The 113,356-nt window shown below is 73.6% G+C and carries 95 protein-coding genes and 3 pseudogenes (1 of these 98 only partly in view); 59 read left to right on the top strand and 39 right to left on the bottom strand.

Features of this window, described 5'->3' with window-relative positions:
* Positions 1 to 714 carry the 5' portion of a xylose isomerase gene (xylA, locus tag ACZ6Z8_RS01260; protein WP_465605027.1) on the bottom strand. It extends 459 nt beyond the left edge of the window, so only the first 714 of its 1,173 coding nucleotides appear in the window; the start codon lies at positions 712 to 714; the stop codon falls past the left edge of the window.
* A gap of 93 nt (positions 715 to 807) precedes the next feature.
* On the opposite strand from xylA, the gene xylB reads away from it, so the two are divergent.
* Together xylB and ACZ6Z8_RS01250 are read left to right on the top strand one after the other, a co-directional pair.
* Positions 808 to 2,238, top strand: coding sequence for a xylulokinase (gene xylB / locus ACZ6Z8_RS01255; protein WP_465605024.1), 1,431 nt, complete (start codon positions 808 to 810; stop codon positions 2,236 to 2,238).
* Between the two features lie 12 nt (positions 2,239 to 2,250).
* Positions 2,251 to 3,468 (top strand): ROK family transcriptional regulator, encoded by a 1,218-nt coding sequence (locus ACZ6Z8_RS01250; protein WP_465605021.1) that lies wholly within the window; start codon positions 2,251 to 2,253, stop codon positions 3,466 to 3,468.
* 130 nt (positions 3,469 to 3,598) lie between these two features.
* On the opposite strand, the gene ACZ6Z8_RS01245 is transcribed toward ACZ6Z8_RS01250, so the two are convergent.
* Complete coding sequence (locus ACZ6Z8_RS01245; protein WP_465605018.1) at positions 3,599 to 5,833, bottom strand: alpha-L-fucosidase; 2,235 nt, start codon at positions 5,831 to 5,833, stop codon at positions 3,599 to 3,601.
* Positions 5,834 to 6,402: 569 nt separating this feature from the next.
* Between ACZ6Z8_RS01245 and ACZ6Z8_RS01240 the strand changes: the two genes are divergently transcribed.
* Both ACZ6Z8_RS01240 and ACZ6Z8_RS01235 read left to right on the top strand, forming a co-directional pair.
* A complete protein-coding gene (locus tag ACZ6Z8_RS01240; RefSeq protein ID WP_465606293.1) occupies positions 6,403 to 7,965 on the top strand; it encodes a ricin-type beta-trefoil lectin domain protein in 1,563 nt (520 codons plus the stop codon).
* Between the two features lie 122 nt (positions 7,966 to 8,087).
* Positions 8,088 to 8,273 (top strand): annotated as a pseudogene (locus ACZ6Z8_RS01235) (glycogen debranching protein); the annotation flags it as partial.
* A gap of 69 nt (positions 8,274 to 8,342) precedes the next feature.
* On the opposite strand, the gene ACZ6Z8_RS01230 reads toward ACZ6Z8_RS01235, so the two are convergent.
* Positions 8,343 to 9,146, bottom strand: coding sequence for a FadR/GntR family transcriptional regulator (locus ACZ6Z8_RS01230; protein ID WP_465605015.1), 804 nt, complete (start codon positions 9,144 to 9,146; stop codon positions 8,343 to 8,345).
* Between the two features lie 362 nt (positions 9,147 to 9,508).
* On the opposite strand from ACZ6Z8_RS01230, the gene ACZ6Z8_RS01225 reads away from it, so the two are divergent.
* From ACZ6Z8_RS01225 to ACZ6Z8_RS01200, 6 genes are read left to right on the top strand one after another with little or no spacing between them, the layout of a single operon-like run.
* Positions 9,509 to 10,870, top strand: a complete 1,362-nt coding sequence (locus tag ACZ6Z8_RS01225; RefSeq protein ID WP_465606291.1) for an ABC transporter substrate-binding protein — start codon at positions 9,509 to 9,511, stop codon at positions 10,868 to 10,870.
* On the top strand, positions 10,867 to 11,775 hold the full coding sequence (locus tag ACZ6Z8_RS01220) for a carbohydrate ABC transporter permease (RefSeq protein ID WP_465605012.1): 909 nt from the start codon (positions 10,867 to 10,869) through the stop codon (positions 11,773 to 11,775). Before ACZ6Z8_RS01225 ends, ACZ6Z8_RS01220 begins: the two co-directional genes overlap by 4 nt.
* 55 nt (positions 11,776 to 11,830) lie before the next feature.
* Positions 11,831 to 12,739, top strand: a complete 909-nt coding sequence (locus tag ACZ6Z8_RS01215) for a carbohydrate ABC transporter permease (protein ID WP_465605010.1) — start codon at positions 11,831 to 11,833, stop codon at positions 12,737 to 12,739.
* Between the two features lie 35 nt (positions 12,740 to 12,774).
* Entirely contained in the window at positions 12,775 to 14,751 is a 1,977-nt protein-coding gene (locus ACZ6Z8_RS01210) for a DUF8034 domain-containing protein (RefSeq protein WP_465606289.1), read from the top strand.
* A complete protein-coding gene (locus ACZ6Z8_RS01205) occupies positions 14,748 to 15,113 on the top strand; it encodes an L-rhamnose mutarotase (protein WP_465605007.1) in 366 nt (121 codons plus the stop codon). The genes ACZ6Z8_RS01210 and ACZ6Z8_RS01205 overlap by 4 nt, the downstream gene beginning before the upstream one ends.
* On the top strand, positions 15,110 to 15,994 hold the full coding sequence (locus ACZ6Z8_RS01200) for an amidohydrolase family protein (RefSeq protein WP_465605005.1): 885 nt from the start codon (positions 15,110 to 15,112) through the stop codon (positions 15,992 to 15,994). Before ACZ6Z8_RS01205 ends, ACZ6Z8_RS01200 begins: the two co-directional genes overlap by 4 nt.
* Before the next feature lie 250 nt (positions 15,995 to 16,244).
* On the opposite strand, the gene ACZ6Z8_RS01195 is transcribed toward ACZ6Z8_RS01200, so the two are convergent.
* The 9 genes from ACZ6Z8_RS01195 to ACZ6Z8_RS01155 all read right to left on the bottom strand — a co-directional run bounded on the left by ACZ6Z8_RS01195 (position 16,245) and on the right by ACZ6Z8_RS01155 (position 23,193).
* Positions 16,245 to 16,400, bottom strand: a complete 156-nt coding sequence (locus ACZ6Z8_RS01195) for an RICIN domain-containing protein (protein WP_465606287.1) — start codon at positions 16,398 to 16,400, stop codon at positions 16,245 to 16,247.
* Positions 16,401 to 16,691: 291 nt separating this feature from the next.
* Positions 16,692 to 17,387 (bottom strand): FadR/GntR family transcriptional regulator, encoded by a 696-nt coding sequence (locus ACZ6Z8_RS01190; RefSeq protein ID WP_465605002.1) that lies wholly within the window; start codon positions 17,385 to 17,387, stop codon positions 16,692 to 16,694.
* Positions 17,388 to 17,412: 25 nt separating this feature from the next.
* Complete coding sequence (locus ACZ6Z8_RS01185; RefSeq protein ID WP_465604999.1) at positions 17,413 to 18,183, bottom strand: LutC/YkgG family protein; 771 nt, start codon at positions 18,181 to 18,183, stop codon at positions 17,413 to 17,415.
* Positions 18,180 to 19,643, bottom strand: coding sequence for a LutB/LldF family L-lactate oxidation iron-sulfur protein (locus ACZ6Z8_RS01180; protein WP_465604996.1), 1,464 nt, complete (start codon positions 19,641 to 19,643; stop codon positions 18,180 to 18,182). The genes ACZ6Z8_RS01185 and ACZ6Z8_RS01180 overlap by 4 nt, the downstream gene beginning before the upstream one ends.
* A complete protein-coding gene (locus ACZ6Z8_RS01175) occupies positions 19,640 to 20,380 on the bottom strand; it encodes a (Fe-S)-binding protein (protein WP_465604993.1) in 741 nt (246 codons plus the stop codon). Before ACZ6Z8_RS01175 ends, ACZ6Z8_RS01180 begins: the two co-directional genes overlap by 4 nt.
* Entirely contained in the window at positions 20,380 to 21,378 is a 999-nt protein-coding gene (locus ACZ6Z8_RS01170) for an aldo/keto reductase (protein WP_465604990.1), read from the bottom strand. The genes ACZ6Z8_RS01175 and ACZ6Z8_RS01170 overlap by 1 nt, the downstream gene beginning before the upstream one ends.
* Positions 21,375 to 22,139: an SDR family NAD(P)-dependent oxidoreductase gene (locus ACZ6Z8_RS01165; RefSeq protein WP_465604988.1), complete on the bottom strand. Its 765-nt coding sequence runs from the start codon at positions 22,137 to 22,139 to the stop codon at positions 21,375 to 21,377. The genes ACZ6Z8_RS01170 and ACZ6Z8_RS01165 overlap by 4 nt, the downstream gene beginning before the upstream one ends.
* Positions 22,136 to 22,330 (bottom strand): hypothetical protein, encoded by a 195-nt coding sequence (locus tag ACZ6Z8_RS01160; protein ID WP_465604985.1) that lies wholly within the window; start codon positions 22,328 to 22,330, stop codon positions 22,136 to 22,138. The genes ACZ6Z8_RS01165 and ACZ6Z8_RS01160 overlap by 4 nt, the downstream gene beginning before the upstream one ends.
* Before the next feature lie 11 nt (positions 22,331 to 22,341).
* Complete coding sequence (locus tag ACZ6Z8_RS01155; protein ID WP_465604982.1) at positions 22,342 to 23,193, bottom strand: fumarylacetoacetate hydrolase family protein; 852 nt, start codon at positions 23,191 to 23,193, stop codon at positions 22,342 to 22,344.
* A gap of 320 nt (positions 23,194 to 23,513) precedes the next feature.
* Between ACZ6Z8_RS01155 and ACZ6Z8_RS01150 the strand changes: the two genes are divergently transcribed.
* Positions 23,514 to 26,558 carry a glycoside hydrolase family 2 TIM barrel-domain containing protein gene (locus ACZ6Z8_RS01150; RefSeq protein WP_465604979.1) on the top strand — a complete coding sequence of 1,015 codons (3,045 nt, stop codon included), beginning with the start codon at positions 23,514 to 23,516 and terminating at the stop codon, positions 26,556 to 26,558.
* Positions 26,559 to 26,643: 85 nt separating this feature from the next.
* Here ACZ6Z8_RS01150 and ACZ6Z8_RS01145 read toward each other — a convergent pair whose 3' ends face one another.
* Positions 26,644 to 26,814, bottom strand: coding sequence for a hypothetical protein (locus ACZ6Z8_RS01145; protein WP_465604976.1), 171 nt, complete (start codon positions 26,812 to 26,814; stop codon positions 26,644 to 26,646).
* Positions 26,815 to 27,055: 241 nt separating this feature from the next.
* Between ACZ6Z8_RS01145 and ACZ6Z8_RS01140 the strand changes: the two genes are divergently transcribed.
* Entirely contained in the window at positions 27,056 to 27,559 is a 504-nt protein-coding gene (locus ACZ6Z8_RS01140) for a hypothetical protein (RefSeq protein WP_465604973.1), read from the top strand.
* On the opposite strand, the gene ACZ6Z8_RS01135 is transcribed toward ACZ6Z8_RS01140, so the two are convergent.
* The 3 genes from ACZ6Z8_RS01135 to ACZ6Z8_RS01125 all read right to left on the bottom strand — a co-directional run bounded on the left by ACZ6Z8_RS01135 (position 27,510) and on the right by ACZ6Z8_RS01125 (position 31,544).
* Entirely contained in the window at positions 27,510 to 29,318 is a 1,809-nt protein-coding gene (locus tag ACZ6Z8_RS01135; RefSeq protein WP_465604970.1) for an FAD-dependent monooxygenase, read from the bottom strand. The two genes, ACZ6Z8_RS01140 and ACZ6Z8_RS01135, sit on opposite strands and share 50 nt — an antisense overlap.
* Before the next feature lie 314 nt (positions 29,319 to 29,632).
* Positions 29,633 to 30,385 carry a DUF72 domain-containing protein gene (locus tag ACZ6Z8_RS01130; RefSeq protein ID WP_465604967.1) on the bottom strand — a complete coding sequence of 251 codons (753 nt, stop codon included), beginning with the start codon at positions 30,383 to 30,385 and terminating at the stop codon, positions 29,633 to 29,635.
* 118 nt (positions 30,386 to 30,503) lie between these two features.
* The gene (locus ACZ6Z8_RS01125) at positions 30,504 to 31,544 is read right to left on the bottom strand and encodes a GlxA family transcriptional regulator (RefSeq protein WP_465604965.1); all 1,041 of its coding nucleotides are present in this window, start codon (positions 31,542 to 31,544) and stop codon (positions 30,504 to 30,506) included.
* A gap of 144 nt (positions 31,545 to 31,688) precedes the next feature.
* Here ACZ6Z8_RS01125 and ACZ6Z8_RS01120 point away from each other — a divergent pair, with 144 nt between their 5' ends.
* Positions 31,689 to 32,612, top strand: coding sequence for an NADP-dependent oxidoreductase (locus ACZ6Z8_RS01120; protein WP_465604962.1), 924 nt, complete (start codon positions 31,689 to 31,691; stop codon positions 32,610 to 32,612).
* Positions 32,613 to 32,869: 257 nt separating this feature from the next.
* Positions 32,870 to 34,534: a hypothetical protein gene (locus ACZ6Z8_RS01115; RefSeq protein WP_465604959.1), complete on the top strand. Its 1,665-nt coding sequence runs from the start codon at positions 32,870 to 32,872 to the stop codon at positions 34,532 to 34,534.
* A 47-nt stretch (positions 34,535 to 34,581) separates the two neighbouring features.
* Here the strand turns inward: ACZ6Z8_RS01115 and ACZ6Z8_RS01110 are convergent, their stop codons facing one another.
* A complete protein-coding gene (locus tag ACZ6Z8_RS01110) occupies positions 34,582 to 35,568 on the bottom strand; it encodes a BtrH N-terminal domain-containing protein (protein WP_465604956.1) in 987 nt (328 codons plus the stop codon).
* Entirely contained in the window at positions 35,565 to 36,395 is an 831-nt protein-coding gene (locus tag ACZ6Z8_RS01105) for a MerR family transcriptional regulator (RefSeq protein WP_465604954.1), read from the bottom strand. The genes ACZ6Z8_RS01110 and ACZ6Z8_RS01105 overlap by 4 nt, the downstream gene beginning before the upstream one ends.
* A gap of 384 nt (positions 36,396 to 36,779) precedes the next feature.
* Between ACZ6Z8_RS01105 and ACZ6Z8_RS01100 the strand changes: the two genes are divergently transcribed.
* The 4 genes from ACZ6Z8_RS01100 (at position 36,780) to ACZ6Z8_RS01085 (ending at position 40,538) form a co-directional block, all read left to right on the top strand.
* On the top strand, positions 36,780 to 37,040 hold the full coding sequence (locus ACZ6Z8_RS01100; RefSeq protein WP_465604951.1) for a GlsB/YeaQ/YmgE family stress response membrane protein: 261 nt from the start codon (positions 36,780 to 36,782) through the stop codon (positions 37,038 to 37,040).
* A gap of 355 nt (positions 37,041 to 37,395) precedes the next feature.
* Positions 37,396 to 38,862 carry an aminotransferase class I/II-fold pyridoxal phosphate-dependent enzyme gene (locus ACZ6Z8_RS01095; protein WP_465604948.1) on the top strand — a complete coding sequence of 489 codons (1,467 nt, stop codon included), beginning with the start codon at positions 37,396 to 37,398 and terminating at the stop codon, positions 38,860 to 38,862.
* Positions 38,863 to 39,115: 253 nt separating this feature from the next.
* Positions 39,116 to 39,904: a phytanoyl-CoA dioxygenase family protein gene (locus tag ACZ6Z8_RS01090; RefSeq protein WP_465604945.1), complete on the top strand. Its 789-nt coding sequence runs from the start codon at positions 39,116 to 39,118 to the stop codon at positions 39,902 to 39,904.
* Positions 39,905 to 39,983: 79 nt separating this feature from the next.
* Positions 39,984 to 40,538 carry a hypothetical protein gene (locus ACZ6Z8_RS01085; protein ID WP_465604942.1) on the top strand — a complete coding sequence of 185 codons (555 nt, stop codon included), beginning with the start codon at positions 39,984 to 39,986 and terminating at the stop codon, positions 40,536 to 40,538.
* Between the two features lie 26 nt (positions 40,539 to 40,564).
* On the opposite strand, the gene ACZ6Z8_RS01080 is transcribed toward ACZ6Z8_RS01085, so the two are convergent.
* The 4 genes from ACZ6Z8_RS01080 to ACZ6Z8_RS01065 form a co-directional block, all read right to left on the bottom strand.
* Positions 40,565 to 41,668, bottom strand: coding sequence for a carboxylate-amine ligase (locus tag ACZ6Z8_RS01080; protein ID WP_465604940.1), 1,104 nt, complete (start codon positions 41,666 to 41,668; stop codon positions 40,565 to 40,567).
* Between the two features lie 156 nt (positions 41,669 to 41,824).
* Positions 41,825 to 43,096: a sugar ABC transporter permease gene (locus ACZ6Z8_RS01075; protein ID WP_465604937.1), complete on the bottom strand. Its 1,272-nt coding sequence runs from the start codon at positions 43,094 to 43,096 to the stop codon at positions 41,825 to 41,827.
* Entirely contained in the window at positions 43,093 to 43,881 is a 789-nt protein-coding gene (locus tag ACZ6Z8_RS01070) for an ATP-binding cassette domain-containing protein (RefSeq protein ID WP_402814063.1), read from the bottom strand. The genes ACZ6Z8_RS01075 and ACZ6Z8_RS01070 overlap by 4 nt, the downstream gene beginning before the upstream one ends.
* A gap of 172 nt (positions 43,882 to 44,053) precedes the next feature.
* Complete coding sequence (locus tag ACZ6Z8_RS01065) at positions 44,054 to 45,148, bottom strand: sugar ABC transporter substrate-binding protein (RefSeq protein WP_465604933.1); 1,095 nt, start codon at positions 45,146 to 45,148, stop codon at positions 44,054 to 44,056.
* A gap of 684 nt (positions 45,149 to 45,832) precedes the next feature.
* On the opposite strand from ACZ6Z8_RS01065, the gene ACZ6Z8_RS01060 reads away from it, so the two are divergent.
* Both ACZ6Z8_RS01060 and ACZ6Z8_RS01055 read left to right on the top strand, forming a co-directional pair.
* Positions 45,833 to 46,573 (top strand): ABC transporter ATP-binding protein, encoded by a 741-nt coding sequence (locus ACZ6Z8_RS01060; RefSeq protein WP_465604930.1) that lies wholly within the window; start codon positions 45,833 to 45,835, stop codon positions 46,571 to 46,573.
* Positions 46,570 to 47,352, top strand: a complete 783-nt coding sequence (locus ACZ6Z8_RS01055) for an ABC transporter permease (RefSeq protein ID WP_465604927.1) — start codon at positions 46,570 to 46,572, stop codon at positions 47,350 to 47,352. The genes ACZ6Z8_RS01060 and ACZ6Z8_RS01055 overlap by 4 nt, the downstream gene beginning before the upstream one ends.
* Positions 47,353 to 47,441: 89 nt before the next feature.
* Here ACZ6Z8_RS01055 and ACZ6Z8_RS01050 read toward each other — a convergent pair whose 3' ends face one another.
* Both ACZ6Z8_RS01050 and ACZ6Z8_RS01045 read right to left on the bottom strand, forming a co-directional pair.
* Positions 47,442 to 48,293 carry a TauD/TfdA family dioxygenase gene (locus ACZ6Z8_RS01050; protein WP_465604924.1) on the bottom strand — a complete coding sequence of 284 codons (852 nt, stop codon included), beginning with the start codon at positions 48,291 to 48,293 and terminating at the stop codon, positions 47,442 to 47,444.
* 4 nt (positions 48,294 to 48,297) lie between these two features.
* Positions 48,298 to 49,800 (bottom strand): IucA/IucC family protein, encoded by a 1,503-nt coding sequence (locus ACZ6Z8_RS01045; RefSeq protein ID WP_465604921.1) that lies wholly within the window; start codon positions 49,798 to 49,800, stop codon positions 48,298 to 48,300.
* Between the two features lie 48 nt (positions 49,801 to 49,848).
* On the opposite strand from ACZ6Z8_RS01045, the gene ACZ6Z8_RS01040 reads away from it, so the two are divergent.
* The 3 genes from ACZ6Z8_RS01040 to ACZ6Z8_RS01030 all read left to right on the top strand — a co-directional run bounded on the left by ACZ6Z8_RS01040 (position 49,849) and on the right by ACZ6Z8_RS01030 (position 54,949).
* Entirely contained in the window at positions 49,849 to 51,381 is a 1,533-nt protein-coding gene (locus ACZ6Z8_RS01040; protein WP_465604918.1) for an IucA/IucC family protein, read from the top strand.
* Positions 51,382 to 51,595: 214 nt separating this feature from the next.
* On the top strand, positions 51,596 to 54,145 hold the full coding sequence (locus ACZ6Z8_RS01035; protein WP_465604915.1) for a collagenase: 2,550 nt from the start codon (positions 51,596 to 51,598) through the stop codon (positions 54,143 to 54,145).
* A 201-nt stretch (positions 54,146 to 54,346) separates the two neighbouring features.
* The gene (locus ACZ6Z8_RS01030) at positions 54,347 to 54,949 is read left to right on the top strand and encodes a YbaK/EbsC family protein (protein WP_465604912.1); all 603 of its coding nucleotides are present in this window, start codon (positions 54,347 to 54,349) and stop codon (positions 54,947 to 54,949) included.
* A 17-nt stretch (positions 54,950 to 54,966) separates the two neighbouring features.
* Here ACZ6Z8_RS01030 and ACZ6Z8_RS01025 read toward each other — a convergent pair whose 3' ends face one another.
* Positions 54,967 to 55,821 carry a helix-turn-helix transcriptional regulator gene (locus tag ACZ6Z8_RS01025; RefSeq protein WP_465604909.1) on the bottom strand — a complete coding sequence of 285 codons (855 nt, stop codon included), beginning with the start codon at positions 55,819 to 55,821 and terminating at the stop codon, positions 54,967 to 54,969.
* Positions 55,822 to 56,333: 512 nt separating this feature from the next.
* Here ACZ6Z8_RS01025 and ACZ6Z8_RS01020 point away from each other — a divergent pair.
* From ACZ6Z8_RS01020 to ACZ6Z8_RS00940, 17 genes are all read left to right on the top strand, one after another.
* Positions 56,334 to 57,911: a nitroreductase family protein gene (locus ACZ6Z8_RS01020; protein WP_465604906.1), complete on the top strand. Its 1,578-nt coding sequence runs from the start codon at positions 56,334 to 56,336 to the stop codon at positions 57,909 to 57,911.
* Positions 57,912 to 57,989: 78 nt separating this feature from the next.
* The gene (locus tag ACZ6Z8_RS01015) at positions 57,990 to 59,171 is read left to right on the top strand and encodes an acyl-CoA dehydrogenase family protein (RefSeq protein WP_465604903.1); all 1,182 of its coding nucleotides are present in this window, start codon (positions 57,990 to 57,992) and stop codon (positions 59,169 to 59,171) included.
* Positions 59,164 to 60,651, top strand: a complete 1,488-nt coding sequence (locus tag ACZ6Z8_RS01010; protein ID WP_465604900.1) for a class I adenylate-forming enzyme family protein — start codon at positions 59,164 to 59,166, stop codon at positions 60,649 to 60,651. Before ACZ6Z8_RS01015 ends, ACZ6Z8_RS01010 begins: the two co-directional genes overlap by 8 nt.
* Positions 60,648 to 60,944, top strand: a complete 297-nt coding sequence (locus ACZ6Z8_RS01005; protein WP_465604897.1) for a hypothetical protein — start codon at positions 60,648 to 60,650, stop codon at positions 60,942 to 60,944. Before ACZ6Z8_RS01010 ends, ACZ6Z8_RS01005 begins: the two co-directional genes overlap by 4 nt.
* On the top strand, positions 60,941 to 61,963 hold the full coding sequence (locus tag ACZ6Z8_RS01000) for a hypothetical protein (protein WP_465604894.1): 1,023 nt from the start codon (positions 60,941 to 60,943) through the stop codon (positions 61,961 to 61,963). The genes ACZ6Z8_RS01005 and ACZ6Z8_RS01000 overlap by 4 nt, the downstream gene beginning before the upstream one ends.
* Entirely contained in the window at positions 61,960 to 62,709 is a 750-nt protein-coding gene (locus tag ACZ6Z8_RS00995) for a 4-hydroxy-tetrahydrodipicolinate reductase (RefSeq protein WP_465604891.1), read from the top strand. The genes ACZ6Z8_RS01000 and ACZ6Z8_RS00995 overlap by 4 nt, the downstream gene beginning before the upstream one ends.
* The gene (locus ACZ6Z8_RS00990) at positions 62,706 to 63,398 is read left to right on the top strand and encodes a 4'-phosphopantetheinyl transferase superfamily protein (RefSeq protein WP_465604888.1); all 693 of its coding nucleotides are present in this window, start codon (positions 62,706 to 62,708) and stop codon (positions 63,396 to 63,398) included. Before ACZ6Z8_RS00995 ends, ACZ6Z8_RS00990 begins: the two co-directional genes overlap by 4 nt.
* Positions 63,399 to 63,449: 51 nt before the next feature.
* Positions 63,450 to 65,372 carry a non-ribosomal peptide synthetase gene (locus ACZ6Z8_RS00985; RefSeq protein ID WP_465604885.1) on the top strand — a complete coding sequence of 641 codons (1,923 nt, stop codon included), beginning with the start codon at positions 63,450 to 63,452 and terminating at the stop codon, positions 65,370 to 65,372.
* A complete protein-coding gene (locus tag ACZ6Z8_RS00980) occupies positions 65,372 to 71,062 on the top strand; it encodes a type I polyketide synthase (protein ID WP_465604882.1) in 5,691 nt (1,896 codons plus the stop codon). The genes ACZ6Z8_RS00985 and ACZ6Z8_RS00980 overlap by 1 nt, the downstream gene beginning before the upstream one ends.
* Entirely contained in the window at positions 71,055 to 71,924 is an 870-nt protein-coding gene (locus ACZ6Z8_RS00975) for a 3-hydroxyacyl-CoA dehydrogenase family protein (RefSeq protein ID WP_465604880.1), read from the top strand. Before ACZ6Z8_RS00980 ends, ACZ6Z8_RS00975 begins: the two co-directional genes overlap by 8 nt.
* A 71-nt stretch (positions 71,925 to 71,995) precedes the next feature.
* Positions 71,996 to 72,265 carry an acyl carrier protein gene (locus tag ACZ6Z8_RS00970; protein ID WP_465604877.1) on the top strand — a complete coding sequence of 90 codons (270 nt, stop codon included), beginning with the start codon at positions 71,996 to 71,998 and terminating at the stop codon, positions 72,263 to 72,265.
* 47 nt (positions 72,266 to 72,312) lie between these two features.
* Positions 72,313 to 73,485 carry an acyl-CoA dehydrogenase family protein gene (locus ACZ6Z8_RS00965; RefSeq protein WP_465604874.1) on the top strand — a complete coding sequence of 391 codons (1,173 nt, stop codon included), beginning with the start codon at positions 72,313 to 72,315 and terminating at the stop codon, positions 73,483 to 73,485.
* Positions 73,482 to 74,594, top strand: coding sequence for an HAD-IIIC family phosphatase (locus ACZ6Z8_RS00960; protein ID WP_465604871.1), 1,113 nt, complete (start codon positions 73,482 to 73,484; stop codon positions 74,592 to 74,594). Before ACZ6Z8_RS00965 ends, ACZ6Z8_RS00960 begins: the two co-directional genes overlap by 4 nt.
* Complete coding sequence (locus ACZ6Z8_RS00955) at positions 74,591 to 75,370, top strand: thioesterase II family protein (protein WP_465604868.1); 780 nt, start codon at positions 74,591 to 74,593, stop codon at positions 75,368 to 75,370. Before ACZ6Z8_RS00960 ends, ACZ6Z8_RS00955 begins: the two co-directional genes overlap by 4 nt.
* 41 nt (positions 75,371 to 75,411) lie before the next feature.
* Positions 75,412 to 76,116: a 4'-phosphopantetheinyl transferase family protein gene (locus ACZ6Z8_RS00950; protein WP_465604865.1), complete on the top strand. Its 705-nt coding sequence runs from the start codon at positions 75,412 to 75,414 to the stop codon at positions 76,114 to 76,116.
* A gap of 78 nt (positions 76,117 to 76,194) precedes the next feature.
* Positions 76,195 to 76,836 (top strand): LysE family translocator, encoded by a 642-nt coding sequence (locus ACZ6Z8_RS00945; RefSeq protein ID WP_465604862.1) that lies wholly within the window; start codon positions 76,195 to 76,197, stop codon positions 76,834 to 76,836.
* Positions 76,837 to 76,859: 23 nt separating this feature from the next.
* Positions 76,860 to 77,945, top strand: coding sequence for a histidinol-phosphate transaminase (locus ACZ6Z8_RS00940; protein ID WP_465604859.1), 1,086 nt, complete (start codon positions 76,860 to 76,862; stop codon positions 77,943 to 77,945).
* Positions 77,946 to 78,004: 59 nt separating this feature from the next.
* Here ACZ6Z8_RS00940 and ACZ6Z8_RS00935 read toward each other — a convergent pair whose 3' ends face one another.
* Entirely contained in the window at positions 78,005 to 80,404 is a 2,400-nt protein-coding gene (locus ACZ6Z8_RS00935) for an ATP-binding protein (RefSeq protein ID WP_465604856.1), read from the bottom strand.
* A gap of 487 nt (positions 80,405 to 80,891) precedes the next feature.
* Between ACZ6Z8_RS00935 and ACZ6Z8_RS00930 the strand changes: the two genes are divergently transcribed.
* Positions 80,892 to 82,244: an MFS transporter gene (locus ACZ6Z8_RS00930; protein ID WP_465604853.1), complete on the top strand. Its 1,353-nt coding sequence runs from the start codon at positions 80,892 to 80,894 to the stop codon at positions 82,242 to 82,244.
* A 67-nt stretch (positions 82,245 to 82,311) separates the two neighbouring features.
* Complete coding sequence (locus tag ACZ6Z8_RS00925; protein ID WP_465604850.1) at positions 82,312 to 83,160, top strand: SAM-dependent methyltransferase; 849 nt, start codon at positions 82,312 to 82,314, stop codon at positions 83,158 to 83,160.
* A gap of 25 nt (positions 83,161 to 83,185) precedes the next feature.
* On the opposite strand, the gene ACZ6Z8_RS00920 is transcribed toward ACZ6Z8_RS00925, so the two are convergent.
* A complete protein-coding gene (locus ACZ6Z8_RS00920; protein ID WP_465604846.1) occupies positions 83,186 to 84,379 on the bottom strand; it encodes a CapA family protein in 1,194 nt (397 codons plus the stop codon).
* Between the two features lie 296 nt (positions 84,380 to 84,675).
* Here ACZ6Z8_RS00920 and ACZ6Z8_RS00915 point away from each other — a divergent pair, with 296 nt between their 5' ends.
* From ACZ6Z8_RS00915 to ACZ6Z8_RS00880, 8 genes and pseudogenes are all read left to right on the top strand, one after another.
* A complete protein-coding gene (locus ACZ6Z8_RS00915; protein WP_465604844.1) occupies positions 84,676 to 85,317 on the top strand; it encodes a DUF4360 domain-containing protein in 642 nt (213 codons plus the stop codon).
* 166 nt (positions 85,318 to 85,483) lie between these two features.
* A complete protein-coding gene (locus tag ACZ6Z8_RS00910) occupies positions 85,484 to 87,175 on the top strand; it encodes a purple acid phosphatase family protein (protein ID WP_465604841.1) in 1,692 nt (563 codons plus the stop codon).
* Positions 87,176 to 87,284: 109 nt separating this feature from the next.
* Positions 87,285 to 87,512: pseudogene (locus ACZ6Z8_RS00905) on the top strand (hypothetical protein); the annotation flags it as partial.
* 356 nt (positions 87,513 to 87,868) lie between these two features.
* The gene (locus ACZ6Z8_RS00900; protein WP_465604838.1) at positions 87,869 to 88,912 is read left to right on the top strand and encodes a beta-ketoacyl-ACP synthase III; all 1,044 of its coding nucleotides are present in this window, start codon (positions 87,869 to 87,871) and stop codon (positions 88,910 to 88,912) included.
* Between the two features lie 101 nt (positions 88,913 to 89,013).
* On the top strand, positions 89,014 to 89,247 hold the full coding sequence (locus ACZ6Z8_RS00895) for an acyl carrier protein (RefSeq protein WP_465604835.1): 234 nt from the start codon (positions 89,014 to 89,016) through the stop codon (positions 89,245 to 89,247).
* On the top strand, positions 89,247 to 90,215 hold the full coding sequence (locus ACZ6Z8_RS00890) for an alpha/beta fold hydrolase (protein WP_465604832.1): 969 nt from the start codon (positions 89,247 to 89,249) through the stop codon (positions 90,213 to 90,215). Before ACZ6Z8_RS00895 ends, ACZ6Z8_RS00890 begins: the two co-directional genes overlap by 1 nt.
* 35 nt (positions 90,216 to 90,250) lie before the next feature.
* Positions 90,251 to 90,913, top strand: coding sequence for a diguanylate cyclase (locus tag ACZ6Z8_RS00885; RefSeq protein WP_465604830.1), 663 nt, complete (start codon positions 90,251 to 90,253; stop codon positions 90,911 to 90,913).
* Positions 90,914 to 90,986: 73 nt separating this feature from the next.
* Positions 90,987 to 91,835, top strand: coding sequence for a DUF1906 domain-containing protein (locus ACZ6Z8_RS00880; protein ID WP_465604828.1), 849 nt, complete (start codon positions 90,987 to 90,989; stop codon positions 91,833 to 91,835).
* Positions 91,836 to 91,844: 9 nt separating this feature from the next.
* Here ACZ6Z8_RS00880 and ACZ6Z8_RS00875 read toward each other — a convergent pair whose 3' ends face one another.
* The 9 genes from ACZ6Z8_RS00875 to ACZ6Z8_RS00835 all read right to left on the bottom strand — a co-directional run bounded on the left by ACZ6Z8_RS00875 (position 91,845) and on the right by ACZ6Z8_RS00835 (position 100,766).
* The gene (locus tag ACZ6Z8_RS00875; protein ID WP_465604825.1) at positions 91,845 to 92,138 is read right to left on the bottom strand and encodes a hypothetical protein; all 294 of its coding nucleotides are present in this window, start codon (positions 92,136 to 92,138) and stop codon (positions 91,845 to 91,847) included.
* 77 nt (positions 92,139 to 92,215) lie between these two features.
* Positions 92,216 to 94,324: a xanthine dehydrogenase family protein molybdopterin-binding subunit gene (locus ACZ6Z8_RS00870; RefSeq protein ID WP_465604822.1), complete on the bottom strand. Its 2,109-nt coding sequence runs from the start codon at positions 94,322 to 94,324 to the stop codon at positions 92,216 to 92,218.
* Positions 94,321 to 95,325 carry an FAD binding domain-containing protein gene (locus ACZ6Z8_RS00865; RefSeq protein WP_465604819.1) on the bottom strand — a complete coding sequence of 335 codons (1,005 nt, stop codon included), beginning with the start codon at positions 95,323 to 95,325 and terminating at the stop codon, positions 94,321 to 94,323. The genes ACZ6Z8_RS00870 and ACZ6Z8_RS00865 overlap by 4 nt, the downstream gene beginning before the upstream one ends.
* Positions 95,322 to 95,891 (bottom strand): (2Fe-2S)-binding protein, encoded by a 570-nt coding sequence (locus ACZ6Z8_RS00860; protein ID WP_465604816.1) that lies wholly within the window; start codon positions 95,889 to 95,891, stop codon positions 95,322 to 95,324. The genes ACZ6Z8_RS00865 and ACZ6Z8_RS00860 overlap by 4 nt, the downstream gene beginning before the upstream one ends.
* A gap of 118 nt (positions 95,892 to 96,009) precedes the next feature.
* Positions 96,010 to 97,485, bottom strand: coding sequence for a cytochrome P450 family protein (locus tag ACZ6Z8_RS00855; protein ID WP_465604814.1), 1,476 nt, complete (start codon positions 97,483 to 97,485; stop codon positions 96,010 to 96,012).
* Between the two features lie 35 nt (positions 97,486 to 97,520).
* A complete protein-coding gene (locus ACZ6Z8_RS00850; RefSeq protein ID WP_465604811.1) occupies positions 97,521 to 98,138 on the bottom strand; it encodes a GTP-binding protein in 618 nt (205 codons plus the stop codon).
* Complete coding sequence (locus ACZ6Z8_RS00845) at positions 98,119 to 98,478, bottom strand: DUF742 domain-containing protein (RefSeq protein WP_465604808.1); 360 nt, start codon at positions 98,476 to 98,478, stop codon at positions 98,119 to 98,121. The genes ACZ6Z8_RS00850 and ACZ6Z8_RS00845 overlap by 20 nt, the downstream gene beginning before the upstream one ends.
* 63 nt (positions 98,479 to 98,541) lie before the next feature.
* Entirely contained in the window at positions 98,542 to 98,928 is a 387-nt protein-coding gene (locus ACZ6Z8_RS00840) for a roadblock/LC7 domain-containing protein (protein ID WP_360231742.1), read from the bottom strand.
* Between the two features lie 17 nt (positions 98,929 to 98,945).
* Positions 98,946 to 100,766: an ATP-binding protein gene (locus tag ACZ6Z8_RS00835; RefSeq protein ID WP_465604805.1), complete on the bottom strand. Its 1,821-nt coding sequence runs from the start codon at positions 100,764 to 100,766 to the stop codon at positions 98,946 to 98,948.
* Between the two features lie 418 nt (positions 100,767 to 101,184).
* Between ACZ6Z8_RS00835 and ACZ6Z8_RS00830 the strand changes: the two genes are divergently transcribed.
* The 6 genes and pseudogenes from ACZ6Z8_RS00830 to ACZ6Z8_RS00805 all read left to right on the top strand — a co-directional run bounded on the left by ACZ6Z8_RS00830 (position 101,185) and on the right by ACZ6Z8_RS00805 (position 104,555).
* Entirely contained in the window at positions 101,185 to 102,120 is a 936-nt protein-coding gene (locus ACZ6Z8_RS00830) for a class I SAM-dependent methyltransferase (protein ID WP_465604803.1), read from the top strand.
* A complete protein-coding gene (locus ACZ6Z8_RS00825) occupies positions 102,104 to 102,652 on the top strand; it encodes a GNAT family N-acetyltransferase (RefSeq protein ID WP_465604800.1) in 549 nt (182 codons plus the stop codon). The genes ACZ6Z8_RS00830 and ACZ6Z8_RS00825 overlap by 17 nt, the downstream gene beginning before the upstream one ends.
* Before the next feature lie 382 nt (positions 102,653 to 103,034).
* Positions 103,035 to 103,310: pseudogene (locus ACZ6Z8_RS00820) on the top strand (response regulator transcription factor); the annotation flags it as partial.
* 195 nt (positions 103,311 to 103,505) lie between these two features.
* Entirely contained in the window at positions 103,506 to 103,775 is a 270-nt protein-coding gene (locus ACZ6Z8_RS00815) for a hypothetical protein (protein WP_465604797.1), read from the top strand.
* 28 nt (positions 103,776 to 103,803) lie between these two features.
* Positions 103,804 to 104,091, top strand: coding sequence for a hypothetical protein (locus ACZ6Z8_RS00810; RefSeq protein WP_465604794.1), 288 nt, complete (start codon positions 103,804 to 103,806; stop codon positions 104,089 to 104,091).
* A 38-nt stretch (positions 104,092 to 104,129) separates the two neighbouring features.
* Complete coding sequence (locus ACZ6Z8_RS00805) at positions 104,130 to 104,555, top strand: hypothetical protein (RefSeq protein ID WP_465604791.1); 426 nt, start codon at positions 104,130 to 104,132, stop codon at positions 104,553 to 104,555.
* A 7-nt stretch (positions 104,556 to 104,562) separates the two neighbouring features.
* Here the strand turns inward: ACZ6Z8_RS00805 and ACZ6Z8_RS00800 are convergent, their stop codons facing one another.
* Positions 104,563 to 105,720, bottom strand: coding sequence for an ABC transporter substrate-binding protein (locus tag ACZ6Z8_RS00800; RefSeq protein WP_465604788.1), 1,158 nt, complete (start codon positions 105,718 to 105,720; stop codon positions 104,563 to 104,565).
* Between the two features lie 375 nt (positions 105,721 to 106,095).
* Here ACZ6Z8_RS00800 and ACZ6Z8_RS00795 point away from each other — a divergent pair, with 375 nt between their 5' ends.
* The 3 genes from ACZ6Z8_RS00795 (at position 106,096) to ACZ6Z8_RS00785 (ending at position 109,249) form a co-directional block, all read left to right on the top strand.
* On the top strand, positions 106,096 to 107,238 hold the full coding sequence (locus ACZ6Z8_RS00795; protein WP_465604785.1) for a DUF4190 domain-containing protein: 1,143 nt from the start codon (positions 106,096 to 106,098) through the stop codon (positions 107,236 to 107,238).
* A 178-nt stretch (positions 107,239 to 107,416) separates the two neighbouring features.
* Entirely contained in the window at positions 107,417 to 108,235 is an 819-nt protein-coding gene (locus tag ACZ6Z8_RS00790; RefSeq protein WP_465604783.1) for a DUF4389 domain-containing protein, read from the top strand.
* 234 nt (positions 108,236 to 108,469) lie between these two features.
* Complete coding sequence (locus tag ACZ6Z8_RS00785) at positions 108,470 to 109,249, top strand: phosphotransferase (protein ID WP_465604780.1); 780 nt, start codon at positions 108,470 to 108,472, stop codon at positions 109,247 to 109,249.
* Between the two features lie 89 nt (positions 109,250 to 109,338).
* Here the strand turns inward: ACZ6Z8_RS00785 and ACZ6Z8_RS00780 are convergent, their stop codons facing one another.
* On the bottom strand, positions 109,339 to 110,346 hold the full coding sequence (locus tag ACZ6Z8_RS00780) for an NADP-dependent oxidoreductase (protein WP_465604777.1): 1,008 nt from the start codon (positions 110,344 to 110,346) through the stop codon (positions 109,339 to 109,341).
* A gap of 187 nt (positions 110,347 to 110,533) precedes the next feature.
* Entirely contained in the window at positions 110,534 to 113,113 is a 2,580-nt protein-coding gene (locus ACZ6Z8_RS00775; RefSeq protein WP_465604774.1) for a collagenase, read from the bottom strand.
* Positions 113,114 to 113,356 lie beyond the last annotated feature (243 nt).

Below are 113,356 nucleotides of genomic sequence, written 5' to 3'. Positions count from 1 at the left end.
CGCCTGGGCGATGCCGTGCGGGAAGTTGAGCCCGGCCATCTGCTCGTGGCCGACCTCCGGGTTGAGGCCGACCCGCTCGGGGCGCTCCAGCGCGTTGATGAACGCCAGGGCGTGGCCGACGGTGGGGAGCAGGATGTCGCCGCGGGGCTCGTTGGGCTTGGGCTCGATCGCGAAGCGCAGGTCGTAGCCCTGCTGCTCGACGTACTCGCCGAGCAGGTCGAAGGCCTCCTTCAAGCGGTCCAGAGCGGTGCGCACGTCCTTGGCCGCGCCGGACTCGGCGCCCTCGCGCCCGCCCCAGGCGACGTAGACCGAGGCGCCGAGCTCGGCGGCCAGGTCGATGTTGCGGATGGTCTTGCGCAGCGCGTAGCGGCGCACGTCGCGGTCGTTGGCGGTGAAGGCGCCGTCCTTGAACACCGGGTGGGTGAACAGGTTGGTGGTCGCCATCGGGACCTTCATCCCGGCGGCGTCCAGCGCGGCGCGGAAGCGCTTGACGGCGGTCTCGCGAGCGGCTTCGTCCGAGCCGAAGGGGATCAGGTCGTCGTCGTGGAAGGTGACGCCGTGGGCGCCGAGCCCGGCCAGGCGCTGCACCGTCTCGACCGGGTCGAGGGCGGGGCGGGTCGCGTCTCCGAAGGGGTCGCGTCCCTGCCACCCGACGGTCCACAGGCCGAAGGTGAACTTGTGCGCGGGGGTGGGGGTGAGGCTGTCGCTGGACATGGAGCGGCTCCGGATCGGATCCAGGGGTGTTTGTAATGGCTCTCAACAAACTAGTATGCCGGAACGTCAGAAGGAACCCCTCCGGAGGAACGCATGCCCGCACAACGTGTCGTGATCGGCTTCGACAGCTCCACGCAGTCCACCAAGGCCCTCGCCGTCGACCTCGACACCGGCACCGTCCTCGGCCAGGGCCGCGCCCCGCACACCGTCAGCACCGGGGCCGGCCGCGAGAGCGACCCCGAGCAGTGGTGGCGGGCCCTCGGCGAGGCCGCTGCGGCGACCGGCTGGGCGGACCGCGCCGCCGCCGTCTCGATCGGCGGCCAGCAGCACGGCCTGGTCACCCTCGACGCCGACGGCGCACCCGTCCGCCCGGCCCTGCTCTGGAACGACGTCCGCTCCGCGCCGCAGGCGGCCGAGCTCCGGACCGCCTACGGCGCGGCGGAACTCGCCCGCCGCACCGGCAGCGTCCCCACCGCCGCCTTCACCGCCGCCAAGTGGGCCTGGCTGCGCGCCGAGGAGCCCGCCGCCGCCGAGCGCGTCGCCGCCGTCCGGCTGCCGCACGACTTCCTGACCGAACGGCTCACCGGGCAGGCGGCCACCGACCGCGGCGACGCCTCGGGCACCGGTTGGTGGGGCCCGGACGGCTACGACAAGTCCGTCCTCGACCGGATCGGCCTCGACCCGGCCCTGCTGCCGCCGGTCCTCGCACCGGGCGCCCGGGCCGGCGTCGTCCGCGCGGGTACGCCGCTGCGCGAGGGCACCCCGGTGGCCACCGGCACCGGCGACAACATGGCCGCCGCCCTCGGCCTCGGCCTCCGCCCCGGGCAGCCGGTGCTCAGCCTCGGTACCTCCGGCACCGTCTACGCCGTCGGCAGCTCCCGGCCCGCCGACCCGACCGGCACCGTGGCCGGCTTCGCCGACGCCCTCGGCGGCTGGCTGCCGCTGGCCTGCACACTCAACTGCACCCTCGCCGTCGACCGCATCGCCGTGCTGCTCGGTCGCGGCCGCGACGAGGTCGAGGACGGCGGCACCGCCGTCGTCCTGCCCTACCTGGACGGCGAGCGCACCCCGGACCTGCCCGGCGCCTCCGGCCTGATCCACGGACTGCGCCACGACACCACCCCCGGCCAGCTGCTCCAGGCCGCCTACGACGGCGCCGCCCACGCCCTGCTCTCCGCACTGGACGGCGTGCTGCGCGCGGGCGGCGCGGACCCGGCGGGCGACGAGCCGCTGCTGCTGATCGGCGGCGGCGCCCGTGGACAGGCCTGGCAGCGGACCGTGCTGCGGCTCTCCGGCCGGGCGGTCCAGGTGCCCGAGGCGCAGGAACTGGTCGCGCTCGGCGCCGCCGCCCAGGCGGCCGCGCTGCTCACCGGCGAGACCGCCGACGAGGTGGCCCGCCGCTGGCGGACGGCCCGCGGCCCGGTGCTGGACCCGGTGGAGAAGGACGACGACGCACTGATCCGGATCGGCGATACCCTGCGTCGGGCCGGAGCCTTGCAAGGTGCTCCGGCCGAGGACCGGTAGGAGGAGCGGCGCGTGACAGTGGTCGGCAGGGCGGGCAGGAACGCGGAGAGCGGGCCCGCCTGGCAACAGGACATGCGCCGCCAGAACCTCGCGGTGGTCCTCGGCGCGGTCGCCGCGCACAGCCCGCTCTCCCGCGCGGACGTCGCCGGCCGCGTCGGGCTGACCAGGGCGGCCGTCTCCTCGCTCGTCGACGAGCTGATCGGGCGTGGGGCGGTCACCGAGGCGGCGGCCACCGCCAGCGGCCGCCCCGGCCGCCCCGGCCGGGCGCTGACCGTCAGCGACGAGGGGCCGGCCGGCCTCGGCCTGGAGATCGGCGTCGGCCACCTCGGCGCCTGCGTGGTGGACCTGCGGGGCGAGCCGCGCGTCTGGCGCCGGGAGGAGCGGTCCAACGCGGGCCGGCCCGCCGGGGAGGTGCTGGCGGAGGTCGCGGCGCTGGCCGCCGCGACGGAGGCGGAGGCCGCGGCCCTCGGGCTGCGCGTCGAGGGCCGGATCCTGGCCGTGCCCGGGGTGGTGCCGAACGACCCCGGCGGCCTGGTCGAGCGCGCGCCGAACCTCGGCTGGCGCGGTGTCCGGCTCGCCGACCACTGGCCGGGACGGGACACCGTGCCCGAGCCGGAGAACGAGGCCAACCTGGGCGCGCTGGCCGAGTACTGGAGCACCGGGCAGCAGGCGGAGACCATCGTGCACGTCTCCGCCGACACCGGGATCGGCGCCGCCCTGGTCATCGACGGGAGGCTGTTCCGGGGCGCCCGGGGCTTCGCCGGCGAACTCGGCCACCTCCCGGTGCACCCGGACGGACCGGAGTGCGCCTGCGGTGCCCGCGGCTGCCTGGAGCAGTACGCGGGCGAGACGGCCGTGCTGCACGAGTCCGGCCTCGACCAGCACCGCCCGGGCGACGCGATCGCCCTGCTCGCCGAACGGGCGGGCGCCGGGCACGCGCCGGCCCTGGCGGCGCTGGACCGCGCCGGGCGCGCCCTGGGGCTCGCCCTCACCTCGGCCGTCGACCTCGTCGACCCGGACGCCCTCGTCCTCGGCGGCGCCTACGCCGAACTCGCCGAATGGCTGCTGCCGGCCGTACGCGCCGAACTGGCCGCCCGGGTCACCGTACGGCCCTGGGACCCGGAGGCGCTGCGCCGTTCCGCGCTGGGGCGGCGGGGGCCGCTGCTGGGCGCGGCGCTGACGACGGTCCGCCGGATCATGGCGGATCCGACGCTGCTGCCCCTCGGCTGACGGCCCCGGACCGCCCGTCGCCGGACCGCCCCTCGTCGGACCGCCCCTCGTCGGACTCCCGGCCGGGGGAGTCCCGGCCGGGAGTCCGACGAGGGGTCCTCAACTGCCGGTAGGACGCCCGCCCGGAGACCTACTGAGCGGTGAAGGACCACTGCAGGTTGGGACTGCCGTTCCAGCCCCACTGCTTGGTGACGGAGCCGGTGGCGACCTGGCCGCCGCCGTCCAGGACCAGGCCCGTGGTGCGGTTGGCGATGCTGTACAGGCCGTTGCCGCGGTCGGTGATCTGCCACTGCTGGTTGGTGCCGCCGTTCCAGGTCGCCTGCTGCGCGGGTGACCCGGCGGCGGTGGCGCCCCAGCCGTCGGCGACCATGCCGTTGGTGCGGTTGACCAGCTTGTAGTAGCCGTTGCCGAGGTCGACGGCCTGCCACTGGAGGTTGGGGCTGCCGTTCCAGGTCCACTGCTTGAGGTTGCTGCCGTAGGCGACGTTGCCGCCGCTGTCCAGGGCCAGGCCGTCGGTGACGTTGCTGATCCGGAAGTAGGCGGCCGGATCGAAGATCACCTTCAGCGAGGTGATGGCGTCGTTGTTGCCGGTGTTGCGCAGGTCGGGGTTGTCCGCGCCGAAGGTCCACGCCGTCCCGGTGAAGTTGTCGCCGGAGTAGCCGACCAGCTGGTAGCCTGCCGGCACCCGCACGGAGGAGATGGTCCGTGCCGCCAGACCCGCGCTCTGCAGCTGCGCGGCCGTGTAGCCGCCCAGCACCAGTGCGGCCGCCGTGCCCGCGTAGGAGACATCGCCGTACGCGGTGACCACGCCGGTGCCCCCGGGCCGGAGGACGGGGATCTGACCGGAGAAGGTGAACTTGAGCACGTAGGCGAGGGCACTGAACGGGGCCGAGGACGACGGCAGGGTGATGTGCAGGCCGTCGCTCGCCTGGGTCGGGGTGGGCAGGCTGGTGTACGTGCCCGCGGTCGGATTCAGCAACTGGACCGAGGTCAGGGAGCCGAGGTCGATGCGGCCGCTCGCCAGGGTGCTGATGGTCGTGGAACTCCCGGGCCAGCCCAGGACCGTGGCGTACAGGACGGTGCTGTCCTTGGTGCGGGTGAACCGGAAGTCCTTGTTGGTGCCCGCCACGGGGGTGGTGAAGGAGCCGCCGCCCATCTTGGTCGGACCCTCCCCGTAGACCGTCCAGGCGCGGGTGGCGTACAGGGACTCGCCGAACCGGTGGAGGTGGTCGCCGATGCCCAGCAGGACGTCCTTCTGTCCCTGGGGGATCGTCCCGTCCGCCATGGGAGCGATGTTGAGCAGCATGTTGCCGTTCTTGCTGACCCGGTCGATCAGCGCGTGCAGCATCTGCTGGGTGGAGTAGTAGCCGATGCCGACGGTGTAGCACCAGCTGGAGCTGCTGATGCTGTCGTCGGTCAGCCAGTACGGGTTCGCGATGTCGCCCGGGCCGCCGCGTTCGTAGTCGAAGACCTCGCCGAGGTTGTCGTAGCCGTCCTTGTACGTGGCCACGACCTCCCGGCCCCAGCCCAGGGCCTGGTTGTAGTAGTACGACAGGAAGTTCAGGCGTTGCGTCTCGTCGACCTTGGAGAGGTCGAAGTCCTCCCACAGGATGTCCGGTTGGGCCAGGTCGACGACCTCCTTGAGCTTGTCGTACCACAGCTGGTTCTCCGCCGTGGTGCCCAGCTGGCCGAAGAGCTTCTGCAGGCTCGCGGTCGGCTGCGCCGGCGCGTGGTCGTAGTAGCCGTTGTAGTTGTAGGCGTGGTGCATCGCCACCAGCAGTTTCAGGCCCTTGCCCCGGATCGAGTCGCGGAAGATCTGCAGGAGGTTCAGCTTCGGTCCTCGCTGCACCGAGTTCCACTCGTTGACCGTGCTGTTCCACATCGAGAAGCCGTCGTGGTGCTCCGCCACCGGCCCGGCGAACCGGGCGCCGGCGTCCACGAAGAGCTGGGCCCAGGCGTCCGGGTCGAAGTTCCCGCCCTGGGAAGCCAGCTTGGGCGCGAACTGCACCCAGTTGCCGGCCTTGTCGCGGGCCCCGTCGAGGAAGTTGTTGTAGGGCCAGACGGACGGGTCCCCGTAGGTGGCGATGTGATGGCTGTTCACATCGCTCCCGCCGATGTACATGTTCCGCGGGTACCACTCGCTGCCGTACGCCGGAACGCTGAACGCGCCCCAGTGGAAGTAGATCCCGAACTTGGCGTCCTGGAACCACTCCGGCGCCGGCGGGTGCTGATCCACCGAGGCCCAGGTGGGCGAGTAGGACGACGGAGCCGCGAGCGCCCTCGCCGTACCGATCGTCAGGTTCGCCGTCGCGGCGGCAACGATGCCGGCGGCACTCGACAGGAAGACACGTCTGTTGATCGCCATGGCTGGACCTCCGTCGTTGGGTGGGGGACGTGTTCCGGGCCGCCACAGCGAAGTCCGGGCAGCCGCCTGCCGTGCGGCTCGACACGGCCTGCCGCTTGCAAGGCGTCGAAATGTGAGCGGTAACAGAAGCGGCTCAGCCGATTCTGGCAGCCTCGTGACGACTGTCAAGGCATCGGACAGGGCGAGCTGCTCGCCCGCGATACATGGGATGTCTATGAGTGCTCGACAGGGCCACTGACCTGGCTCGGAGGCGGGTTCAGGTGATATGGAGGCGTAATCTGACGATCTGTCCCCTCCGTGCCGAGTTGGACGACCGCTCGACACACATAGGATGTTTGGCGCCCAGGGAGGCGTGATATCTCCATGGGGGCATGCCCGGCGGACGTCGGGTGCGGCCGGGGGCTGACCAAGCCGACTGCCCCCGTTCCCCTCCGGTCGAGGGGCTGGACCACCCGGAGATCCTCCGCGCGTCTGCCCGGCAGTCCGCGGATCTCCGAGACCGTCCTGGTCAGCGCTCACGCTCCGCCCGATCAGCTCCACCCCACCCCCAAGGAGACCGCGTGGACACGATGATCCGGCACTTCCTCCGCCGTTCGAAAGACGCGGTGACGGACGAGCCCGCGAACTCTCGGACCGCCCCCGGAGGCCGCCCGCGTACCGGCCGCAGCCTTCGGCGGGCCGCCCGGCACGCGATCGCCGGCCTTGCGGCCATGGCCCTGGTCCTGTCGGGGCTGCTGACCGCCGGCGCGGCGCAGGCCGTGCCGACCACGCAGGCGACCCCGGCGGCAACCGCCACCGGCCAGTTCCACGGCGTGAACTGGGCAGACCCCGACGACAACTTCATCACCGGCCCCAACGTGCCCGTGGGACTGTCGACTTCGGACGACTACTCGACCACCTACGTGAAGTCCACGGCGATCCTCAAGGGATTCCAGGCACTCGGCGCCAACACCGTCCGGCTGGGCTTCAACGCGGCGACCACGTCAGGGCCCTGGTGGAACAGCTACACCGCGGCGCTGGACGCGGCCACCGCGCTGGGCATGAACGTCATCGTCGCGCCGTGGCTGCAGGGCGGGAAGGTCAGTGATGTCGCGTCCTTCAATCAGATGTGGGACACGGTCATCAACAAGTACGGCTCACGCGGCAACTTCTACTTCGACATCATGAACGAGCCCTACAACTACAGCGCCACCGACCTCACCGACTTCGAGGCCAACTGGCTCGCGCGCTACCCCGACCTGCCCCACGGCCACGTGATCGTGCCCGGCTCCTCGGCCGACCTCAACCTGTGCGCCGTCGGCTCCGACTCCCGGCTGTCCGGCACCCTGCTGTCGATCCACATCTACGGCATGTTCGGCGACAGCCACACCACCGAGGCCGACTGGGTCAAGGACTTCACCGACAACCTCTGCGGCCACGCCGACCGGGCCCTGGTGACCGAGTTCGGCGTCCCGATGAACACCGGCGTCAACTACAACGGTCCCAAGGACGGCATCAACGACCTGTCCTACCTCTACGCCATCACCGACACCGTGCGCAGTCTCGGCATGGGCTCCGTCCTGTGGACCGGCGTCAAGGAAGCGGCCCAGACACGAGGTCCGGGCCCGTGCGAGAACGCCTCGTGCGCCGTCACCTCCCTGAACGGCAGCGGCACCAACCTCTCGCTGACCGTCACCAACCGATCCGGCCTCGACCGGCTCCAGTGGGGCTGGGGCACCGGGACCAATCCGGGCGGCGGGGGAAGCGCCGGCACCGCGCTGCGCGGCACCGGCTCCGGCCGCTGCCTGGACGTGCCGGGCGCCGCCACGACCAACGGCCTGCAGACCGAGATCTGGGACTGCAACGGCGGCAACAACCAGCAGTGGCCCCTCAACCCCGCCAAGGAACTGCGCGTGTACGGGAACAAGTGCCTGGACGCCTACGGCTCCGGGGCCTCGCCCGGCACCAAGGCCATCATCTGGGACTGCAACGGCGGCACCAACCAGCAGTGGAACGTCAACAGCGACGGCACCATCACCAACGCCCTGTCCGGACTGTGCCTGGACGTCTCCGGCGCCTCCACCGCCAACGGCGCGCTCGTCCAGCTGTGGACCTGCAACGGCGGCAGCAACCAGCAGTGGAGCCGCGGGTAACGAGAACGAAGCCGCGCCGGCGGCTCGACGAGCCCCCGGCGGCCCGGTTCCTCCGGGCCGCCGGGGGCCGGGCCGACGCACCGTCAGCGGGCGCCGGTCGCATCCGCGGCCACCTCACCGACCTCGCCGACGAGGTCAGCGCCCGCTTCCGTTCGCTGTGCGGGACCTCCGGCTTCGCCGAGAACTTCGACGCCCTCACCGGTGCCGGACTGCGCGACCGCGCCTACACCTGGACCGCCGCCGCGGACCTCCTGCTGGCGGAGGCCCACACCCGTCGCCGCGCGCTGGACCCTGCGGCCGTCGTCTGACCGTGCCGTCGCCGCCCGCACCCCGGGGTCCAGCATCGTGCCGGACCCCGCGCTGCGAACGGGCGGCCGCTAGCCGAACAGGCGCCGCTGGATCTCCCGGCGGTAGTCCTCCAGCGTCCGGTCCAGGTGCGCTGCCGTGGCCGCGGCGGCCTCGTCGGGGCGGCCGTCACGGATGGCCCGGTAGATCGCCTCGTGCTCCTCGACCGCGGCCCGGGTCCCGTCGCTGAGCACGTCGTGGATGCCGATGGCGCTGGACTGGCGCTGCAGCCTGCGGGCGTCGCGCACGGCGCTGAGCAGGAAGGTGTTGTGAGCGGCGGTGGCCACGCCCGTGTGGAAGTCGTCGTCCGCCTGGTTGAAGACGTCGACCTGGCCGTGAACGACCCCGTGCCGGCACTGCTGCACGGCGACCTCGATGGTGCGCAGTTCGGCGGGTGTGGCCCGGGTGGCCGCGAGACTGCTGGCAGCCGTCTCCTGGACCTTGCGGAACTCGAACAGCATGAGGACGTGGTCCAGGTCGACGGGGCGGAAGAAACCGCCCCAGCGGCTGGTGATGAGCATGCCCTCGTCGTCCGAGACGAACAGGCCGCGCCCCTTGTGCGCCCGGACGCGGCCGAGCGCGGAGAGGATCTTCACGGCTTCCCGGACCACGGCCCTGCTGGTGTTCAGGGTCTTGGCCAGGTCGTGTTCCGTGGGGAGCCGGTCGCCCGCCACCAGGCGTGCCTCGGCGATGTACTCAAGGATCTGCTCCGACACGATCTCGTACCCCGGCCGGTAGTCGCGCCGCTCCTCGCCGCCCGGTCCGTTCGCCGCCGCCCCGGCGGTGGGGGAGGCCTGCGCGGGCAGCTCGCCCTGGGGCGTGGGCGTGTCGTTCATCTGTCCTGCCTTCGAGGTGGGGCGCGCCAGGAGGTTGGGCGTCGGCGACTGGCTCAGCTTACCGCAGCTGGCAATGAGTACTACTCATTCCGCCGACCTTCGTGGCGAGAACTGGCCCAGGTAAGCGGACAGACGGGTAAAAAAGCGTCACAACTGCCGTACAGGCTTCGATGCGCGGTCCGAAATCAGTCTGGATAAGACTGTGTGAACTCTTGACGGTCCATTCGATAGGGCGGCTAATTGTCTCCCAGGGCGGCAGCGGAACCGGCTGCCCTTCGGCATCCGACGCGGGACCGGGACGGTCCCGCGTCCCCCTTCCCCCACCTCCCGATCAGTTCGGGGCCTCTGCAGTGGAGTCGATGATGACTGTCAACAAGCCTCCGGTCCGCCGGGAAGCAGCGTCCGGCAAGAGACGAGCGGTGCTGCTCGCCGCCTGTGCGGTGTCCCTGGTGATGACCGTGGCCGCCTGCAGCAGCAGCTCTCCCGCCAAGACCACCAGGGACGGCTTCGCCCAGGCGGCGCAGTCCGACGGCACACTGACCGTCTGGGTCGACGCGACCCGGGTGGCCGCCGCGAAGCAGTACCAGGCGCTGCACCCGGAGGTGAAGCTGGACATCGTCTCCTACGACGGCGACGCCAACGGCTCGAACTACCTCCAGACCAAGGTCCAGCTCTTCAACCGGACCGGCAAGGGCTGGCCCGACGTCGTGTTCAGCTCCCAGAACAACGAGACGACCTGGGCGGTCGACGCCGGCTTCGCGGCGCCGCTCGACAAGGGCCTGATACCGGCGGACACCCTGAACGGCTTCGCCAAGGGTGCCAACGACGTGTGCACGGTCAACGGCACCGTCTACTGCCTGCGCAACGACCTCTCGCAGGCCGTGCTCTGGTACAACGCGCCGCTGATGCAGCAGTTCGGCTACACCGTCCCGAAGACCTGGGAGGAGTACCAGAAGCTGGGCGAGAAGGTGGCCGCCGAGCACCCGGGCTACCTGGTGGGCGACGCCGGTGACTCCTTCGCTCCCGAGATCTACCTCTGGGCGAGCAAGTGCGGGGCCAACCACATCACCGGTCCCAAGGAGGTCTCGGTGAACACCACCGGTGAGAACTGCACCAGGATGGCCACGCTCATGGACGGGCTGATCAAGAACAAGTCCATGTCCATCGGCGGCGTGTTCAGCACCGACTTCGCCAAGAACCAGGCCGGCAAGGTCCTGCTCATGCCCGGTCCGGCCTGGTTCGGCGGCGCGGTGTTCCGGGACACGCTCAAGGTCCCGGAGAAGACGATCGGCGTGGCCCCGATCCCCCAGTGGCAGGGCGACACCGAGCCGGCCACCGGGAACGTCGGCGGCGGCACCTGGCTGGTGTCCCAGCACTCCACCCACCTCAAGGCGGCCACCGACTTCCTCAAGTGGGTCACCACCGACAACGCCTACCAGGGCGGGAAGGCCCCGGGATTCCCCGCCTACGCACCCGCCGCGGATGAGTGGCTCAAGGCGCAGGCCACCGCCGGCTACTTCGTCGGGGACCTCAATGCCCTCAAGGACGCCTCCTCCCAGGTGTGGCCGGGCTGGGGCTCGGGCCAGTTCAGCCAGGAAGCGGTCTGGGCCGCCACGGTCAAGCCCGGTCTGACCCAGGGGCAGACCATCACCTCGCTGCTGCCCGCCTGGCAGGACTCGATCGTCAAGCACGCCCAGTCGTTCGGATACAAGGTCTCGCGGTGACCCTCACCTCTCCCTCGGCCGGCTCCCGCCGGCGCCGCAACGGCGTCGGCGGGAGCCGGGCCGGCCTGGCCTTCGTCGCTGGCTACGCGCTGCTGCTGGTCGCCTTCGGCGTCCTCCCGACCGGCTACGCCGTCTACTTCGCCTTCACCGACTCCGGGGGCTCGTTCACCGGTTTCGCCAACTTCGTCTCCACGGCGCAGGACTTCCGCTTCGTGGACGCGATCGGCCACGTCGCGCTCTACCTGCTGTTCTGGCTGGTCTCGCTGGTGGTGTTCGTGGTGGGGCTGGCGCTGCTGCTGCACCGCCTCTCCTCGGGGCCGATCAGCCGCACGCTCCGTTTTCTCTACTACGTCCCCGGGGCGCTCGCGGGCGCCGCGAGCGTGCTGGTCTGGCTGTTCATGCTCGACCCGACGGTGAGTCCGGTCAGTGCGCTGCTGGGCATGCTGGGCTTCGACACGTTCGGCGAGGTCATCGCGCCCGGCAACCTTCCGGCGCTGTTCACCGCCATCGCCTTCTGGACCGGGGCCGGCGGCTGGATCGTCGTCATGTACGGCGCGCTCAACAACATCCCGCAGGACGTGCTGGAGGCCGCGCGGATCGACGGCGCGGGCGCCTGGCAGACCGCCTGGCACGTGCAGATCCCCATGCTCCGCAAGTGGATCGTCTACATGGTGATCCTCGCGTTCGCGGGCGGCGCGCAGCTCTTCGTCGAGCCGCAGCTGCTCTCCCTCGCCAGCGTGGGCGTGGCCGGGCGCGACTACTCGCTCAACCAGCTGACCTACGACTTCGCCTTCCAGATGAACAACGTGAACGGCGCGGCGGCGGTCTCGATGGAGCTCCTGGTGGTCAGCGTGTCGGTAGCGGGTGTGTTCGTCGCACGGTCGGGGTTCTTCGATGCCGACTGAGACCCCCGCCACCCCCCTGGCCGCCGCACCACCCACGGAACGGGAACCGAACGTCATGAGCCGAGCTCCGCACCGGGCGCCGAGGTCGGCGCCCAGGGCCGTACGGAACGCGTCGTACCGGCTGTTGACCGGCTCCGTCCTCACGGTGTTCGTGGTGTTCTTCGTGCTGCCGGTGCTCTGGCTCCTCCTCGCGGCGACCAAGACCGACCAGCAGCTGGTCCACGACAACCCGCTGTCCTTCGGCTCCTGGCAGGCGCTCAAGGCCAACTGGGACGCGCTCAGCAGCTTCCAGGACGGCGCGATCCTGCAGTGGCTGGGCAACTCCGCCCTCTACGCGGTGATCTCCCTGGTCATCACCCTCTGCGTGTCGGTGCCGGCGGGGTACGCGCTGGCCATGACCGAGTTCCGCGGCCGCCGCCTGCTGCTGGTCTCGACCCTGGTCGTGATGCTGATGCCGAGCGCCACCCTGGTCGTGCCGCTGTTCCTGGAGGTCAACGCGGCGCACCTGGTCGGCACCATGTGGTCGATCGTCCTGCCGTACGCGTTCTACCCGTTCGGCGTGTACCTGACATACATCTACTTCACCACCGCCGTACCGAGGGACCTGCTGGCGGCCGCACGGATGGACGGCTGCTCCGAACTCGGCGTCTTCCGCCACGTGGCGCTGCCGCTGGCGACGCCGGTCATCGCGCTCGTGGGCTTCTTCAGCTTCGTGGCCAACTGGACCAACTACTTCCTGCCGTACGTGATGCTCCCCCAGGACGACCAGATGCCGATCCAGGTCGGCGTCGGCAACCTGCTCAGCAGCGTGCCGCAGTTCAACCCGACCGCCGGTTCGCTCGCGGTCGAGCGCCCGCAGCTGGCCCTCGCGACCCTGGTGGCCATCACCCCGGTCCTGGTCGTCTTCCTCTTCGCCCAGCGCTTCCTGGTCAGCGGAATGCTCGCCGGGGCGACCAAGGAATGACGACCGTGCCGTTCTCCCGATCGGAGATCCTCCCCATGTCCCTCAGCTCCACCGACCCCTCCCCGGGCGAGGACGCCACGGGTTCCCCGGCCGAGATCCAGGCCTCGGTGCCGCTGCTCGAACCGCCCGGCTGGGCGCCGGCGCAGCGCGCGCTGTTCGACCTGCTCGACCACGGCTGGCGGCAGTTCGCCCGCGACTTCACCGGCCCCGACGGCCGGCTGAACTACCACGGCCGGCTGACCACCCGCGACGGCGTGGACGACTTCTACGAGGTCTTCTTCAACTGGCCGCAGCTGTACCTCCTCGGCGGCGCCGACGACCTCCTGGCCGCCAGCGCCAAGCACTGGGAGGGGGTCACCGCCCACCTCACCGAACTGGACATGCTCCGCGACGAGTACGAGCGCGGCTACGACTGGTTCCACCAGGGCGAGAGCCTGCTGCTGCTCTACTTCCTGTGCATGGCGGACCCCGAGCGCTGGTCCGAGCGCGCCCTGCGCTTCGCCGAGCTGTACGTCGACCCGGTGCACGGCAACTACGACCCCGCGCACCGCATCGTCACCCGCCCGCACAACGGCAGCGACCCGGACCGCCGGGGCGTCAGCGACGGCGAGGTCTACCCGTGGCTGCAGAAGGAGGCGGACACCTACGGCTACCCGCTCGAATGGCTCCCCGAGGCGCAGGACGGCCCGTTCCCGCTCGACTCGGACCCGCGGCTGGGCGCGCAGATGCGCGAGCGGATGGGTGTCGGCGACACCGCGGTCAACCTCGCCGTGGCCGGGCTGGTCCTCAACGCCTGGATCCTGTCCGGCGAGCAGCGCTACCGCGACTGGATCGTCGAGTACGTCGGCGCCTGGCGGGAGCGCACCGAGGCGAACGGCGGTCTGATCCCGGACAACGTCAGCCCGGACGGAGAGGTCGGCGGCCTGCTGGAAGGCCGCTGGTACGGCGGCCACTACGGCTGGTCCTGGCCGCACGGCTGGCACAGCGTGGGCCACGCGGCCTGCGTGGCGGCGATCGCCGCGGCGGTGTCCACCGGGGAGGACGACTACCTCGCGATGGTCGGGACCTCGCTCGACGAGCTCATCTCCCGGGCCAAGCCGATGCCCTTCACCGAGGCGGACTCCAGCCTCCGGTCCAAGTGGGCGGTCGAACTCGCGGAGGACGCCGGCAAGCCGACGCTCCACCTGCCGTTCCGGCGCAACGACTCGGGCTGGTTCGACTACAACCCCGTCACCCTGCCGGTGCCGATGGCGCTGTGGCACCACACCGCCTCCGAGGCCGACCGCGCCCGGATAGAACGGCTGCGCGAGGCGGACGGCCTCGACTGGAGCACCGTGCGGTCGTTCCGGGCCAAGGAGGAGTCCGGGCACGAGAAGGCCTGGTTCGCCTTCCTCGCCGGTGACGACCCGCACTACCCCGAGCGGATCCTCGCCGCCGCCCAGGCACAGGTCCGCCACCGCCTGCGGCGGATGGCGCGCTACCGGGACCTGGAGGTCGACGAGGCCGACATCCACGTGTGGCAGCAGTGCAACCCGGTGGTTACCGAGGCCCTCGTCCAACTCACCTGGGGCGGCCCCCAGGTGCTCTACAACGGAGGCCTCCAGCAGGCCCGGCTGCGCTACCACGACGCGCAGGCCCGCCGCGCAGGCCTGCCGGCCGACGTGGCCGCCCTGGTCACCTCGATCGACCCGGAGGCGACCACCGTCGAGCTGGTGAACCTCTCGCCCGGCGCGGAGCGTACGGTCGTCGTCCAGGCGGGTGCGTTCGCCGAGCACACCATCACCTCGGTCCGCTACACGACCTGCACGGACGAGGGCTGGATCGGCGACATGTACGACTACGGCCACACCGAGCCGGTCGTCGGCGAGTCGGAGACGGTCTGCGACGGAGCCTTCCTGACCGTCCGGCTGCCCGCCTCCACCCGCATCCGGCTCACGCTCCGACTGGAGCTCCGTACCCGCACCCCCAGCTACCGTTCGCCGTTCGCAGCCCCGGAGGAGGGAACCGGGTGAAGCGCCTCGCCCAGACCATCAGGCTGCGGCCCGAGCACCGCGAGGAGTACCTCCGACTCCACTCCGCGGTCTGGCCCGGCGTCGAGGCGGCCATGCACCGGGCGAACATCCGCAATTTCAGCATCTTCCTCCACGGCGACGTGCTGTTCTCCTACTTCGAGTACCACGGCGAGGACTTCGACACCGACATGGCGACGCTCGAAGCCGACCCGGTGTCCCAGGAGTGGTGGAAGCTCACCGACCCCTTGCAGGAGCCCTGGCCGGACCGCGGCGACTCCCGCCAGTGGACCGAACTCACCGAGGTCTGGCATCAGGGCGAGCCCGACCCCATCCCTGACCGATCCGAACCGGAGCCTTCGTGACCTCCAGCCGGCCCCCCGCACTCATCGACTCCCACCACCACCTGTGGGACCTCGCCCAGCGCCCGCAACCCTGGCTCGACGAGCCGGACCTGGCATCGATCCGCCGCACCTTCACCCCCGACGACCTGCGCGCCACCGCCACCAGCACGGTGGCGGGCCGCCGGCTCGGCCGCACGGTGGCCGTGCAGTGCGTACCGGACGTCCCCGAGACCGAGGACCTGCTCCAACTCGCCGTCCATGAGCCGCTGATCGCGGCCGTGGTCGGCTGGGTGGACCTCACGTCCCCCGCCGTGGGCGACGAGCTCGACCGGCTGCTCGCCGGCCCGGGCGGCAGCCACCTCCGCTCCCTGCGCCACCTGGTGCAGGGCGAGACGGACCCGGAGTGGCTGCAACGCCCGGACACCGAACGCGGGTTGACCGCGGTCCGGGACCGCGCTCTCGGGTACGACGTGCTCGTCCGCAGCCACCAGCTCGACCAGGCGGTCCGGCTGGCCGAGCGCATCCCGGACCTGCCCCTGGTGCTCGACCACGCGGGCAAGCCGGACATCGCCGGCGGCGACCTGGGGGAGTGGGAGCAGTGGCTGCGGCGGCTGGCGGCGCACCCGCAGGTGGTCTGCAAGCTGTCGGGACTCATCACCGAGGCCGACCACCACACCTGGACCGCCGCCGACATCCGCCCGGTGTGGGACGTCCTGCTGAACGCCTTCGGCGCCGACCGGCTGATGTTCGGCTCCGACTGGCCGGTGGCGAACCTCGCCGGCGGCTGGAACCGCTGGGCCGACACCGTGGACGAGCTGCTCGACGACTGCTCCGCCGACGAGACCTCGGCGATCCTCGCAGGCACCGCGACCGCCTTCTACCGGCTCGCTCCGCAGGCGTAGCCCTCACCGAAGCGACGTCGGACGACGGCGACACCTGCTGCGCGGCACACGGCTGCCCGGGCGCTGGACACGGCTCCGGCCGAGTTCTTCGCGCCCGGTCCATCGACCGAACCGGCGGCCCCCGCGCCCACCGCCCCTGCGGACGGTCGGCGCGGGGGCCGCTCGGCAGGGAGAGTGGCTGCTGACAACGGGGGGCCGGAGAGTGAGGCCCTCCGGCCCCCCGTCTCGGCTCACGGGGGTGTCGCCCGGGCTACTGGATCGTCCAGGTCTGGTGGGACTGGTTGGTGGCGTTCGACTGGTCGACGGTGGCGCCGTTGGCGGTCGACGCGCCGCTCACCTCCAGGATCTGTCGGCTCTCGTAGTTGCGGAGCAGGTAGCCGCCGTCGGCCGGCTCGAAGTACCACAGCTGGTTGTTGCCGCCGTTGTAGGTGGACTGGTCGGCGGCGGTCGCCCGCCAGTGGCTGGACCAGCCGAGGTGTCGCCGCCGGTCGGCTCTGCGACTCGGTAGGACTCATTTCCGCCGCCCGGCTGAGAAGTCAGCCCGATCTGAACACAGCGACGCCCGCGGCCAGGGTGAGCTGGTCGCGGGCGTCGGGCAGGGCGACGGGACTCGGTGAACGAGGTGCTGTCCGTTGGCGAGGGGCCGGTCCACCGGCGGCGGGCGCCACCCGCTGCCGGGGTGTCGCCCTGTCAGCTGTCAGTCGAGGGCCGATCCCGGCTCGCCGAGGGATTCGCGGAGCCAGTGCTCGACCCCGGCGACGTGCACGGTCGCCCAGGCGTGGGCGAGTTCCGGGCGCCGGCCGGCGATCGCGTCGTAGATCGCGCGGTGCTGCTGACGGGTCCGCTCGGCCGCGCCCTCCTCGGTCAGCCCGCGCCAGATCCGCGCGCGCGTGGTCGGCCCGGACAGGCCGTCGATCAGCGAGGAGAGCACGGTGTTGCCCGAACCGGCTGCGATCCTGCGGTGGAACTCCAGGTCGTTGGCGATGATCTCGTCCAGCGTGGCGGCCTCGTCCAGGTTCCGCAGCAGCTCGGCCAGGCCGGTGATGTCCTCCTCGGACATCACCCGGGCGGCCATCGCGGTCGCGGCGGGCTCCAGGATGCGGCGGACCTCCAGGAACTCCAGCACCGTGTGGTCCTGGTGGAAGTCGACGACGAAGGCCAGGGCGTCCAGAAGGATGTCGGGCTCCAGGCTGGTCACGTACGTGCCGTCGCCCTGGCGCACGTCGAGCACCCGGATGAGCGAGAGCGCCTTGACGGCCTCCCGCAGGGAGTTGCGCGACAGGCCCAGCCGCTCGGCGAGGTCCGCCTCCTTCGGGAGCTTCGCACCCGGGCGGAGTTCACCGCTCACGATCATGGCTTTGATCTTCTCGATCGCCTCGTCGGTGACTGGCACTGCCTCGCCTCTCCTGGTCGTCTGATCATCGCAGCATACGGGTTCCGCCCGTCCCGGCCGCGGCGCTTCGAGGCACCCGGGCCGGGGCCGGAGGCCGGGACGGCTGCTCCTCGGTCGGCTCCTCGTGGACCGGGGTGGACAGGGCGGTCCTCGCCGCCGTTCCGGCGGAGTCGACGATGACGACGACCAGGGTCCGGGGCCCGTGCACGCCCTCGACCCGGGTGAGTTCGATGTCACTGGTCGCGGAGGGGCCGGAGACGAAGGTCAGCGGCCGGCGCGGGTCGAGGAGGGCGAGCGCCCCCGGGACGTCGTCCACGATCTGCTCCGCGCGCACGACGCAGAGGTGGTAGTCGGGGACGAGGGTCAGGGTGCGCCGGCCCTGGCCCGGGCCGGTGTCCAGGACGACGGTGCCGGTGACGGCGATGCCGACGGCGGTGAGGGTGACGGCGCCGTCCAGGGCGTCCAGCGAGGGGACGTCCAAGGGCTCCCGGTGCCATTCCCAGTCGCCGGAGGGCAGCACAGCGTCCGGAAAGCCGTCGGGCACGGCCAGGCGCCGGGCGCCGCGCGCGGTGAGGGCGGCGGCGATCGCCGCGGGCAGCCCGTCCGGGTCCGTCCGGACGACGGTGGCGCGGTAGTCGGCGACCCGCTCGGCGAACAGGGCCACCAGGTCCTCGCCGTCGGCGTGACCGCGCCGGTAGCCGCGCGGGACGGGTACGTCCTCCGGGCCCTCCTCGGCGGGGACGTCGGCGAGCGCGGCGCGGATGCGGGCGAGTACGGCGTTCCGAGTGTTTGTCATTTCCCCTGCCGGTTCTTGCGCCACCAGGTGCGGAAGGACTCGGCGGGCGGCGCCGGGGTGTCCCGCTCCGCGGACCAGCCGCTCAGCGGGCCGGGCAGCCGACCGATCCGGCCGTCCCGGGCCAGCGCCCGCCCGCCGAGCGAGGCCGCCCGCTGGGCGGCGCCCAGCAGGGCGGGGGAGCCGAGGACGGTGGCGGCCGCCTTCATCGCCAGCGCCTCGGCGGTCGGCAGGCCGACCGGTCCGCGCTCGGCCTCGACGACCGCGGACCGCAGGTGCACCAGCAGCTTCGGGATGTCGATCTTCACCGGGCAGGCGTCGTAGCAGGCACCGCACAGGGTGGAGGCGAACGGGAGGGATGCGGCGTTCTGTACGCCGACGAGCTGCGGGGTGAGGACAGCGCCGATCGGCCCGGGGTAGACCGAGCCGTAGGCGTGGCCGCCGGTGCGCTCGAAGACCGGGCAGACGTTGAGGCAGGCGGAGCAGCGGATGCAGCCCAGCGCCGCGCGGCCGACGGTGTCGGCGAGGGTGTCCGTGCGCCCGTTGTCGAGCAGCACGAGGTGGAACACCGACGGGCCGTCGGCCTCCGTGGTGCCGGTCCAGGTGGAGGTGTAGGGGTTCATCCGCTCGCCGGTGGAGGAGCGGGGGAGCAGCTGGAGGAACACCTCCAGGTCCGCCCAGGTGGGGACGACCTTCTCGATGCCCATCACGGTGATCAGCGTCTCGGGCAGGGTGAGGCACATCCGGCCGTTGCCCTCGGACTCCACCACGACGACGGTGCCGGTGTCGGCGACGGCGAAGTTGGCACCGGAGACGGCGACCTTGGCGCGGAGGAACTTCTCCCGCAGGTGCCGGCGGGCGGCCTCGGCGAGCGCCGCAGGCTCGTCGGTCAGCCCCTCGGGGGCCGGCTGCCCCCAGTCGCCCATCCGTTCGGCGAACAGCTCGCGGATCTCGGTCCGGTTGCGGTGGATCGCCGGGACGAGGATGTGCGAGGGCCGGTCGTCGCCGAGCTGGACGATGAGTTCGGCGAGGTCGGTCTCGTACGCGGAGATGCCCGCCTCGGCCAGCGCCTCGTTGAGGCCGATCTCCTGGGTGGCCATGGACTTGACCTTGACCACCTCCGTCTCGCCGGTGGCCCGCACCAGTTCGATGACGATGCGGTTGGCCTCGGCGGCGTCGGCGGCCCAGTGGACCGTCCCGCCGGCCGCCGTGACGGCTTCCTCCAGGCGCACCAGGTGGTGGTCGAGGTGGCGCAGCGTACGGGTCTTGATCGCGTCGGCGGCGGTGCGCAGCTCCTCCCAGTCGTCCAGCTCGGAGGCGACGGTCAGGCGCTTGTCGCGGATGACGGTCGTGGCGTGTTTCAGGTTGGCCCGCAGCCGGCTGTTGCCGAGGGCCTCACGGGCGGCCTCGGGGAAGGACGGCGAGCCCAGCCAGACCACTCCGCGCTCGCCCGGGGCGGTCACGGCCGCACTCCTTCGGTCCTGGCGAGGATCTCGGCCAGGTGCATGGTCCGCACCCCGGCGGCCTGCCGGGACAGCCCGCCGCCGATGTGCATCAGACAGGAGTTGTCGACGGTGCAGAGCACCTCGGCGCCGGTCCTGTGCACCGTGTCGACCTTGTCGGCGAGCATCGCTCCGGAGGTCGCGGCGTTCTTGACGGCGAAGGTGCCGCCGAAGCCGCAGCAGGAGTCGGCGGCCGGGAGCTCGACCAGGTCGAGGCCCTCGACCGCGCGCAGCAGCCGCTCCGGCCGGTCGCCGAGGCGCAGCCCGCGCAGCGAGTGGCAGGTGGGGTGGTAGGTGACCCGGTGCGGGAAGCGGGCGCCGACGTCCGTGACGCCCAGGACGTCGGTCAGGAACTCGGTGAACTCGTGCACCCGGGGCGCCAGTTCGGTGACCTGGCGGTGCAGGGCCGGGGTGCTGTACTGCTCGGCGAGCTCGGCGTGGTGCTCCCGGACCAGTCCGGCGCAGGACGCGGACGGGGTGACCACCGCGTCGTACTCGGCGAAGGTGCGGGTGAACCGGGCCATCAGCGGGACGGCGTCCGTGCGGTAGCCGGTGTTGATGTGCATCTGCCCGCAGCAGGTCTGCGCCTGCGGGAACTCCACGGTGTGGCCGAGCCGTTCGAGGACGGTCACCACGGCGCGGCCGGTCTCGGGGAACATGGTGTCGTTGAAGCAGGTGATGAACAGCGCGATGCGCATCAGTGGGACTCCTCCGGGGTGGGGACGCCCGTCGGCAGCAGCCCGCGCTCCTTCAACTCCGCCCACAGCGCCACCGGCACGGGGTACCGGAGCATGGCAGCGGCGTCCCGCACCTCGGTGGCGTTGCGGGTGCCGACCAGCACGCTCGCCACGGCGGGGTGCCCGAACGGGAAGCGCAGCGCCGCGGCGCGCAGCGGCACGCCGTGCTGCTCGCAGACGGCCTTGAGGTCGAGGGCGCGGGTGAGCAGCTCCTCGGGCGCGGCAGCGTAGTCGAAGGTCGCGCCGGGGCGGGGGTCGGCGAGCAGGCCGGAGTTGAAGACGCCGCCGATCACCACGCCGACGCCGCGTTCGGCGGCCAGCGGCAGCAGCTCGGTAAGGCCGCGCTGGTCGAGCAGGCTGTAGCGGCCGGCCAGCAGGACGGTGTCGAGGTCGGTCTCGCGGATGAACCGGGCGAGCAGTTCCGCCTGGTTCATCCCGGCGCCGATCGCGCCGACCGTCCCTTCGGTGCGCAGCCGGGCCAGCTCCGGGTAGGCCTCGGAGATCGCCTGGTCCGCGTGGTCGTCGGGGTCGTGCAGGTAGACGACGTCGATCCGGTCCAGCCCGAGCCGTTCCAGGCTGTCCTCGATCGAGCGTCGGACGCCCGCGGCGCTGAAGTCCCAGACCCGGCGGTGGGTGGCGGGGACGGCGAAGCCGTCGGCGAGGTCGTCGCCCTCGGCCTCCGGGGCCGGCTGCAGCAGCCGGCCGACCTTGGTGGAGAGGATGTACTCGTCCCTGGGGCGGCCGCGCAGGGCCTGGCCGAGCCGGCGCTCGGACAGGCCCAGGCCGTAGTGCGGGGCGGTGTCGAAGTACCGCACGCCCGACTCCCAGGCGGCGCTGACCGCCGCTTCGGCGTCGGCGTCGCTCACCGGCGTGAACAGGTTGCCGATGCCCGCCGCGCCGAACGCGAGTTCACCGACCTCCACCGTGCTGTGCCCCAGGGGGCGGCGGCGCGCGGTCACGATGCAGCCTCCGGTCGCAGGCGCAGGTTCGCCATCCCGCCGTCGACCTGGAGGGTCGCGCCGGTGGTGCTGCCGGCGGCCGGGGAGGCCAGGTAGGCGATGGCCGCGGCCACCTCCTGCGGGGTGACCAGACGCCCGTGCGGCTGACGGGCGCTGAGCTGCGCCCGTTCGGCGGCCGGGTCGTCGGCGGTGTCCAGCAGCCGGCCGACCCAGGGGGTGTCCACGGTGCCGGGGCTGACGCAGTTGACCCGGATGCCCTCGCGGACGTGGTCGGCGGCCATGGACAGGGTGAGCGAGTGCACGGCGCCCTTGCTCGCCGCGTAGAGTGCGCGCTGCGGCAGACCGGTGGTGACGACGATGGAGCCGAGGTTGACCACCGAGGCCCGGGTGGAGCGGCGCAGGTGCGGCAGGGCGGCCCGGGTGGTGCGGACGACCCCCAGCAGGTTGACGTCGAGGACGCGGTGCCACTGCTCGTCCGGGTTGTCCGCGACCGTGCCGGTCGCGCCGATGCCCGCGTTGTTGACCAGGATGTCGATGCCGCCGAGCGCCTCGGCGGCCGCCTCGACGGCACCGGACACCGAGGCGTCGTCGGAGACGTCGGCGGTGAAGCCGAGCAGCGGCTTCGGCACGGCCGCCGGGTCGAGGTCGAGGACGGCCACCCGGGCTCCGCGCTCGGCGAGCAGGGTGGCGGTGGCCAGGCCGATTCCGGAGGCGCCGCCGGTGACGAGTGCGGTCAACCCGTCGAGTTCCGCCGTCGTCATGCGATCGCCTCCTGCCAGCACGTCAGTTCGACGGCCCGGAGGGAGCCGTGGGGGTAGCGGTAGGTGTCCAGCGCGGACCGGCGCAGGGCGGCCGAGAACCCGGGGGCGGTGAGGGCGCGGTAGTGGCCGTCGGAGAAGGAGCGGACGTCGTAGGTGTCGACGGCGGTGATCCGCGCTGTGGTTGCGGACAAGGGGATGCCTTTCACGCGTTGACGAGCGTCTGGCGCTGGGTGCCGAGGCCGTCGATGGACAGCTCGACGGTGTCGCCGTCGCGCAGGTAGGGGTTGTTGGGCAGGCCGAGGGCCACGCCGGCCGGGGTGCCGGTGTTGATGACGTCGCCGGGGCGCAGCACCATGTACTGGCTCAGGTACCGGATCAGGTAGCCGACTTCGAAGATCATGTTCTTGGTGCTGCCGTCCTGGCGGGGCTCGCCGTTGACGGCCAGCCGCAGCCCCAGGTCCTGCGGGTCGCCCACCTCGTCCGGGGTCACCAGCCAGGGCCCGAGCGGGTTGAAGCTCTCGCAGGACTTGCCGAGGTCCCACTGGGCGGAGTACTCCAGCTGGAACTCCCGCTCGGAGACGTCGTTGCTGATCGCGTAGCCCGCGACGCACTCCGCCGCCTCCTGCGGGGAGGTGAGGTAGCGGGCCTCCCGGCCGATGACGACGGCGAGTTCCACCTCCCAGTCGGTCTTCACCGAGCCGCGCGGGATCAGCACGGGGTCGAAGGGGCCGACGACGGTGGACGGGTCCTTCAGGAAGACGACCGGCCGTTCGGGGACGGCCGCCCCGGTCTCCTCGGCGTGGTCGCGGTAGTTGAGGCCGATGCAGACCACCTTGCCGGGGCGGGCGACGGGAGCCCCGATCCGCAGGCCGGTCGTGTCCAGGACGGGCAGCGACCCCTCGGCCAGGGCGGTGCGGACCCGGTCGATGCCACCGGAGGAGAGGAACGCCCCGTCGATGTCGTCGGTCAGTCCGGCGAGGCTGCGGGTCGTTCCGTCCTCGTCGCGGACGGCCGGCGTCTCTGCTCCCGGCTCGCCGACTCGAAGCAGCTTCATGTGGTGACTCCCCTCAACACATCGGATGTATCCGCAGTGCCATGACCATACGAGGCCACCCCGGGCACCGCAAGGATTCCTCCGGTTTCCGCTCGCCACCGGGCCCGAACCGGACTCAACTGCGCAGCAGAGAGGGCGTACTGCGGCCCGGGGGAGAGGCGGGGAGGTGGCGGGATCACGGTTCCGAGTCATCCGAGGTTTCCTCTTGTCCGTCAGGCTCTTGAAGTCCTCCGTGCCACCACTCGGCAGGGGTGCTTCCCGGAAGAAGCCTTCGATAGTACGGTCGCGCGCATCGCCCGAGACCGTTCGGAGGACTGCGCATGGCGGCACGCTACTTCGAGGACTTCGCGATCGGCCGTGGGGGGCTCGTGCCGCGCGCGGTCCTGGACACCGACGCTCCCGTGCTCGACCTCAACGGGCACTGGGCGTTCCGTTTCTCACCGACGCTGAACAGCGACCCGGACGGGTTCCAGGACCCGGCGTTCGACGACAGCTCCTGGGACACCCTGCCCGTTCCCTCGCACTGGCAGTTGCGCGGCCACGGACGGCCGGTCTACGTCAACGTCGCCTACCCCATCCCCCTGGACCCGCCCTTCGTCCCGGACGAGAACGAGACCGGGGACTACCGCCGGGTCTTCGAGCTGCCCGACTCCTGGTACGGCGTGCCGGCCGTGCTGCGCTTCGAGGGCGTGGACTCCTGTGCCCGGGTCTGGCTCAACGGGACGGAAGTGGGCGTCACCTACGGCAGCCGCCTGCCGGCCGAGTTCGACGTGAGCGCCGCGCTGCGGCCCGGCCGCAACGTGCTGGCCGTGCGGGTGCACCAGTTCTCCGCCGGTACGTACCTGGAGGACCAGGACACCTGGCGCCTGTCGGGCATCTTCCGCGACGTGCGACTGCTCGCCCGCCCGGCGGGCGGGATCCGGGACGTCTTCGTCCACGCCGACTACGACGCCGCAACCGGCGAGGGCCGGTTGCGCGTGAACGTGGACGCGGACGCGCCCGTGCGGATCACCGTGCCCGCCCTCGCGATCGACGACCGGCCCGCCGAGGGCGAGTTCCGGCTGCCCGCGGTGCGGCCGTGGAGCGCGGAGGAGCCGCACCTGTACGAGGCCGAGCTGAGCACCGCGACCGAACGCGTCCGGGTCAGGGTCGGCTTCCGCACCGTCGTCGTGGACGACGACGGGGTGCTGCGGGTCAACGGACGGCGCGTCGTGCTGCGCGGGGTCAACCGGCACGAGTTCGACCCGGACCACGGCCGCGCCCTCTCCCGGGAGACCATGCGCCGCGACGTGGAGCTGATGAAGCGGCACAACATCAACGCCGTCCGCACCTCCCACTACCCGCCGCACCCGGCCTTCCTCGACCTGTGCGACGAGCTCGGGCTGTACGTCGCGCTCGAATGCGACCTGGAGACCCACGGGTTCGAGCGCGCCGACGCCACGCCCTGGGAGCGCAACCCCTCCGACGACCCGCGCTGGCGCGACGCCTACCTGGACCGCATCGAGCGCACGGTCGAGCGGGACAAGAACCGTCCGAGCGTCATCCTCTGGTCACTGGGCAACGAGGCCGGCGACGGCCGGAACCTGCGGGCGATGGCCGACTGGCTGCACCGGCGCGACCCCTCCCGCCCGATCCACTACGAGGGCGACCGGCTCGGCGAGTACACCGACGTGTTCGCCGAGATGTACCGCCCGCCCGCGGCCGTCGCCCGCACCGGCCGCGGACAACTGCTCCCGGGCGAGACCTCGTACCCCGCACGGCCCGGGTCCGGTGACCCGGCGGACGATCCGCGCAACCACCGGCCGTTCCTGCTCACCGAGTTCGCCCATGCGATGGGCAACGGCCCCGGCGGCCTGACCGAGTACGCGCGGCTGTGGGACGAGTACCCGCGGGTCCAGGGCGGTTGGGTGTGGGAGTGGATCGACCAGGGGCTGCGGACGCACGACGCCGAGGGCCGCGCGTTCTTCGGGTACGGCGGTGACTTCGGCGAGGACCTGCACGACGGCAACTTCATCTGCGACGGCCTGCTCTTCCCCGACCGCACCCCCTCGCCCGGCCTGCTGGAGTACGCCAAGGTCATCGCCCCTGTCCGCATCGGCCCCGGCCCGGAGCCCGGGACGCTGACCGTGGAGAACCGCTACGAGGTGCTGGAACTGTCCCACCTCCGGTTCACCTGGTCGCTGACGTGCGAGGGCACCGAGCTGGCCCGGGGAGAGCTGCCCACCCCGCGGCTGGCCGCCGGGGAGAGCGGCCGGCTGGCGCTGCCCGCGCTCGACCTGCCGACCGGGCGGGACGACGAGGGCGAACTCTGGCTCACCGTCCGGGCGGAGCTGGCCAAGGCCACCGCGTGGGCCCCCGAGGGCCACCTGGTCGCCTGGGGCCAACTCCCGCTGCGCGCACCCGAGCCCGGCCCCCGTCGCAGGCGCCCGGACGGCCCGCAGGCAGCGGTGCGCGCCAATGACCGCCACCTCGCACTGGGGCCCGGCCGCTTCGACCCCGCCACCGGGCGCCTGCTCGCCCTCGCCGAACACCCGCTGCAAGGGCCCCGGTTGAACCTCTGGCGAGCCCCCACGGACAACGACCGCGGCGGCTGGGCCCAGCAGGACGCCGCCTACTGGAAGGACCGGGGCCTGGACCGGCTGCGGCACCGCACCGTGTCCGTCGAACCGGACTCCGAGGGCCTGACCGTCGTGGTCCGCAGCGCCGCGGCCGCGGTCGCCTGCGGCTATCTGACCACGTACCGCTGGACCGGCGACGGACCCGGCCTGCGGCTCCACGTGCACGCCGAACCGGACGGTCACTGGCCCGAGTACCCGGTCCGCTCCACCGACGCGGTGGTCGATGCCGGGCTGCCGCCACAGGAGCAGCGGGAACTGCTCCGCAGGAACGCCGCACCTCCGCTGGCCCGGATCGGTCTCGCCTGGGAACTGCCCGCCGACTGGTCGCTGGTCGAGTGGTTCGGCGCGGGCCCGGGGGAGGCCTACCCGGACTCGCGCCAGGCGGTCCGGGTCGGACGCTTCCACGCCACGGTCGACCAACTGCAGACGCCCTACGTGCGCCCGCAGGAGAACGGCAACCGGACGGACGTGCGGTGGGCCGAGATCAGCGACGGATCCGCCGGGCGCATCCGCGTCCAGGGCGAGGAGCTCTTCCACTTCTCCGCCCGCCGCTGGACCGACCGGCAACTCGCCGCGGCCCGGCACCCCACCGAACTCGTCCCCGGTCCGGTGGTCCACCTGTACACCGACCACGCCGTCCAGGGCCTGGGAAGCGCCGCCTGCGGCCCCGGTGTCCTGCCCCAGCACCGGCTCGAAGTCGGCACCGCCGACTTCACCATCCTCCTCACGCCGCTCCACCGCCCGTGACGCCGGCCTGCCGGAGCCGGAGGGCCGCCTCCTGTAGGCGAATTCGAGGGGCGGCCGTCCGGTGTTTCCTCAGGGTACGGGGAGACTAACGCGGGCCACTGACACCGACCCGCCTGCGCGGTGTGCGTCGAGCCTCGTCCAGGTAGACCGCTTCGGGGCCGTGCTCCGTGAGGGGGCGGCCGATCACGACGCCGAAGGCGTGGGCGAGTTGGTGATCCCAGTCGGCATCCGCGACGGCGGCGGCGTGGTAGGTCATGGGCGGCACCGTAAGTGGAGGCCTCCGACAGCACGGTGAGGGCGTCGGCAGGCCGGGCCGTACTCAGGGCGAGGGCCCTGAGGCGGGTCCGGAGACCGGCCACTGCGTCCATCCAGGCCATTCCGTGCCGTCGCGCGGGTGACACCGGCTGACCGCTTCGGCTCGACGGCTTCTCGGGACTGCATGGTGAACCCGCCCGGCATCCTCGTCAGGGCGTTTCCGGCTTCCTGTAGGAGAACAGATGTCCCGTCCCCGTTTCCGTTCCGGCCCCGTGGCCGTGGCGGTGGCCGCGACCGCCTCGGCGGCCGTGGCCATGACCGCGTTCACGTTGATCCCGGCCGTGCAGGCCACCGCCTCCCGGGTGCACGTGCTGCGCTGGGTCGGTACGCAGGAGACCAGTACCCAGCCCGAGCACCCGCGGGTGGGTGACAGTTGGACGATGTACCGGGCGCTGTACGAACTCGAAGGCGACGGCAGGACCGGACGACGCATCGGGGAGTCCTCGTCCCAGTGCAGCGCCGTCCACGCGACCAGCGAGGGGTACGTCGCCCACTGCCAGGGGGTGGTCAAGACCAGCGAGGGCAGCATCGTGATGAGCTCGATGCAGAACCGCTTCGGGCCCGGCCCCTACTCGTGGGAGTCGGCCGTCCTGGGCGGAACCGGCTCCTACGCGGGCGCTTCCGGGCAGGCCAAGATCACCCGGTACCCGGACCGCACCGTCTTCGAGATCGACCTCGGCAACTGACCCGAACCCGCCGCGCGTCGGCCCTCCTCCGGCGCGCGGCGCGCTGCCGTGTTCGGGCCGCGGGAGGACGGGCCGGTGCGGCTGACCGGTGGCCGGTACGTCCCAGTACCTGGGCCAGCGCGAGGTGGAGGGACTGACGGAGGTCGGCGGGGGCGTCCGGGCAGCGCCAGGCGACGAAGCCGTCAGGGCGCACCAGGACCGCTCCACCGGGGGTGATGCCCCAGCGGTGCGGGCCGTCGGCAGGGTCCACGGGGCGCAGCCGGCCATGCCGGCCGATGCTGTGGACGGCCAGTGGCCAGCCGACGGCCCGGCCGACCTGCCGGGCGGCCCGGCGCCAGGCGCGGGCCTCGGCGCCGTCGCCGGTGAGCAGGGTGAAGCGGTCCCCGAACAGGTCCAGGACGGAGATGTCCTCGCCCTGATGACGGACCCACACGTGGGGGCTGCGGGTCCCCGGAAGCCCGACCAGTCGGCTGTCGGCGGCAGGTGCCCGGAGCACGTCGCCGGTCGGGAGCGTACGGGCCGCACCACGGGTGTCGGCGGCAGCGACGATCGCGCTGGAAGCGTAGCGGTAGGCGAGGTAGGCGGGCACGAGGTCGCTGGGGCTGACCAGCGGGGTGCGGGGGCCCTGGTAACCGGGCGGGTGCAGTTGGCCGGCGCGGGCGCCGGCCAGGCGTCCGGTGGCCAGGGCCACCGGACGCCGTTCCGCCTCGTAGCTGTCCAGCAGGGTGCGGTCGGCGTGGCCGCGGTGGACGGCGGCCAGTTTCCAGGCCAGGTTGTGGGCGTCCTGGATGCCCGTGTTGGCGCCGAAGCCGCCGGTGGGCGGCACCTGGTGGGCGCTGTCCCCGATCAGGAAGATCCGGCCCGTGGCGAACCGGTCGGCGACCTTCTGGCTGGCGTGCCACGGCAGGGTGCTGTGGATCTCGATCCGCAGATTCGTCAGGCCGGTGGCCTGGCGGATGTGGGCGGTGATCCGCTCGGGAGTGAAGTCCTGGACGCGCTCCCCGCGGTCGGGGTGGTAGGGGACCTGGAATATCCACTGGCTCTCCCCGTCCACGGGCAGCAGCGCGCCCTGAGCCCGGTGGCCTTCCAGGTAGCAGACGGTGAAGCGGCGGCCGGCGACGGCCCGGGCGAGGTCGGGTCCGGCGGTGAACAGCACATTGAGGTTGTGGAAGAGCGCTCCCCGTCCGGAGCAGCCGATGCCCAAGGCCTCGCGGACCGTGCTGTGGGCGCCGTCCGCGGCCAGCAGGTAGCTCGCCCGCAGGGCATGGCTGGGCCCGTGTCCGCTGCGTACGGTCGCGACGACCTCGTCCTCCTGCTGGTCGAAGCCGAGCAGTTCGGTGCCGAAACGATGCTCCGCGCCCTGGTTGCGGGCGTACTCGCGCAGGATCGGCTCCACACGGTCCTGGGTGCACTGGGCCCACGTGGAGGGGCTGAACGCGCCCGTGACGCCTTTCGGATCGCGATGGTCGAACAGCCAGTGCTGTTCCTCGGCCAGCAGACTCGCGGTCCGCAGCACACCGGCGTGGTGTTGCATGCCGCCGGCGGCGTCGCGGATGCTCTCCTCCAGGCCGATCCCGCGGTAGATCTCCATCGTGCGCGGGTTGTAGCCGCGGGCCCGGGGATGGCTGGAGGTGTCCGGTCGGCGTTCGATGAGTACGTGCGGCACGCGCAGGCGGCTCAGGAACACCGACGCGGACAGGCCCACCAGGGAGCCGCCCACGATCAGCACCGGTATTCGGGCGCCTTCGGGTCGCTCCATGACATCCTCCGCATCGTCCCGCCCGTGGGTGGGCGCACCATCTCGTATGTCATCGGGCGGTCGCCTCGCGCCGGGCATGGAGCGGCGGCGCGGACACGGCCCGGTCGACGGCAGTCAGGGAGCTCCCTCCCACCGTGCCGAAGCCCGGCCCGGTTCGCGACAGGGGGCACGCCAATGGTGTGGCGCCCGTGGGCGCAGGACAGGACTCCTTGCCCGGTGGCGGGCCTGGCAGGCTGACGGACCGTCCCACGAGGGCGGCTCCCCCCTCGCCGCCCGTGCGGCGCACGACACGGATGGGCGTCGACGCCCACCCGCTACGGCGTCCGGGTCACGGTGCGGCCCGCCCGCGTGGCGGCGGCCGCGAACGCGCTCGCGTCGAGCACCGCCGCGCCACCCGGGTCGTTGTTGAAGTACACGAAAACGTCGGCCGAGTCCGCCCAGCTGTCGGCGATCCGGCCCACCCAGCCGGCCAGCGCCCGCCGCCCGTACCGGGGCCAGGGCCGGGCCCGACCGGTGTGGCAGCGCAGATAGCCCCACTCGCAGGTCCGCCACAGCGGGGCGACCGGCCGTGACTCCCGGTCGGCCCAGCACAGTGCGGCGGCCCGGCCGGTCAGCACCGCACGGATCTCCGGCGTCCACCAGGACGGGTGCCGCGGCTCGACGGCGACCCGCACGCCCGCCGGGAAGGCGGCCAGACAGCGGTCCAGCAGCTCGGCGTCCGCGCGCAGCGTGGGAGGCAACTGGAGCAGTACGGGGCCGAGCCGCTCCCCGAGGCCCTGCGCCGCCGCGAGCAGCCGCTGAACCGGCTCGGCCGGCTCGCGCAGGCGCTTGATGTGGGTGAGGAAGCGGCTGGCCTTCACCGCGAACACGAAACCCTCCGGGGTACGGGTGCGCCAGTCGGCGAAGGTGTCCGGCGAGGGCAGCCGGTAGAAGGCGGCATTGCTCTCCACCGTGGCGAACCGCTCGGCGTACTCCTCCAGCCAGCGCCGCTTGGGCGTCCCTTCCGAGTAGAGCAGCCCGCGCCAGTCGTCGTACTGCCAACCGGAGGTACCGACGATCAACGACATGAGTCCAGCAAACACCCGTCCGCCGGGCCGGGCACGCGATCGCCGCGGCTGTGGTGATCACCCCCTGGGCGGGTCGGCCCTCCGAATTGCTCTGGACCAATGTGGTCGGGGCTGTCGGTCACCGAGCCGCCGCTGCGCGCGCGTCCGTGCCGAAGGTGCGGCGGTAGGAGGCGGGTGAGACGCCGAGCGTCGTCCGCATGTGGGCGCGCAGGGAGTTCGCGGTGCCGAAGCCGACCCGGTGGGCGACCAGGTCGATGGAGAGGTCCGTGGTCTCCAGGAGCTGTTTGGCCAGTTCGAGCCGCTGGGCGGTGAGCCACTGGACCGGGGTCATGCCGACCTCGTCGCGGAAGCGCCGGGTGAAGGAGCGCAGGCTCATCCGGGCGTGCTCGGCGAGCCGGCCGAGGGGCAGCGGTTCGTCGAGGTGGTCGAGCGCCCAGGCCCGGGTGGCGCTGGTGTCGGCGATCGTGGGGTCGGGCACCGGGCGGTCGATGTACTGGGCCTGCCCGCCGTCCCGCCACGGCGGTACGACGCACATCCGGGCGGTCCGGTTGGCGACGGCCGCGCCGTGGTCGCGGCGGATGATGTGTAGGCAGAGGTCGACGCCCGCGGCCACCCCCGCGGAGGTGAGCACGTCACCGTCGTCGACGAAGAGCACCTCCTCGTCGACCCTGACCGCCGGGTAGGCCCGACGGAACTCGGGGGCGAGGTTCCAGTGGGTGGTCGCCGGCCGGCCGTCGAGCAGCCCGGCCGCGGCGAGCACGTAGGAGCCGGAGCAGATGGACACCAGCCGGGTGCCGGGGCGGATGCGGGCGACGGCAGCGGTGACCTCGGGCGGCAGCGGACCGCCGCGCCCCAGTTCCGGCATCGCGTGGGTGGGCGGGACGACCACGGTGTCGGCCGCGGCCAGGGCTTCCGGGCCGGCGGCCGGCTGAACGGTGAAGCCGGCGTCGCTGAGGACGGGGCTTCCGTCGGCGGTGCAGACCGTGACCTCGTAGAGCGGGCGGCCCTCGGCGTCGTGGGCGCTGCCGAAGACGCGCGAGGGGATGCCCAGCTCGAATGGCGGGACCCCGGGCAGGGCCAGCACGGCGATCCGGTGCGGACCGGGCACCGCCGCCCGGTTCGAAGGTTGCTGCGGTGCTTCGACCAGGATCCGTCCCATGGCCAGATCCTGTCACATAGTGGCCGGACGGCCAACACCATGGCCTCCCCGGGTGCCGGATCGTTGAGCACGTCGTGCCGGGGAGCCCGGCGGTGAAGCGAGTCGACCGATCCGATCGGTCCGGACAGAACGAGGCGTACGGACATGCGTGCAGTGGTGGTGGAGCAGTGGGGCGGACCCGAGCAGCTGGTCGAGCGGGAGGTGGCGCGGCCCGAGCCCGGGCTGAACGAGGTCCTGGTGCGGGTGCACGCGGCCGGGGTCAACCCGGTGGACTGGAAGACCCGGGCGAGCGGGGGCCTGATCGAGTGGGGTGACGTACCGGCGGTCGGCTGGGACGTGTCCGGCACCGTGGAGGCCGTCGGCCCCGGGGTGGGCATCCACCGCCCCGGCGACGAGGTCTACGGGATGCCCCTGTTCCCCCGCCAGGCGGGCGCGTACGCCGAGTACGTGGTGGCGCCGGCCAGGCACCTCGCCCCGAAGCCGGCCGCCCTGACGCACGTGGAGGCGGCGGCCCTGCCGCTGGCCGGGCTGACCGCCTGGCAGGCCCTGGTCGACGCGGCGGACGTGCGCCCCGGCGAGCGGGTGCTGGTTCACGCGGCGGCCGGCGGGGTCGGCCACCTGGCCGTCCAGATCGCCAAGGCCCGCGGCGCCCACGTCATCGGCACGGCCAGCGCGGGCAAGCACGGGCTGCTGCGCGAGCTGGGGGCGGACGAGGTCGTCGACTACCGGGCGGTGCGCTTCGAGGACGCCGTGTCCGACGTGGACGTGGTGCTCGACGGGCTCGGCGGCGAGACCGCCGAGCGTTCCCTGGCGGTCCTGCGGCCCGGCGGCCGGCTGATCACCCTGCCCGGCCCGGACGACGTCCCCGCGGCCCGCGACGGCGTACGGGCGAGCTGGGTCCTCGTCGAACCCGACCACCTGGGCCTGCGCGAGCTGACCGCCCTGGCCGACCGGGGCGCGCTGCGGCCCGTGGTCGAGACCGTCCTTCCCCTCGGCCAGGCCGCGAAGGCCCATGAACTCGGCGAACTGGGCCGCACCACCGGCAAGATCGTCCTGACCGTCGCCTGACGGTCGCGGGCGCTGTCGCCGGACGGTCGCCGGAGTGTCGCCTGACCGCCCGGCGGGGCGGCGGGCACTCACCCGCCGTCCGGCCGACCGGGTTCGCCCGGCCCTTCGGGTACGTCTGCCGGGACGTCCGTCGGCCCCGGGAGGCTCCCTCCGCCGCCCCGAGGAGGGAGAACCAGGTCGCGGCGGACTATCGTGTCCGGTTCGGGTGGGGGCCGCCTCGTGCGGCACGGGCAGCGGTCGATCGGCGGGGGGCGTGCGTGGTGAAGGGACTGGCCCAGTGGGGGCTGGAGGTCTACTCGACGAGGTTCGGGGACCAGCGCTTCGGCCCGGCCCCGCCGGGCAGCGGTGACAGGGGCCTGCTGCGCAGCGGGTTCGCCCCGTGCCTGCTGACGGTCCTGCGGCTGGCGGCGCACCAGGAGGCGGACCACAGGAGCGACCTGGACCTGGCGGCGGCACTGGTGCGTGCCGGTCATGTCGACCGGGCGGTCGAGCTGGTCCGGTCGGGCGGGAGCCGGTCCGGTCCGGAGGCGGACTTGGCTTGTCTGGTGCGGGTGGCGGGCGAGGCCGGGGACCTGGACGGTGCGCGGGTGCTCCTCGACTCGCTGACCGACCGCGCACTGCGGGACGACGCCCTGGTCGCCCACATCGCGGCGGTGGCAGGCGCCGGTGACCACGAGTGCGCCGCCCGCCTGGCGCAGACGGTCCGTTACCCGCACAACTGGCCGCGTGCCTGGGCCGGACTGGCGAAGGCGGTGGCGGACGGCGGTGACTTCCCGGCTGCGCTCGAACACGTCGCCAGAGCCGTCGAGTGCGCCGGCCACGGCGCGGAGTTGGGGCACGTACTGGTGACGGCCGTGGAGATCGCGCACGCCGCGGGCGACCGCGTGCTGGCGGGCGACTTCGCCGACCGTGTGGAGGACCTCGTCCGCTGTGAGGGCCGCAAGGGCGTGGGACAGCGCGCGTTCCTCGTCGCGGTGCTGGCCGTCGAGGCCCGCCTCGGCGACCTGGACCGGCTCGACGCCGTGCTGCGCAGCGTGGCCCGGGCCGCCGCCGCGAGGGCGGCCGAGGAGGCCGAGGCCGCGGCTGCGGGGTCGACTGCGGGGTCGGGGGATGGTCGGGCCGACCCCGATGTCCTGTGTCTCACGATCCGCGCGCGGCCGAGCCCGCACTTCGACGCGAGGATCGTGCCCGAGCTGCTGGAGGCGTTGGCCGGGACCGCCGACCGGGAGGTGGCCCTCGCCGTGGCCGACCGGGCCGAGGAACTGCTCCGCCGCGACACCGGGTTCGAGGGCTTCGCGCTGCGGGAGGCCGTGACCTCGCTGCTGGCCCGGCACGGGCGCGTCGAGCGGGCCATGGCGCACGTCGACCGGATCGACGATCCCGATCTGCGGACGGCGCGGACGGCCCACGTCGTCGAGGTGCTGGCCCGGTCCGGGGACACCGACCGGGCCGAGGTCCTCGCCCGTGCCCTGGCCGACCGCCGGGCGCGGAGCCGGGCGTTGATGGCGGTCGTCGGCGAGCTGGCCCGGAGCGGCGAGACGGCCCGGGCCGAGGCCCTCGTCCCCGCGATTCCCGACCGCTGGGGGCGGGGCGAGGCGCTCACCGACGTCGTCGCCGCGCTGGCCCGCCAGGGTGATCCGGAGCGCGCCGAGGACCTGGCCCACACCATCCCCCACGGCCGGGCGCGGGCGCGGGCCCTGGCCACTCTGGTGGAACTGTCCGAGCCCGCCCGCGCCCGCAGGCTGGCCGCCCGGGCCGTGTTCCTCGGCGGGTGGGCGATGGTCCTCGACGACCTGGAGGAGATCGCCCCCGGTGGGGTGGTGGCCGTCGCCGACGAGCTGATGCGCCGGCGGAAGGAACGCACCCCCGGCACGGAGGAGACGCAACGGCGAGGACGGCCCCCGGGCGGCGGTCGGCCGTAGCGCGGGGCGGGATCGCCGCCCCCTGGTGCCTCACCCCAGGCGGTGCCTCACCCCAGGCGGCTCAGTGCTCGCATGGCCTCGCGCTCCGTGCGCGAGAGGTCGGCGAGGATCGAGCCGGCCCTGACGAGGTGCCGCGCGTCGCCCGATTCACCGGCTTCCCTGATCAGTGCCGCCACCTCCGTCCACAGGACGGCCGCCTCGGTGTACAGGGTGTGGCCGGTGCGCAGGTGGCGGCTGTCGAGCAGTTCGGTGCATTCGGCGAGGAAGTCGCGGTAGAGGTTGCGGAACAGGGCGCCGCCGGTGCCGGCCTTCTCCATCAGCAGGGCGGCTCGCGGCAGGTCCCGCCGTGGGTCGTCGGAGCGTTGGAGCCAGGTGCGCACCAGCCTGCCGGCCTTCTCGATGCCGCGGTGACCGAGGTTGGCGATGGGCGGGTCGAGGAAGGCGTCGGCGCAGGCGGTGATGGCGTGGACGATCCGTCGGTGCGGGGCGGGCAGATCGCTCGGCGCGGTGAGGGTGAAGGACCGGTGCCTGGCGGTCATCGGGCCCCGCGCGGCCCTGGCCCGGGCGAGGCTGGTCAGGCTGGTGGAGACCGCTCCGCCCTGCTGGTCGGTGTCCACCAGGTAGGCGTTGTGGTCGTCGTAGCCGTACACGGCGACGACGTGGCCGCCGAAGTGGACCTTCGTGCCGAAGTAGTCCAGGTGGTAGCTGTCGAGCTGGAGGCCGACGGGGTGGCCCGCGTCGACGGCGGCCACCACGTTGTCCCAGGCCTTGCGGGGGGAGGTGGTCTCCTGGACCAGGAGTTCCAGTCCGAGCCCGGTGGCCAGGTTCCTGGTGAGGTCGAAGGGTTTGACCCGTCCCCCGAGGAAGGGGAAGTCCATGTTCCTGCCGTCCCAGTAGACGAAGGACAGACCGGAGCCGAGACCGAACAGCATCGGCTCGGAGAGGTCGAGTCCCTGGTGCCGCAACAGCACTCCCAGGGCCGTCGTCTCGCAGTGCCGCGTGCCGCGGGTGTCGATGCCGGGGATCGTGGTCATGCCGTGCCCTCCCGGAGGGGGATGACCAGTCGGGTCATCAGTTCCTCCTGCGGCGCCTCGGCCGGTCCGACGAGGTACGCCTCACGTACGGGTGCCTGCGGGCGCAGCCCGCGCTCGTGGACGGCGGCGAACAGTGCGGTGTAGGCGAGGGGCAGTTGCGCGTAGGGCCCGATGTGCACGGTCGAGGCGACGAGCCCGCCGGGCAGCAGCTCGAATTCCAGGCCGGGTGTGCCGTCCCCCTGCGGGGTCTGCGCCCCGAGGGCGATCTCCATCGGCTCCTCCACGTCCAGCGGGTACAGCCCCCACAGCGGCGGCTCCCAGGCGGTTCCCGTCCTGCCGAGCGCGGGCAGCAGCCGCGCCGCGCACTCCTCGATCGTGGTTCCGAGCCGCGTGGGGGTGCTCATCGCCCGCACCACCGCCAGCCGGCGCTCCGGCTCCCTGCCGAGGGTCACCTCGTAGCCCGGCAGGCCGTCCGCCGCCAGCCGCTCCAGCACCTCCAGCCGGGCCTGGTCCCTGCGGATCCGTTCGGCCAGCCGGTCCCGTTCGGCGCGCAGGATCCCCGCCCGGTGCTCGGACCCGGCGGCCAGCGCCCGGGCGATCACGGCCAGGGGGAGGTCCAACTCGCGCAGCAGGGCGATGGTCAGGGCGTCCCGCACCTGCCCGGCCACGTAGTAGCGGTAGCCGGAGGCGGCGTCCACGCGGACGGGGGCCAGCAGCCCCAGGTCGTCGTAGTGCCGCAGTTGCTTCACGCTGAGGCGGCACAGGCGGGCGAAGCGCCCGATGGTGAGGAGTTCGTCGTGCACGCCCATCATGGTGGACCCTCCCACGGTGGGAGGGTCCAGCACCGGGCCGATCGCGGGATCGACCCGGACCCGTTGGGCAGCCACCTGGACGAACACGGTGGTCGCGCACCGCGGGCCGTACCGGTAGCGGTCGTTGACACCCCCTCGCGCCCGGCCGCCGGTGTGTGGTCGTCACGGTGGCCGGGCTCTGAGCCGTCGGCGGCGGCCCGGACGGCGGCCCCGAGGGGAGGGGGTGGACGCCGTCCGGGCCGTTCCTGCCGACCCCCTTCTCGTCTCACCCCGATCCGGCCGGCCAAACCTGCGGACCGCGGCGCGGAGCCGGGCCGGGCGGTGCCGGGCATGAACGTCCAACTCGGGGGCACACGACGGGCGTTGCTGACGGTTGAGAGCGAACGAGAGGAGAGGACCATGACGATCCTGTGGGCCCTGGTGGCGGGTCTGGTGGTAGGGGTACTGGCGAAGCTCGTCCTGCCCGGACGTCAGCCCGTGCCGCTGTGGCTGACCGTCCTCGTCGGCCTGGCCGGAGCGGTGCTCGGCAACGCCGCGGCCTCCTACTTCGGGGTGCGGCACACCGGCGGGATCGACTGGATCCGGCACCTGCTCCAGGTCGGCGTGGCGGCGGTGCTGATCGCGCTGGTGTCTCCGGTCTACGCGGGACGGCGCCGCTGACCAGTTCGGCGGGGTACCCAACTCGGCTGCTGAGGAAGCAGGTTGGCGATCAGCGGTCAGGGCTTCGGCGCGGTGGGTCCGCTCCTGCCGGGTACGGTGGCCGGTGCTGCTCACGAGCGCCGGCCACCGGCCACGCGCGGACGGTGTCGACCTGCCCCGGCCGGCCTCGACGCCCCCGCCGCGCCGGCCGGGGCCGACCCGGCAGCCGCGCCCGAGCCCTTTCCTCCCCGACACCCGCGGTCGGCAGATACGCAGGGCCCGGCGGGTCCGGACCGAACCGTTGGTCGGACGCGCCCGCCGGGCCGGGCTCCGGCCGCTGCGGTTTCCTTCCGGATCTCCGGGGCAGCCGCCGCTCATGGACCAGTCCCAAGCACCCGTCCTCGAAGCCCTCTCGGCCCTCCACACCAACCCGATGACCGCCTTCACGCCACCCGGCCACCGGCAGGGCCGCGGCACCGACCCGCGCGTCCTCCAGGCGCTCGGCGCCGACGTGTTCCGGTCCGACGTCCTGGCGACCGGCGGCCTGGACGACCGGACGTCCTCCCGGGGCATCCTGCACCACGCCCAGCAGCTGATGGCCGAGGCCGTCGGCGCCGACCACACGTTCTTCTCCACCTGCGGGAGCTCGCTGTCGGTGAAGGCGGCCATGCTGTCCGTCGCCGGCCCCCACGAGGAGCTGCTGGTCGGCCGCGACGCCCACAAGTCCGTCGTGGCCGGCCTCATCCTCGCCGGCATCCGCCCCGTCTGGATCGACCCCCAGTGGGACCCCGACCTGCATCTCGCGCACCCGCCGTCGGCCGACGCCTTCCGCGCCGGGTTCGACCGGCACCCGCAGGCGCGCGGCGCACTGGTCACCTCGCCCACCCCCTACGGCACCTGTGCGGACCTCGCCGCCATCACCGAGGTGTGCCACGGCCGCGGCAAACCGCTGATCGTCGACGAGGCGTGGGGGGCGCACCTGCCCTTCCACCCCGACCTGCCGAGCTGGGCCATGGACGCCGGTGCGGACCTGTGCGTGACCTCCGTCCACAAGATGGGTTCCGGCCTCGAACAGAGCTCGGTCTTCCACCTCCAGGGGGACCGTATCGATCCGGCCGTGCTCAACCAGCGGGAGGACCTGCTCGGAACCACCAGCCCGTCCGTCCTGGTGTACGCCGCCCTCGACGGCTGGCGCCGGCAGATGGTGCAGCACGGCCGCGACCTCTACGACCGGGCGCTGCACCTCGCCCACGAGCTGCGCCGGGACCTCGGCCGGCTCGACGGCCTCCGTGTCCACGGCCGCGAGGACTTCTGCGGTGACGCGCGCGCCGCCGACCTCGACCCCCTCCAGGTCGTCATCGACATCTCCGCGCTCGGCACGACCGGCTACCGCGCCGGCGACTGGCTGCGCTCGCACCACCAGATCAACCTGCACCTGTGCGACCACCGCCGGATCAGCGCCCAGCTGAGCCACGCCGACGACGGCACCACCACCCGGGCCCTGCTCGACGCCGTCACCGAACTGGTCGACATCGCGCCCACCCTGCGCCCCGCCGGCAAGGTCGACGTCCCCGATCCCGCCGACCTGCGGCTGGAGCAGGTGCTGCTGCCGCGCGACGCCTTCTTCGGGCGTACCGAGCAGGTCCCGGTCGACCAGGCCGCCGGGCGTGTCGTCGCCGAGATGCTCACGCCGTATCCGCCGGGCATCCCCGCGGCGCTGCCCGGCGAACGCCTCAACGGCGCGGTGGTCGGCTACCTGCGCACCGGCGTACAGGCAGGCATGCTCGTCCCGGACGCCGCCGATCCGAACCTGGACACCGTCCGAGTGGCCGTCGAGGAGTGAACGGTCGAGGAGCGGCCCGCCTGGCTCGGACGGTCGTTCATCCGAGGTCGTCATCAAGGCCCGCCCCGGTGGGTAGGGGGGCCTGTACGCGGCCCTGACCCGAGCCACCAAGCGCCTCTGCACCGTCACCGTCCAGCCCGCCTGACGAGACCGGGACGTGTGCGACGCGGTGGCCGTCGGCCGGTGCGCGCCCGACAGAAGTGGTGCGGGGATTGTCGGGTGAGGGGGAGGGGCGTCGCCGCACGATGGAGCCATGGATGACACGACGTTGATTTCCTCCTTCCTGCGCGACGGCTTCGTGAAGCTGGAGGGCGCCGTCGCGCCGCGGGTGGCCGCCGACTGCGCACGACTGCTGTGGCGGGAGACGGGCTGCGACCCGGACGACCGCTCGACCTGGACGCGGCCCGTGCACTGGGTGGCCGGCATGGCGCAGGGGCCGTTCGCCGCCGCGCCCAACTCCCCGTCCCTGCACCGTGCGTACGACCTGCTGGTCGGCGCGGGGCGCTGGGAGCCGCGCTACTCGCTGGGCACGTTCCCGCTGCGCTTCCCGCACGAGGAGGAGCCGGACGACGCGGGCTGGCACATCGAGGGGAGCTACCTGCCGGAGGGCGAGAACTGGTACTTCACCAATCTGAGGTCCCGGGGCCGGGCGCTGTTGATGCTGTTCCTGTTCAGCGAGGTCGGTGAGGAGGACGCCCCGACCCGGATCCGGGTCGGTTCACACCTGGACGTGCCGAAGGTCCTGGCGGAGTACGGCGAGGAGGGGGCGAGCGGGCTGACCCTCGCCCCCGATCTGGTGGCGGCGTCCGAGCACCGGCCCGTCGCGCTCGCCACCGGTTCCCCGGGTGACGTCTTCCTGTGCCATCCGTTCCTGGTGCACGCGGCCCAGCCGCATCACGGGGTGCGGCCGCGCTTCATGGCCCAGCCGCCGCTGATGCCGGCCGCGCCGTACGAACTGGAACGGGCCGACGGCGGGTACTCGCCGGTGGAGATCGCGATCCGCCGGGGCCTGGGGCAGGACGCCCCCGGCGCCCTCTCCTGACGGAGCACCGGCCGCGTCGAGTCGTTGATCAATCCCGGCGTAGGCTCTCGCCAGACCGTAGCCGTCACGAGAGGCAGACATGGGGCAGAAGATCATCCGGTTCTCGGACCTGACCGGTACGCACGTGGAGAACGACGAGGACCTGGTGCGCATCGTGGTGCGTCAGCACCCCGACCTGGAGGACGGGCCGGTCGAGATCGAGGCCCTCGGCAGTGAGCTGGCCGGGGTGGAGGAGCTGGCGCTCGACCTGGTGACGATCGAGCTGCACCACCCCGGTTCCGACGACCCGGAAACGGTGGTGCTGGAAGCCGAGGCCTTCAACCGGCTGGCCTCCGCCGCGCCGATGGCCGAGGTGCTGCGGGGCGCCAAGAAGGTCGCCCGCACCTTCCCGGCCCAGGTCGTGCCGGCCGGCGCCAAGGAGCGGGTCAACTACGCCAGCCTGGAACACGCCGGCCGGCCGCACAAGGGCCGCACCACCGACGCCGAGAAGCAGCTCGTGCGGCAGCACCTGGACGAGATCAACGAGCGGCTGGCCGACGAGGGCGTCCGGACGATCGACCTGGGCAACGCCGAGCACGTGGCCCGGTACGGGCTGGAGGACCTGGCCCGCGAGCGTGGCGTCACGCTCGGCTGACCAGCGGCGCGACGGGCGGCCCGGCCTCAGGGCGTACGGGTCACGGTGGAGCCCACCAGGTGCTCCGCCAGCCCCGCCCAGCCGTGTTCGCGGTACCAGCGGCGCTGCCGGTCGGCGCCGCTGCCCGCACCCTCGAACAGACGCCACAGCTCGGCCACCCGGCCGGTGTCACCGGCCGCTTCCAGGCCCGGGGCGACGTAGGCGCGCAGCTCCTCGACCACGGCGGCGGCCGGGTGGGCGGTGCCGTCGGCGGGGGAGACCAGCTGTCCGTGCACCCCGGTGCGGGCGGCGTGCCAGGTCGCCGCCCGCAGCAGCTCCTCCGGGGGCGACGGGCGCGGGCGCCCCTGGCGCTCCTCCAGGACGGCGGTGGTCACCAGGGCCCGGACGAGGCCGGCGAACAGCTCGGCGTCGGCGACCGTCAGCTGGACGTCCGCCGCCCGCACCTCCACGGTCGGGTAGCGCTCCGACAGCCGGGCGTGCCAGTACAGCTGCCCCGCGTCGGCGATCGCGTCGGCGGCCCGCAACGCCGCCACCCGCCGCCGGTAGTCCGCGGCGTCGCGGAAGGCGGGCGGCGGCCCGCTGACCGCCCACTGGTCGAAGTGGACCGTGCGCCAGCTGGCGAAGTTGGTGTCGTGGCCGCGCCAGTAGGGCGAGTTCGCGCTCAGGGCGATCAGCACCGGCAGCCAGGGCCGGAGCCGCACCAGGGCGCCCAGGCGCTCCTCCTCGTCGGGGACGCCGACGTGGACGTGCATGCCGTTGAGCATCAGGTCGTCGACCAGCGCGGGCGCCTGTCGGCGGGCCCGCCGGTAGCGCTCGTGGTCGGTGACGGGTATCGGGCCCGGCGGCCCGAACGGGGCCGAGCCGACCGGGACGACCCGGCAGCCGTGCTGGGCCGCGGCCGCGTTCAGCCCGGCACGCACCCGGGTCAGGTGGCGGGCCACCCCCGCCAGGTCCTCGCAGACCGGGGTCGCGCTCTCCACCTGTACCTGGAGCAGTTCGTGCTGTGCCTCGGAGGGGCGCAGCGCGGGCGCCAGCGAGGCGGTGGCCAGGACCTCGGCGGCCCGGGGCAGCGGCGTGCCGTCGCGGGGATCGACCAGCAGGTACTCTTCCTCGACTCCGAGTGTCAGCATGCCGCTCAGCTACCCCGGAGCGGCTTCCGTACACGACCGCCGGCCCGGTCGTCCGTGACGGGCCGGCCGGATCCGCCGGCACCGCGGCTGCTCGGGCCCGGGAACGTCGAAGGCCCGGCATCCGTGGGGGTGGATGCCGGGCCGGGTGCGACGGGGTCAGCGTGCCGCGGTCTTGCGGGTGCGGCGGGAGACGGAGTCCAGGACGACGGCGGCGAGCAGGACGGCGCCGGTGATCATGTACTGGATGGCCTGGCTGACGTGGACCATGTCGAGGCCGGTGGTGATCGACTGGATGACCAGGATTCCCAGCAGGGCCGACCAGGTCTTGCCGCGTCCACCGAACAGGCTGGTGCCGCCGATGACGGCCGCCGCGATGGAGTTCATCAGGACGTTGCCGCCCCCGAGGATCTTGTCCGCGGAGCCCTGCTGCGAGGCGTAGAAGAGGCCGCCGAGGGCGGCCATGCCGGCGGAGATCATGAAGACCGAGATCCGGACCCAGGAGACGTTGATGCCCGCGCGCCGGGCCGCCTCCACGCCGCCGCCGACGGCGAAGATCTGCCGGCCGTAGCTGGTGCGGCGCAGGACGAAGTCGGTCACGACCACGATGGTCAGGAAGACCAGCACGGGCAGCGGCAGACCGCGGTCCTGGTTGAGCATGTAGGCGGCGGCCAGCGTGACGACGGCGAGCACGCCGGTGCGCAGCGCGATCTCGCTGACGGGCCGCGCGGCGAGGCCGGCGGCGGTGCGGCGGCGGGCGTCGAGGAGCTGTCCTGCGGCGTAGAGCGCGATGGCGAGGACGGCGAGGCCCCAGGCGTACACGATGTCGCCGTCGCCGAGGAAGTAGTTGTCCAGATTGGCCAGCACGCCGTCGTGGACGACGTTGACGGTGCCCTTGTCGCCGAGGACGTACTCCTGGAGGCCGCTCCAGGCGAGCAGGCCGGCCAGGGTGACGACGAAGGCCGGGACGCCGATCTTGGCGAAGAAGAAGCCCTGCAGGGCGCCGATGGCGACGGCGACGGCGACGGCTATGAGGCAGGAGAGCCACTCGTTGTAGCCGGAGCGCGCGGACAGGACGGCGGCGATCGCGGCGGAGGCGCCGGCCACGGAGCCGAGGGAGAGGTCGATCTCGCCGAGCAGGAGCACGAAGACGATGCCGACGGCGATCAGTCCGGGGCCGGCGATCCACTGGGTGATGTGGGTGATGTTGTCGGCGTTGAGGAAGTCGCCGGTGACGCCCTGGAAGATGGCGGCGATGAGGATCAGGCCGAGGACGACGGGCACGGAGCCGAGGTCGCCGTTCCGCATCTTCTGCTTGAACTCGGCGAGGTAGCCGGCGATGCCGGCCTCGCGGATGAGCAGACGGGGGTCGACCGCGGGGGCGGCCGGGGCCGGGGCGGGCTTGGTCGGGGTGGGCTGTTCGGTGGTCACTTCGCTTCCTCCGCGAGTCGGGCCTGGCGCCGGGTGACGGCGTTCTCGGTGGCGCCGGTGATGGCGGAGATGATCTCCTCGTGCGAGGTGCCGGCCACCTCGAAGACACCGTTGTTGCGGCCCAGGCGCAGGACGGCGACGGTGTCGGCGACGGCCTTGACGTCCGCCATGTTGTGGCTGATCAGGATGACGCCGAGGCCCCGTTCGCGCAGGCGCTCGACGAGGTCGAGGACCTGGGCGGTCTGCTCGACGCCGAGGGCGGCGGTGGGCTCGTCCAGGATGACGATCTTGGGGTCGCCGACGAGGGCACGGGCGATGGCGACCACCTGGCGCTGGCCGCCGGACAGGGCGGCGATCGGGATGCGCACGCTCGGGATGCGGATGGAGAGGGTGTCGAGCAGTTCGCGCGCCCGCTTCTCCATGGCGACCTCGTCGAGCGTGCCGAAGCTCTTCAGCTCGCGGCCGAGGAAGAGGTTGCCGACCACGTCGAGGTTGTCGCAGAGCGCGAGGTCCTGGTAGACGGTGGCGATGCCGAGGGCCTGGGCGTCGTGCGGGCGCGCGATGGAGACCTCCCCGCCCTCCCACTCGATCGTGCCCTCGTCGATGGGGTGCACGCCGGCGATGGTCTTCACCAGCGTGGACTTTCCGGCGCCGTTGTCGCCCACCAGGGCCACCACCTCGCCTGCGTGTACCTCCAGATGCACGTCGGTCAGTGCCTGGACGGCGCCGAACCGCTTGGAGACTCCGCGCAACGCCAGTACGGGTGCGCCTGTCACGTGAACCATCTCCTTCTTCCCGGGCACGCCGCGAGGGCGCGGCGGTGGCCGGGCTGGCCCGCGCGCCGTGCGGCGCGGGCGGGTGAGCGTGGGAACAGAGGGTTGCCGGAGCGGGGGGTGGGCCCGCCGCGCGGCGCGGGCGGTGCTCCCCGGGGAGGTGGGGAGCTCCGCCCGGGCGGAACTACTTCAGGCCTGCGGCGGCGCAGGCGGCGGCGTAGTCCGCGGTGCAGATGTCGGAGACCTTGTAGAGGCCGTCGGCGACCACGGTGTCCTGGATGTTGGCCTTGGTGACGACCTTGGGGTCGAGCAGCTTGGCCGGGATGCCCTTGTCGGTGGCGCTGTCGACGCTGGCGGTGGCGACGGTCTTGACGTCCTTGCCCTGCAGCAGGTCGACGGCCAGCTCGGCGGCGCTGTCGGCGAGCGGCTTGTAGGCCTTGTAGATGGTGTAGGCCTGGTCGCCGTTGACGATGCGCTGGACGGCGTCCAGGCCGGCGTCCTGGCCGCCGACGGGGACCTTGATGCCGGCGTTCTGGAGCTGGGTGATGATGGCTCCGGCCATGCCGTCGTTGGCGGAGTAGACGCCCTGGAAGCCGTCCTTGCCGAGCTGGGTGATCGCGGCGCCGATCTTCTGGCCGGCGACGGTGGGCTTCCACTCGCCCGACTGCTCGTAGACGACCTTCTTGACCTTGCCGTCGAGGACCTTGTGGGCGCCGGCCTTGAACTGGCCGGCGTTCGGGTCCGCGTCATCGCCGTTGATCATGACGATGTTGTCGTTGGAGGCCTGGGGGCCGAGCGCGTCCAGCATGGCCTGGCCCTGGAGCTCGCCGACCTTCTCGTTGTCGAAGGAGGCGTAGGCGGCCACCGGGCCGGTGGCCAGGCGGTCGTAGGCGACGACCTTGACGCCCTTGGCGGCGGCTTCCTTGACCCAGCCCTCGGTCGAGGTGGCGTCGAAGGCGTCCAGGACGATCACCTTGACGCCCTGGGCGATCAGGGTGTCGAACTGCTGCTTCTGCTTGGCGGCGCTGCCCTCGGCGTTGTTGTAGAGCACCTTGCAGTCCGCGCACAGGGCCTTGACCTTGGCCTCGATGAACGGCTTGTCGAAGGACTCGTAGCGGGTCGAGGACGCGTTCTCGGGCAGCAGCAGGCCGATGGACTTCGTGTCGCCGGAGGCGGCGGAGTCCTTCTTGTCGCCGCCGGCCTTGCCGCACGCGGCCAAGGACAGGGCCATCGAGACGGCTGCGGTGGCGATGACGGCGCGACGCGTCGTTGCGTTCATGGTGGGGTGCCTCCCTGACGTCGCCGCGACGGTGCGGCGGGGTGGCTGGAGTCAACCCTCCCTGGCCAGATTGAGTCAAGAAGTAAAACCAAGACGAGACCTGTCCACACCTATTCGTTATCTTCTTGAACGCAGTCTGGCCGAAAGGAGGCCTCCGTCGGCCACTGGTCGACGAGCGGAAGATCCGGCGGGGCCGGGCCTTCGCCCGAGGGTTGGCGCCATGTACACACAGATACCCAGGCTGAACCGTCGGTAACGGCGGCTCGGGTGGCCGGCCCTGCCGGGGGGCGAGGGATTCACGAGGCGTACGTGTCGCCCGGCTACTTGTGGGGGCTGTGCGTTCAAGATGTGCCGGTGGGATTTGCGCGCAGCCGGACTCGCCCTTCGACAGGGGCCTTTGGCGCTCCGTCAGTGACGATCCCTGCGGGGCCGGCCCGTCTGCCGCGGCTGCCAGGGCTCCCGGGGCCGTCCCGGGCGGGCGTGCGGGCGGCAATCGTCCGGACCGGTCCGGCCGTGGCACGGATGATGCCCGTCAGTGGTGGCTGGGTGGCGGTCATCCGTACGAGTGGGCGCGGCGGTGATCACCACCGGTGTCGGCGGTGCCACTGGCACGATGAGGTGCTCGGACCGATTCCCGGCCGGGCGGGCCGGCCCCGCCCGCCGCCCCACCGGCAACGGAGGCCCGTGGACCAGCCCTTCGCCATCGCCGTTCGCACCCGCACCCGCGGTCGGGGCAGCCCCGGGGCGGAGGCGCCCCCGTCGTTCCTCCTGGACCGGGTGACCGTGCGCCGTGCCGGGAGGCTGCTGCTGGACGGTCTCTCGACGCAGATTCCCGGCGCCGCCTGCACGGCCTTGGTCGGGCCGTCGGGGGCGGGCAAGTCGACGCTGCTGCGGTTGCTGAACCGGCTGGCGGAGCCGACCTCGGGTGAGGTCCTCTTCCGGGGCACGCCGCTGCCGCGGCTCGACGTGCTGGAGCTGCGCCGCCGGGTCGGGCTGGTGGGCCAGCAGCCGGTGCTGCTGACCGACCGTGTCGTGGACGACCTGCGGGTGGGCCGCCCGGACCTCGACGAGGACCGGGCCGCCGTGCTGTTGGAGCGGGCCGGTCTGCCGGCCGGGATGCTGGGGCGGGCCACGGCCGGGCTGTCCGGTGGCGAGGCCCAACGGGTCTGCCTGGCCCGGGCGCTGGCCGTCGGTCCGGAGGTGCTGCTGCTCGACGAGCCGACGTCCGCCCTGGACGGGGAGAGCGCGCTGGCGGTGGAGCACACGATCAGGGACCTGGTCGCGGACGGACTCGCCGTGGTGCTGGTCAGCCACAACGGGCCACAGGCGCGCCGGGTCGCCGACCACGTCCTGGTCCTGCGCGGTGGACGTCTGGTCGCCTCCGGGCCGGCGGACCGCGTCGACTACCTCCGGAAGGGGACGTGAACACGGCCGTACCGAGCTGGGCCGGGGTCGCCGCCTCCGTCGCCCTGGTGCTGCCGGCGATCGCGGTGGCCTGGCACCGGCGACTGGGCCTCGCTCGGGACATCGCCGTTGCCGCCGCACGCGCCGGTGTCCAACTCGCCGCCGTCGGCGCGGTCCTGCTCCTCGTTTTCGAGCACACCGGCATGGCCGGCGCCGCCGGCTGCCTCGCACTCATGGTGATCACGGCCGCGCGTGTCTGCGCGGGCCGCTCCGCCGGGATGCCCCGCGCACTGCCGATCGCCACCACCGCGGTCGCCGTCGGCTCCGCCGCGACCCTCGGCGTGCTGCTCGCCCTCGGGGTCGTCGCGGCCCAGGCCCGGGTGGTGATCCCGGTCGGCGGCATGGTGGTCTCCGGCGCGATGCAGGCCACCACCCTCCTCCTGGTGCGCCTTCGCGACGAGGCCGGCACCGCGCGCCCCGCCATCGAGGCCCGCCTCGCCCTGGGCCTGCCGGCCGCGGACGCCTTCGCGCCCCACCTCCGCTCGACCCTGCGCACGGCGCTGATCCCCGCCGTCGACGCCACCAGGACCGTCGGGCTGATCAGCCTGCCCGGTGCGATGACCGGCCTGATCCTGGCCGGTGTCGACCCGCTCACCGCGATCCGCTACCAGATCGTCGTGATGTACATGATGCTCTCCGCCGCCGCCCTGGCCGCCCTCACCGCCGCCCACCTCGCCGAGCGGGCCCTGTTCGACGACGCCCACCGACTGCGGCCGCTCACCGCCGGGACCCGACGATGACCTCCCGTTCGTGGGGCGGTGCCGCACCGGAGCGGGGGAGCGGCCCGCCGGCGCTCGCCGGGCCCCGCGGGCGCGGTGCGGGCCCGTGCTCAGTCCGCCCAGACGCGGGTGAGGCAGCGGGGAGCGGCCGGGGCGGGCGGGTCGGTGAAGGCGGTGCGGCCGTGCAGGACGACGGTGTTGTCCAGCCAGAGGAGGTCGCCCGGGTGGAGGGGGATGCGCAGGACGGTGCCGGGGTCGGAGAGGAGCCGGTCGACGGCGTCGAGGGCCGCGTGGTCGTCGGGGGCCAGGGGCGCGCCGGCCTCGCGGTGGGCGCGTTCGATCCCGCGCCGGTTGTAGTGGACGCGCAGCTCGGCGCCGCGGCGCCGGAAGACGGGGCGGACGCGGTCGAAGCCGACGCCCCGGCCGAAGTGGAAGTCCCGGTGGAGGCGGGGGAGGGCCCAGGGCGCGTCGGTGAGCAGCCGGTTGTGCACGGTGTGGCCGCTGACGAGGAGGGTCTCGCCGCCCTGCGCGGCCGGTCGTACGGACAGCAGTCCGAGCAGTCCGGGCGGACGGGGAGCCGGCGTCCGGTCGGTGTGCGGGGTGAGGGCGAGGTCGGTCTTCCCCAGTCCGGCGTTGTCGGCGACGGTGATGAGGTTGCCGGGGTCGGCCGGCCACGGGGTGCCCAGGGAGGCGGCGAGCCGGTGGCACAGCGCGGCGCACTCCTGGTCGGTGCGGCCGTCCACCGGGACGCCCCGGAGGACGGCGAACCCCCGGCCGTGCCGCACGCGTCGGGTGACCTGCGCCGCCAGTTCCGCGAGTTCCGCCAGGTCCGGCGCCGGACGCGCCGGCGGGCCGTCCAGCGCGCGTGAGCAGGCGGGTGGCAGGGGGACCAGCCAGTCGGACTCGCTGAGGTCGGGGACGTGCCATGCCGTGGGTGCTTCGACGGGGACGGGCTGGGGCATCTGCTCACCTTTCCGCGGCGCCGCGGACGGGGTTGGGCAGGTGTGCCCACCGGTCGCCCGCCGGTGAGAGCCGCATCAACGTCAGGGCCTTGACCGGCAGTTCCTCCGTGCGCAGGGCCAGCAGGTCCGGGGTCGGGGGGAGGTCGCGGGTGGCGGCTTCGAGGAGGGCGCCCAGCTCCGCGGTGCTCCCGGCGAGGGGGCCGAGCGCGCCCGTGAGCAGGCAGCCGAGGACCTTGCGGCGGAGGACGGTGGGGTCGTCCTCGAGCAGCCGGCCGGTCATCGTCGGCGCCGGGAGGCCGTGCCGGGCCAGCCGGGCCGGGCTGATCCGGATGTCGGCGAGGTCCCGGTAGACGAGCCGGCGGGGCCGTCCCTCCCGGTCGACCACCGCGAGGAGGTTCTGCCCGTGCGCCTCCAGGGCCACGCCCAGGTCGAGCAGTTCCAGGCAGACGCCGAGGGCCAGCCGCGCGAACTCGGTGACGCGCGCGGATCGTCGGTGCGGGTCGTGGGCGGCGAAGTGCCCGGACAGCTCGGCCACGGGCACCACCTGTTCGTCCGTCCCGGCATGGACGTACGGCGACTCGCGCAGGACCGCCGCCAGGTCCGGCGTGCCCGCCCCGGCCGCGGCCAGCGTCCGGGTGATGTGCAGTCGGCCGTCCAGGCGCTCCGCGACCCGGGCGGCCAACGCGGACGTGGCCGGCGCGTGGTCCACCGAATAGGCCGAGATGTCCCGCACCTGGGACGTGAGCCGGGCGCTCAACGCGGTCTTCACATGGACCTGGTGGTCGAGGGCGAGCGTGCGCAGGGACAGCAGCGGATGGGCCGGCGGACCGGGCAGCAGCGGCCGGCCGCCGAGGACGTGCTCGGCCTGCCAGGGGTGTACCGGGAGCAGCACCGTCTCCCCGTCCCGCCACTGCGAGGGCCATGGGCCCCGCACCGTCGCACCCTTCACCGGCGTGAGCCGCAGACCGACCACCGGCCGGTGCTCGGGCGCGTAGGCCAGCTGCTCGGCGGCCGAGAAACCGGGCCGGGAACGGCAGGTGGGGTGGTACGGGTGGCCCTCCGGTGACCGCTGCTCCCACTCCCAGGGTTCCGACGGCGGCCCGGCCGGGGGAGTGGCCGTCCGGGAGAGCGCCAAGGAGGCGGTGCTGTGGTCGAGTTCGTCGGCGAACGGCTCGCCGCCGGGTACCTTCAGGGCCGCCATCAGCGATGCCGGGTGGTCGTACGGGACGCCGTCCAGCTCCACGGCGGCGACCGCGGTTCCCGTCGCCCAGGGGTCCGACGGCGGGCCGAACAGCCGTCGCCCGTCGGTCAGCCGGACCGAGATCCCGTCGCCGCCGCGGGCGCGGTCGGCGACCCAGGGCAGCGGTTCGTGGACCAGCCCGCGCCACAGCCGAGCCAGCACCGCCGCCCGGGCGCCGGGCAGGGCGGCGAGATAGGCGGGCGCCAACTCGGGACGGAAGCTCGCCAGTTCCTCGGCCAGCTCGCGCTCGGCGGGGGTGTCGCACACCCCGATGTTCTACCGCGGGCGAACACCCGCCACACATACTGCTCCTCGATGAATACTTTCGCCCGCGAAGCCGATGCGCTGGCCACGGCGCCCCTGCTCAACTGCCTCCTGAGGGAGGCAGCCCTGCCGACCGGGGAGACGGCCGCCGGTCGCGCGGTCCACCGTCTGCACGCCACCGGCCGGCTGCTGCGTGTGCGCGCCGGCCGCCCCTTCGGCGCACCCGAGTTGTGGACCGGCACCGCCTGGCAACCCGTGCGTCACAGCGGCCTGATCCGCCTCGCAGCCCAGGAGATGCTGGCCGTCACCGGGCACGCCAACGCCGCCCTGGCCGCCGAGATGGCCGCCGGCCGGGAGGTCGTCGAGGCCATCCTCGCCGCCCGCTCGCGGGCCGTCCCGCCCGAGAGCCTGTGGCTGCGCTCCGAACAGGCCCTGGTCATGGGCCACCCGTACCACCCGGCGCCCAAGGCCCGTAGCGGCGGTGGGCCGCCGGGCTCCTGGCTGCGCTACGCGCCGGAGGCGCACGGCCGCTTCCCGCTCGTGCTGCTGGGTGTGCGCGAGGACGCGGTGGTCGACGAGGGCGACACCCGCGCCCTCGACGCCCTGGGCCGGGCACCCGACGGCCACCGGCTGCTGCCCGTCCATCCCTGGCAGCTGGACCTCACCCGCCACCGGCCGGCGGTCCGCGCCGCCTTCGCCGAGGGCCGCCTCGTCCACCTGGGCCACACGCCCTGGGACGCCCGGGCCACGGCCTCGGTGCGCACGGTGCACGTCCCCGGCGGGGACGAGCGGCCCGGGGCCTCCGGGGACCTCTTCCTGAAGTTCAGCCTGGAGGTGCAGATCACCAACGACGTCCGGCGGATCCGGCGGCACGAGCTGCGCCACGCGCTCCGCACCGACCCGCTGGTCGGCGCGGCCTTCGGGGCGATGGACGGCCCCGCGGCGTGGCTGAGCGAACGCGGGTACCGCACGGTCCGCGGCCTGGAGGAGACCTTCCCCGTCCTGGTCCGCGACGGACTGGACGACCACCTGCTCCCGGGCGCCACCGCGCTGCTGGCGGCGGCGCTCACCGAGGGCTTCGACGGCGATCCGCTCGACCGCCTCACCGACCCGCTGCCCTGGTGGTCGGCCTACCTGGACCGCGTGGTCCCGCCCGTGCTGGAGGCGTACGCCCGCCACGGCGTCGGCGTCGAGTGCCACCTCCAGAACACCCTGATCGCCGTGGGCCCGGACGGCCTGCCCGTCCAGGCCCTCTTCCGCGACGCGGAAGGCGCCAGGGCGATTCCGCCGACGCCTCGGGAGGAGGCCTGGAAGCGGCTGACCTACTGCCTGGTCGTCAACAACCTGACCGGCATCGCCGAGGCGCTCACCCGGCGCTTCCCCGACGCCGCCGCGGCCCTGTGGCCGCTGGCGCGGCAGGTGGTCCAGCGGTGCGACAAGGAACTCGGCCTGACCGCGGCCGAGACGCTGCTCGCCGCGGCGACCGTCCCGTGCAAGGCCAATCTGCTGTCCCGCTGGATCGGGGCGGACGGCACCGAACCGCGCTACGTCCCCGTCCCCAACCCGCTGGCCGTCCGCCCCTGAAACACCCGGGGCCGCTCGACGCGGTCGAGGACGTCGAGCACCCGGCGGGTGACGGACGGGCCGCCGTCACTCCGTGCCCGAAGGGCTCACTGCAATTTCAAAGTGATATGTCACACCCTATTGATTGCGCCGGGTCGCCCGTGACACCGTGCCAGGCGACGCCTTCACGGCAAGCGCGTGAGGCTCACCCCCCACCCCCCAGCAAGGAGTGACGATGCGTCACCGACTTCGGCTGCCCCGAGCACTGGCCGTGCTCGCCGCCGCAAGTACCGCCATCACCGGCCTCGCCGCCGCGCCGAGCTCCGCCGCCCCCACGGCGCAGACCGGCCGGCAGGCGAGCCAGGCTCCCCACCCCGGGCACCTCGCCGGCATAGCCCCGACCGGCACCGCCTTCGGTCTCGACACCCACGCGCAGACCCAGACGGGACGGCTCGCACCCGCCCAACTCCCGCCGCTCTCCCCGCAGTCGGCCGCGCCGCAGGCCCCCAAGCCCGAACTCGCCAAGGCCCCGGCCCCGGCGAAGTCCGGCCGGGGCACCGCCGGGACGGCCGACACCTCGTGCACGCCGGCCGACTTCAGCGGCCGCACCGGCGCGGACCTGGTCGGCCACGTCCAGGGCTCGGCCGTCGACTGCATCAGCTCGCTGTTCCGCCTCACCGGCGGCGACGCCAGCGGAGTGTTCAAACAGAGCCAGATGCTCGCGGTGGCCGACGGTCTGCGCAGCGCCGCCGCCTCGTACACCGGCGACAACTCGAACGGCGTCTACCAGCTGGTCTACTTCCTCCAGGCCGGCTACTACGTGCAGTACTACCACCCGGCCGACGTGGGCACGTACGACGCGACCCTGACCAACGCCGTCCAGGCCGCGCTGGACGCCCTGGTGACCGGCCCGCACTTCCTCGACGCCAACGACGGCAACGGCCAGGTCGAGGGCCAGGCGATGGTCCTCACCGACAGCGCCAACCTCCAGGCCCACTACCTGAAGACGTACCAGCAGGTGCTGAACGCGTACAACAGCTCCTGGGACTCGTCCTGGTACATGGTGAACTTCGCCAACAGCGTGTACACCCCGATCTTCCGCGGCCACCAGAACGCCGACTACGTCGCCGCCGTCACCGCCGACCCGGGCATCATCACCACCCTCGACGACTTCGCGCTGAACCACAAGGGCATGCTCGGCGGCAACAACTCCTTCCTGGCCTCCAACGCCGGTCTGGAGACGGCCCGGTTCATCGAGCATCCGGCGCTGGTGAACACCGTCCGGCCGCTGGTCAAGGGCCTGATGGACGTCTCGTCGATCACCGGCCCCACCGCGCCGCTCTGGGTCGGCGTGGCCGGCATGGCCGCCTTCTACGACAAGGCGAACTGCTCGTACTACGGCGTCTGCGACCTGCCGACGCAGCTCAAGGCCGCCGCCCTGCCGGTCAGCCACACCTGCGACTCCACCCACACCCTCCTGGCGCAGAGCCTGACCGCCGCCGACCTCGCCGCCGTCTGCGCCAGCCTGCAGAACCAGGACCCGTTCTTCCACAAGCTGGTCAAGGACAGCGGCCCGATCGCCGGCCAGTACGAGAACTCGCTGCAGATGGTGGTCTTCGCCTCCCCGCAGGACTACCGGACCTACGCCGGCGGCATCTACGGCGTCAGCACCAACAACGGCGGCATCACGCTGATCGGCGACCCGACCGCCCCCGCCAACCAGCCGATCTCGCTGACCTACCAGAACGGCGACGACGGCTTCACCGCGGGCGTCTGGAACCTCAACCACGAGTACACCCACGCCCTGGACGGCCGCCTCGACATGAAGGGCGACTTCACCCAGCAGATCTCCGTGCCGGACGTCTGGTGGATCGAGGGCGTCGCCGAGTACGTGTCCTACAGCTACCGGAACGTCACCGACACCGGGGCGGTGGCCGAGGCGCCCAAGCACACCTACGCCCTCAGCACGCTGTTCCAGAACACCTACGACAACAGCGACACCACCCGCACCTACCCGTGGGGCTACCTGGCCGTCCGCTTCATGGTCGAGAAGCACCCGGACGTCATCCAGACCATGCTGGGCCACTTCCGGACCGGCGACTACACCGGCGGCTACGCGGTCTACAACTCCATCGGCACCGCGTACGACGCCGAGTTCAACACCTGGCTGGACGCCTGCGCCGCCGGCGCCTGCCAGGTGGGCGGCGCACCGACCGCCGCCTTCACCGCCGCCCCGTCCGGCCTGGACGTCCGGTTCACCGACCGGTCGACCGAGTCCGGCGGCGGCAGCATCGTCTCCTGGGCCTGGAACTTCGGTGACGGCGCCACCTCGACGGCCCAGAGCCCCGCGCACAGCTACGGCAAGGCGGGCAGCTACACCGTCAGCCTCACGGTGACCGACGGCAACGGGAGGACCAACAGCATCACCCAGTCCGTCACGGTCAGCAAGGTGGTCGGCTGCACCGCCGCCGACACCCGCGTGCTGGACCGGAACTGCTCCCGCACCAACCAGTCCGCGACCGCCGGGAACCTGGACTACTATTACATCTACCTGCCGGCCGGCACCACCACCCTGAAGGTCGACAGCTCCGGCGGCACGGGCACCGCGTACCTGCTCTACAACCCCGACAGCTGGGCCACGCCGAACGCCTACACCAACGGCTCGACCACCTACGGCACCACCGACCAGAGCCTGACCGTCACCAACACCACGGCGGGCTACCGCTACATCAGCCTCTACGCCCAGACCGACTTCAGCGGGGTGACCGTCACCACCCGGTACTGACCCCGGCCCCCGCGCGCGGCGGCCCGGAGCACACCGCTCCGGGCCGCCGCCCGCGCGCCCGGACAGGCGCCACCGAGTTCCCGCCTGCGATCCGGACCGGCAACTGATCATCCACCGTGGATCCCAACGTCCTTCGCGGTCAACGGTCGTCCCGGTCGGGTTGATTGGCTGCGGGCGGCGGGCGTTCGCTAGGGTGCTCGCATGAGCGACCAAGTGACGCCTCCCTTCGGGAAGTTCCCGGCCGTCCGCCCGGCACTCGACGTGCGGGGCGAGCTGGCCCCGCCGGTGGCCGAGGCGCTCGGCGGCTGGGACACGCCGGAGGCGGCCGCGGCGGTGCTGTACGTGGACACCGACCCGGAGAAGGCGGACACCGCGGTGTTCTGCGAGACCTACGACGCGCCGCTGGAGTACTCGGCGAACTGCGTGGTGGTCGCCGCCAAGCGGGGCGGGGAGGTCACGATGGCCGCGTGCGTCGTCCTGGCCACGACCCGGCTGGACGTGAACCAGGCGGTCCGCAAGCACCTCGGGGCGCGCAAGGCCTCGTTCGCCCCGATGGACGCCGCGGTCGAGGCGACCGGGATGGAGTACGGGGGCATCACGCCGGTGGGCCTCCCGGACGGATGGCCGCTGCTGGTCGACGAGGCGGTGGCGGCGGCGCCGCACGTCCTGGTCGGCAGCGGGCGCCGCCGCGGGAAGCTGATCCTCCCGGGGGCGGCGTTGGCCGCGCTGCCCGGTGCCGAGGTCGTCCCCGGTCTGGCCGTCGCCGTCGAACCCGCCGCGGAGCCCACCGCCGTCGAGAGCTGAGCGGTGCGCGGGGCGGGTCAGGAGCAGCCCTCCCGGGAGCGTGGGGGGACGAGCCAGCCGCGCGCCTGGGCGGCCATGCCCGCGCTGAACCGGCCGGTGGCCTCCAGTTGTTCGAAGAGCTCGCGGACGATGCGCCGCATCGTCCGCGAGGAGACGCCGATCTCGCGGGCGATCGCCTCGTCCTTGTACCCGAGCTGCATCAGCCGCAGGACCTGGTACTGGCGCGCGGTGGGCCCCTGGCGGGGCGGCGGCGCGACCTCGGCCGGGCGGGCCTCCTGCCAGCAGAACTCGAAGGTCTGCACGAAGAGGCTGACCAGGTCGGGGTTGCGGACCACCACCAGGGCGGGTTCGGCGCCGTCGCCGCTGCTCGGCGGCGGGACGAAGGCCAGGCTGGCGTCCAGCACGATCAGCCGGTAGGGGAGGGTCGCGGAGATGCGGATCCGGCCGCCGGCCTTGCGTAGCGCCTTCAGATGGGCCCGGCCGCGCGGGACCCGGAGCATGGACTCGCTGTGGATCGTCCGGATGGACACGCCCCGGCCCAGCACCTCCTCGTCCCGGCGCCGTCCGGCGACCAGGAGCGGTGCCGGAGGCGGCGCGCCGGGGTTCATGCTGAGGACCTGGCCCCGCACGGTCGTGGTGGCGTCCTCCAGGAGTTGACGCACCGCCGCCTCGCCGCGGAAGACCTCCACCCCGTGGCCGCCCAGGCGGTCCAGGTGGGCGGGGATCGCCGAGGTGTGGACCTCGGCCAGCTCACGGTCCAACGCCTCGACCTTGCAGGCGAGTTCGCCGATCGCCTGACGGGCCGAGTCGAGGATTCGGCCCATCTGGGCCTCGGGTAACGACGGCTGGCGCCGGTCGGACTGGACGTGCATGCGCGCCCCCCAGCTCTGCTTGACACACCCCGCGGCGGCCCCGGCCGGTGCGCGCGCCCCTCCCGGGCCATACGCACGGTCAGTTGCACCGCGTGTACGAATGGCAACCATGCTCCTTCACGGCCCGTACCTGGAACAACCCCGCATCTCAGTTGCCGGACGTGATCGGACTGTGGCCTGCGTCACACCACGGGGCGGTCCCCGGCGCGTGCGCCGATGGCCGGTCGGGGCCATGGCCGGACTGAGCCATCGGCGTTCGCTGGACAGCCTCGGCGGTCGGCTGGTTGGTTTGCAAATGGCCGCTGAGTGATCGGTACCGTCCCGCGACGAGAGACGGACCGTGGCGTTCAGCGACGGGTAGGGGGTTGTTCCACGGCTGTCTCTCCGATGCACCGAGCCGCGATCGGCAGGTCAGCGCCGGCCGGGGGCCCGGCCCGGAGCGCCGACCTGAGCTGGGGTCGATCCCGTTGTGCGTGGCGCCGCACCACCGATCCGAGAACGCGAGAGGACCTATGGGCGTCGAAGAGTTGACCAATCCGCTGCTGGCCGGGTTCTGGAACGAGACGCGCCTGCGATCGAGTCTGGAGACGGTCTCCCCGGCCGCCGATCACACCGGTCCCGGGATGAGCGTCCAGTGGACGCGGATCGCCGAGGCCCTCGGACTGGGCTACGGCGAGCGTTCGGGCGCGGTGATCACCAAGGGCAAGACCCTGATGCGGGCCCGGACCACGCCGTCCGCCGGGGCGCTCTACCCCTTCGAGGTCCTGGTGGCCTTCCAGGACGGCCATGACTACGCCCTCTACCACTACGACGCGGCCGGCTGCAGCCTGCGCCGGCTGGCCGCCGTCGGCCGCCACGAGGTGGCCGGCGTCCTGACCGCCGCACCGCCGTCCGACCCGTCTTCCGCCCCGCCGTCCGCCCCGCCGTCCGACCCGCCGGCGGCAGGCGCTGACGCGGCCTCCGAACCGCCCGGCGCAATGGTGGCGGTGGTGGCCCGGCCCTGGCACGCGATGCGCAAGTACGGCCGGCGCGGCTACCTCTACACCCACCTGGACAGTGCCCACGCCGCCACCAACATCGCCCTGGCCGCCGCCGACGCGGGCTTCGACGCCACCGTCCGGCTGCGCTTCGACCGCCGCGCGCTCTCCCGGCTGTTCGGCCTGGAGAACCTGTGCCGGGAACCCCAGGCGCTGGTCACCCTGGCCGCGCCCGCCGAGGGCCGCCCGGGCGTGACCGGCGGCCGGACGGCCAACCCCTTCGCCGTACCGATCTGGTGGCACGACGGCGGACGCGGCCTGGAACAGCCCGACGGCCCCGAACGCGAGGCCTGGGACCTGGTCAGCCCGGTCAGCACCTACCACCAACCCCGGGGCCTGCCCCTGCGGTTCGGCACCACCGCCTCGGTCCGAGCCGTGGGCACCCGTTCCGGCGCCGCCGCGCCGGTGGCACTGGCCGGCCCGGACGACACCGGCGCCCTCGACGACTTCGGCCGGGTCGTGCTCAGCCGGCAGTCCGCCAAGGGCTTCCTGGCGAAGCCGGTCGAGGCCGACGCGCTCGGACGGGCGCTGGCCGCCGTCCGCGGCGGCATCGCCGTCGACTGCGCGGACGGCCCGCTGGCCGGCCTGCGGGTACTGGTCCGCAACGTCGACGGCCTCGCCCCGGGCGCCTACGAGTACGACCCGGCCGGCCACCGGCTGCTGCCCGTCGGCGGCGACGGCGGCTCGGAGGAGGCCGTGGTCGCGGCCTGCATGAACCAGGGCGTCGCGGCCGGCTGCGCCGCGCTGGTGGCGCTGCACGCGCCGGTGCGCCAACTCCTCGGGGAGCGCGGCCAGCAGGGGCTGGCCGAACTCCACTTCCACGCCGCGAGCGCCGCCCAGCGCCTGTGCCTCGGGGCGGCCGCGCAGCACGTCGGCATCACCTGCCTCGGCGGGTTCGACGCCGGCCGGATCGCCGGACTCGCGCGGCTGGCGGACGAGGAGGAGGTCATCTACGTGATCGCGGTCGGCATCGCCGACGAGAACGCCGTCAAGTGGGACCGGGCGCCGATCGCCTACAGCCACGGACGGGACCCGCGGCAGCCGACCGGCTGACCGCGCCACGGACGAGACCCGCAGCCCGACCCGACCTCGAAGCCGAGGCTCGACCAGAGAGAGCAGTGTGTGGTTTCCATGCTGAGCAATGGCATCCTGTCCGCTCGACTGACGGACGGTCACCGCGAGTTGATGGCCCGGGCGGCGGACCACTTCACCCCGCAGTGGCTCGACAAGTGGCGCACCTCGCCCGACGGGCACCTGCGCCGGGAGACCTGGCAGGACCTCGCGGCGAACGGCTTCATGGGCGTGTCGCTGCCGCGCGAACTCGGCGGCCAGGGCCTGGGCCTGCTCGGCGCGCTGGTCCTCGGCGAGGCGCTGGCCGGCGCCCGGGACGGCGGCATCGCCCTCGCGATGCACGTGCAGAACGAGATCGCCTGCGAGTGGCTGGTGTCCGCCCGGGACGAGGCGCTGCGCGACCGCTACCTGCCCGGGCTGGTCACCGGGGACCTGGTGGCCTGCCAGTGCGACACCGACCCGTCCCCCGAGGAGCCCACCACGGCGACCACCGAGGGCGACCAGGTCGTCATCCACGGCCGGAAGAAGTTCGTCATCAACGGCGCCACCGCCGACCTGTGCTTCGTCAGCGCCGTCCTGGACGGCGCGCCCGCGATCATCGCGGTGGAGAAGGCCACCCCGGGCGTGCGGGTCACCGAGGTGTACGACAAGCTCGGCACCCGCAGCGTCGACTCCGCCCTCGTGGAGTTCGACGGCGTCCGCGTCGCCGCCGGGCAGGTGGTCTCGCGCAGCGGCATCAGCCAGCTGATGCGCTGGAACCGGGTGATGTCCCGGATGCGCCTGCTGATCGCCGCCGACGCCTTCTTCACCCACCGCGCGCTGCTGGAGCACATCACCGGCTATGTGCGCGGGCGCAGCCTCGGCGGCCGTCCGCTCGGCGCCTGGCCGGTCAACGCCCACGCGCTGGCCCGGGCCCGCGCCCACCAGGAGCTGATGGAGGCGGGCATCGCCGACGCGTACCTGCGGGTCACCGCCGGGGGAAGCACCGTTCCCGAGATCGCCGAACTCAAGTGGTTCTGCGTGGAGAAGGCCAACGAACTGGCCGTCCTCGCCACCGACCTGGAGGGCGGGGCGGGCTACATGTGGGACAGCCCCTCGCTGCGCGCCCACGCCCAGCTGCGCGGCTTCCGGATGTCCGGCGGCAGCCAGACCACCATGCTGACCATCGCCAACCACAGCATGGCCTGCCGGGCCGAACTCGAACTCGCGCCCGCCGGAGCGGACGGAGCCCGCCGTGGCTGACGGGCGGCGGCTCGGCGCCGCGTTCCTGGCCGCCTGCGACCGGCACGGCGATCGGCGGGCCGTCGTCGCTGCGGGCCGGGAACTGACCTACACCCGTTTCGCCGCCCTGGTCCGGGAACGCGCGGGCACCCTGGACGCGCTGCTCGGGCCGGACCTGGTCAACGTCGGCGTGCACGCCGCCAACAGCATCGACTACCTGGTCTCGTACTACGCCCTGCTGGTGGCCGGACGGCTGCCGTTCCTGATCGACGCGACCTTCGGGGCCGCCGAACTGGAGGGCATCCGGACCAGCTGCGGCGTCCCGGCCTTCCTGTTCGACGGCAAGGAGCCGTTCCCGCTCGGCGGGGAGACCCGGGCCGTCCCGGACAGCGCGCTGTCGCTGGCCGTGCTGCCCGCCACGGCCGGGGCGCCCGAGCCCCGGCCGTCCACCGCCACCTGCCGGTTCACCTCCGGCACCACCGGCGCCCCCAAGTGCCTGGAGTTCACGGCGGACGCGGTGATCGCCGCCGCCGACACCTGGGCGGCCGGCACCGGCCTCGGCCCCGGCGACCGGGTGCTGTGCCTGGCGGGCTTCACCAACGGTCTGGCGTTCAACACCTCGCTGCTGCCGGTCTTCACGGTCGGCGCCGAACTCCACCTCTACCAGGGCCTGCCCACCTCCGGCGGCATCTCCCGGGCCGTCACCCGCGCCGCCGCGACCAGGCTGGTGGCCTTCCCGCTGGCCTACCGGCTGCTCGCCGACGCGGCCCGGGCCGACGTCGACGCCTTCGCCACCGTCACCCGGGCCGTCTCCGCGGCCGCCGTCCTCGACCCGGAGGTGCGGCGCCGCTTCGAGTCCCGGTACGGCGTGCGGATCGCCGACTACTACGGCATCGCCGAGACCGGCCCCTGCACCTACGAACGCGAACCGGACCGCTCCGAAGGACTCGGCACCGCCCTGCCCGGCGTCTCCGTCAAGGCCGTCCAACTGCCCACCGGCGAGACCGAGGTGAGGGTCCGCACCGCCTCGATGGCGGCCGGCTACCTGAACGCCCCCGGCGCCCTCGCCGAACGGCTCGACGCCGACGGCTACTACCGCACCGGCGACCTCGGCCACCTGGCCGACGGACGGCTGTTCGTCACCGGCCGGCTCGGCGGACCGATCAACCTGGCCGGCCGGAAGATCGACCCGGCCGAGATCGAACGCACCCTGCTCGCCCTCGACGGCGTCACCGACGCCGCCGTGTTCGCCGACACCGACGCCAACGGGGAGACCGTCCTGCACGCCGCACTGGCCGGCACCGGACGGATCGGCCGCACCGAGGTGGTCGACGCCTGCCGCGCCCGCCTCGCGCCGTTCAAGGTGCCCGGGCGGGTGACCTTCCTCCCCGCCATCCCCCGATCGACCGTCGGCAAGGCCCGGATGACCGAACTGCGCCGCCTGGTCCAGGACGTCCGCGCCGCCGACGGCACCGCCCAGGAACTGGAGAAGCACGCATGAGCAGCAGCACAGCCAACGAGGCGGCCCGCACCGGAACGGACCTGCGCGAGGAGATCGAACTGCTCGTCGAGACCGCCACCGGACGGGTCGTCACCGTCGCCGACCTGCGCGCCGCGGACGGCGAACTCGACCGGGCCGGCGTCAACTCCATCGGCTACATCAACCTGATGGAGGTGCTGGAGCAACGCTACGACGCCGTGATCGACCCCGAGGCCGACCCCGAGCACCTGTACTCCGTCGACTCGATCGTCCGGTTCGTCCGCGCCCGGCTCGCCGAGGGAGGCCGCGCATGACCGCCGCCGACCAGGCCCTCGCCGCCCTGCACGGGCTGCTGACCGGCCACGGCCCCGACCTGCCGCCGACTGCCGGAGCCTCTGCGGGGGCCGGCCTGTCGCCGGCGGAGGCGCTGGACGAGGCCCTGGACCGGATCTGGGAGACCCGGCCGTTCGCCGTGGCCGCCGCGCTCACCGAGCAGGTGCACGGCGTCCTGCCGCTGCTCGACGCCTTCGACACCACCGCCCCGCTGCTCGACGACATCCGCGCGGGCCACGTCACCACCGCGCTCGGCCTGTTCACCCCCAGCGCCCTGCTCAGCCTCACCGCCCCCGCCGTCCGGGCCGACCGGGACGGCGGCCGGACGCTGCTGACCGGCCGCTACCGGTACGCCGTCCAGGACGCCGAGGCGTCCCTGGTCCCGGTCCGGCTGGACGGCGGGACGCGGCTGGCGCTGGTCCCGCACGACGCGGCCGGCGTCCGGCTGCACGGCGCCGGCCGGGCCGTCGGCTGGGGCTGGGCCGAACTCGACGGCGCCCCCGCCGCCGCGCTGTCCCGCCCGGTCGACTGGGCGCCCGGCGGGGAGCTGACGGCCGCGCTCGACGCGTACGCCTGGGCGTTCGCCCGCCGCGCCCTCGCCTGGCCCGCCCGGGTCGTCGCCGACCTGCGCCGGGCGCTGGCCCGGACCGGTGAGGGCGTGGAGGCGCTGTCCACCTCCCAGTACCTGGCCCACGAGCTCAGCAAGCTGGAGATCGAGGTCTCGCTGGCCTCGGCCGCCGCGCGGTTCGGGGCGGGGTTCAAGGCCGAGGAACCCGGCGGCCAGGCCGTCCTCGCCACCCTGCTGAGCGCCGTCGACCTGATCCAGCGGGCCGCCCGGACCGCCGAGGACATGGCCACCGAACTCGGCCTCGAAGCCGCCCCGGTGGACGACGCCGACTGGCCCGACGCCGCCCTCCAGGCCTGCTTCGGCGGCCGGCGCGTCGTCGAGAACGAACTCGCCCGCCGGATGGGCCTGGTCCCGGAGGCGGTCGGCGCATGACCGTCCCCGTCGCCGTCTGCGGCCTGACCGGCCGGATGGCGGGCGTCGTCCGGCAGGCCCTCCTGGACGCCCCCGACCTGGCGCTGTCCGCCCGGCTCAGCCTCCGGCCCCCGGCACCCGGCCCGGACGAAACGGATCCGCCCGCACCGGTGGTGCACCGCCTCGCCGACCTGCCCGACCCGGATCCGGTGGTCGTCGACTTCACCGCCGAGGAGGCCACCGCCGAGCTGCTCGACCAGGCCCGCACCGTGCCCTGCTCACTGGTCATCGGCACCAGCGGCCTCGGCGACCGGCACCAGCGGCTGCTGGCGGAGGTCGGCCGCAGCCGCGCCGTCGTGGTCGCCGCCAACTACAGCCTCGCCCTGCTGGCCGTCACCCGCTTCGTCGAGGACCTCGCCGCCCAGTCCGACGACAGCTGGAACGCGGGCGTCGGCGACCTGCACTTCGCGGGCAAGCGCGACCGCCCCAGCAGCACCGCCCGTCACCTCGCCGCCGCCTGGCAGGGCGCCCGCGGCCCCGGCGCGCCCGCCCCCGACATCACCTCCTTCCGCCTCGGCGACGCCCTCAGCGAGCACCGGGTGGTCGCGGCGGGCAGCGGTGAACACGTCGAGGTCCTGCACCGGATGGCCGACCGCCGCGCCTTCCTGCCCGGCGTGCTGCGCGCGATCCGGTACGCGGCCACCGCCGGACCGGGCGTGCGCGGCCTGGCGGACGTGGTGCGCGAACCCCTTCCCGTACGGCGGTGACCGGCGTGCGGCTGCTGTGGGACGAGGTGCGGCGCGGCGCGGCGCAGGCCGCGCACCAGCGCAGCGGCCACACCGGCGCCGCCCGCCAGGACCAGTGGTACGCGGCCCGGCAGACGCTGAGGGCCGGCCTGGTCCGGCTCGGCCTGGTGCCCGACCTGCCCGACGCGCACCGGCGGATCGGGCTGGCCGGGCCGGGCGCCGTCCGGCAGGTCAGCTGGGACGGCGCCGCCCTGCGGCCCGCCGTGCAGTTCTCCGTCGCGCACACCGCCGAGCAGGTGGTGGTGGCGCTGCGCCGCGGTGAACCGGCCGACGGCGCGGCACCGGCCGGGCTGGGCGTCGACGCCGAGACCGAATGGGCCACCGCCGAGCGCAACCTGCACCGCTTCGGCACCCCGGCCGAGCTCGACGCCCTGCGCCGGGCCTGCGGCCCGGTGGTCCGCCCGCTGCACCTGTGGTGCGTCAAGGAGGCCCTGGCGAAGGCCTCCGGCCTGGGCTTCGTCCGGATCCCGCCCCGGCGCTACCGCCTGCACCCCGCCGCCGACGCGGCGCCCCACCGCCTGACCGTCGAGATCGCCGGAGCCGATCCGCCGGACGCCGGCCCCCGCCGAGCCCTGGTCCGCACCGGCACCCGGACCACCGCCGGCCGGCCGCCCACCGCCTGGGCGGTGGCCGAACTGCCGACGCGCTGAACCCCAAAATCCGCCGACGCGCCGAACCCCGACCAACGAAGCAACTGGGAGATGACCGTGACCGAGGACGCCCCGATCACCGGCCTCAGCCGACTGATCGCCGACCGGGCCGCCGCCCGGCCGGACGCCGCCGCCCTCCTCGCACCCGACCGGACCCCGCTCACCTACCGGGCGCTCGCCGGGCGGATCGAGGAGATCGGGCAGGCGCTGAACACCTTCGGAATCGGCCGCCCCCACCGGGTCGCCCTGGTGCTGCCCAACGGCCCCGACCTCGCCACCGCGTTCCTCGGCACGGCCGCGTACGCCCAGAGCGCCCCGCTCAACCCCGCCTACCGGGAGCAGGAGTTCGCCTTCTACCTCGCCGACATGCGGGCCGACGCCCTGCTGGTCGAGGCCGGGGACGACTCGCCCGCCGTGGCGGTCGCCCGGCAGCTCGGTGTCCGGATCATCGAGCTCAGCTCCCGGCCCGGCACCCCCGCGGGCGAGTTCGAGCTGCACTGCGCCGACCCCGGCGCACCGGTCGCCGCCGCCGACGGCGGCCCCGCCGGCCCGGAGGACACCGCCCTGATCCTGCACACCTCCGGCACCACCGACCGGCCCAAGCTCGTCCCGCTCACCCACGCCAACCTGCACGTCGCCGCCCGCAACACCGGCGCCGCCTTCGCCCTCGACGAGCAGGACCTCTGCCTCAACCCGATGCCGCTGTTCCACGCCCACGGCCTGACCAGCACCCTGCTGGCCACCCTGGTCCGCGGCGCCGGGATCGTCTGCACCCCCGGCTTCAGCGACACCGGCTTCTACACCTGGCTGGAGCGGTTCCGCCCGACCTGGTACACCGCCGTGCCGGCCATGCACCAGGCCCTGCTGTCCGTCGCCGACGACCACCGCGAGGTCCTCGCCGCCAGCCGGCTCCGGTTCATCCGCTCCGCCTCCGCGCCGCTGCCCGGCCCCACCCTGACCGCCCTGGAGGAGGCCTTCCACGCCCCGGTCATCGAGGCGTACGGCATGACGGAGGCCGGCTCGCTGGTCACCAGCAACCCGCTGCCGCCCGGCCGGCGCAAGCTCCGCTCGGTCGGCCTGCCGGTGGGCGGACCGGTCGCCGTGCTGGACAAGGCGGGGCAGCCCGTACCGGCCGGCGAGTCCGGCGAGATCGCCATCCGCGGGGCCAACGTGATGGCCGGCTACGAGGCCAACCCGGAGGCCAACTCCCGTGCCTTCACCGGCGGTTGGCTGCGCACCGGCGACGAGGGACGGCTCGACGAGGACGGCTACCTGTACGTGGTCGGCCGCAGCAAGGAGATCATCAACCGGGGCGGCTCCAAGGTCGCCCCGGTCGAGATCGACGACGTCCTGGCCGGCCACCCCACCGTCAAGCTCGCCGTCGCCTTCGGCGTCCCGCACCCCACCCTGGGCGAGGACGTCGCGGTGGCCGTCGTCCCGGAACCCGGCGCCCTGGTGGTCGAGCGGGACCTGCGCGAGTACGCCCGCGAGCGGCTCGCCGACTTCAAGGTCCCCAGCCGGGTGTTCGTCGTCGACGACGTCCCGCGCAGCCCCACCGGCAAGGTGCAGCGCCTGCGGCTCGCCGAACGCCTGGCCACGGCCGCCGCGCCCGGTCACCGGGCCGCCCCCGCCGACCCCTTGGCCCGTCGGATCGCCGCCGTCTGGTCCGAGGTGCTCGGCACCGAGGAGTTCGGCGTCGAGGACAACTTCTTCGACCTGGGCGGCAACTCGCTGCTGCTCAAGCGCGTCTCCGCCCGGCTGGGCGAGCAACTCGGCCGCGAGGTACCGCTCCTGACACTGACCATGTGCCCCACCGTCGAGACCCTCGCCGCGCACCTGGCCGAGGAGCCCGGGGGGCCCGGCGGCCCCGGCGCCGCCGCCCCCGGGGCCCGGGAGCGGCTCGACCGCGGCCGCGACCGGCTGCGCCGCCAGCTCGACCAACGGCGGGCCGGCGCACGGAAGGAGAACGGCTGATGGAGCACAGCGACGACACGACCGGCCTGGAGATCGCCGTCATCGGCCTCGCCTGCCGCTTCCCCGGCGCCGACGGCCCCGAGCAGTACTGGGAGAACCTGAGCACCGGCACCGAGTCGATCACCTTCTTCACCCCCGAGGAACTCGCCGCCCAGGGCGTCCCCGAGGCCCTGCGCAACGATCCCGACTACGTCGCCGCGCAGGGCGTCCTGGCGGACGCCGACCGCTTCGACGCCGACTTCTTCGGCATGAGCCCGAAGGAAGCCGACCTGATGGACCCCCAGCACCGGGTGCTGCTGCGGTGCGCCTGGGAGGCCCTGGAGGACTCCGGCCACGACCCGCTCGCCGTGCCCGGCCCGGTCGGGGTGTACGCGGGCACCTACTACAACAGCTACGTCGACCACGTGGACGGCCGGATCGACGGCGAGGACCCGGGCGAGGTGTTCGCCCGGAACATCGCCAACGAGAAGGACTTCCTGGCCACCCGGATCGCCTACAAGCTCGATCTTTCCGGCCCGGCCCTCACCGTCCAGTCCGCCTGCTCCACCTCCCTGGTGGCCGTCCACCTGGCCTGCCAGGCGCTGCTCAGCGGAGCCTGCGACACCGCGCTCGCGGGCGGCGCGACGGTCCGTGCCCACCAGCACCAGGGCTACCTGTTCCAGCCCGGCGGGATCTTCTCCGCCGACGGCCACTGCCGGCCCTTCGACGCCACCGCGCAGGGCACCGTCGCCGCCAACGGCGCGGGCATGGTGGTGCTCAAGCGGCTGGAGGACGCCCTCGCCGACGGCGACCCGATCCGGGCCGTGATCAAGGGCTCGGCGGTCGGCAACGACGGTGCCCGGCGGATCGGCTTCACCGCCCCCGGTGTGGCCGGCCAGGCCCGGGTGATCCGCGCCGCCCTCGACACCGCCGACGTCGACCCGGCCACCATCGGCTACGTCGAGACGCACGGCAGCGGCACCCCGCTCGGCGACCCGATCGAGATCGAGGCCCTGACCCAGGTCTTCCGCGGCCTCGCCCCCGGCAGCTGCGCGATCGGCGCGGTCAAGGGCAACATCGGCCACACCCACGCCGCCGCCGGCGTCGCCGGGCTGATCAAGACCGTGCTGGCGCTCCAGCACCGGCAGATCCCGCCGAGCCTGCACTTCGACGTCCCCAACCCGGCCATCGACTTCGACGCCGTCCCGTTCCGGGTCAACACCCGGCTCACCGACTGGCCGGCCGGGCCGGGACCGCGCCGGGCCGGCGTCAGCTCCTTCGGCATGGGCGGCACCAACGCCCACGTCGTCCTGGAGGAGGCCCCCGCGCCCGCCCGCCGCGCACCCGGCCGGTCCCGCGTCCTGCTGCCGGTCACCGCCCGCACCGCCGGCGCCCTGGAGGCCGCCACCGACCGGCTCGCCGACCGCCTCGACGGCGCCACCGCCCCCGACCTGGCCGGCACCGCCCGCACCCTGCAGACCGGCCGCCGCCACTACGGCCACCGCCGCTTCCTGATCGCCGAGTCCACCGCCGAAGCCGCCCGCGCGCTGCGCGAGCGCGCCCCGAACGCCGTCCGCACCGGCCACCACGACGGCACGCCCCGTCAGGTCGCCTTCGTCCTCCCCGGCCTCGGCGAGCAGCGCATCGGCATGGGGCGCGAACTCCACGCCACCGAACCGGTGTTCCGCGACGCCCTCGACCGCTGCGCCGAAGGCTTCCGCCCGTACCTCGGCATCGACGTGCGCGAGCTGCTCCACCCCGCCGGGGCGCCGGACACCCCGCCCGCCGGCGCCGACCTGCGCCGGATGCTGCGCGGCGGCCCGGCCGCCGCCGAACGCACCGAGCTCGACCGCACCCGCTACGCGCAGCCCGCGACCTTCGCCGTCGAGTACGCGCTGGCCGGGCTCTGGGAGTCCTGGGGGGTGCGGCCGAGCGCGCTGATCGGCTACAGCATCGGCGAGTACACCGCCGCGCACCTGGCCGGCGTCCTCTCGCTGGACGACGCCCTGAAGCTGGTCGCGCACCGCGCCCGGCTGATCGACGGCCTGCCGGCCGGCGCCATGCTGGCCGTGCCGCTGCCCGAGGAGCGCGTCCTCGGCCTGCTGGACGACGACCTCTCGCTGGCCGCCGTCAACGGGCCCGCGCTGTGCGTGGTGGCCGGCACCGCCGAGGCGGTCGGCGCGCTGGAGGCCCGGCTCGCCGCGGACGGCGTCGCCGCCCGGCAGTTGCAGACCACCCACGCCTTCCACTCGCACATGATGGATCCGATCGCGGCGGAGTTCGCCGAGCTCGCCGCCGGGGTCACCCTCCACCCGCCGACCGTCCCGTACGTCTCCAACGTCACCGGCGACTGGGCCGACGCCGAGCTGGTCACCGACCCGGCGTACTGGGTGCGGCACCTGCGCCGGCCGGTGCGCTTCGCCGACGGCATCGGCCGGCTGTGGCAGCAGCCCGGGCGGGTCCTGCTGGAGACCGGTCCCGGCCAGTCCCTGACCAGCCTGGCCCTCCAGCTGCGGCCCGCCTCCGCCGCGCCGGGCGTGGCCGTCGCCTCCATGCCGGGACGCTTCGACCGGCAGGGCGAGGAGCGGTTCCTGCTGAACACCGCCGGCGGGCTGTGGGCCGCCGGCGTGGACCTGGACTGGCCCGCCGTCAACGGCGGCAACGACGCCGCCAGGGTCGCCCTGCCGCCGTACCCGTTCGAGGAGACCCGGCACTGGATCGACCCGGCACCCCGCAAGGCCGCACCCTCGCTCGCCCGCCGGGCGGACCTCGCCGACTGGTTCCACACCCCGGTCTGGGAGTCGCTGCCGCCCCGCCCGGCCGCCGCCGCCCCGGCGGCCGGAAGCTGGCTGCTGTTCACCGACGAGGAGGGCGTCGGCGAGGCGCTCGCCGCCCGGCTGCGCGCCGACGGCCACCGCGTCACCACCGTCCGGGCGGGCCTGGCCTGGCGCGAACTCCCCGACGGCACATATGAGTTGGCACCGGGCAGCGCCGCAGACCACCGGCGGCTGGTCGAACGGGTCACCGCCGACGGCGGCCCGCCGGACCGGATCGTCCACCTGTGGAGCGTCGGCCCGCGCCGCTCCGCCGAGGAGACCCTGGAACGCGGCTTCCACAGCCTGCTCCGGCTCGACCAGGCCCTCACCGCCACCGCCCCCGGCGCCCCGCTGGACCTCGCCGTGGTCTCCAGCGACGCCTTCGCGGTGCTCGGCACCGAACCCGTCGCCCCGGAGAAGGCCACCGTCACCGGCCCGGCCCTGGTCCTGCCGCTGGAACAGCCCGACACCGTCTGCCGGGCCGTCGACCTCTCCCTGCCCCCCGGCCGCGGCTGGACGCCGGAGGACACCGAACTGCTGTACACCGAACTCCTCGACGCGCCGACCAGGCCGCTCACCGCCCTGCGTGGCCGCCGCCGCTGGGAGCGCACCCACCGGCCGGTCCGGGTGGAGGCCGTCGCGGACGGCCGCACCCCGCTGCGCGAGGACGGCGTCTACCTGATCACCGGCGGCTTCGGCGGCGTCGGCCTCTCCCTGGCCCGCCACTTCGCGGCCGCCGCCCGGGCCCGGCTCGTCCTGGTCGGACGCACCCCGCTGCCGCCCCGCGAGAGCTGGGACGCCCTGCTCGCCGACGGCAGCGAGGACGCGGCGGCGGGGGAGCGGATCCGCGCCGTGCTGGAACTCGAAGGGCTCGGCGCCCAGGTGATGACCGCGGCCGCCGACGTCACCGACTCCGCCGCCATGCACCGGATCGCCGACGAGGCGGTGGAGCGCTTCGGCGCCGTCCACGGGATCGTGCACGCCGCCGGGGTCCCGGCCGCCGGGCTCGCCCAGCTCAAGACCACGGAGGCCGCCGACCGGGTGCTCGACCCCAAGGTCCGCGGCGGCCTGGTGGTCGACGCCCTCGCCCGCCGGCTCGCCCCCGACTTCACCGTCCACTGCTCCTCCAGCCTCGCCCTGACCGGCGGCGTCGGGCAGATCGACTACGTCGCCGCCAACGCCTTCCTGGACGCCCTGGCCCAGCACAACGAGGCCACCGGCGGGCCGCGCACCGTGTCGGTGAACTGGGACGGCTGGCAGGAGGTCGGCATGGCCTTCCGCACCATCGGCGCCGGTGCCGAGCGGCCCGCCGATGGCCGTACCGGCCCCGTCGACCACCCGCTGCTCGACGCCTGCCTGCGCGACGACGAGGCCGTCGCCGTCTACTCCGTCGCGCTCAGCGTCGCCACCTCCTGGCTGATCGACGAGCACCGGATGGCGGGCAACGCCGTCGTCCCCGGCACCGGCCACCTGGAACTCGCCCGCGCCGTCCACGAGCACCAGAGCGGCGACGCCCGGGCGGTGCTCGACGAGGTCACCTTCCTCTCCCCGGTGGTCATCGGCGAGGACCAGCGGCGCGAACTGCGGGTCGTCCTCGACAAGCGGCACAGCCCGCCACGCTTCGCCGTGGTCAGCCGGGAGAGCGGTGCCGGCCAGGACCCGGCCGAGGAGGACGGCTGGCAGGTCCATGTGACGGGCTCCGTCGGCCCGGTCGGCGAGGACGCCGCCCCGCGCCGCCGCCACGACGTCGCCGAGCTGATCGCCCGCGCCGGCATGCGCGACCTCGGCGCCGTCACCCACACCGGCCCGATGGGCTTCGGCCCGCGCTCCCGCTGCCTGCGCCGGGTGCACCTCGGCGAGAAGGAGGCGCTCGCCGAGCTCGAACTGCCCGCCGAGTTCGGCGGCGACCTGGAGCGGATCGCCCTCCACCCCTCCCTGCTCGACCTCGGAGCGGGTTTCCACGGCATGAACCTCGCCGAGGAGTTCCGGATCCCGCTCAGCTACGGCCGCCTCACCCTCCTCGCCCCGCTGCCGCGCCGGATCTACAGCCACCACCGCTTCCACGAGGCGGACCGCCGCGGCAAGGAGACCTTCACCGCGGACTTCACCCTGCTGGACGAGACCGGCCTGGAGACCGTCCGGGTCGAGGACTTCGTCCTCAAGCGCGTCGCCGACCTGGAGACCCGGCTCGAAGCGCTGCGCGACGGAACCTCCCGCGAGACCGCCGCCTACCGCTTCCCGCCCGCCGCCGCCACCTCCCCCGGACGGCCGGGCGAGAGCGGACCGCTGCGCGACCACCTGGACCAGGGCATCCGGCCCGCCGAGGGAGTCGAGGCGCTGCTGCGGCTGCTCGCCGCCGGACTCGGCCCGCAGGTCGCCGTGGTCGCCAAGGACCTGGACGCCGTGTTCGCCGACATCCGCGCCCACCGGGTGGGCGCCCCGGCGGACGGACCGGCGGACGACACCGCCGTCCATCCACGCCCCGGCATCCTCACCGCGTACACCGAGCCCCGGGACGACACCGAGACCGCGCTGGCCCGGCTGTGGGCCGAACTGCTCGGCCTGGAACGCGTCGGCGTGCACGACGAGTTCTTCGAGCTCGGTGGCCACTCGCTGCTCGGCCTCCAGCTCGCGGCCCGGATCCGGCGCCGGTTCGGCGTCGACCTGCCGCTGAACGCCCTCTTCGAGACGCTGACCGTGGCGGAACAGGCCGCCGCCCTCCGCCGACGCCTCGACACCGCGGCGACGACCGAGACCGCAGGGACGACCGACACCGAACCGACGACCGACACCGCAGGGACGACCGACACCGAACCGACGCCCGACACCCCCGGGGACGGCACCTCGACGCCCGGCTCCCCGGCCGAACAGAAGCGGAGCACAGCAGATGTCTGACATCCACACGGTCGGCGTGGTCGGCGCCGGCGTCATGGGCACCGGCCTGGCCCAGGCGCTCGCCCAGACCGGCCACCGGGTCCTGCTGGTCGACCGGACGAAGGAGATCCTCGCCGCCGCCGAGCAGACCATCGCCCAGGGCCTGCGCTTCGGCCGGGTGCTGGGCGCCAAGGGCCCCGAGGAGGACCGGCGGACCGTCCTCGCGCGGATCAGCCTCACCACCGACTACGAGGGCTTCGACGAGGCCGACTTCGTGATCGAGAACATCACCGAGGACTGGGGTCTGAAGAAGGGCGTGTACGAGCGCCTGGACGCGGTCTGCCCGGAGCGCACGGTGTTCGCCGCCAACACCTCGGTCATCCCGATCACCCGGATCGGCGCGGCCACCTCCCGGCCCGACCGGGTGCTCGGGATGCACTTCATGAACCCCGTCCCGCTCAAGCCGACCGTGGAGATGATCCGCGGCCACCACACCTCCGCCGCGACCGTGGCCACCGCCCGCGCCCTGCTGGCCCAACTCGGCAAGGAGGGAATCCTGGTGGAGGACTCGCCGGGGTTCGTCACCAACCGGGTCCTGATGCTCACCGTGAACGAGGCCGTCTACCTGGTCCACGAGGGCGTGGCCGGCGCCGAGGAGGTCGACCGGATCTTCAAGACCTGCTTCGGCCACACCATGGGCCCGCTGGAGACCGCCGACCTGATCGGCCTGGACACCATCCTGCAGTCCGTCCAGGGCCTCTACACCGCGTTCAGCGACAGCAAGTACCGGCCGTGCCCGCTGCTGGTCCGGATGGTCGACGCCGGCCTGCTCGGCCGCAAGAGCGGCCAGGGCTTCTACAGCTACGCCACCACCCTGGCCTGACCGCACGTCCCGACTCCAGACCCAGCCCCAGCCACCACCGGCACCCGAACGAGAAGAAGGAACCGCCCGCCATGACGACGGCCGACCACAAGCCGCAGATCCTCGCCTTCCTCGCCCAGTTCTTCGGCGAGCACCGGCTCACCGACGACGAGGACATCTTCGCCACCGGATTCGTCAACTCGCTCTTCATCATGCAGCTGGTGCTGTTCGTCGAGGGCGAGTTCGGCATCACCGTCGAGGACGACGACCTGGAGATGGCCAACTTCAACACCGTGCGCGCCATCGACGCGCTGGTCACCCGCAAGCGCGCCGCCGTCGGCGCCGCCGCCCAGCACTCCTGACCCCCCGTGACCTTCCCGACCGCAGAGACCACGCAGGAGAGGGACCGATGGCCATCAGAGTGCAACTGACCGAGCGCCAGGCCACGGCGCGGGAGGAGTACGAGGCCTTCACCCGGGAGGCCGTCGCCCCGCACGCGGACGCCTGGGACCGCGCCGAACGCCTCCCCGAGGAGTTCCTCAAGGAGTTCGCCGCCCGCGGCCTGCTGGGCGCCGCCGTCCCGGCCGGGTACGGCGGCACCGACCTGGACCCGATCACCTTCGGCCTGCTCAACGAGGAACTCGGCCGCGGCTGCTCGTCCGTGCGCAGCCTGGTCACCGTGCACGGCATGGCCTCGTACGCCGTCGCCCGGTGGGGCGGCGAGCGGCAGCGCGAGCACTGGCTGCCGAAGTTCGCCACCGGCGCGGCGATCGGCGCCTTCGCGCTCACCGAGCCCGGCGCCGGCAGCGACGTCAAGGCGCTGAGCACCACGGCCCGGCGCACCGACGGCGGCTTCCGGCTCACCGGCGAGAAGCGCTGGATCACCTTCGGCCAACGCGCCGACGTGTACCTGCTGTTCGCCCGCATGGACGGCCGGGAGGCCGCCTTCCTGGTGCCCCGGGACGCCCCGGGGCTGACCGTCCGGCCGGTCACCGGCGTTCTCGGCACCAAGGCCTCGATGCTCGCCGAACTCAGCCTGGCGGACTGCCTGGTGGCCCCCGAGGCGCTGCTCGGCCGGCCGGGCTTCGGACTGGCCGCCGTCGCCGCGAGCGCCCTCGAACTAGGCCGCTACAGCGTCGCCTGGGGCTGCGTCGGCCTCGCCCAGGCCTGCCTGGACGCCTCCCTCGACCACGCCGACCGGCGGGAGACCTTCGGCGTACGGCTCCGCGACCACCAGCTGGTCCAGCGGATGATCGCCGACATGGCCACCGGAACCGCCGCGGCCCGGCTGCTCTGCCAGCAGGCCGGCTGGCTGCGGCAGGACCGCTCCACCGAGAGCCTGCACGCCACCTGGCTCGCCAAGTACCACGCCTCCCGCACCGCGTTCCGCTCCGCCTCGGACGCCGTCCAGGTGCACGGCGCCCAGGGCTGCGGCGACGGCCACCCCGTCCAGCGCTACCTGCGGGACGCCAAGGTCATGGAGATCATCGAGGGCAGCACCGAACTCCAGCAGACCACCATCGCCGAATCCGCCTACCACTCCCGCCAGCGCACCACCCCCACCGAAAGGGTGACGGCATGACCTCCCAGGGCACCGCCGGCCAGCAGGACGGCACCACCGCCGACAAGCCCGCCAAGACCGTCAAGTGCGTCGTCTGGGACCTCGACCACACCGTGTGGGACGGCATCCTGCTGGAGGACGGCGAGGCGCCGCTGCGCCCCGGTCTGCGCGAGGTCATCGTCGAACTCGACCGCCGCGGCATCCTGCACTCGATCGCCAGCCGCAACGACCACGAGGCCGCCACCGCGGCGCTGCGCCGGCACGGGCTGCTCGACTACTTCCTCTACCCGCAGATCAACTGGAACGCGAAGTCCTCGTCGATCCGCTCCATCGCCACCTCGCTCAACCTGGGCCTGGACGCCTTCGCCTTCGTCGACGACGACGCCTTCGAACGCGGCGAGGTCTCCTTCGAGATCCCCGAACTGCTGGTCGTCGACGCCGCGGAGGCCGCCGGCCTCGCCGACCGGCCGGAGTTCTCGCCGCGGTTCGTCACCGACGACTCCGCCCGGCGCCGCGAGATGTACCGCGCCGACCAGGAGCGCACCCGGGTCGAGCAGGAGTTCACCGGCCCTCAGGAGGCCTTCCTCGCCACCCTCGGCATGACCCTCACCATCCACCCCGCCCAGGAGGAGGACCTGCGCCGGGCCGAGGAACTGACCGTCCGCACCCACCAGCTCAACACCACCGGCTACACCTACTCCTACGACGAGCTCGACGCCTTCCGCCGCTCGGACACCCACGAACTGCTGGTCGCCCGGCTGGAGGACCGGCACGGCCCGTACGGGACCATCGGCCTGGTGCTGCTCGCCAAGGACCCGGACGCCTGGACCGTCAAGCTGCTGCTGATGTCCTGCCGGGTGATGTCCCGCGGCGTCGGCGGGGTGATCATCAACCACCTGCGCCGCCGCGCCCGGGAGGCCGGCGTCCGCCTGCTGGCCGAGTACCTGCCCAACGGGCGCAACCGGATGATGCTGATCACCTACAAGTTCACCGGCTTCCGCCGGCTCACCGGCGAGGACGGGCTGACGCTCTTCGAGGCCGACCTCACCGACGTCCCCGGCGACCCGGACTACCTGACCGTCCACGCCCCGGGCCGAGAGGCCCCGGCCGGAGAGGACCGGAGGCGGTGACGGCGGCCGGCAGCCCCTGGGTGGTCAGGACCGAGCCCAACCCCGGCGCCCGGCTCCGTCTGATCTGCTTCGCCTACGCCGGCGGCGGCAGCTCGGCCTTCGCCGACTGGCCGCGCGCCCTGCCCGACGACGTCGAGGTGTGCGCGGTACGGCTGCCCGGCCGCGAGTCACGGATCTTCCAGCCCGCCTACACCGATGTCGAGGACCTGCTGCCCGACCTCACCGAGGCCCTGGCCGACCACTGCCGGCCCCCCTACGCCCTGTTCGGCCACAGCATGGGCGCGCTGATCGCGTTCTCCTTCGCCCGCCGGCTCCGCGAGCTCGGCGCCCCCGCCCCCGACCACCTGGTGGTCTCCGGACGCAGGGCCCCGCAGCTCACCCACAACCGGCCGCTGATCCACCACCTGCCGCAGGACCAGTTCCTGGAGCGGATCCGGGAGCTGGGCGGCACCCCGGAGAGCCTGCTGGCGGACGCCCGGGTGATGCGGCTGGTCCTGCCCGGGCTGCGGGCCGACTTCCAGCTCAACGACTGCTACACCCACCGCCCGCAGGAGCCGCTGACCGTCCCGATCACCGCCTTCGGCGGCCGCGCCGACCCGCACGTCGACCCCGAGGGCCTCGCCGCCTGGGCCCGGCAGAGCACCGGCGCCTTCACGATGCGGATGTTCGACGGCGGGCACTTCTTCCTGCACACCGCCCAGCAGGAGGTGCTGAACGAACTGTCCCGGCTGCTGCGCCGTCCCAGCGACCGGATCGCCGGAGCCGTCGCCCCGTGAACCCGGCAGACCCGAACCCATCCGACGTTCACCCCGCCGACGTGCGCCCGCCCGACCGGTGGCCGGACGGCCCGGCCGCGCCGAGCCTCGCCGAGGGCGAGGTGCACGTCTGGCGAACCCGGCTCGACCCGCCCGAGCCGGTCGCGCGCCGGTACGCCGAGCTGCTCGACCCGGAGGAGCGGGCCCGGGCCGACCGCTGCCGGCTGCCGGTCGAGCGTGCCCGCTTCGTCGCCGCGCACGGCGCGCTGCGCACCGTCCTGGCCCGCTACACCGGCCGGGCACCCGCCGGCCTGCGCCTGCACCGCACCGCCCGCGGCCGCCCCCGCCTGGCACCGGCACCGCACCCCGCGGTGCTCGACTTCAACCTCAGCCACTCGGGCGACCTGGCCTTGATCGCCGTCACCCGAACCGGCACCGTCGGCGTCGACCTGGAGGAGGTCCGCGCCGACCTCGACCACCGTGCGATGGCCGCCCGCTTCCTCGGCCCGGCCGAGGCCCGGATGGTCGCCGGCCTGCCCCCGACCGCCGGGCGGTACGCCTTCTTCACCCGGTGGACCTGGCGGGAGGCGTACGCCAAGGCCGCCGACCTGCCCGTCCCGCGCCGGCTGGGACCCGGCGCGCCGGGCCCGCTGCCGATCACCGTGGATCTTTGGAAACTGAGCAACCTCCCGCTGGACAAAGGATATTGTGCGACGGTCGCGGCCCCCGAATCCTGCGCGCCGCCGCTCCGCTGGACGCTGACCTGACGCAGGACCGGGCCCGCAGGACGTCGCCCACCCGCTGATCCGCCCGACGAGGACTGCGGACGAAAGGAGCCGGATCGCATGCCCGAACTGTCCAGCCTGTGGTGGTTCTTCACGGCCTCACTGGTACTGCTGCTCATCCCCGGCCCGTCCGTGCTCTACGTGACCGGCCGGACCCTCGACCAGGGCCGCCGCGCCGGACTGCTGTCCACCCTCGGCCTGGCCTGCGGCGACCTCGTCCAGGTGCTCGCGGCCGTGGTCGGCCTGTCCGCCCTGGTCGCCTCCTCGGAGACCGCGTTCAACGTGATCAAGTACGCGGGTGCCGCCTACCTCGTCTGGCTCGGCGTCAAACGGCTGCGCACGCCGGACCCGGATCCGTCCGCAGAACAGGCCGACGAGCCGCCCGCCCGCTCGCCCCGGATCTTCACCGACGGCCTCGTCGTCAACGCCCTCAACCCGAAGAGCACCCTGTTCTTCCTCGCCTTCCTGCCCTCCTTCATCCACAGCGGCAGGGGAGCGGTCTGGTCCCAGACCCTGGTCTTCGGACTGGTCTTCGTGGTGGTCGGCATGGCCACCAACGCCGGCTGGGCGCTGCTGAGTTCACTCATGCGCCAGCGCGCCCGGAAGAGCCGCGGCTTCCTCCGCGCCGAGCGGTACGTCGTGGCCGGAGTCTTTTTCGTCCTCGCCGCCGCCACCCTGGCGACCGGCCTCACCGGCGGCTGAGCCGCCCACGGGAGTCCACCGACATGACCGACGCGCCCACCGCCGCCCCGCCGCTGACCGCCCACCACCTGCTGGCGGGCAACGAGAACCCCTACCCGCCGCTGCCCGGCGTGCTGGAACGGGCCACCGCCGCCCTGCACACCCTCAACCGCTACCCGGACCCGGCCGCCACCCGCCTGGTGGCCGCCCTCGCCGGCCACCTGAACGTCCCGCCGGCCCATGTGGTGGTCGGCCCCGGCTCGGTCGGCGTGCTGTTCCAGCTGGTCCGCGCGGCGGCCGGCCCGGGCGACGAAGTCCTGTTCGCCTGGCGCTCGTTCGAGGCCTACCCGGAGGCGGCCGACCTCGCCGGGGCGATCGCCGTGCCCGTCCCACTGGCCGAGGGCGAGGTCCACGACCTGAGCGCGATGGCCGCCGCCCTCACCCCGCGCACCAAGGTCGTCCTGGTCTGCAACCCCAACAACCCGACCGGCACCGCCGTCCCGCCCGCCGAGCTGGTGAAGTTCCTGGACGCGGTACCCGCCACCACCCTGGTCGTCCTGGACGAGGCCTACCGCGAGTTCGCCCCCGAGGACACCCCGGACGGCATCGACCTCTACCGCACCCGCCCCAACCTGGTCGTCCTGCGCACCTTCTCCAAGGCCTACGGGCTGGCCGGCCTCCGGGTCGGCTACGCCGTGGCCCACGACACCGTCGCCGCGGCGGCCCGCGCGGTCGCGCTGCCGTTCGGCGTCAGCCGGATCGCCCAGGACGCCGCCGTCGAGTCCCTCGCGGCCGGGCCCGAACTGCACGAGCGGGTCCGCGCGCTGGTCGCCGAACGCACCCGGGTCCAGGTCGCGCTGCGCGGCCAGGGCTGGCCGCTGGTGGAGTCCCACGCCAACTTCGTCTGGCTCCGGCTCGGTGAGCACACGGCGGCCTTCGCCGCCGCCTGCACCGAGGCCGGGATCACCGTCAAGGTCTTCCCCGGCGAAGGCGTCCGGCTCAGCATCGGCGAAGGCGCCGCCAACGACGCCGCGCTCGCCGTCGCGGCCGCCTGGCGCGCCCGCACGGCCCAGCACTCCTGCGGGGCGCCTACGGCCACCTGGACCCGTACACCGCCAGCCGCTGGCTGACGGTCTTCGACCGAGGCCTCCCATCCCGGGGGCGTCCCGGGCGCGCCGCCGGACAGGCCCTACGCCGAGCCGGGCGGTCGGGGTGCGGGAGGGCAGCTGTCCAGCCGGGCCCGGACGGCGTCGGCGTCCCGGTGCTGGAGGTCCTCCAGGATGGCGAGGCCGCGGTTCCAGGCCGCCCGGGCGGACTCGACGTCGCCGAGCGCCAGATGGGTGTCCCCGAGGTGGGTGTGGATGTCGGCCTGGAGGAAGTAGTCGCCGACGGCCACCCGCAGACGCAGGGACTCGTGGTAGGCGGGCAGCGCCTCGTGGTACTCGCCGAGGCGGTGGTGGATGAAGCCGATGCTGTCCCAGATGGACGACTGGCCGGGCAGGTTGCCCGTCTCGCGGGCCAGCTCCAGGGCGCGCCGGCAGTGCGGCAGCGCCTCCCGCAGCTCGCCCTGCTGGGCCAGGTACCAGCCGATGCTGTTGAGCGCGAGGGCCTGCCCGGACGGGTCGCCGATCGCCTCGAACAGCGCCAGGGCCCGGCGGGACTCGGCCACCGCCTCGGCGTCGCACCGCTCCTCGCCGTGGGCGATGGCCAGGTCGAGCCGGGTCCGCCCCTCCCGGGGCCGGTCGCCGAGCGCCTCGAACAGGCCGAGTGCCAGGCGTAGTTGGCGCTGGGCCTCGGGCTGGCGGCCCTGGGAGCGGTGCAGCTGGCCGAGCCAGCGGTGCGCGTGCGCGCGATGGCCGAGGTCGCCGGTGCGTTCGGCGGCGGCCAGCGCCGTCTCGCTCGCCCGCTGCCACTGCTGCCACAGCCCCGACTTGAGCAGGTAGGGCACCTGGGCGCCGACCAGCTGCCAGGCGTGGACGTCCGCCCCGGTCCGGTGCGCCAGGTCGACGATCCGCTCCAGCACCGGCTGCTCCTCCCGGTACCAGTCGAGCGCCTCCCGCCGGTCGGTGAGCTCCTCGGGGCCGACCCCGGTGGCGGGTTCCGTGAGATCCAGCGTCTGCCAGGAGACGTCGTCGGCGTAGGCGAGGACGGCGGCGCGGTGCGCGGTGTGGAGGTAGTGGTCGAGCATCCGCAGGGTCCCCGCGGCCTGCCCCTCCGGCGGTTCGAGGGCCGCCGCCTGCTCGGCGGCGTAGACGCGCAACAGGTCGTGGAAGGTGTACCGGTCACGCTCTGGTGCGGTGATCAGATGGGCCCGGTGCAGCTCCTCCAGCAGGGCGCGGGTCCCGGACAGCGGCCGGCCCGCGAGGCTCGCGGCCGCCGCCGTGCTGATGGTCGGGCCGGGGTGCAGGCCGAGCAGCCGGAACAGCCGGGCGGCCTGGGGGGTCAGCGCGCGATAGGACCAGGAGAGCACCGCCCGGACGTCGGCGTGGCTGTCACCCGCTGACAGGAGGTCCAGCCGCGCCCGGGAGTCCCGCAGCTCGCGCGCCCACACGTCCAGCGGGGTGCCGGGGTGGTCGGCCGCCCGTGCGGCGGCGATGTTCAGTGCGAGCGGCAGCCGGGCGCACAGCTCGATCAGCTCGTCGGCGGCCTCCTGCTGCTCCGTAACCGTCGCCGTGCCCAGCCGACGGGCGAGCAGTTCGCGCGCCTCGGCGGGGGAGAGCACGTCGAGCGCCAGCGGTACGGCGCCGTCCAGGGCGACCAGGCCGGGCAGCCGGTTCCGGCTGGTGACCACGACCAGGCAGGTGTGGGAGCCGGGGAGCAGCGGGCGGACCTGTTCCGCCTCGCGGACGTTGTCGAGGACGATCAGCGTGCGGGTGCCCGCCAGCCTGCTGCGCAGCAGCGCGAGCTGCCCGTCCGGGTCGGCGGGGACGCGCAGGGCCGGGACGCCCAGCGCGTCCAGGAAGCCGCGCGCCACGTCGGCGGGGTCGACCGGGGCCCGGGCCGGGTCGAAGCCGCGCAGGTTGGCGAAGAGCTGGCCGTCGGGGAAGCGGTCGGCCACCCGGTGGGCGAAGTGCACGGCCAGGGTGGTCTTGCCGACGCCCGCGGTGCCGGCGATCGCCGAGATCACGACCGTGCCGCAGCCGGGGGTCAGGTCGTCGAGCAGCCCGTCGAGCAGCCGGAGCTCCCTGCTCCGGCCGGTGAAGTGGCGGATGGCCATCGGAAGCTGCTGCGGACCGCTGGGACCACTGGGGCCGGTGGGCCCGGCGGGACCGGTAGGGCCGGTGGGGCCGCCCCCGGGTGCCGCGGCCGGTGCGTCCGTCCCGGCCGGCGGGGGCGTCCCGGCGACCCCGTCCGCTCCGTCCGTTCGGTGCGGCTCCGCGGTCTGCCCGGCGTCCGGGCCCCGCGCCGCCGTCAGCCACTGGGCGCGGGTCTCCGGGTCGAGGCCGAGGGCCCCGGCGAGCCGGACCACCGAGGACATCCGCGGGCGTCGCCCGCCCGCCTCCAGGGCGCTGATCGACCGGGCCGACACCCCGGACCGCTCGGCGAGTTCGTCCTGGCTCCATCCCGCCGAAAGGCGTCGTTCCCGCAACAGCGCGGCAAAAATCGCAGCCCCCACAGATCCCCCCGGGTCCCGGTGATCCGCGGCGTCGCCCCGCCCGTCCGACCCGGATCGCAAACGAGCGTAGTCCCACGACGCCCAAGTGTCAGGTCAACGTCAGGTCAACGTCGTGGTCGGAGCGGCAGTGCCGGGGCGAGGATGAACGTCCGACGGACCGGTCCGGGGAGGGACGACCGAACGCCCGCAGGCTCGCTTCGCGTCCGACCGCGGCTCAGGCCCGGGCCGTCGTTCCCCCCACGGCATTCGCGCACAGCGGCACCCGCGTCGAGGTGGGCGACCGATCCGCCGGTCCGACGCGCGGCGCCCCGCCCGGGTGCCCGCCGCCGGGCCGGACCGCAGGGCGCGGCGACGGGGGTGCCGCGCCCGCCGAGGCCCCGCGACGGCCGACCGCAGCCCGGCCGTCGCGGGGCCACCGCCTCCGATTCCGCCGCAGGTCGAACGGTGCCATGCTGAGGCCATGACAGATCACATCGAGACCGCCCCGGTCCGCGACGGGGTGCAGGACGGGGGCCGGCGGCGGGAGTTGGCGGCGGCGACGGTGGGGTCGGTGGTCGAGTCCTTCGACTGGAACATCTACGCCGTGCTCGCGCCCTACTTCGCCGCCGACCTGTTCGGCCACGGCAAGGGCGGAGTCAGCGGTGTGCTCGCCGCGTACGCCACCTTCGCGGTCGGCTTCGTGGCCCGGCCGGTCGGCTCGTACCTGATAGGACGGCTCAGCGACGCCCGGGGCCGGCGCTTCGCGCTCAGTCTCGGCATGGCCGTGATCGCCGTGGCCGGCCTGGGCCTGGCCGTGCTGCCGGGCCAGCGGACCATCGGCGTCTGGGCGGCCGTACTGGCCGTCGTGGTACGGGTGGTGCAGGGCCTCGCCTTCGGCGGGGAGGCGCCGAGCGTCGCCGCGTACGTGACCGAGACGGCCCCGCCCCGGCACCGCTTCGCGTTCAGCTCGGTCTCCTACGGCGGGATCATCGTCGGTTCGCTGCTCTCCTTCGGGGTGCTCACCCTGCTGATCCACACCATCGGCAAGTCCGGCCTGGAGAACGGCGGCTGGCGCTGGGGCTTCCTGGTCGCCGCGCTGCTGGGGCTGGGCGCGGTGTGGGTGCGCCGGGCCGCGCCGGAGAGCGCCGAGTTCCACCGTACCCGGGCCCGGGTACGGCCGGGCGGCCGCCCGTCCTTCCTGCGCACCGTCCGCGACCACCGCTGGGCGGTGCTCACCGTCTTCCTCAACACCCTGGGCGGCACGGTCGGTTACTACTTCGCCCTGACGTACCTGCCGCAGTACGCCGCCGCCTACCACGTGATCGACAAGGAGCGGGCCGCCTCGTTCATGACGGTGGTGCTGGCGATCGTGCTGGCCACCATGCTGCTCACCGGCGCCGCCGCGGACCGCTTCGGCCTGCTGCCGGTCGCCCGGATCGGCTTCGGGCTGCCGATCCCGCTGGTCTGGGTCCTGCTGGCCGGGCTGCGCGGCGGCTGGCTGCCGTTCCAACTGGTGGCCGTGGCGCTGGGGATGATGGTGGCGACGGTGCTCGGCACGCTGAACGTCTTCACCGGCCTGCTGTTCCCCACCGAGGTGCGGGCGGTCGGCCTCGGCGTGGTCAACGCGGCCACCATCGCCGCGTTCGGCGGCACCTTTCCGCTGCTCGCCGAGTGGCTGGGCCACCACAACGGCTTCGGGGTGATCCCGGTCTACGTCACGGTCTGCACCGCCGGACCGGCCCTGGGCCTGCTGACGGCCATGCGGGTGCCCTCGTTCACCGCCGCCCTCCGGGAGGCGGAAGCGGACGTTCAGCCGACACCGGGAACCGCCTGACGGACGCTCACGTCCTGTGGTTGAGTGTGGTCCGGACCGGACGCCGGACGGGGAGGGCGAGGCAGCAGTGGACAGCAACGAGTCGGAGAGCTGGCTGATCGAGGCCGACTTCGAGCAGCCGCCGCAGGTGGACCTGCGGACCGACCGGGCGCACTCCGCGCGGGTCTACGACTACCTGCTCGGCGGGAAGACCAACTTCCCGGCGGACCGCGAGGTCGGCGACCGGGTGCTCGCCGAGCTGCCCGCCGCCCGGGCCGGGGCCGCGGCCGCCCGCGCCGTGATGCACCGGATGGTCCGCCGGCTGGCCGAGCAGCACGGCATCCGCCAGTTCCTGGACGTCGGCACCGGCATCCCCACCGCGCCCAACCTGCACGAGATCGTCCAGGCGGTCGACCCGGCCTGCCGGGTGGTGTACGTGGACAACGACCCGATCGTGCTGGCCCATTCGCGTGCGCTGCTCACCAGCACGCCCGAGGGACGCACCGCCTACGTCGAGGGCGACCTGCGCGATCCGGCGAAGTTCCTGGCCGAGCCGGCGGTGGCCGCCACCCTGGACCTGACCCGGCCGATCGCGCTGACGCTGATCAACATCGTGCACTTCCTCTCCGACGAGGCCGCGCACCCGCCCGTCCGCAAGCTGCTGGACGCGCTGCCCTCCGGCAGCTTCCTGGCCCTGACCGCGGGCACCGCCGACAACGCGCCGGACCAGGTCTCGGCCGGCGCGCGCCGCTACGCGGAGGCCGGCATCGAGGTGCACGCGCGCTCGCACGCCGAGGTGGAACGCTTCTTCACCGGGCTGGAGCTGGACGACCCGGGTGTGGTCCTGATCGACCGCTGGCACCCGGAGCTGGGCGAGCCCTCGGGCCCGGCGGCCGGCGAGGTCTCGGTGTACGGCGGCGTGGGCCGCAAGCTGTAGCGCCCCGACCGGGCTGGCCGGGTGGTCACGGCTGCCGCGGCGCCATGGTGAGGCCCGCCGAAGCGGCGCCGCGGCTGAGCACCACGGTGCGGATGTGCTCCAGCGCGCGGGCCCAGTCGGCGCGGCCGGGTTCGCGGCGGACGGCCTCGCGCAGGTCGAGCACCCGGTAGGGCGGGCCGAGGTCGGTGATCTGCGGGACGAACTCGGCCCGGCTCACGGTCCACCGCCGGCCCGGGCCGGCCGGCGGGCTGACGGTGAAGCGGGCGATCGAGCTCCAGTTGCCGCGCGGGTCCTCCGCGCCGTCGTAGGTGAACATGTGCCCGGCGAGCTGGTCGCCGAGGCCGTACACCGTCCAGGTGTCGCCGATCTTCTCGTAGGCCTGCGGGATGTGGGCGTGGGTGCCCAGGACCAGGTCGATGTCGGGCCGGCCCGGGCCCTGCCCGGCCGCGGACAACTCCTTGGCCAGGGTGAGCTGTTGCTCGTTCGGGGTGTCCTGCCACTCGGTGCCCCAGTGGATGCTGACCACCACCAGGTCCGCGCCGTCCGCCCGGGCGGCCCGGGCGTCGGCGAGGATCCGGTCCCGGTCGATCAGGTTGACGGCCCAGGGCTCGTCCTTGGGCAGCGCGATGCCGTTGGTGCCGTAGGTGTAGGCGAGTTGGGCCACCGTGGCACCGCCCGCCCGCAGCAGCGCGGGCCGCCCGGCCTCCTCGGCGGTGCGGGCGGAGCCGGTGTGGGCGAGGCCGACGGCGTCCATCGCGTCCAGGGTGCGGCGGATGCCGGCCGGGCCGTCGTCCAGGGTGTGGTTGGAGGCGGTGTCGCAGGAGGCGTACCCGGCGTCCTTGAGCGCCTTGGCGACCTGCGGCGGGGACTTGAACGCCGGGTACCCGGTGTACGGACCGCCGTCGGCGCCGTAGACGGTCTCCATGTGGCAGATCGCCAGGTCGGCCGCGCCGATCAGGGGTTTGATCCCGGCCAGCATGGGGCCGAAGTCGTAGCCGGAGCCGCCGGCGTCCTCCTTGGCCTGCTGGATGATCTCGGTGTGCGGCAGCACGTCGCCGGTGGCGAGGATGGTGAACTCCCGTGGCCCGGTCGGGGTGGGCGTCGGTGCGGTGCTGCCCGGGGCCGCGGCCTGCCCGGACGGGTGCGGGGCGTCGCAGCCCGGGAGGGCGAGCAGCAGGGCGAGGGCCGTGACGGCGGTCCGGCGGCGGGGGAGGGACATGGTCGGCTCGTCTCACGATCGGAAGGTGTGACCAACCCTCCGACTATGCGGGCGTGCGTTCCGCGGGCCGTCGGCCCCACGCCCGCAGGTCACCCGGGGGGCTCTGGGGCGCGGAGACAGTGACCATGTGTGACCCCTTGTACACGGTCCGCGGATGTGCTGACATATGCACGTCAATTTCGACGAGGGGTCGCGCGTGAAGCGCCCGGACCGTGTCGCGCGTGAAGCGCCCGGACCGTGTCGCGCGTCGCGCGGCGCCACCCCTGCCTCCGTGGACGACCGAAGGGGAAAACCCCATGCTGCTCCGCACCCTGGCCGCCGCGGCCGCCGTCTCCGCCGCGGTGATCGGCTCACCGGCCTCCGGCGGCGACTCGCTGCCCACCCCGCCGGACCGGATCGTCATCGACGTCGCCACCGTCAACGGCTCCGGCTGCCCGGCGGGTTCGGCCGCGGTGGCCGTGTCGCCGGACAACACCGCCTTCACCGTGACGTACAGCAGCTACCTCGCCCAGGTGGGAGTGGGTTCCAAGCCGACCGACTACCGGAAGAACTGCCAGCTCGACCTGCGGGTGCACGTCCCCCAGGGCTTCACCTACGCCATCGCCTCCGCCGACTACCGCGGCTTCGCCCACCTGGAGAACGGGGCGAGCGGCGTCGAGCGGGCCAACTACTACTTCCAGGGGGACTCCGGTACGACCTACCGCAGCCACCGCTTCAACGGCCCGACGGACGACAACTGGCAGGCGACCGACAGCGTCGACGTCGCCGCCCTGGTCTGGGCCCCCTGCGGCGAGGAGCGCAACTTCAACATCAACACCGAACTGCGCGTCTCCGCCGGCACCTCGGACCCGGCCGGTACCACCAGCTTCATGACCATGGACTCGACCGACGGCAGCATCAACACCGTCTACCACCTCGCCTGGAAGCAGTGCCCCTGATCCCCGGCGGCCCGGCCCCGGCGGTGCCCCGGCCGCCGGGGCCGCGGCGTGCCCGAAGGTGATCAGCCGTCAGAAAAGCCATCGTCTTTGCATGCTCATGCCGTTACAGTGCTGCGGGTCCCGCCCCCTCTCCATGCGAACGGGCCCACTCGGCAGACGGAGCGCCATGACCATCGCACGCAGGTCCATCCTCAAGGGCACCTCGGCGGCCGGAGCCGCCCTGGCCGTCGGCGGCGCCGCCGCCCAACCGGCCTCGGCCTCCGACCGGCCGACCGACGGGCCGACCGACGGACAGGACGGCGCACCGGCCGACGCACCGTCGGCCGGAAGCCCCGACGGCCCCGCGAGCCCGCTGCTCCAGGCCCGCCCGCACCGGATCGGCACCCCCAGCGTCAGCGGCCTGCACCTGCAGTTCGGTACCGACCCCGCCACCGGGATCACCGTCTCCTGGATCACCCCGCAGTCCGTCCGCCGCCCGCAGGTCCGGCTCGGCTCACCCGACGGCGGCCTCGGCAAGGTGGTCCAGGCCGAGACCCGCACCTACCGCGACGCCCTCGGCAAGGACGAGGTGTACGTCCACCACGCGAAGCTCACCGGCCTGCGCCCGGGCACCACCTACCTCTACACCGCCGGACACGACGGCACCAGCCCCGAGACCGGCAGCTTCACCACCGCCCCGCGCGGCCGCACCCCCTTCACCTTCACCAGCTTCGGCGACCAGGCCACCCCCAACCTCCGCCGCCACCTGTCCTTCCCCGACGGCGTGCCCTCCCCGCTCGGCAAGTACCCGGTGTACACGAGCAACCAGATCGGCTCCCCGTACGCCGCCGACATCGTCGCCGCCGTCGAACGCGTCGGCCCGCTGTTCAACCTGGTCAACGGTGACCTCTGCTACGCCTCCTACAGCGGCCGGCACGGCGGGAGCCGCACCGCCACCTGGGCCGACTGGTTCATCAACAACAGCCGCTCGGCCCGGCTGCGCCCCTGGATGCCCTGCGCCGGGAACCACGAGAACGAGGGCGGCAACGGCCCGATCGGCGCCGACGGCTACCAGACCTACTTCACCCTCCCCGACTCCACCGCCGACCGCGACCGGGAGACCCGGGGCATGTGGTACGCCTTCACGGTCGGATCGGTGCGCTTCATCAGCCTCGCCAACGACGACGTCGCCATCCAGAACTCCGGCGACAGCTATCTGCGCGGCTACTCCGGCGGAGCCCAACAGCGCTGGCTGCAACGGGAGTTGAGCACGGCTCGGAGCAGCCGGGCGATCGACTGGATCGTGGTCTGCATGCACCACCCGATGATCTCCAGTTCCAAGCACGGCTCCGGCAGCGACCTCGGCGTCCGGGAGGCCTGGGGCCCGCTGTTCGACGCGTACGGGGTCGACCTCGTGGTCAGCGGCCACGAGCACTACTACGAGCGCTCCCACCCCGTCCGCGGCACCCTGCCCAACGACACCCGCACCCCGGTGCCCACCGGCACGGACCCCGAGGTCGCCGACACCGGCCGCGGCACCGTCCACATGGTCATCGGCGCGGGCGGCAACGCCGCCACCACCCAGGACGACCTGTTCGAACGCCCCCAGGGCCGGGTGGTCATCGGCCTGGAGGACAAGCCCGCCCCCGGCGCCCCCTACCGGGAGTCGATCTGGCTCACCGAGGACGCCCCCTGGGCCGCCTACCAGGACCGCACCCACACCCACGGCTTCGCCGCCTTCGAGGTCGACCCCGGCAACCGCCGCGGCGGCACCACCACCATGCGCGTCACCTACTACACCTTCGACGGCCCGCACGCCGACCTCACCCCGGTCGACACCTTCACCCTCCACCGCCCCCGCACCGACGGCCACGACTGACGCGGCCCCTGCCGGGGATTGCCGCCGCACCCCCGGGTAGGCGCACCCACGCGCCCGGGGCGCCGGCCGTCGGGGCCGGCGCCCGCGGGGACGCGGAAGGAGCGTCGCGATGACCAACGAGGAGACCGGTCACGTCACCGGCACCAAGGACAAGGACTACAACCTGCTCTGGTACGTCGAGGCCTGCCTGAGCAACGCGCTGCGGATGGAGGCCTACCTGAAGGACGCCGAACGGGACGGCGACGACGAGGTCGCGGAGCTGTTCCGCAAGGCGCAGGCCGACAGCCGCAAGGGCGCCGAGCTGGGCAAGCGGTTGCTCGCCAGCCGCCTGTCCGGCGCCGGCTCCGGCACCACGGACACCGGCACCACCGCCCCGGGCACCGGCACGGGCAGCGGTGAGGGCACCGCCACGGTCCCCGGCGAAGCCGGCGCCACCGGTGGCTCCCCGGCGCCCGCGGGTGACCCGGGCGCTCTCCCGCAGGATCCGGGCACGCCATAGCACAGGGCCGGGCCCGGTGCACCCGACGCACCGGGCCCGCTCCGCCGTTCGGGGGGCAACGGCCGCTTCCCGGTGTGGCTCCCGGAGCGGCGTCAGGAGCGCTCCTCTATGAATTGACCGGCGGGTCCGGCCGGTGCGGCAGCGGCGCGGACGCCGCCTTTCCGACGTGTGCGTGTCCGACCGAGGGAGCTCCCGTGACCGACACCCCCTGTGCCCCGGACCGCGGCCGCGGCGCCGCTGCCGTACTGACCGGGCTGGGGGCCTGGCTGCCGCCGCGCCGCGTTCCCAACAGCGAGGTGTGCACCCGCATCGACAGCTCGGACGAGTGGATCCGCGAGCGCATCGGCATCGCCGAGCGCCGGATCGCGGAACCGGACATCGCCACCGGGGACATGGCCGTGGAGGCCGGGTCGCGGGCGATGGCCTCCGCCGCCGTCGGCACTGTGGACGCGCTGGTCCTGGCCACGAACACCCCGGACCGTCCGTGTCCCGCCACGGCGCCCTGGGTCGCCCACCGGCTGGGCCTGTCCGCGGTGGCCGCCTTCGACGTCATGGCGGGTTGCTCCGGTTTCGTGTACGCCTGCACCGTCGCCGCCGGCCTGATCGCCTCGGGCACGGCGCGCCGGGTGCTGGTGATCGGCGCCGAGACGATGACCTCCATGGTCAACCCGCTCGACCGGGCCACCGCCCCGATCTTCGGCGACGGGGCCGGCGCCGTCGTCCTCGAAGCGGGCCCCTCGCACACCGAGGGCGCCCTGGGACCGGTGGTGTGGGGCAGCGACGGCTCCCTCTCCGACGCCATCGCCGTACCCGTCGGGGGCGCGCGCGGACGCCACCGGCGGAACCGGACGGCACCCGGGGAGCACTTCGTGCACATGAGCGGCAACGAGGTCTTCCGGCACGCGGTGCGCAGGATGACGGCGGCCGCACGGGACGCGGCCACCGAGGCCGGCTGGGCGGTCCGCGACGTCGACCGGCTGATCGCCCACCAGGCGAACCACCGCATCACCGCCACGGTCGCCGACATGCTGGAGATCCCCGCGGCCCGCGTCCCGACCAACATCGAGCAGGTCGGCAACACCGCGGCCGCCTCTGTGCCGCTGCTGCTGGCCCACGCCGCCGACCAGGGGGAGCTGAAGCCCGGGCACAGGGTGCTGCTGGTCGCCTTCGGCAGCGGTCTGGCCTGGGCGGCCACCACGCTGGTGTGGCCGGCCGGCCTCTGCGCCCGCCTGGCCTGATCCCGCCTGGCCTGATCCCGCCCGTCCCGAACCCCGCCCGTCCTGCCTGCCCGCGGCCGCCGCCTTCCGGGCAGGCCGTCTTCCACCGGAGGGAACCGCGCATGACGTTCGAGCAAGTCAAGGAGATCCTCACGGACCGGTGCGGCCTGCCGTCCGCGCCCGTCACGCCCGACGCCCCCCTCGCCAGCGCGGGCGTCGACTCCATGGCCCTGGTGGTGCTCTCCATCCACCTGGAGGACCGTTTCGGCGTGGAGATCAGCGAGGACCAGCTGTCCGCAGCGGCCTGCGTGGACGACATGGCCAAGCTCATCAGCCGGTTCGCGGAGAGCCGTTGATGACCCGTCCGTCCCCGCCCGGCCCCGCCGAGGACACCACCCCGGCCGAGGAGCTCCACCAGCTGCGCTGGCAGGACATGAACTACGTCTGCCGGATCGTGCACACGGACCCGGGCGCCGGGCACTGGCGCGGACCGCACCCGGTGGCCGAACCCCTCCTGCTGCTCGGCGGCGCCCTCCAGGACATGTACGCCTGGCCCCGCCTGGAGCGGCGCATCGCCCCGCACACCCCGGTGATCCTGGTCGACCTGCCCGGCTCGGGCCTCGCGGACGACCTGCCCGAGGAGGAGGGGTTCGACACCCTGGCCGCCGCCGCCCTGCACCTGCTGGACGACCTCGGCCTGGCCCGGGTCAACGTCCTCGGCGCCTCCTACGGAGCGCCGATCGCCTACCGGATGGCCCAGCGCCGCCCCGACCGGGTGAGCCGGCTGCTGCTGGCCGGAGCCACCCACCAGGTGACCGGCACCATGCGGGCGTTCCTGCGCGAGGCGGTCAGCCACATCGAGGGCAGCCTCCCCGGACCGGGCGAGTCCCTGGACGACGCGTGCCCGGCACTCGGCCCGTACGCCGACCGCCTGGTGAGCTACCTCGTCAACACCGAGGAGCACCGGCGCGTCCAGCAGTCGGCGGCGGTGCAGCGGCTGCTGCGCAAACAGGCCCTGCGCACCACGTGGCGGCAGGCCCGGCGCCACGCCGCGTGCCACCGCCGGGTCCTGGAGCCCGCCCTCCTCCCGCAGGGCGGGGTCACCGGCGTCCCCGCCCTGGTGTTCACCGGGGAGCACGACCAGACCACCTCCCCGCGGCAGAACCGGGACGTGGCCCGGACCATCGCCGGCTCCACGCTGGTCCTGCTCAAGGAGGCGGACCACATGGCCCACCTGGAACGTGACGCCGAGTACGCCCACCTCGTGCTCCGCTTCCTGCGCGACGAACCGCTCGACGGCCTTGACTTCGCGTACACCGCCTGAGCACGCCGAACCCCGCCGGACGAGAGAGCGAACCCATGCCCAGGACACCCGCCCGCCCGTGGCGACAGTGGCGCGCCGCGACGGAACTGACGACCGGTCCGTCCGACGACGTGGAGAACGCCAGCCGGCGTTTCCTCCTCTACGGAGTGCTGCCCCTGTGGTTCGCACCGGCCGTCGGCGACTGGGTCATGCACCGCCGCTCGCGCATCGAGGACACCAGCGGCCTGCGGGAGTCCCTCGTGCACGCGCTGATGATGGCCGAGGCGGGCACGCCCGTCGTGCTCGGCCTGGTCGCCGAGGTCAACCCCCTGGTCCTCGCCACCATGGGCGCCGCCGCCCTCGCCCACGGAGCCACCGCGCTCTGGGACGTCACGATCGCCACCGGCCGACGGGACGTCACCCCGCTGGAACAGCACATCCACAGCTTCCTGGAGGTGCTGCCGCTCACCGCCGTCGCCTTCACCGCCTGCCTGCACTGGGACCAGGTCCGCTCGCTGGCCCGCGGCGGCGGCACCTGCCGGGCCTGGCGCCTCAACCCCAAGCCCCACCCCCTGCCCGCCCGCTACCTGGCCGGCTTCGCCGCCGCCACCGCGGCGCTGGTCGCCCTGCCCTACGGTGAGGAACTGCTGCGCTGCGCCCGGGCCGAGCGCCGCCGGGCCGCGGCCCAGGGCCTGTCCGGCCGCTCGCCGGTGTCGTGATTCCGGGTGAACCGGCCCGGCGCGCCGTGCCGGTGGGCCGTGAACTCCCGGTGCGGAGGGCTAGGACGGGGGAATGCGTCTTCTTCCCCTGGCCGCGCTCCTCGCGGCCCCGCTCGTCCTGTTCCCCGTCGCCGCCCCCGCGCAGGCGTCCCCGGTCCTCCCGCCCGGGCCCTTCGCCGCCGTGCCGTTCGACGGCACGGAACCGCCGCCCGAGTACCGCTACACCGGCGCCGGGTTCGACGCCTGCTCGGCCCCGCCGGCCGAGGCCCTGTACGTCTGGCGCACCGCCTCGCCCTACGGCGCGGTGAACATCTACAGCAGTGGCAGTCAGCGCGCCTGCCGGCAGACCCGGCTGACGCCGGACTGGGTCGCCACCGTCCGGGCGATGGGATGGAAGCTGGTGCCCACCCACGTCGGCCTCCAGGCGCCCTGCGCCCAGCGCCCGGACAAGCCGCTGCGGATCGACCCGGACCGGGCCGAGGAGCAGGGCGGGCAGGAGGCGGGCGAGGCGGCGGCCGCGCTGGGGGCGCTGGGCCTGGGGCCGGGCAGCCCGGTGTACCTCGACATGGAGGCCTACCCGGTGGGCGACGCGGTCTGCAGCCGGGCGGTGGTCGACTTCACCGTCGGCTGGACCAAGGGCCTGCAGGCGGCCGGCTACCGCTCCGGCTTCTACTCCAGCACCGACTCCGGCATCGCGGACCTCGTCGCCGCCGCCCGGGCCGGCCGGGCCCCGATGCCCGACGCCATCTGGTACGCCCGGTGGGACGGGCGCCCCACGACCACCGGGCAGCCCGGCCTGCCCGACGACCTCTGGGCCGGCCACCGCATCCACCAGCACCGGGGCAGCGCCGACGAGACGTACGGCGGGGTGACCCTCAACGTCGACCCCGACGCCCTGGACGGACTGGTGGCCGGTCCCTGAGGGCGGGTCCTAGTCGGTGTCCTCCGCGGCGTCGGGCGGCGCGGGCCGCTCGGCGCCGCGGCACGTCCCGCAGGCGTTCCAGTACGGCCAGGGCCGGCCGTCGATGGTGGTCCGGTTGGGTGCGAGCGTCATGTCGGAGGTGTCCCGGCCGCACAGGGTGAGCGGGCCGCAGACGCCGGAGGCGTCCGCGGGGGCGGCGTGCGCGAGGCGCACCGGGTTCTCCGGGTCGGCCGGCTCCTGGTCGGTGCCGAGGAGCCGGACATTGGTCGGAGTGTCGGGTTCGAGCACGGTGACGGTGTCCATCTCCTCAACCTCGCCCCGAAAGCCCGATGTTGCACGCGCACGGTGGCATCCGGACCAGTCGGCTGCCGGCGGCCCGGTCAGCCACCGGGCCGGTCCTCCAGCGCGTGCAGGACCTTGTCCAGGGTGATCGGCAGGTCCCGCACCCGCACGCCGCAGGCGTGCCACACCGCGTTCGACACCGCGGCGGCCGTGCCGACGATCCCGATCTCCCCGATGCCCTTGGACCCCATGGCGTTGACGTGGGGGTCGTGCTCGGCGAGCCAGTAGGCCTCGATCTCGCCGACGTCCGCGTTGGCCGCGATGTGGTACTCGGCGAGGTCGTGGTTGACGACGTGACCGGTGCGCGGGTCCAGCACGCTCTGCTCGTGCAGCGCCATGGACAGCCCCATCGTCATCCCGCCGATGAACTGCGAGCGGGCCGTGCGCGGGTTGATGATCCGGCCGGCGGCGAACACGCCGAGCAGGCGCGGCACCCGCACCTCGCCGGTGTCCAGGTGGACGTGCGCCTCGGCGAACTGCGCCCCGAAGGCGTGCATCGCGTGGCGCTCGTCGGCCGGCCCCACGCTGCCGGAGGCCTCGGCCCCGTCCGGCGGCTCGTCGCCGTACTTCGTACGGAAGGCACCCGCCGCCTCGACGACGGCGGAACCCCACGTCGTCATGCCCGAGGAGCCCCCGGCCACCGACGCCATCGGGTAGTCGGTGTCGCCGATGCGCACGTCCACCAGGGGCACCGTCACACCGAGCGCGTCCGCGGCGATCTGCGCCAGGGTGGTCCAGGTGCCGGTGCCGAGGTCGGCCGCGCCGATCTCGACGACGTAGCGCTCCCCCTCCCGCCGGATCGTCGCCGTCGACTTCGGCATCCGGCTGACCGGGTAGGTGGAGGCGGCCACGCCCGTGCCGACGAGCCAGTCGCCGCGGCGGCGTACCCCCGGCCGTGGATCGCGCTCCGACCAGCCGAACCGCACGGCGCCCTCCCGCAGGCAGTCGACCAGGTTGCGGCTGGAGAAGGGCTTGCCCGAGCCGGGTTCGACGGCGGGCTCGTTGTGGATCCGCAGTTCGACCGGGTCCAGGCCCAGGCGCTCGGCCAGCTCGTCCATCGCCACCTCGGGGCCGAACATGCCCGGGCACTCGCCGGGGGCGCGCATCCAGGACGGCACCGGGACGTCCAGGGCGGCGAGGCGGTGGGTGGTCGACCGGTTCGGCGAGGCGTACATCATGCGCGCCGGGACACCGCTCTGCTCGGCGAACTCCTTGATGCGCGAGGTGAGTTCGACGACGTCCACGGCCAGGGCGGTGATCGTTCCGTCCCGGTCCGCACCGAGCCGGCAGCGCTGGATGGTCGGGGTGCGGTAGCCGGTCAACGAGAACATCTGCTGCCGGGTCAGGGCCAGCCGGACGGGCCGACCGGGGAGCGCGCGTGCGGCCATGGCGGCCAGGACCACGTTGACGTGCGGCTGGCCCTTGGACCCGAACCCGCCGCCGACGTACGGGCACACGACCCGCACCTGCGCCTCGTCGAGGCCGAACACCGAGGCCAGGGCGGACCGGGTCGGGTGCACGCCCTGGGTGGAGTCCCACAGGGTGAGGAAGCCCTCGCCCGCAGGATCCCAGAGCGCCGCCGTGGCGTGCGGCTCCATCGGGTTGTTGTGGTACATCGCGGTCGTGTACGTCTCCTCGACGCTCACCGCCGCGGCCGCCATCGCGGCGTCGACGTCGCCCTCCGAGGTGTCGGTGGGGAGGTCCGGGTTCACCTTCTCGGGCGCGTACAGGTCCTCGCGGTCGGCCCGCAGCTCGGTGTCGTGCGGTTCCTGCGCGTACTCGACCCGCACCAGGGCGGCCGCGTGCCTCGCCACCTCGGAGCTGTCGGCGACGACCAGCGCGACGACCTGGCCCCGGAAGGCGACCTCTTCGCCCTGGAGGACGGCCAGCTCCCCGTCCTCGGTGGAGGCCAGCCGCTCCGCCGTACCGGGGGTGAGCACCGCGACCACCCCGTCGAGTGCCTCGGCGGCGGCGGTGTCCAGCGCCGTGACGCGTCCCCGGGCGACCGTGGCCTGGACCGCGTACAGGTAGGCCGGGTTCTCCAACGGCGTCTCGTAGGCGTAGGTGGCGGTGCCCAGGACCTTGACGGGCCCGTCCCGGCGGGGCAGGTCGCGGCCGACGGCTTCGGGTTCGCTCGGGAAGGTCATCGGGGGTCCTCTCCTGCCAGGTCGCGCAGGGTCGCGGTCAGGGTGCGGCGCAGCAGCGGGATCTTGAAGGCGTTGCCGCCGTCCAGCCCCTCGGCCGGTCGGGCGTCGGCGAGTTCCGCGTCCGCCGCGCTCCGGTAGCTCCGGTCCGACGCGGGGGCGCCGCGCAGCGCCTCCTCGGCCCGGTGGGCGCGCCAGGGCGCGTGCGCGACGCCGCCGAAGGCGATGCGCACGTCCGTGATCACGCCGTCCTCGATCTCGACCGCCGCGGCCACGCTGACCAGGGCGAACGCGTACGAGGCCCGGTCGCGCACCTTGCGGTAGGCCGATCGGCGGGCGATCGGCTGCGCCGGCAGGTCGATCGCGGTGATCAGCTCGCCGTGGTCGAGCACCGTGTCGCGCTCGGGAGCGTCGCCGGGCAGCCGGTGCAGGTCGACGAAGGGGATCGTGCGCTCCCCGGCCGGGCCCAGGATCCGCACCTGTGCGTCGAGCGCGGCCATCGCCACGGCCATGTCGGACGGGTGGACCGCGATGCAGTGCTCGGACGCGCCGAGGACCGCGTGGTGGCGGGTCCAGCCCCCGACGGCGGAGCAGCCCGAGCCCGGCTCCCGCTTGTTGCACGGGGTGGTGACGTCCTGGAAGTAGACGCAGCGGGTCCGTTGCAGCGGGTTGCCCCCGACGGTGGCCATGTTGCGCAGCTGCCCCGACGCGCCCGACAGCAGTGCCTGGGACAGCACCGGGAAGCGCTCGCGCACCCGCGGGTCGGCGGCGAGCCCGCTGTTGCTGACCGCCGCGCCGATCCGGAGGGCGCCGTCGCCGAGCTCCTCGATCCCGGCGGGCAGCAGACCGGCGAGGCCGACGACCAGGCCGGGTTCGACGACGCCGAGCTTGAGGTGGTCCACCAGGTTGGTGCCGCCGCCGAGGAACACCGCGTCCGGGTTCCCGGCGACGCTGCGCACGGCCTCCGCGGCGTCCGCGGGGCCGAGGTAGTCGAAGGGCTTCACCCGGCCACCTCCTGGCCGGCCGTCCGCCCGCTGGGGGAGGCACCGGCCGCCTGGAGCACCGCGGTCACGATGTTGACGTAGGCGGCGCAGCGGCACAGGTTGCCGCTCATCCGCTCGGCCACCTCGGCGCGGTCCGGCCGCGGCGCCCCCGGTCCCTCGGTGACGGCGCTGGGCCAGCCCATCGCCAACTCGTCGAGCGCCCCGACCGCCGAGACCACCTGCCCGGGGGTGCAGTAGCCGCACTGGAGCGCGTCGCAGTCGACGAAGGCCTGCTGCACCGGGTGGAGGCCGCCCCCGACCGGCTGTCCGGCGGCTTCCGCGTCAGGGGCGAGACCCTCGGCGGTGACCACCTCGGCGCCGTCCTGGGTGACGGCGAGCGTGAGGCAGGCCAGCACGCGCCGCCCGCCGGACAGTACGGTGCACGCGCCGCACTGCCCGTGGTCGCAACCCTTCTTGGGGCTCGTGATCCCGAGCCGTTCCCGCAGGGCGTCGAGCAGGGTCGTGCGCGTGTCGACGGTCAGTCGACGCGCGGTGCCGTCGACCCGAACGGTGATTTCCCTCTGCATCGCAGCAGCGTCCCCGGTCCCGGTCACCCCCACACGGCGCACGCCCCCGCGTCACACCGGCGGCGGCAGGGACGGCGGTCGGGGAACCGGCCGGTCCCCCGACCGCCGGGGCGCGGGGTCAGCGGCGGAACAGGCCGGTCAGCGCGTCCCACCAGCTGCGGCGCTGCGCCGGGACGGTCGCGGCGGAGGCGGCGGAGGCGGCGGCCGCTCGCTGGGTGGCCTCCAGGGCCCGGGCGGCGAGCTCGCGCTCCTCGGCGGCCCGGGCCTCCGCCGCCCGTTCGGCCTCCGCGACGGACTCCGGGTCGGGCTCGACCTCATGGGCGGTGAACTCCACCGGCAGCGCGGTGAGGTGGCGGGAGATCCAGGCCGACGTCCAGGTCAACTCCTCCTCGGGGACGGCGAGTCGGAGGTCCGGGAGCAGGGTGAGCAGGATGTCGATCCCGGCCTCGGCGACGTGCCGGCCGATGTCCTGCCCGGGGCACTCGTGCGGTCCGGCGCCGAAGGAGAGGTGCGAGCGGTTGCCGTACAGCGGGGTGGCGAGGTCGGGCCGGACCACCGGGTCCACGTTGCCCGCGGCCAGGCCGAGCAGCAGCAGGTCGCCGGCCTGGATCTGCTGGCCGCCGAGCTCGGTGTCGGCGGTGGCCCAGCGCCCGGCGACCAGCGACATCGGCGGGGAGTCCCAGAGCACCTGGTCCAGCGCCTCGCCCAGGGTCATTTGGCCGCCGGAGAGGTGGGCGCGGAATCGCGGGTCGGTGAGCACCATCTTCAGCGAGTCGGCGATCAGGTTGACGGTGGTCTCGTTGGCGGCGAGCAGCACCACCCGCAGGTGTTCCATCACCTCGTCGTCGGTCAGCCCGGCCGGGTGGGCGAGCAGCCGGCTGGTCAGGTCGTCGCCGGGGCTGTCGTGCTTGATCGCGATGGTGCGGCGCAGGCTCGCCACCACGTACTCGTTGCTGGCGATCGCCGTCTCGGTGCCCTTCATCAGATCCCGCGCGGCTTCGACGAGTTGGGGCCCGTACTCGTCCGGCATGCCGAGCAGCTTGGTCATCACCAGCATCGGCAGGTGCTCGGCGAACTGGGTGATCAGCTCGGCCCGGCCGGTCGGGCCGACCACCTGGACCAGGTCGGTGGTGAAGCGGCGCACGTGGCGGCGGATGCCGCGCCGGTCGAAGCCGTTCAGGCCGTCCAGCAGCGCGGTGCGCAGCCGGCGGTGCTCCTCTCCGTCGGCGAACACGCAGATCGGCTGCCAGGCGACCACCGGCAGCAGCGGGGAGTCGGCCGGGATCTCGTTGTTGCGGAAGGCGTTCCACAGCCGCGAGTCGCGGGAGAACAGCGAGGGGGTGCGCATCGCGGTGATGTTGGCGGCGTGGCCGAGGATCAGCCAGGCCCGGTGGTCGCCGTGCAGCAGCACCGGGGCGACTTCGCCGTACTCGGCGCGCAGCTTCTCGTACAGGCCCGCCGGGTCGGCCTCGGCCTCCGGGCCGTACAGCCGGCGCAGGCCGCCGGGGCCGACCGGCTCGACGGCGCGCTCGTGGGCGGGGCAGCCGGGCGGCGGGACGGGGGTGGCGGCGGCGTCGGGGAACGGGGTGGTCACTGGGTCTCCGGTCGTTCGGACGAAAGGCGAAGGTCTCAGCCGGCGGGGGGCGCGGCCAGTTCGTACAGGTACCGCATGAGCGTCATCAGGGTGTCCCGGCTGGACTCGCGGCTGCGCGCGTCGCAGGCGACGATCGGCACCTCGGCCGGCAGGTCGAGCGCCTGGCGCAGCTCGTCGAGGGGGTAACTGGGTGCCTCGGGGAAGCCGTTGACGGCGACTACGAAGGGCACGCCGCGGTCCTCCAGCCGTCCGATCACCTCGAAGCTGACCTCCAGCCGGCGGGTGTCCACCAGCACGACGGCGCCGAGCGCGCCCTCGAACAGGCCGTTCCAGAGGAACCAGAACCGCTCCTGGCCGGGAGTGCCGAAGACGTACAGCACCAGCTTGTCGCTGATGCTGATCCGGCCGAAGTCCATGGCCACCGTGGTCGACGTCTTGCGCTCGACGCCGGTGGGGTCGTCGACGCCGACCCCGGCCTGGGTCATGGTCTCCTCGGTGGTCAGCGGGCGGATCTCGCTGACGGCGCCGACCAGGGTGGTCTTGCCGACGCCGAAGCCGCCGACGATCACCACCTTGACCGCCATGGTGACGGTGTCGGGTAGCAGGTCCGCGCTCGCCGGTCCGACGACCGTGTCAGAGCCGCTGAAGTCCATGGATCACCGCCTCCAACAGGGCACGGTCGGGGAGTTCCGCCGTGGGTACGGCGGCGCGGGCCTCGATCCGCCCGTCGTCGAGCAGGTCCGCCAGCAGGACGGTGACCACGCTCGTGGGCAGTTCGAGGTAGGCGGAGACCTCCGCCACCGAGAGCGGCGAGCGGCACAGCCGCAGGATCGCCGCGTGCTCGGGCTGCATGGCGGGGGTCGGTTCCGCGAGGGAGACGATCAGGGTGACCAGGTCGAAGACTCCCGGCCCGGAGGGGCCGCTGCGACCGCGGGTGATCACGTACAGGCGGTCGGGCTCGGGGCCGTCCCAGCCGCCCTGGTCGGCGGTCATGTCACCGCCTCACTGTGCTCGTTCATGTGCCCGCCCGGGCGCCGGGGCCGGTGGCCGGGGGCTTCACGCGACCACCTCCGGGTTGCGCGGCGGGGTGGACAGGTGCTCGCCGATCCGGTCCACCAGGTCGCGCATCTGGTGGCTGACCAGGCCGGCGTCGACACCCTCGTCGGCGAGCACCGCGAGGTAGGCGCGGTCACCGGCCGACATCAGGTAGAAGTAGCCGCCGTCCACCTCGATCACGACCAGCTTCATCGCGCCGTTGCCGTGCGGGAACTCGTGCCCGACGGCGGCGGCCAGGCTCTGCAGGCCGGCGCAGGCGGCGGCCAGCCGGTCGGCGGTGTCCGGGTCGGCGCCGTACTGGGCGATCCGCAGGCCGTCGGCGGAGAGCACGATGACGTGGCGCACGTACGGGACGCTGTGTGCGAGGTCGTTGAGGATCCAGTCCATGTTGCTGCGGTGCGGAATCACTGCTCGCCTTTCCCTGCCGTCTCTTCACTGGTCTGTCCGGCGCTGTTCGGTGCGGTGCTGCTGGTTCCGGTGGTGGCGGTGCTGCCCGGGGCCGTGTGGCGCGTGGCGTCGTTGCGCGGGGTGCCGTTGGGCGCGGTGCCGTTGGGCGGGGTGCCGTTGGGCGGGGTGGCGTTGCGCGTGGGCTCGCTGCCCGTGGCCTCGCCGGTGCCGTTGCCGGAGCCGGTGCCCTTGTAACCCTCCATGAACGCCTCCAGCCACAGGCCGGCCTGCTTCTTGGGCTGGGGCGCCGGGGCGGCCGGTCCCGCCGCGGGCCCCGCGGTCGGGCCGCTGGGCTGGGCGGTGCCGCGGGCGGGCGCGGAGAAGACGGCCCGCCCGGTCGGACGGCTGCGGCGGCGCTGCGGCAGGCCGTTGGCGGTGCGCTCGGTGACGATCACCTCGTCGTCCCCGGCCCCCCGGCCGGAGGGGCCCCAGGGGGTGGTCGAGCCGAAGGACGGCCCGACGCCGGCGGACTTCCCCAGCCCGGCGGTCCGGCCGAGGCCGCCGGACGGCCCGGCGTCGGTGGAGGCGGTCCGGGAGCCCCAGGGCCGGGCGGGGGCGGCGTGCCGGGGCTGGTTGGCCGGGAGCGGACGGGGGCCGGAGAAGGCGCCGATGCCGTGTGCCCGCCCGGTCGGGGGAGCGGTGGTCAGCAGCTCCTGCGGCACCACCAGGACCGCGCGCACACCGCCGTACGCGGAGCGGCGCAGCGAGACCTGGAAGCCGTACGCCTGGCAGAGCCGGCCGAGGATGGCGAAGCCCAGCCGGGGGGACTCGGTGAGGTCGTCGAAGTCCTTGGAGACCATGGCCTCGCGCATCGAGCGCTCGGCCCGGGCGCGGGCCTCGTCGGTGAGTCCGAGGCCGCCGTCCTCGACCTCGATCGCTATCCCGCTCTGCACCTCGGAGGCGCTCAGGTGGACGTGGGTGTGCGGCGGGGAGTAGCGGGTGGCGTTGTCGAGCAGCTCGGCCACCGCGTGGATCAGGGGTTCGACGGCCGGACCGGTGACCGAGATCTGCGCCACCGGGTGCAGGTCGACCCGCTGGTACTCCAGGATCCGGGACATCCCGCCGCGCAGCACGCTGTAGAGGGCGATCGGACGGGTCCACTGGCGGCCGGGCCGGGCACCGGAGAGGACGGCGATGGAGTCGGCGAGACGGCCGACCAGGGCGTTGCCGTGGTCCAGGCGCAGCAGGTCGTCGAAGACCGCCGGGTCGTTGCCGTGCCGGTCCTCCATCTCCCGCAGGTCCTTGGCCTGGCGGTGGATGATCGCCTGGACCCGGCGGGCCAGGTTGACGAAGGCGCGCTCGGCGGAGTCGCGCCGGCTGACCTCGTCGTCGACGGCCTGGGCGATGCCGCGCACCACCAGTTCCAGCGAGTGGCGGAACTTCCGTGACAGCAGCGGGTTCGGGCGCTGGAAGGGCTGGAGCAGCACGTCGATGGACGAGCCGTACCGGGCGCCGCCGACCAGCCGGCGCAGCTCGCCGGTGGCCATCCGCTCGATCTCTTCCTCCTGCGCGGCCAGCTTGCGCTGCAACTCGTCGACCCGCCGGGTGTGTTCGTCGCGCAGCTCGGCGAGGGCCCGGCCGCGGCGGGCGGATTCGGCGGCCACCACGGCGACCAGCACAGTGGCCGTCGCGCCGCACCACAGCAGTTGGGCCCGGGCTCCGGCCGACACCACCACCGCGGCGACCCCGACCGCGACCGCCATCACGGCCGTGGGCAGCAGCCAGCCGAGCAGGGGCGCGGGGCGCCGTCTGGCGGGTGACGATCCAGCTCGAAGCATTCGGCATCCTCAAACGATCGGAACAGAACGGGGACGGGCGACGACCGGCTCCGGAGGCGTGGTGCTGCAGCATAGCCAAGTTCAGGACATCCTGACCGAAAGTCAAAACTACTGTCCGTCAACCGACTTGTGACAACTTGCCGGACATGCCAGACATCTCGCACACCAGTCGGAGTCCAGGTCGGTACCGCCCGGCCACCAAGGCTTCTCGCCCGGACGCCCCAGCGCCGGGAACCAGGCCAGGATTCGCCCATGTGAAGGGTTTCCAGCCCAAGTCGCCACGCACGGAGGCGAGTTCGTGCTAGGGCCAGGCCTCGTCACTCGTGTGGGTGATGCTGACGGCGCGGCGCAACAGGTGTTGCTTCTATGGGCAATATTCATTGACGGTTCGGGTGTCCGGTCCCTACAGTGCGGAGTCATGGACATGAACGATCTCGGTCGGCGGGTGGCGGCGGACGTGGCCGGTGGCGGTGGGCTGGACGGCCTGCAGCGGCTCTCGGGGGTGATCGAGGCCCTGGAGGAACGGCGCACCGACCTGGTGGAGGAACTGCGGCGCGGCCGGGAGGCGACCTGGGAGGAGATCGGCCGGGCCTGCGGGATGACCAGGCAGGGCGCGACCCGGCGCTGGTCCGGCCGGCTGCGGGCCCGGTCCTTCGGCCTCGCGGCCGCCTCCTACCAGCACGGGCGGCCCGGCTACCCGCAGGCGCTGCTCGGCTCGGCGGTGCCCCGCGAGGCCCGCCGGGTGCTCGATCTGGGCGCCGGGACCGGCCAGTTGACCAGACTGCTGGTCGACGCCGGACTGGACGTGGTCGCGGTGGAGCCCGACCAGGGCATGCGCGACCGGCTCGCCGCCGCCGTGCCCAGGGCGGCGGTGCGGGCCGGCTCGGCCGAGCACATCCCGCTGCCCGACGCGAGTGTGGACGCGGTGGTGGTCGCCCAGGCCTGGCACTGGTTCGACCAGACGGCGGCCGTACCGGAGATCGCCCGGGTGCTCGCCCCCGGCGGGACCCTCGCCCTGGTGTGGAACGTCCGGGACGAGACCGAGCCCTGGGCCGCCGCACTCGGCGCGCTGATGCACCGCTCGGACCGTCAGCAGATCGACACGGCACCCGTCCTGCCCGCCCCGTTCGGCGCGCCCGAGCGGCTGGAGATCCGCTGGGAACACCCCACCACCCCGGCCGGAATCATCGACATGGTGGCCTCCCGCAGCTACGTCATCGCCCTGCCCGAGGCCGACCGCGCCCGCCTGCTGGCCGATGCCGAGCACCTGCTCGCCACCCACCCCGGCCTGGCCGGCCGGGAGGAGATCGCCATGCCCTACCTGACCAGGTGCACCCGTGTCCGCCTCGGCTGAGCCCGCAGGCCTCGTCCGCCGCCTCGGCGTCGCGGACGCCGAACCGTACCGGGCCTTCCGGCTCACCGCCCTGCGCGAGACGCCGAGCGCCTTCACCTCCGGCTACGCCGAGGAGCGCGCCAAGCCGATGGCCGACACGATCCAGCGGTTGGCCGGGGCCGAACACGGCCCGGGCGCCCTGCTCGGCGCCTTCGACCCGGACGGCGCCCTGGTCGGCACCGCCGGACTGCGGGTGAAGCAGCGCGGCCAGGAACGGCACAAGGCCACCCTCTACGGCATGGCGGTGGCCCGCGCGGCCGGCGGCCGGGGGATCGGCCGCGCCCTGGTCGACCGGGTGCTCGCCGTCGCCGCCGAGGACGGGCAGCTGCAGCAGGTGCTGCTGACCGTCTCCGAGGGCAACGAACCGGCCCTGCGGCTCTACACCTCCTGCGGCTTCGAGGTGTGGGGCCGCGAACCCCGGGCCGTCCTGGTGGACGGGCAGGCGGTCGCCAAGCTGCACATGGTGCGGCTGCTGCCCGCGCCGACGGGCTGACAATTGTCATGGCGCGGGGGTGTGGCAGCACACTGCCGCCCGGCCACGCACCGCGGCCACGATGAGGGCATGACCTCCACCGAACCGAACCACCCCGACACCCGTCGGGCCTTCCGCACCGTACGGCGACTCGTGCTCGCCTACCTCGGCCTCAGCGCCCTCACCCTGGTCGCCGCCTTCGCTCTCCGCGACCGCACCGACCTGGTCACCCCGGCCGTGTGGGTCCGCGGCACCATCGTCCTGGCCGGCGCCGCCGTCGCCCTGCTGCTCACCGTCCGCGCGGCCCGCGGCTCCCGCGGGGCCTTCCGGCGGCTGCGGATCGTCTCCGGCGCGATGCTGGTCGCGATTGCTGCGATCATCGCCGTGCCGGGGGTCTTCGGTGCTCGCCGACGCCATCCGCCGGGTCGCGGCGGGCGAACGGGTCGTCGACCCGGAACTCGCCGCCGCCACCCTCGCCGCCGGGGCCTCCCCGCTCACCGCGCGTGAACGCGACGTCCTCGACGCCTCCCGCTCCGGCGCCGGAGTCGCCGAGATCGCCGCGAAGCTCTACCTCTCCGAGGGAACCGTCCGCAACTACTTCTCCTCCGCCATCGCCAAGACCGGCACCCGCAACCGCACCGAGGCCCTGCGAGCGGCCGACGAGCGCGGCTGGCTGTAGGACACATGGGCACGGACCGCACCATCACCCGGCGCGTCGGCGAGCTCGACTCGGATTCGACCGTCTCGGACCTGTGAGGACAACCGGGCGGGGGACTCGAAGGCGTTTCGGGGTCCGGCGAGCCGGTTAGACGCGCGGCCGAGAGAGCGGCCGGAGGGCCGCCGCGCGGCGGAAGGACGACCCGGAGGAGGAGGCATGACCAGCTCGCAGAACGAGGACCGGAGCGAGTCGCCGGTGCAGCGCTTCGCGGCGGGGTCGTTCGCCTGGGTGTTCGCGGTGACGGCCGTGGTACTGGGAGTGCTGGCGGGTCTCCTTCCCGCCGACGGGACGACGACGGGCTTCTGCGCACTGGCGGCTCTGCTGTTCGCGCTGCTCGCGGCCGGCACGGTCGTCGAGCGGGTGGTCGTCCGGCGCCGGGCGGATCGGCCGCGCCCCGGGGGAGGGCCTCCGGTGCGAGACTCGTAGGAGGAGGGACGGAACGAAGGACGGAACCATGACCGGTGACATCGGGATCGAAGCACTGGGTGACCACGAGTACCTCGTGAGCTTCCCCACCGCCGGTGAGGCGGTCCTCTCCCGCTTCCAGGCCACCGAGGCGACCCTGGCACAGCTGAGCCTTCGCCGCGCCGACGAGCGGCGGATCGTCGCGGAGACCGCCGCCTACCTCTCCGAACGCCAGCAGACGGCCGACCTGCCGCCGATGATCGACCTCGATGACGTCGCCGCCGCCTACGGCGACGACTACCTTGAGGAACTCGCGCGCCGGCTCAGTTCCCTGTGACGGGCGACGGCGCGGCCCGGGGGCCGGTGGTATGGGCGATGGCCGTGCGCGAGGCCGTGCACGGCCCGCCGATCGCCGAGCTGATCATGGAGGTCGGGGCGAACCTGCACGCCGACCTGGTCGAGGCGGCCGTCGACAGCGGTTTCACGGTCGCCGCCGGTGAGCCGCCGGCCACGACCGGCGTGATCGAGGTCGGCGACGGCCGGGTGGAGCGGCTGCTGCTGGTCGGCGGACGCCAGGGCTGGGAGCCGGGCTCACGGGTCGAGGTGTCGGCCCGCTGGCTGGCGGCGGCCGAAGGGCGGGGTGAGGCGGTGGTGGTCATCGTACCGCCGCAGGACTGGCCGGTCGGGCCGGTCGACGAGGGCCTCGGGGCGCAGGTCGACACCTTCACCCGCTGGGTCGAGGAGCAGCGGGTGGCGGGCCACGTGCTGCACGGGGCGGTGTCGGTGCGCGGCTGGGCGTGAACGGGGCTCAGCCGGTGTGCGGAACGGCGGTGTCCGGGACATCGGTGTGCGGGACATCGGTGTGCAGGACCCGGAAGCGCTCGGGCGCCGCCGGATCGCGGTCGACGACCTGGACCGGCGGCCAGGCCCACTGCCACACGCTGATGCCGGGGGAGCGGGAGAAACGGATCGGCCCGCGGGTGCCCTCGACGCCGACCTGCGGCCAGGCCCCGGCGATGCGCTCACGGTCCGTACCGGCGGTGCGCAGCACCTCGGCGAGGACGGTGACGGTGTCGTAGCCCTCGAAGGCGACGAAGGACGGGGCTTCGCCCAGGCGCTCACGCAGGGCCGCGTCGACCCGCGCGCCGAGCGGGCCGAACCGCTCGGGCAGGTAGCGCAGGAACGGGACGCCCGCGCCGTCGCGGCCCAACAGGGCCTCCCACTCGGCGAATTCGGGCTGCCCCGCCGGAGCTCCGATCAGGAGGCCGGTGAGGCGCCCGTCCTGGCGGACGGCCCTGACGATCGGTACGGCGGGCTCGGGGTGGCCGACCAGGAGCAGCAGGGCCGTCGCGTCGTGCCGGACGAGCTCCTCGCAGAGGCCGGCGGGGGAGAGCGCGCCGGTGTCGAGTTCGACGACGGTGCCGCCGTGCGGAGTGAGGTGTTCCCGCAGGATGCGGGCCCCGGCGGCCCAGTAGACGCTCTGCTGGGTCGCCACGGCGATGCGGCGGTAGCCCGCGCCGAGCAGGAAATCCGCGTAGATCCGCCAGCCGTGGGACTGCGCGGGACACAGACGGGCGACCCGTTCGGTCGGCTCGTCGGTGAGCGCGTCGAGCACCGCGGACGAGCAGAGGAAGGGCAGGCCGAGGGCGTCCGCCTTGGCGGCCACGGCGCGGGCGACGACGCTGTGGTACTCCCCGGCCACCGCGGCCACGCCCAGCCGGTCGAGTTCGTCGACGGCCGCCGCGGCCCGCTGCGGATCGGCCGCGGTGTCCCGGACCAGCAGTTCGAGCGGCCTGCCGGCGATGCCGCCGGCGTCGTTGACGTCGCGGACCGCCGTTTCGAGTCCGGCGAGCACGTGCCGGCCCGCCTCGACCCAGCCGGGCCTGGTCAGCGGGACGAGGGCGCCGATCCGCACGGACGTCCCGTCAGCGGGCACCGCCGCGGACGCCGATGCTGCCGTACTCATGCGCTGGTGCCTCCCGACTGACGGTTCGCAGGCAGGTTGCCCTGATCACCGACCGGAGCGCAAGCGAGTTCCCGTTCCGTGGGGCGGTGGCGACCGCCGCGCCGAGCGCGTGGTCGCGCGGGGGTCGGGGGTGGTTCAGTCGCGGACGAAGCACGGCGGTGGTTCCTGGCCAGGGCCGGTGCCGGGGACGTCACCGGGCACCTGTATGTTGATCAGTCGCCGATCCTGTGGCGGTCCTGTGCCGGGGTGTCGACGCGCGGGTCCGGCCCGGACCGGCGCCCGTTCCGCGCAGGTCGGGCCGCTGCCGCCGGGGGGCCGACGGACCTCGGCCGCTGAACTGCCGCTCACCGCCCAGACGTTCGCGAAGGATCTCGTATGACCGTTCCCGTCCCGCCCGACGACCCGAAGTCCGCGGAGGAGGAGCCGGCCGGCACCGACCCGTGGGCGCCGCCGAACCCGGGCGGCGCGGGTGAGGCGCCGGGCCAGGGCAAGGCCACGGTCCCGGTCCCGGCCCCGGCCCCGGCCGAGGCCGAGGCCACGGGCCCAGCCCCGGCCGAGGGTCCCGCGCCTGCCGCTGCTCCCGCTCCCGCTGAGGGTGAGGCCCAAGACTTCGCCGCGCCCGGCGGGTTCGCCGCGCCCCCCGGCGGGCAGCCGGGCGCGCCGTACTGGCCCGTGTACCCCGTGGCGCCGCCGCAGCCCCGCAACGGCCTGGGCATCGCGGCGATGGTGCTCGGAATCGTCGGCACCGTCCTGAGCCTTGCCGTCATCCTGTTCTGGATGTCCTGGCTGCCGGCCCTGCTGGCCCTGATCTTCGGCTTCATCGGCCTGGGCTACGCCCGCAGGGGTGTGGCGACCAACCGGGGGATGGCGCTCGCGGGCGTCATCCTGGGGATCACGGGCCTGGTCGTCTCGATCGGCGCCGGGGTGTTCGTCGTGGCGCGGGTGCACACCGTGAACGAGGAGCGCAGGGCCGAGGCGGACGCCGCCCGTGCCCGGGCCGAGGAGGAGCAGCGGGCCGCCGACGAGCGGGTGGCGAAGGCGAAGGAGCGGCTGGAGGCCGCGCGGAAGAAGGCCGAGGCCGAGCGGCAGGCGGCGGCGGCGGACGAGCGGGCCCGGCGCCTGTCGTTCGGCCAGTCCTACACCTACGGGGACGGGCTGAAGGTCACGATGGCGGCGCCGGAGCCGTACGTCCCGAGCCGGACGGTGTTCGAGACGCCGAAGGACGCCACGGTCATCCAGGTGAAGATCACCGTGGTGAACACCGGCTCCAAGGAGGTCTCGCTCTACGGGTCGGGGCTTCCCTTCGTCCACGACGCCAAGGGCGGCCTGGTCACCTCGCTGATCGACGGGAGCGACCGGATGAAGATCCTCCGCGGCTCGCTGGCGCCCGGTCAGGAGGCCACCGGCGTGTCCGCGTACGCCCTGCCGGGCGGCGCGGCCGACACCTTCTCCGTGGAGTTCAACTACGGCAACGGGCTGGAGCGCAAGAACGTCACCTGGACCGGCGCGCCCAGCTGACCGGGCGTCCGGCGGGCCCACCCGGCCCGGGATCGGCCGACCGGCCGATCCCGGGCCGTCCGCGTGACCCGTCCGGCGCAGCGCGGCGCGCGGGGCGGGCGGGGTGCTGCGATCTTCGGAGGGCACCCGGCCGTGCCCGATCGCCGGGTCCCCTCGTCCCGAGACCGTGGAGGCCCGGATGTGGCAGGCTCCCCCCGCCCCCGTCAGCAGTGAGTGGCTCCCAGTGCTGGACATGCCGGCGCCCGGCCCGCAGAGCCGGTGGACGGTGCTGCTGCGCCTCCTGCTGCTGATCCCGCAGTTCGTGGTGGTGTGGGTGCTCTCGGTGGTGGCGTTCTTCGTCACCGTGATCGGCTGGTTCGGCGCGCTGGTGCTCGGTCGGCTGCCCGCCTTCGTCGCGGACTACCTCACCGCCTACCTCCCGTACGACACCCGGGTCACCGCGTACCTGATGCTCACCGTCGACCGCTACCCGCCGTTCCGCTTCCGCGCCCCGGAGTACCCGGTGCAGGTCGAACTGCGCCCGGGCGAGCTGAACCGGCTCGCCGTCCTGTTCCGGATCATCCTGGTCATCCCGGCGTCGATCGTGCAGGGCCTGGTGTACGCGGGGTGGTGGCTGGTGTCGTTCATCATCTGGCTGGTGGTGCTGATCCTCGGCCGGATGCCGCAGGCGCTGTACGAGGCGACCACGGCCATCGTGCGCTACCGGATGCGCTACCTGGCCTACCTGGTGATGCTCACCTCGGCCTACCCCAAGCGCCTGTTCGGCGAGGAGCCGGGCAGTGAGCCCGAGCGGGTGTCGGCCACCCGTCCGCTGGTCCTGAGCGGCGCCGGGCGCGGCCTGGTCGTGCTGTTCCTGCTCCTCGGCGCGGTGTCCTGGGCGACCAGTTCCGTGACCGCCTCGGTGAACTCCGACGACGACAACGGCGGCGACAACGGCCCTAACCCGACCCAGCACGTCATGGCGCCGCTCGTCCCGGGCCCCGCTGATCGGGGCTAACGACGTTCTGCCGAAGGGTACTTGACGGGATCATGGGTGGAGCGGGATGCTGTGCGGGCAGCCGGGTCAGCTGGCGTGAACGAGATCGCAGCCTCGTCCCACACCAGTTGACCCGGCGTCGTTCCGCAGGGGGCGGACGGGGAACAGTCGGGCGTGCTGTCGTTCATGGCGGAAGCCGATCACCCGTCCGGACGGCGCGTCAACCGGGTTCGCGGGGGCCGATACGCTGCCGCCATGATCGAGGACGGCGCGACGGACCACGGCAGCGTGACGACGGTCCGGCGGATCGGTGAAACGATCCGCCGGCCGGTGGGGGAGTGGACGCCCGCGGTGCACGCCCTGCTGGCCCACCTGGAGGCGGTGGGTTTCACCCGGGCCCCGCGGCTGCTCGGCGTCGACGGCACCGACGAGGTGCTGTCGCTGCTGCACGGCGAGCCCGCCTTCGGCCCCTGGCCGACGAAGCTGCGGTCGACCGCCGGAGTCGCCGAGCTCGGACGCTGGCTGCGGGACTACCACGACGCCGTCCGGGACTTCCGGCCGCCGGCCGACGCCCGATGGCGGGGCCGGGAGGAGGAATGGCGGCCCGGCATGGTCATCCGGCACGGCGACCTCGGCCCGTGGAACTCCATCTGGGACGGCGAGGAACTGGTCGGCTTCATCGACTGGGACTTCGCCGCGCCCGGCCACGCCCTCGACGATCTCGCACAACTCGCCTGGTACACCGTCCCGTTGCGTTCCGTCGAGAAGCAGCGGCGAGCGGCGGTCACCGGCGACCACGTCCTGCGGAGCCGCCTGCACGCGCTGTGCGCCGCCTACGGGGCCGAGCCTGCGGCCGTGCTCGACGCCCTGGAGGCACTCCAGTCCCGCGAGGCCGAGCGGATCGAACGGCTCGGCGGGCTGGGCCAGGAACCGTGGGCGGGCTTCCTCGCCCGCGGGGACATGGCCGAGATGGCCGCTGAGCAGTCCTGGCTCCGGTCGCGGCGCGTCGCGCTGCTGGGCGGTTCGGGCGGCTGAGCGTCGGACCGAGCGCCGGACTGAGCGTCGGGTGACCACCGGGGATTCCCGGTGGTCACCCCGGCACGGTCAGCACGGAGCGGTTCGGGTCACACCAGGCGCAGCACCAGCTTGCCGGTGTTCTCGCCGCGGAACAGCATCCCGAAGGTCTCCGGGAAGTCGGCCACGGTGCCCTCGACCAGGTGCTCCTTGACCTTGATCCGGCCCTCGCCGATCCAGCCGGCGATCTCGGCCGTCGCCTGGGCGTAGCGGCGGGCGTAGTCGAAGACCACGAAGCCCTCCATGCGGGCCCGCCGCACCAGCAGCGACAGGTAGTTGGACGGGCCCTGCACGCCGTCCTCGTTGTTGTACTGGCTGATCGCGCCGCAGACGACGATCCGGGCGTGCATCGCCAGCCTGGTCAGGGCGGCGTCCAGGATCGGGCCGCCGACGTTGTCGAAGTAGACGTCGATGCCGTCCGGGGCGTGGGTGCGGAGCGCCTTGCGGACGTCCTCGGACCGGTAGTCGATCGCCGCGTCGAAGCCGAGTTCCTCGGTGAGCAGGGCGCACTTCTCCGGTCCGCCGGCGATGCCGACCACCCGGCAGCCCTTGACCTTGGCGATCTGCCCGACCATGGTGCCGACCGCCCCGGCGGCGCCGGAGACCACCACGGTCTCGCCCTCCTTGAGCGCGCCGACCTCCAGCAGGCCGAAGTAGGCCGTCATCCCGGGCATTCCGAGGGCCCCGACGTAGGTGGACAGCGGCGCGAGCGCGGGGTCGACCCTGACCGCGCCCTTGCCGTCGGACACCGCGTAGTCCTGGACCCCGAAGGCTCCCGCCACGTGGTCGCCGACCTGGAACTTCGGGTGGTTCGACGCCACCACCTCGACCACCGAACCGGCCCGCATCACCTCGCCCAGTCCCACCGGCGGGAGGTACGACGGACGGTCGTCCAGCCAGCCGCGCATCGCCGGGTCCAGCGAGATGTACTTGGTCCGCCCCAGGAACTCCCCGTCGCCGGGGACGGCGACGGGCTCCTCCCCGTACGCCCAGTCCTCCGGCCGGACCTCGCCGACCGGTCGACGGGCGAGGCGGATCTGGCGGTTGACGTCGGTCATGGCATCTCCTGAGGGCGTACTCGGTGTCCGTACGGGCAGGTGCCGATTCTAAGCAAGCGCTTATTCATCTGACCAGAGAACGGCCGGATCTCACCGGTGACGCCGACCCCTGCCTCCCGAGTCGGCCGGAACGGCCGCGCGGCGCGCCCCCGCCGGGGACGCGCCGCGCGGCCGTTCGGTCGGCGGATCAGTACTGGGCGCTGACGGTCACCCCGCTGAAGTCCGTGGTGGCGTACAGGCTGACGTACCGGTAGCCCGCCGTGGTGTTGGTGACGGTGAGGGTCTGGGCGGTGCCCGGGTTGGTGGAGGCGGCGGTGTGGGCCGCCGGGGAGGCCCAGGTGTCGGGGTTGTAGTAGAGGGCCGCGTTGCCGGTGCCGCCCGAGGTGGACACCTTCAGGGTCGTGGTGCCGGCCGGCAGGTAGAGGTAGAAGTAGTCCAGGTTGCCGGCGGTGCGGGCCCGGTCGGGCCGGGAGCAGTTGCGGCCGAGCGCGTCGGTCCGCGGGTCGGTGCAGGTCGGCAGGGTGGCGCTGCCGCCGGTGGTGACGGTGACCGAGGACGGGGTGCTGGCGGACTTGCCGGCGCTGTCGGTGACGGTCAGGGCGACGGTGTAGGTGCCGGGGGCGGCGTAGGTGTGGGCCGGGTTGCGCTCGTCGGAGCTGCTGCCGTCGCCGAAGGTCCAGTGCCAGGAGGCCAGCGTGGCCTTGGAGCGGGTCTCGACGGACTTGTCGGTCAGGGTGACGGTGGCACCGTCGACGGACTGGCCGAAGAGCGCGGTCGGGCCGTCGGCGTAGCAGGCGCCCGCGGCGCAGGCGGTCAGCCAGCTGTCGAAGTCGGCGTCGTACGAGGTGCCGAGGCCGTTGTAGACCGCGTAGCCGCCCTGGTAGTCGCCGGTGCGGAAGTGGCCGAGCATGTTCTGGACGTCGGCGGGGTGCTTCTCGAACATGTAGCGCACGGCGAGGTAGCCCCACGGGTAGGTGCGCACCGTGTCGGAGTTGTCGTAGGTGTTCTGGAAGATCGTGCTGAGCTTGTACCGGTGCGCGGCGGCCTCGTCCATCGCCTGGGTGTCCGTGGTACCGCGGTAGGCGTAGGACTCGTACTCGGCGACGCCCTCGATCCACCAGATGTCCGGGACGGAGATCTCGGTGGAGAAGTTGCCCTTCATGTCGTAGATGTTGTCGAGGTAGTGGGTGTACTCGTGGTTGAGGTTCCACACGTTGGCGGGGAAGCCGTCGTTCCACGACTTCTGGTACATCACCGACACGGGCTGGTTGTTGGGGTCGGTGACGTCCATGACGGTCTGGCCGCCGTTGTCGGTGGAGTTGTTGTAGATCGCCCAGGAGTAGGTGAGGTAGTCGTCGCGGTTGGAGAAGACGGCGAGGGTGATGGTCCTGCCGTACTGGTCCGGGACGGGCCCGTTGTCCTTGACGAGGTTGTGGAAGAAGGTGTCCTCGCCGCGCAGGCTCTCGCAGACGGTCGACAGTTCCTGGGGCGAGAGGCCCTCGGTGCGTATGGTGCGGTTGTCGCAGACCAGGGTGTTCGGCAGGACGGCGGCGGTGAGTTTGCCGGGCAGGTCGCAGGTGCCGTAGTAGGAGCACTGCGCGTTGTCGTACCGGTTGGCGTTGTACGCGGTGTAGACGTACAGCTTGCCGACGGCGCCGGAGATCGGGGTGGTGTCCAGCACCTTCTTGACCAGCGGCTTGGCGACGGCCTCGATGCTGCCGCCGTCGCCGGCGGTGCGGGCGAGGTCGTTGCCGGCGTTGACGTCGAGGAAGGCGTCGGCCGTGGTGAGCAGGTCCTTGTGGTTCTGCGCGAAGTTCGCCAGCGTGGTGACCACGCCCGGGTCGGCGGTGACCGCGCTGACGTAGTCGGGGTTCCAGTTCGCCCGCCACAGTGGCGCCCACAGCACGGAGTTGACGGCGTTGACCATCTTCGGGAACGCGTTGTACCCGTTGCCGTAGTCGTTCAGGACCTGCTGGTAGACCTTCAGGTAGTGGGCCTGGATGTCGGCGCTGTCGGTGAGGATCAGCACCTCGCTGAGCACGGCGCCGTTGGCGTCGCTGACGTCCTTGCGGTGCGCGGTCGCGAAGAAGGCGTCGAGGCCGGCCTGGACGGCGGAGGTGAGCGTGCCGTCGTACGGGCCGACGGCGCCCGCGTTGTTGGACTGGACGTAGTAGCCGGCCCGCAGGAAGAGCACGAGCTGCAGGAGGCCGGCGGAGTTGTCGCCGGTGTAGTTCGCCGCCTGGGCCTTGAAGGCGTTGGCGACGGCGAGCATCTGCGACTGCTTGAAGACCTTGCCCGCGTCGGTGCCGGTGACGTTGAACAGTGTCTTGACGCAGTCCGTGGTCGCGCTCCGGACGAAGGAGACCAGGGCGGCGCCGCTGCGGCTGCCGAAGTCGGCGGCCGTGCAGCTGGGCGCGGCCGGGGCCTGCGCGGCCGGCGCGCGCTTGGCAGCAGGGGCGGTGGCGTGGGGATCGGGGGCGGTCTGGACGGCCGTCCCGGTCGGCTGCAGCGCCTGGCCGAGCAGCTCCGGCGGCAGCGGCGCGGCCGTGCGCCCCAGGGCCTCGGAGGTGTCGGCGGCGGCGACCTCGGCGCCGAACGGCTTCGGCGCGGCCGTCCCGGCCCGGGCCGGAGCCTGGGCGGTGGGATTCGCGGCCGCCGTGGTCGTCGCGGTCGTCGCGGAGGCGGCGAGGGCAGGGGTCGGTAGCAGGGTGGCGGGCCCGGCGAGGGCGGCGGCCACCAGGAGCGGAAGGGATTGGCGCAGACGCACTGCGGTGTCCTTGTCCTGAGGTGGGGGAGGTGACGCGGCGTCGGCCACGAGACGAGGGGGGAGTTGACGTGTGACCTGTCACCGGAATCAGCGTCAGAACAATGTCACAGGTTATATGTCATCGCAAGGGTGGGTGCAGCAGCGGCCCCGGCAACGCCCTCCGCGTAGGACCGGGCCCCCCGTGGAGGGGGTAACCCGCCCGGCCCGGCACCCCAGGGGGGGGGACCCGGGCGGGCCGGGGGA

The sequence above is a fragment of the Kitasatospora sp. NPDC101108 genome (assembly GCF_055584725.1).
Note: the sequence above shows the minus strand (reverse complement) of the source record. Positions and strands in the feature narration are given on the sequence as shown.

Coding starts and splice junctions, on each gene's coding strand:
- ACZ6Z8_RS00860 (WP_465604816.1), bottom strand. CDS start 95,891: ATGCAGAGGGAAATCACCGTTCGGGTCGACGGCACCGCGCGTCGACTG.
- ACZ6Z8_RS01050 (WP_465604924.1), bottom strand. CDS start 48,293: ATGCCCCAGCCCGTCCCCGTCGAAGCACCCACGGCATGGCACGTCCCC.
- xylB (WP_465605024.1), top strand. CDS start 808: ATGCCCGCACAACGTGTCGTGATCGGCTTCGACAGCTCCACGCAGTCC.
- ACZ6Z8_RS01175 (WP_465604993.1), bottom strand. CDS start 20,380: ATGCGCATCGCGCTGTTCATCACCTGCTTCAACGACACCATGTTCCCC.
- ACZ6Z8_RS01185 (WP_465604999.1), bottom strand. CDS start 18,183: ATGACAAACACTCGGAACGCCGTACTCGCCCGCATCCGCGCCGCGCTC.
- ACZ6Z8_RS00965 (WP_465604874.1), top strand. CDS start 72,313: ATGGCCATCAGAGTGCAACTGACCGAGCGCCAGGCCACGGCGCGGGAG.
- ACZ6Z8_RS01125 (WP_465604965.1), bottom strand. CDS start 31,544: ATGGGACGGATCCTGGTCGAAGCACCGCAGCAACCTTCGAACCGGGCG.
- ACZ6Z8_RS00870 (WP_465604822.1), bottom strand. CDS start 94,324: ATGACCTTCCCGAGCGAACCCGAAGCCGTCGGCCGCGACCTGCCCCGC.
- ACZ6Z8_RS00975 (WP_465604880.1), top strand. CDS start 71,055: ATGTCTGACATCCACACGGTCGGCGTGGTCGGCGCCGGCGTCATGGGC.
- ACZ6Z8_RS00895 (WP_465604835.1), top strand. CDS start 89,014: ATGACGTTCGAGCAAGTCAAGGAGATCCTCACGGACCGGTGCGGCCTG.
- ACZ6Z8_RS01225 (WP_465606291.1), top strand. CDS start 9,509: ATGACTGTCAACAAGCCTCCGGTCCGCCGGGAAGCAGCGTCCGGCAAG.
- ACZ6Z8_RS00850 (WP_465604811.1), bottom strand. CDS start 98,138: ATGGACTTCAGCGGCTCTGACACGGTCGTCGGACCGGCGAGCGCGGAC.
- ACZ6Z8_RS00785 (WP_465604780.1), top strand. CDS start 108,470: ATGATCGAGGACGGCGCGACGGACCACGGCAGCGTGACGACGGTCCGG.
- ACZ6Z8_RS00840 (WP_360231742.1), bottom strand. CDS start 98,928: ATGGACTGGATCCTCAACGACCTCGCACACAGCGTCCCGTACGTGCGC.
- ACZ6Z8_RS00970 (WP_465604877.1), top strand. CDS start 71,996: ATGACGACGGCCGACCACAAGCCGCAGATCCTCGCCTTCCTCGCCCAG.
- ACZ6Z8_RS00995 (WP_465604891.1), top strand. CDS start 61,960: ATGACCGTCCCCGTCGCCGTCTGCGGCCTGACCGGCCGGATGGCGGGC.
- ACZ6Z8_RS00960 (WP_465604871.1), top strand. CDS start 73,482: ATGACCTCCCAGGGCACCGCCGGCCAGCAGGACGGCACCACCGCCGAC.
- ACZ6Z8_RS01080 (WP_465604940.1), bottom strand. CDS start 41,668: ATGCTGACACTCGGAGTCGAGGAAGAGTACCTGCTGGTCGATCCCCGC.
- ACZ6Z8_RS00790 (WP_465604783.1), top strand. CDS start 107,417: ATGTGGCAGGCTCCCCCCGCCCCCGTCAGCAGTGAGTGGCTCCCAGTG.
- ACZ6Z8_RS01035 (WP_465604915.1), top strand. CDS start 51,596: ATGCGTCACCGACTTCGGCTGCCCCGAGCACTGGCCGTGCTCGCCGCC.
- ACZ6Z8_RS00875 (WP_465604825.1), bottom strand. CDS start 92,138: ATGGACACCGTCACCGTGCTCGAACCCGACACTCCGACCAATGTCCGG.
- ACZ6Z8_RS00800 (WP_465604788.1), bottom strand. CDS start 105,720: ATGAGTACGGCAGCATCGGCGTCCGCGGCGGTGCCCGCTGACGGGACG.
- ACZ6Z8_RS01090 (WP_465604945.1), top strand. CDS start 39,116: ATGGATGACACGACGTTGATTTCCTCCTTCCTGCGCGACGGCTTCGTG.
- ACZ6Z8_RS00920 (WP_465604846.1), bottom strand. CDS start 84,379: ATGTCCCTCCCCCGCCGCCGGACCGCCGTCACGGCCCTCGCCCTGCTG.
- ACZ6Z8_RS01215 (WP_465605010.1), top strand. CDS start 11,831: ATGAGCCGAGCTCCGCACCGGGCGCCGAGGTCGGCGCCCAGGGCCGTA.
- ACZ6Z8_RS01130 (WP_465604967.1), bottom strand. CDS start 30,385: ATGTCGTTGATCGTCGGTACCTCCGGTTGGCAGTACGACGACTGGCGC.
- ACZ6Z8_RS01165 (WP_465604988.1), bottom strand. CDS start 22,139: ATGACGACGGCGGAACTCGACGGGTTGACCGCACTCGTCACCGGCGGC.
- ACZ6Z8_RS00815 (WP_465604797.1), top strand. CDS start 103,506: ATGACCAGCTCGCAGAACGAGGACCGGAGCGAGTCGCCGGTGCAGCGC.
- ACZ6Z8_RS01245 (WP_465605018.1), bottom strand. CDS start 5,833: ATGGCGATCAACAGACGTGTCTTCCTGTCGAGTGCCGCCGGCATCGTT.
- ACZ6Z8_RS01210 (WP_465606289.1), top strand. CDS start 12,775: ATGTCCCTCAGCTCCACCGACCCCTCCCCGGGCGAGGACGCCACGGGT.
- ACZ6Z8_RS00830 (WP_465604803.1), top strand. CDS start 101,185: ATGGACATGAACGATCTCGGTCGGCGGGTGGCGGCGGACGTGGCCGGT.
- ACZ6Z8_RS01070 (WP_402814063.1), bottom strand. CDS start 43,881: ATGGTTCACGTGACAGGCGCACCCGTACTGGCGTTGCGCGGAGTCTCC.
- ACZ6Z8_RS01095 (WP_465604948.1), top strand. CDS start 37,396: ATGGACCAGTCCCAAGCACCCGTCCTCGAAGCCCTCTCGGCCCTCCAC.
- ACZ6Z8_RS00780 (WP_465604777.1), bottom strand. CDS start 110,346: ATGACCGACGTCAACCGCCAGATCCGCCTCGCCCGTCGACCGGTCGGC.
- ACZ6Z8_RS01015 (WP_465604903.1), top strand. CDS start 57,990: ATGCTGAGCAATGGCATCCTGTCCGCTCGACTGACGGACGGTCACCGC.
- ACZ6Z8_RS01085 (WP_465604942.1), top strand. CDS start 39,984: ATGGGGCAGAAGATCATCCGGTTCTCGGACCTGACCGGTACGCACGTG.
- ACZ6Z8_RS00930 (WP_465604853.1), top strand. CDS start 80,892: ATGACAGATCACATCGAGACCGCCCCGGTCCGCGACGGGGTGCAGGAC.
- ACZ6Z8_RS01020 (WP_465604906.1), top strand. CDS start 56,334: ATGGGCGTCGAAGAGTTGACCAATCCGCTGCTGGCCGGGTTCTGGAAC.
- ACZ6Z8_RS01150 (WP_465604979.1), top strand. CDS start 23,514: ATGGCGGCACGCTACTTCGAGGACTTCGCGATCGGCCGTGGGGGGCTC.
- ACZ6Z8_RS01000 (WP_465604894.1), top strand. CDS start 60,941: ATGACCGCCGCCGACCAGGCCCTCGCCGCCCTGCACGGGCTGCTGACC.
- ACZ6Z8_RS01110 (WP_465604956.1), bottom strand. CDS start 35,568: ATGACCACGATCCCCGGCATCGACACCCGCGGCACGCGGCACTGCGAG.
- ACZ6Z8_RS01155 (WP_465604982.1), bottom strand. CDS start 23,193: ATGAAGCTGCTTCGAGTCGGCGAGCCGGGAGCAGAGACGCCGGCCGTC.
- ACZ6Z8_RS01240 (WP_465606293.1), top strand. CDS start 6,403: ATGATCCGGCACTTCCTCCGCCGTTCGAAAGACGCGGTGACGGACGAG.
- ACZ6Z8_RS00835 (WP_465604805.1), bottom strand. CDS start 100,766: ATGCTTCGAGCTGGATCGTCACCCGCCAGACGGCGCCCCGCGCCCCTG.
- ACZ6Z8_RS01135 (WP_465604970.1), bottom strand. CDS start 29,318: ATGGAGCGACCCGAAGGCGCCCGAATACCGGTGCTGATCGTGGGCGGC.
- ACZ6Z8_RS00945 (WP_465604862.1), top strand. CDS start 76,195: ATGCCCGAACTGTCCAGCCTGTGGTGGTTCTTCACGGCCTCACTGGTA.
- ACZ6Z8_RS00885 (WP_465604830.1), top strand. CDS start 90,251: ATGCCCAGGACACCCGCCCGCCCGTGGCGACAGTGGCGCGCCGCGACG.
- ACZ6Z8_RS01120 (WP_465604962.1), top strand. CDS start 31,689: ATGCGTGCAGTGGTGGTGGAGCAGTGGGGCGGACCCGAGCAGCTGGTC.
- ACZ6Z8_RS01030 (WP_465604912.1), top strand. CDS start 54,347: ATGAGCGACCAAGTGACGCCTCCCTTCGGGAAGTTCCCGGCCGTCCGC.
- ACZ6Z8_RS01005 (WP_465604897.1), top strand. CDS start 60,648: ATGAGCAGCAGCACAGCCAACGAGGCGGCCCGCACCGGAACGGACCTG.
- ACZ6Z8_RS01025 (WP_465604909.1), bottom strand. CDS start 55,821: ATGCACGTCCAGTCCGACCGGCGCCAGCCGTCGTTACCCGAGGCCCAG.
- ACZ6Z8_RS00880 (WP_465604828.1), top strand. CDS start 90,987: ATGCGTCTTCTTCCCCTGGCCGCGCTCCTCGCGGCCCCGCTCGTCCTG.
- ACZ6Z8_RS00915 (WP_465604844.1), top strand. CDS start 84,676: ATGCTGCTCCGCACCCTGGCCGCCGCGGCCGCCGTCTCCGCCGCGGTG.
- ACZ6Z8_RS00805 (WP_465604791.1), top strand. CDS start 104,130: ATGGCCGTGCGCGAGGCCGTGCACGGCCCGCCGATCGCCGAGCTGATC.
- ACZ6Z8_RS01230 (WP_465605015.1), bottom strand. CDS start 9,146: ATGAACGACACGCCCACGCCCCAGGGCGAGCTGCCCGCGCAGGCCTCC.
- ACZ6Z8_RS01145 (WP_465604976.1), bottom strand. CDS start 26,814: ATGACCTACCACGCCGCCGCCGTCGCGGATGCCGACTGGGATCACCAA.
- ACZ6Z8_RS00910 (WP_465604841.1), top strand. CDS start 85,484: ATGACCATCGCACGCAGGTCCATCCTCAAGGGCACCTCGGCGGCCGGA.
- ACZ6Z8_RS01140 (WP_465604973.1), top strand. CDS start 27,056: ATGTCCCGTCCCCGTTTCCGTTCCGGCCCCGTGGCCGTGGCGGTGGCC.
- ACZ6Z8_RS01065 (WP_465604933.1), bottom strand. CDS start 45,148: ATGAACGCAACGACGCGTCGCGCCGTCATCGCCACCGCAGCCGTCTCG.
- ACZ6Z8_RS00985 (WP_465604885.1), top strand. CDS start 63,450: ATGACCGTGACCGAGGACGCCCCGATCACCGGCCTCAGCCGACTGATC.
- ACZ6Z8_RS00795 (WP_465604785.1), top strand. CDS start 106,096: ATGACCGTTCCCGTCCCGCCCGACGACCCGAAGTCCGCGGAGGAGGAG.
- ACZ6Z8_RS00980 (WP_465604882.1), top strand. CDS start 65,372: ATGGAGCACAGCGACGACACGACCGGCCTGGAGATCGCCGTCATCGGC.
- ACZ6Z8_RS00940 (WP_465604859.1), top strand. CDS start 76,860: ATGACCGACGCGCCCACCGCCGCCCCGCCGCTGACCGCCCACCACCTG.
- ACZ6Z8_RS00810 (WP_465604794.1), top strand. CDS start 103,804: ATGACCGGTGACATCGGGATCGAAGCACTGGGTGACCACGAGTACCTC.
- ACZ6Z8_RS01100 (WP_465604951.1), top strand. CDS start 36,780: ATGACGATCCTGTGGGCCCTGGTGGCGGGTCTGGTGGTAGGGGTACTG.
- ACZ6Z8_RS00890 (WP_465604832.1), top strand. CDS start 89,247: ATGACCCGTCCGTCCCCGCCCGGCCCCGCCGAGGACACCACCCCGGCC.
- ACZ6Z8_RS01040 (WP_465604918.1), top strand. CDS start 49,849: ATGAATACTTTCGCCCGCGAAGCCGATGCGCTGGCCACGGCGCCCCTG.
- ACZ6Z8_RS00845 (WP_465604808.1), bottom strand. CDS start 98,478: ATGACCGCCGACCAGGGCGGCTGGGACGGCCCCGAGCCCGACCGCCTG.